Source organism: Halobacillus sp. A1-3 (genome assembly GCF_050971765.1).
Classification (GTDB): domain Bacteria; phylum Bacillota; class Bacilli; order Bacillales; family Halobacillaceae; genus Halobacillus; species Halobacillus mangrovi_B.
In genome coordinates this window covers 56,264-171,606 of the sequence record NZ_JBPCEO010000008.1, presented here as the reverse complement: position 1 = coordinate 171,606, position 115,343 = coordinate 56,264, and the positions used below count along the sequence as shown (strand labels likewise).

At 42.1% G+C, this 115,343-nt stretch carries 104 protein-coding genes, 1 pseudogene, 1 riboswitch and 1 other annotated feature (2 of these 107 running past the window's edge); of the genes and pseudogenes, 48 read left to right on the top strand and 57 right to left on the bottom strand.

Annotated features, from left to right (window positions below; genetic code table 11):
- From ACRYKC_RS15085 to ACRYKC_RS15060, 6 genes are all read right to left on the bottom strand, one after another.
- Window positions 1–13, bottom strand: partial view of an anti-sigma factor gene (locus tag ACRYKC_RS15085; RefSeq protein ID WP_433807780.1) — the 5' end (the start) only. The gene continues 794 nt to the left of window position 1, outside the view; 13 of the gene's 807 nt are visible here — the first part of the coding sequence; the start codon lies at window positions 11–13; its stop codon lies beyond the left edge, outside the window.
- Window positions 6–569, bottom strand: coding sequence for an RNA polymerase sigma factor (locus tag ACRYKC_RS15080; protein WP_433807778.1), 564 nt, complete (start codon window positions 567–569; stop codon window positions 6–8). Before ACRYKC_RS15080 ends, ACRYKC_RS15085 begins: the two co-directional genes overlap by 8 nt.
- A gap of 191 nt (window positions 570–760) precedes the next feature.
- On the bottom strand, window positions 761–1,327 hold the full coding sequence (locus ACRYKC_RS15075; protein WP_433807776.1) for an SCO family protein: 567 nt from the start codon (window positions 1,325–1,327) through the stop codon (window positions 761–763).
- Window positions 1,328–1,468: 141 nt separating this feature from the next.
- Window positions 1,469–2,704, bottom strand: coding sequence for a dicarboxylate/amino acid:cation symporter (locus tag ACRYKC_RS15070; RefSeq protein ID WP_433807774.1), 1,236 nt, complete (start codon window positions 2,702–2,704; stop codon window positions 1,469–1,471).
- A 378-nt stretch (window positions 2,705–3,082) separates the two neighbouring features.
- Window positions 3,083–4,228: a trans-sulfuration enzyme family protein gene (locus ACRYKC_RS15065; protein ID WP_433807772.1), complete on the bottom strand. Its 1,146-nt coding sequence runs from the start codon at window positions 4,226–4,228 to the stop codon at window positions 3,083–3,085.
- Window positions 4,229–4,289: 61 nt separating this feature from the next.
- Complete coding sequence (locus tag ACRYKC_RS15060) at window positions 4,290–4,892, bottom strand: NUDIX hydrolase (protein WP_433807770.1); 603 nt, start codon at window positions 4,890–4,892, stop codon at window positions 4,290–4,292.
- A 139-nt stretch (window positions 4,893–5,031) separates the two neighbouring features.
- Here ACRYKC_RS15060 and ACRYKC_RS15055 point away from each other — a divergent pair, with 139 nt between their 5' ends.
- From ACRYKC_RS15055 to ACRYKC_RS15045, 3 genes are all read left to right on the top strand, one after another.
- Window positions 5,032–5,211: a hypothetical protein gene (locus tag ACRYKC_RS15055; RefSeq protein ID WP_433807768.1), complete on the top strand. Its 180-nt coding sequence runs from the start codon at window positions 5,032–5,034 to the stop codon at window positions 5,209–5,211.
- A 146-nt stretch (window positions 5,212–5,357) separates the two neighbouring features.
- Window positions 5,358–6,767: a hypothetical protein gene (locus ACRYKC_RS15050; RefSeq protein ID WP_433807766.1), complete on the top strand. Its 1,410-nt coding sequence runs from the start codon at window positions 5,358–5,360 to the stop codon at window positions 6,765–6,767.
- A gap of 31 nt (window positions 6,768–6,798) precedes the next feature.
- Window positions 6,799–8,229, top strand: coding sequence for a hypothetical protein (locus ACRYKC_RS15045; RefSeq protein ID WP_433807764.1), 1,431 nt, complete (start codon window positions 6,799–6,801; stop codon window positions 8,227–8,229).
- Window positions 8,230–8,266: 37 nt separating this feature from the next.
- Here ACRYKC_RS15045 and ACRYKC_RS15040 read toward each other — a convergent pair whose 3' ends face one another.
- Window positions 8,267–9,037: an alpha/beta fold hydrolase gene (locus ACRYKC_RS15040; protein WP_433807762.1), complete on the bottom strand. Its 771-nt coding sequence runs from the start codon at window positions 9,035–9,037 to the stop codon at window positions 8,267–8,269.
- A 158-nt stretch (window positions 9,038–9,195) separates the two neighbouring features.
- Here ACRYKC_RS15040 and ACRYKC_RS15035 point away from each other — a divergent pair, with 158 nt between their 5' ends.
- Together ACRYKC_RS15035 and ACRYKC_RS15030 are read left to right on the top strand one after the other, a co-directional pair.
- A complete protein-coding gene (locus tag ACRYKC_RS15035; protein WP_433807760.1) occupies window positions 9,196–9,771 on the top strand; it encodes an SCO family protein in 576 nt (191 codons plus the stop codon).
- Between the two features lie 174 nt (window positions 9,772–9,945).
- Complete coding sequence (locus ACRYKC_RS15030) at window positions 9,946–10,086, top strand: hypothetical protein (protein ID WP_433807758.1); 141 nt, start codon at window positions 9,946–9,948, stop codon at window positions 10,084–10,086.
- 318 nt (window positions 10,087–10,404) lie between these two features.
- Here ACRYKC_RS15030 and ACRYKC_RS15025 read toward each other — a convergent pair whose 3' ends face one another.
- Entirely contained in the window at window positions 10,405–11,307 is a 903-nt protein-coding gene (locus tag ACRYKC_RS15025) for a DUF1002 domain-containing protein (RefSeq protein ID WP_433807756.1), read from the bottom strand.
- Between the two features lie 276 nt (window positions 11,308–11,583).
- Here ACRYKC_RS15025 and ACRYKC_RS15020 point away from each other — a divergent pair, with 276 nt between their 5' ends.
- From ACRYKC_RS15020 to ACRYKC_RS15010, 3 genes are all read left to right on the top strand, one after another.
- On the top strand, window positions 11,584–11,988 hold the full coding sequence (locus ACRYKC_RS15020; protein WP_433807754.1) for a DoxX family protein: 405 nt from the start codon (window positions 11,584–11,586) through the stop codon (window positions 11,986–11,988).
- Window positions 11,989–12,013: 25 nt separating this feature from the next.
- The gene (locus tag ACRYKC_RS15015; protein WP_433807752.1) at window positions 12,014–12,538 is read left to right on the top strand and encodes a type 1 glutamine amidotransferase domain-containing protein; all 525 of its coding nucleotides are present in this window, start codon (window positions 12,014–12,016) and stop codon (window positions 12,536–12,538) included.
- 439 nt (window positions 12,539–12,977) lie between these two features.
- Window positions 12,978–13,730, top strand: coding sequence for a C40 family peptidase (locus ACRYKC_RS15010; protein WP_433807750.1), 753 nt, complete (start codon window positions 12,978–12,980; stop codon window positions 13,728–13,730).
- A gap of 64 nt (window positions 13,731–13,794) precedes the next feature.
- On the opposite strand, the gene ACRYKC_RS15005 is transcribed toward ACRYKC_RS15010, so the two are convergent.
- The 4 genes from ACRYKC_RS15005 to ACRYKC_RS14990 all read right to left on the bottom strand — a co-directional run bounded on the left by ACRYKC_RS15005 (window position 13,795) and on the right by ACRYKC_RS14990 (window position 17,417).
- Window positions 13,795–14,952, bottom strand: a complete 1,158-nt coding sequence (locus tag ACRYKC_RS15005; RefSeq protein WP_433807748.1) for an acyl-CoA dehydrogenase family protein — start codon at window positions 14,950–14,952, stop codon at window positions 13,795–13,797.
- Window positions 14,953–15,109: 157 nt separating this feature from the next.
- Complete coding sequence (ytvA, locus tag ACRYKC_RS15000; RefSeq protein ID WP_433807746.1) at window positions 15,110–15,910, bottom strand: YtvA family blue-light photoreceptor; 801 nt, start codon at window positions 15,908–15,910, stop codon at window positions 15,110–15,112.
- A gap of 83 nt (window positions 15,911–15,993) precedes the next feature.
- Window positions 15,994–16,554, bottom strand: coding sequence for a nucleotidyltransferase family protein (locus tag ACRYKC_RS14995; protein ID WP_433807744.1), 561 nt, complete (start codon window positions 16,552–16,554; stop codon window positions 15,994–15,996).
- Window positions 16,555–16,556: 2 nt separating this feature from the next.
- Window positions 16,557–17,417 (bottom strand): LysR family transcriptional regulator, encoded by an 861-nt coding sequence (locus ACRYKC_RS14990; protein WP_433807742.1) that lies wholly within the window; start codon window positions 17,415–17,417, stop codon window positions 16,557–16,559.
- Window positions 17,418–17,529: 112 nt separating this feature from the next.
- Here ACRYKC_RS14990 and ACRYKC_RS14985 point away from each other — a divergent pair, with 112 nt between their 5' ends.
- Window positions 17,530–18,741, top strand: coding sequence for an MFS transporter (locus ACRYKC_RS14985; protein ID WP_433807740.1), 1,212 nt, complete (start codon window positions 17,530–17,532; stop codon window positions 18,739–18,741).
- Window positions 18,742–19,057: 316 nt separating this feature from the next.
- On the opposite strand, the gene ACRYKC_RS14980 is transcribed toward ACRYKC_RS14985, so the two are convergent.
- Entirely contained in the window at window positions 19,058–19,522 is a 465-nt protein-coding gene (locus tag ACRYKC_RS14980) for a GNAT family N-acetyltransferase (RefSeq protein ID WP_433807738.1), read from the bottom strand.
- Window positions 19,523–19,583: 61 nt separating this feature from the next.
- Complete coding sequence (locus tag ACRYKC_RS14975) at window positions 19,584–20,465, bottom strand: LysR substrate-binding domain-containing protein (RefSeq protein ID WP_433807736.1); 882 nt, start codon at window positions 20,463–20,465, stop codon at window positions 19,584–19,586.
- 135 nt (window positions 20,466–20,600) lie between these two features.
- Between ACRYKC_RS14975 and ACRYKC_RS14970 the strand changes: the two genes are divergently transcribed.
- Window positions 20,601–21,602 carry a YeiH family protein gene (locus ACRYKC_RS14970; RefSeq protein WP_433807734.1) on the top strand — a complete coding sequence of 334 codons (1,002 nt, stop codon included), beginning with the start codon at window positions 20,601–20,603 and terminating at the stop codon, window positions 21,600–21,602.
- A 201-nt stretch (window positions 21,603–21,803) separates the two neighbouring features.
- On the opposite strand, the gene thrC is transcribed toward ACRYKC_RS14970, so the two are convergent.
- Together thrC and ACRYKC_RS14960 are read right to left on the bottom strand one after the other, a co-directional pair.
- On the bottom strand, window positions 21,804–22,907 hold the full coding sequence (gene thrC / locus ACRYKC_RS14965) for a threonine synthase (protein WP_433807963.1): 1,104 nt from the start codon (window positions 22,905–22,907) through the stop codon (window positions 21,804–21,806).
- A 111-nt stretch (window positions 22,908–23,018) separates the two neighbouring features.
- On the bottom strand, window positions 23,019–23,171 hold the full coding sequence (locus tag ACRYKC_RS14960) for a GNAT family protein (RefSeq protein ID WP_433807732.1): 153 nt from the start codon (window positions 23,169–23,171) through the stop codon (window positions 23,019–23,021).
- Window positions 23,172–23,370: 199 nt separating this feature from the next.
- Here ACRYKC_RS14960 and ACRYKC_RS14955 point away from each other — a divergent pair, with 199 nt between their 5' ends.
- Complete coding sequence (locus ACRYKC_RS14955) at window positions 23,371–23,829, top strand: GNAT family N-acetyltransferase (RefSeq protein ID WP_433807730.1); 459 nt, start codon at window positions 23,371–23,373, stop codon at window positions 23,827–23,829.
- A gap of 38 nt (window positions 23,830–23,867) precedes the next feature.
- Here the strand turns inward: ACRYKC_RS14955 and ACRYKC_RS14950 are convergent, their stop codons facing one another.
- The 7 genes from ACRYKC_RS14950 to ACRYKC_RS14920 all read right to left on the bottom strand — a co-directional run bounded on the left by ACRYKC_RS14950 (window position 23,868) and on the right by ACRYKC_RS14920 (window position 28,662).
- Window positions 23,868–25,022, bottom strand: coding sequence for an AI-2E family transporter (locus ACRYKC_RS14950; protein WP_433807728.1), 1,155 nt, complete (start codon window positions 25,020–25,022; stop codon window positions 23,868–23,870).
- Window positions 25,023–25,273: 251 nt separating this feature from the next.
- Window positions 25,274–25,414: a hypothetical protein gene (locus ACRYKC_RS14945; protein ID WP_433807726.1), complete on the bottom strand. Its 141-nt coding sequence runs from the start codon at window positions 25,412–25,414 to the stop codon at window positions 25,274–25,276.
- Window positions 25,415–25,428: 14 nt separating this feature from the next.
- A complete protein-coding gene (locus ACRYKC_RS14940) occupies window positions 25,429–25,779 on the bottom strand; it encodes a GNAT family N-acetyltransferase (RefSeq protein WP_433807724.1) in 351 nt (116 codons plus the stop codon).
- Window position 25,780: 1 nt separating this feature from the next.
- On the bottom strand, window positions 25,781–26,800 hold the full coding sequence (locus ACRYKC_RS14935; protein ID WP_433807722.1) for a thiazole biosynthesis adenylyltransferase ThiF: 1,020 nt from the start codon (window positions 26,798–26,800) through the stop codon (window positions 25,781–25,783).
- Window positions 26,801–26,818: 18 nt separating this feature from the next.
- Entirely contained in the window at window positions 26,819–27,619 is an 801-nt protein-coding gene (locus ACRYKC_RS14930; RefSeq protein ID WP_433807720.1) for an SDR family NAD(P)-dependent oxidoreductase, read from the bottom strand.
- A gap of 310 nt (window positions 27,620–27,929) precedes the next feature.
- Entirely contained in the window at window positions 27,930–28,085 is a 156-nt protein-coding gene (locus tag ACRYKC_RS14925; RefSeq protein ID WP_433807718.1) for a hypothetical protein, read from the bottom strand.
- 91 nt (window positions 28,086–28,176) lie between these two features.
- Window positions 28,177–28,662, bottom strand: coding sequence for a GNAT family N-acetyltransferase (locus ACRYKC_RS14920; RefSeq protein ID WP_433807716.1), 486 nt, complete (start codon window positions 28,660–28,662; stop codon window positions 28,177–28,179).
- Between the two features lie 126 nt (window positions 28,663–28,788).
- Between ACRYKC_RS14920 and ACRYKC_RS14915 the strand changes: the two genes are divergently transcribed.
- Together ACRYKC_RS14915 and ACRYKC_RS14910 are read left to right on the top strand one after the other, a co-directional pair.
- Window positions 28,789–29,361: an NADPH-dependent FMN reductase gene (locus tag ACRYKC_RS14915; protein ID WP_433807714.1), complete on the top strand. Its 573-nt coding sequence runs from the start codon at window positions 28,789–28,791 to the stop codon at window positions 29,359–29,361.
- Window positions 29,362–29,536: 175 nt separating this feature from the next.
- Window positions 29,537–30,355 carry an STAS domain-containing protein gene (locus tag ACRYKC_RS14910; RefSeq protein WP_433807712.1) on the top strand — a complete coding sequence of 273 codons (819 nt, stop codon included), beginning with the start codon at window positions 29,537–29,539 and terminating at the stop codon, window positions 30,353–30,355.
- A gap of 42 nt (window positions 30,356–30,397) precedes the next feature.
- Here ACRYKC_RS14910 and ACRYKC_RS14905 read toward each other — a convergent pair whose 3' ends face one another.
- Entirely contained in the window at window positions 30,398–31,168 is a 771-nt protein-coding gene (locus tag ACRYKC_RS14905; RefSeq protein WP_433807710.1) for a 3D domain-containing protein, read from the bottom strand.
- Window positions 31,169–31,431: 263 nt separating this feature from the next.
- On the opposite strand from ACRYKC_RS14905, the gene ACRYKC_RS14900 reads away from it, so the two are divergent.
- Window positions 31,432–32,487, top strand: a complete 1,056-nt coding sequence (locus ACRYKC_RS14900; protein ID WP_433807708.1) for a class I SAM-dependent methyltransferase — start codon at window positions 31,432–31,434, stop codon at window positions 32,485–32,487.
- Between the two features lie 329 nt (window positions 32,488–32,816).
- Here ACRYKC_RS14900 and ACRYKC_RS14895 read toward each other — a convergent pair whose 3' ends face one another.
- On the bottom strand, window positions 32,817–33,584 hold the full coding sequence (locus ACRYKC_RS14895; RefSeq protein ID WP_433807706.1) for a MerR family transcriptional regulator: 768 nt from the start codon (window positions 33,582–33,584) through the stop codon (window positions 32,817–32,819).
- A gap of 160 nt (window positions 33,585–33,744) precedes the next feature.
- Between ACRYKC_RS14895 and ACRYKC_RS14890 the strand changes: the two genes are divergently transcribed.
- The gene (locus tag ACRYKC_RS14890) at window positions 33,745–34,773 is read left to right on the top strand and encodes an AimR family lysis-lysogeny pheromone receptor (protein ID WP_433807705.1); all 1,029 of its coding nucleotides are present in this window, start codon (window positions 33,745–33,747) and stop codon (window positions 34,771–34,773) included.
- Window positions 34,774–34,896: 123 nt separating this feature from the next.
- A complete protein-coding gene (locus tag ACRYKC_RS14885; protein WP_433807703.1) occupies window positions 34,897–35,367 on the top strand; it encodes a DinB family protein in 471 nt (156 codons plus the stop codon).
- Window positions 35,368–35,431: 64 nt separating this feature from the next.
- On the opposite strand, the gene ACRYKC_RS14880 is transcribed toward ACRYKC_RS14885, so the two are convergent.
- Together ACRYKC_RS14880 and ACRYKC_RS14875 are read right to left on the bottom strand one after the other, a co-directional pair.
- Window positions 35,432–36,115 carry a Type 1 glutamine amidotransferase-like domain-containing protein gene (locus tag ACRYKC_RS14880; RefSeq protein ID WP_433807701.1) on the bottom strand — a complete coding sequence of 228 codons (684 nt, stop codon included), beginning with the start codon at window positions 36,113–36,115 and terminating at the stop codon, window positions 35,432–35,434.
- 85 nt (window positions 36,116–36,200) lie between these two features.
- The gene (locus ACRYKC_RS14875) at window positions 36,201–37,103 is read right to left on the bottom strand and encodes a formate/nitrite transporter family protein (protein ID WP_433807699.1); all 903 of its coding nucleotides are present in this window, start codon (window positions 37,101–37,103) and stop codon (window positions 36,201–36,203) included.
- A gap of 116 nt (window positions 37,104–37,219) precedes the next feature.
- Here ACRYKC_RS14875 and ACRYKC_RS14870 point away from each other — a divergent pair, with 116 nt between their 5' ends.
- Window positions 37,220–37,393: a hypothetical protein gene (locus ACRYKC_RS14870; protein ID WP_433807698.1), complete on the top strand. Its 174-nt coding sequence runs from the start codon at window positions 37,220–37,222 to the stop codon at window positions 37,391–37,393.
- 213 nt (window positions 37,394–37,606) lie between these two features.
- On the opposite strand, the gene ACRYKC_RS14865 is transcribed toward ACRYKC_RS14870, so the two are convergent.
- The 4 genes from ACRYKC_RS14865 to ACRYKC_RS14850 all read right to left on the bottom strand — a co-directional run bounded on the left by ACRYKC_RS14865 (window position 37,607) and on the right by ACRYKC_RS14850 (window position 43,505).
- On the bottom strand, window positions 37,607–38,059 hold the full coding sequence (locus ACRYKC_RS14865; protein WP_433807696.1) for a DUF4064 domain-containing protein: 453 nt from the start codon (window positions 38,057–38,059) through the stop codon (window positions 37,607–37,609).
- An 18-nt stretch (window positions 38,060–38,077) separates the two neighbouring features.
- Window positions 38,078–39,040, bottom strand: coding sequence for an ABC transporter permease (locus ACRYKC_RS14860; protein WP_433807694.1), 963 nt, complete (start codon window positions 39,038–39,040; stop codon window positions 38,078–38,080).
- A complete protein-coding gene (locus ACRYKC_RS14855) occupies window positions 39,033–39,953 on the bottom strand; it encodes an ABC transporter ATP-binding protein (RefSeq protein ID WP_433807692.1) in 921 nt (306 codons plus the stop codon). Before ACRYKC_RS14855 ends, ACRYKC_RS14860 begins: the two co-directional genes overlap by 8 nt.
- A gap of 123 nt (window positions 39,954–40,076) precedes the next feature.
- Entirely contained in the window at window positions 40,077–43,505 is a 3,429-nt protein-coding gene (locus ACRYKC_RS14850; protein ID WP_433807690.1) for a hypothetical protein, read from the bottom strand.
- A gap of 161 nt (window positions 43,506–43,666) precedes the next feature.
- On the opposite strand from ACRYKC_RS14850, the gene ACRYKC_RS14845 reads away from it, so the two are divergent.
- The gene (locus tag ACRYKC_RS14845; RefSeq protein ID WP_433807688.1) at window positions 43,667–44,815 is read left to right on the top strand and encodes a conserved virulence factor C family protein; all 1,149 of its coding nucleotides are present in this window, start codon (window positions 43,667–43,669) and stop codon (window positions 44,813–44,815) included.
- 10 nt (window positions 44,816–44,825) lie between these two features.
- A complete protein-coding gene (locus ACRYKC_RS14840; protein ID WP_433807686.1) occupies window positions 44,826–45,254 on the top strand; it encodes a BrxA/BrxB family bacilliredoxin in 429 nt (142 codons plus the stop codon).
- A 31-nt stretch (window positions 45,255–45,285) separates the two neighbouring features.
- On the opposite strand, the gene ACRYKC_RS14835 is transcribed toward ACRYKC_RS14840, so the two are convergent.
- Window positions 45,286–45,426, bottom strand: a complete 141-nt coding sequence (locus ACRYKC_RS14835; protein ID WP_433807684.1) for a hypothetical protein — start codon at window positions 45,424–45,426, stop codon at window positions 45,286–45,288.
- A 490-nt stretch (window positions 45,427–45,916) separates the two neighbouring features.
- Here ACRYKC_RS14835 and ACRYKC_RS14830 point away from each other — a divergent pair, with 490 nt between their 5' ends.
- Together ACRYKC_RS14830 and ACRYKC_RS14825 are read left to right on the top strand one after the other, a co-directional pair.
- On the top strand, window positions 45,917–47,152 hold the full coding sequence (locus tag ACRYKC_RS14830) for a molybdopterin-dependent oxidoreductase (protein WP_433807682.1): 1,236 nt from the start codon (window positions 45,917–45,919) through the stop codon (window positions 47,150–47,152).
- Window positions 47,153–47,255: 103 nt separating this feature from the next.
- Window positions 47,256–47,429, top strand: coding sequence for a hypothetical protein (locus tag ACRYKC_RS14825; RefSeq protein ID WP_433807680.1), 174 nt, complete (start codon window positions 47,256–47,258; stop codon window positions 47,427–47,429).
- Window positions 47,430–47,491: 62 nt separating this feature from the next.
- Here ACRYKC_RS14825 and mscL read toward each other — a convergent pair whose 3' ends face one another.
- Complete coding sequence (gene mscL / locus ACRYKC_RS14820) at window positions 47,492–47,983, bottom strand: large conductance mechanosensitive channel protein MscL (protein WP_433807678.1); 492 nt, start codon at window positions 47,981–47,983, stop codon at window positions 47,492–47,494.
- Between the two features lie 165 nt (window positions 47,984–48,148).
- On the opposite strand from mscL, the gene ACRYKC_RS14815 reads away from it, so the two are divergent.
- Window positions 48,149–49,468, top strand: a complete 1,320-nt coding sequence (locus ACRYKC_RS14815; RefSeq protein WP_433807676.1) for a TrkH family potassium uptake protein — start codon at window positions 48,149–48,151, stop codon at window positions 49,466–49,468.
- A 228-nt stretch (window positions 49,469–49,696) separates the two neighbouring features.
- Here ACRYKC_RS14815 and ACRYKC_RS14810 read toward each other — a convergent pair whose 3' ends face one another.
- A complete protein-coding gene (locus tag ACRYKC_RS14810) occupies window positions 49,697–50,827 on the bottom strand; it encodes an IscS subfamily cysteine desulfurase (protein ID WP_433807674.1) in 1,131 nt (376 codons plus the stop codon).
- A 101-nt stretch (window positions 50,828–50,928) separates the two neighbouring features.
- Between ACRYKC_RS14810 and nadB the strand changes: the two genes are divergently transcribed.
- The 4 genes from nadB (at window position 50,929) to ACRYKC_RS14790 (ending at window position 55,122) form a co-directional block, all read left to right on the top strand.
- A complete protein-coding gene (gene nadB / locus ACRYKC_RS14805) occupies window positions 50,929–52,494 on the top strand; it encodes an L-aspartate oxidase (protein WP_433807672.1) in 1,566 nt (521 codons plus the stop codon).
- A complete protein-coding gene (gene nadC, locus ACRYKC_RS14800; protein WP_433807670.1) occupies window positions 52,475–53,329 on the top strand; it encodes a carboxylating nicotinate-nucleotide diphosphorylase in 855 nt (284 codons plus the stop codon). The genes nadB and nadC overlap by 20 nt, the downstream gene beginning before the upstream one ends.
- Window positions 53,326–54,432, top strand: a complete 1,107-nt coding sequence (gene nadA / locus ACRYKC_RS14795) for a quinolinate synthase NadA (RefSeq protein WP_433807668.1) — start codon at window positions 53,326–53,328, stop codon at window positions 54,430–54,432. The genes nadC and nadA overlap by 4 nt, the downstream gene beginning before the upstream one ends.
- Window positions 54,433–54,498: 66 nt before the next feature.
- Window positions 54,499–55,122 carry a TetR/AcrR family transcriptional regulator gene (locus ACRYKC_RS14790; protein WP_433807666.1) on the top strand — a complete coding sequence of 208 codons (624 nt, stop codon included), beginning with the start codon at window positions 54,499–54,501 and terminating at the stop codon, window positions 55,120–55,122.
- Window positions 55,123–55,213: 91 nt separating this feature from the next.
- On the opposite strand, the gene ACRYKC_RS14785 is transcribed toward ACRYKC_RS14790, so the two are convergent.
- Window positions 55,214–56,125, bottom strand: a complete 912-nt coding sequence (locus ACRYKC_RS14785; protein WP_433807664.1) for an endonuclease I family protein — start codon at window positions 56,123–56,125, stop codon at window positions 55,214–55,216.
- A 171-nt stretch (window positions 56,126–56,296) separates the two neighbouring features.
- On the opposite strand from ACRYKC_RS14785, the gene ACRYKC_RS14780 reads away from it, so the two are divergent.
- A complete protein-coding gene (locus ACRYKC_RS14780) occupies window positions 56,297–56,482 on the top strand; it encodes an H-type small acid-soluble spore protein (RefSeq protein ID WP_085031550.1) in 186 nt (61 codons plus the stop codon).
- Window positions 56,483–56,633: 151 nt separating this feature from the next.
- Here the strand turns inward: ACRYKC_RS14780 and ACRYKC_RS14775 are convergent, their stop codons facing one another.
- The 7 genes from ACRYKC_RS14775 to ACRYKC_RS14745 all read right to left on the bottom strand — a co-directional run bounded on the left by ACRYKC_RS14775 (window position 56,634) and on the right by ACRYKC_RS14745 (window position 68,985).
- Window positions 56,634–62,306 (bottom strand): GH32 C-terminal domain-containing protein, encoded by a 5,673-nt coding sequence (locus ACRYKC_RS14775; protein ID WP_433807662.1) that lies wholly within the window; start codon window positions 62,304–62,306, stop codon window positions 56,634–56,636.
- A 100-nt stretch (window positions 62,307–62,406) separates the two neighbouring features.
- Window positions 62,407–63,009, bottom strand: coding sequence for a YesL family protein (locus ACRYKC_RS14770; RefSeq protein WP_433807660.1), 603 nt, complete (start codon window positions 63,007–63,009; stop codon window positions 62,407–62,409).
- Window positions 63,010–63,030: 21 nt separating this feature from the next.
- Entirely contained in the window at window positions 63,031–64,506 is a 1,476-nt protein-coding gene (locus ACRYKC_RS14765) for a glycoside hydrolase family 32 protein (protein ID WP_433807658.1), read from the bottom strand.
- A gap of 89 nt (window positions 64,507–64,595) precedes the next feature.
- Entirely contained in the window at window positions 64,596–65,450 is an 855-nt protein-coding gene (locus tag ACRYKC_RS14760; protein ID WP_433807656.1) for a carbohydrate ABC transporter permease, read from the bottom strand.
- A gap of 5 nt (window positions 65,451–65,455) precedes the next feature.
- On the bottom strand, window positions 65,456–66,439 hold the full coding sequence (locus ACRYKC_RS14755) for a carbohydrate ABC transporter permease (protein WP_433807654.1): 984 nt from the start codon (window positions 66,437–66,439) through the stop codon (window positions 65,456–65,458).
- Window positions 66,440–66,531: 92 nt separating this feature from the next.
- Entirely contained in the window at window positions 66,532–67,884 is a 1,353-nt protein-coding gene (locus ACRYKC_RS14750) for an ABC transporter substrate-binding protein (RefSeq protein WP_433807652.1), read from the bottom strand.
- Window positions 67,885–67,989: 105 nt separating this feature from the next.
- Window positions 67,990–68,985, bottom strand: coding sequence for a LacI family DNA-binding transcriptional regulator (locus tag ACRYKC_RS14745; protein WP_433807650.1), 996 nt, complete (start codon window positions 68,983–68,985; stop codon window positions 67,990–67,992).
- 230 nt (window positions 68,986–69,215) lie between these two features.
- Here ACRYKC_RS14745 and ACRYKC_RS14740 point away from each other — a divergent pair, with 230 nt between their 5' ends.
- Window positions 69,216–70,205 (top strand): LLM class flavin-dependent oxidoreductase, encoded by a 990-nt coding sequence (locus ACRYKC_RS14740; RefSeq protein WP_433807648.1) that lies wholly within the window; start codon window positions 69,216–69,218, stop codon window positions 70,203–70,205.
- 46 nt (window positions 70,206–70,251) lie between these two features.
- On the opposite strand, the gene ACRYKC_RS14735 is transcribed toward ACRYKC_RS14740, so the two are convergent.
- The 8 genes from ACRYKC_RS14735 to ACRYKC_RS14700 form a co-directional block, all read right to left on the bottom strand.
- On the bottom strand, window positions 70,252–70,974 hold the full coding sequence (locus ACRYKC_RS14735; protein ID WP_433807646.1) for an exonuclease domain-containing protein: 723 nt from the start codon (window positions 70,972–70,974) through the stop codon (window positions 70,252–70,254).
- Window positions 70,971–71,939, bottom strand: coding sequence for a DUF294 nucleotidyltransferase-like domain-containing protein (locus ACRYKC_RS14730; protein ID WP_433807644.1), 969 nt, complete (start codon window positions 71,937–71,939; stop codon window positions 70,971–70,973). Before ACRYKC_RS14730 ends, ACRYKC_RS14735 begins: the two co-directional genes overlap by 4 nt.
- Before the next feature lie 25 nt (window positions 71,940–71,964).
- The gene (locus ACRYKC_RS14725) at window positions 71,965–73,227 is read right to left on the bottom strand and encodes an ammonium transporter (RefSeq protein WP_433807642.1); all 1,263 of its coding nucleotides are present in this window, start codon (window positions 73,225–73,227) and stop codon (window positions 71,965–71,967) included.
- Window positions 73,228–73,416: 189 nt separating this feature from the next.
- Window positions 73,417–74,742 (bottom strand): aspartate aminotransferase family protein, encoded by a 1,326-nt coding sequence (locus ACRYKC_RS14720; protein ID WP_433807640.1) that lies wholly within the window; start codon window positions 74,740–74,742, stop codon window positions 73,417–73,419.
- A gap of 12 nt (window positions 74,743–74,754) precedes the next feature.
- A complete protein-coding gene (locus ACRYKC_RS14715; RefSeq protein ID WP_433807638.1) occupies window positions 74,755–76,152 on the bottom strand; it encodes a YjiH family protein in 1,398 nt (465 codons plus the stop codon).
- Window positions 76,153–76,429: 277 nt separating this feature from the next.
- The gene (locus ACRYKC_RS14710) at window positions 76,430–77,791 is read right to left on the bottom strand and encodes a sigma-54 interaction domain-containing protein (RefSeq protein WP_433807636.1); all 1,362 of its coding nucleotides are present in this window, start codon (window positions 77,789–77,791) and stop codon (window positions 76,430–76,432) included.
- 299 nt (window positions 77,792–78,090) lie between these two features.
- Window positions 78,091–78,873 (bottom strand): SurA N-terminal domain-containing protein, encoded by a 783-nt coding sequence (locus ACRYKC_RS14705; RefSeq protein WP_433807961.1) that lies wholly within the window; start codon window positions 78,871–78,873, stop codon window positions 78,091–78,093.
- A gap of 194 nt (window positions 78,874–79,067) precedes the next feature.
- Window positions 79,068–80,030 carry a helix-turn-helix transcriptional regulator gene (locus tag ACRYKC_RS14700; RefSeq protein ID WP_433807634.1) on the bottom strand — a complete coding sequence of 321 codons (963 nt, stop codon included), beginning with the start codon at window positions 80,028–80,030 and terminating at the stop codon, window positions 79,068–79,070.
- A gap of 87 nt (window positions 80,031–80,117) precedes the next feature.
- Between ACRYKC_RS14700 and ACRYKC_RS14695 the strand changes: the two are divergent.
- Window positions 80,118–81,003 (top strand): annotated as a pseudogene (locus ACRYKC_RS14695) (SDR family oxidoreductase).
- Between the two features lie 135 nt (window positions 81,004–81,138).
- Here ACRYKC_RS14695 and ileS read toward each other — a convergent pair.
- Complete coding sequence (ileS, locus tag ACRYKC_RS14690) at window positions 81,139–84,228, bottom strand: isoleucine--tRNA ligase (protein ID WP_433807632.1); 3,090 nt, start codon at window positions 84,226–84,228, stop codon at window positions 81,139–81,141.
- Between the two features lie 127 nt (window positions 84,229–84,355).
- Window positions 84,356–84,582: a binding site (T-box leader), on the bottom strand.
- Between the two features lie 201 nt (window positions 84,583–84,783).
- Here ileS and ACRYKC_RS14685 point away from each other — a divergent pair.
- The 11 genes from ACRYKC_RS14685 (at window position 84,784) to metH (ending at window position 98,508) form a co-directional block, all read left to right on the top strand.
- Entirely contained in the window at window positions 84,784–85,557 is a 774-nt protein-coding gene (locus tag ACRYKC_RS14685) for a class I SAM-dependent methyltransferase (protein ID WP_433807630.1), read from the top strand.
- A 73-nt stretch (window positions 85,558–85,630) separates the two neighbouring features.
- Window positions 85,631–86,962, top strand: coding sequence for a cytochrome ubiquinol oxidase subunit I (locus ACRYKC_RS14680; RefSeq protein WP_433807628.1), 1,332 nt, complete (start codon window positions 85,631–85,633; stop codon window positions 86,960–86,962).
- A gap of 15 nt (window positions 86,963–86,977) precedes the next feature.
- The gene (locus ACRYKC_RS14675; RefSeq protein WP_433807626.1) at window positions 86,978–88,003 is read left to right on the top strand and encodes a cytochrome d ubiquinol oxidase subunit II; all 1,026 of its coding nucleotides are present in this window, start codon (window positions 86,978–86,980) and stop codon (window positions 88,001–88,003) included.
- A gap of 145 nt (window positions 88,004–88,148) precedes the next feature.
- Window positions 88,149–89,087, top strand: coding sequence for a glutaminase A (glsA, locus tag ACRYKC_RS14670; protein ID WP_433807624.1), 939 nt, complete (start codon window positions 88,149–88,151; stop codon window positions 89,085–89,087).
- A 19-nt stretch (window positions 89,088–89,106) separates the two neighbouring features.
- Window positions 89,107–89,553, top strand: coding sequence for a DUF4385 domain-containing protein (locus ACRYKC_RS14665; RefSeq protein ID WP_433807622.1), 447 nt, complete (start codon window positions 89,107–89,109; stop codon window positions 89,551–89,553).
- Window positions 89,554–89,636: 83 nt separating this feature from the next.
- Window positions 89,637–89,969, top strand: coding sequence for a hypothetical protein (locus tag ACRYKC_RS14660; protein ID WP_433807620.1), 333 nt, complete (start codon window positions 89,637–89,639; stop codon window positions 89,967–89,969).
- A 114-nt stretch (window positions 89,970–90,083) separates the two neighbouring features.
- Window positions 90,084–90,491 (top strand): hypothetical protein, encoded by a 408-nt coding sequence (locus ACRYKC_RS14655; protein ID WP_433807618.1) that lies wholly within the window; start codon window positions 90,084–90,086, stop codon window positions 90,489–90,491.
- A gap of 224 nt (window positions 90,492–90,715) precedes the next feature.
- A riboswitch (SAM riboswitch) is annotated at window positions 90,716–90,827 on the top strand.
- A gap of 81 nt (window positions 90,828–90,908) precedes the next feature.
- Window positions 90,909–92,030: a methionine biosynthesis PLP-dependent protein gene (locus ACRYKC_RS14650; protein WP_433807616.1), complete on the top strand. Its 1,122-nt coding sequence runs from the start codon at window positions 90,909–90,911 to the stop codon at window positions 92,028–92,030.
- Window positions 92,027–93,223, top strand: a complete 1,197-nt coding sequence (gene metC / locus ACRYKC_RS14645; RefSeq protein ID WP_433807614.1) for a cystathionine beta-lyase — start codon at window positions 92,027–92,029, stop codon at window positions 93,221–93,223. Before ACRYKC_RS14650 ends, metC begins: the two co-directional genes overlap by 4 nt.
- Window positions 93,210–95,072: a bifunctional homocysteine S-methyltransferase/methylenetetrahydrofolate reductase gene (locus ACRYKC_RS14640; RefSeq protein ID WP_433807612.1), complete on the top strand. Its 1,863-nt coding sequence runs from the start codon at window positions 93,210–93,212 to the stop codon at window positions 95,070–95,072. The genes metC and ACRYKC_RS14640 overlap by 14 nt, the downstream gene beginning before the upstream one ends.
- A complete protein-coding gene (gene metH, locus ACRYKC_RS14635) occupies window positions 95,053–98,508 on the top strand; it encodes a methionine synthase (RefSeq protein WP_433807610.1) in 3,456 nt (1,151 codons plus the stop codon). Before ACRYKC_RS14640 ends, metH begins: the two co-directional genes overlap by 20 nt.
- 32 nt (window positions 98,509–98,540) lie before the next feature.
- On the opposite strand, the gene ACRYKC_RS14630 is transcribed toward metH, so the two are convergent.
- Window positions 98,541–99,575 carry an NAD(P)/FAD-dependent oxidoreductase gene (locus ACRYKC_RS14630; RefSeq protein WP_433807608.1) on the bottom strand — a complete coding sequence of 345 codons (1,035 nt, stop codon included), beginning with the start codon at window positions 99,573–99,575 and terminating at the stop codon, window positions 98,541–98,543.
- 174 nt (window positions 99,576–99,749) lie between these two features.
- On the opposite strand from ACRYKC_RS14630, the gene ACRYKC_RS14625 reads away from it, so the two are divergent.
- The 6 genes from ACRYKC_RS14625 (at window position 99,750) to ACRYKC_RS14600 (ending at window position 107,479) form a co-directional block, all read left to right on the top strand.
- A complete protein-coding gene (locus ACRYKC_RS14625; protein WP_433807606.1) occupies window positions 99,750–100,064 on the top strand; it encodes a PadR family transcriptional regulator in 315 nt (104 codons plus the stop codon).
- Window positions 100,065–101,243 carry a chromate efflux transporter gene (chrA, locus tag ACRYKC_RS14620; RefSeq protein ID WP_433807604.1) on the top strand — a complete coding sequence of 393 codons (1,179 nt, stop codon included), beginning with the start codon at window positions 100,065–100,067 and terminating at the stop codon, window positions 101,241–101,243.
- 130 nt (window positions 101,244–101,373) lie between these two features.
- Window positions 101,374–104,196 (top strand): sensor domain-containing phosphodiesterase, encoded by a 2,823-nt coding sequence (locus tag ACRYKC_RS14615; RefSeq protein WP_433807602.1) that lies wholly within the window; start codon window positions 101,374–101,376, stop codon window positions 104,194–104,196.
- Window positions 104,197–105,831, top strand: coding sequence for a thiamine pyrophosphate-binding protein (locus ACRYKC_RS14610; protein ID WP_433807600.1), 1,635 nt, complete (start codon window positions 104,197–104,199; stop codon window positions 105,829–105,831).
- 95 nt (window positions 105,832–105,926) lie between these two features.
- Window positions 105,927–106,418, top strand: coding sequence for a PCYCGC motif-containing (lipo)protein (locus ACRYKC_RS14605; protein ID WP_433807598.1), 492 nt, complete (start codon window positions 105,927–105,929; stop codon window positions 106,416–106,418).
- 113 nt (window positions 106,419–106,531) lie between these two features.
- Window positions 106,532–107,479 carry a nucleoside hydrolase gene (locus ACRYKC_RS14600; protein ID WP_433807596.1) on the top strand — a complete coding sequence of 316 codons (948 nt, stop codon included), beginning with the start codon at window positions 106,532–106,534 and terminating at the stop codon, window positions 107,477–107,479.
- A 39-nt stretch (window positions 107,480–107,518) separates the two neighbouring features.
- On the opposite strand, the gene ACRYKC_RS14595 is transcribed toward ACRYKC_RS14600, so the two are convergent.
- The 5 genes from ACRYKC_RS14595 to ACRYKC_RS14575 form a co-directional block, all read right to left on the bottom strand.
- On the bottom strand, window positions 107,519–108,046 hold the full coding sequence (locus ACRYKC_RS14595; RefSeq protein ID WP_433807594.1) for an RNA polymerase sigma factor: 528 nt from the start codon (window positions 108,044–108,046) through the stop codon (window positions 107,519–107,521).
- 13 nt (window positions 108,047–108,059) lie between these two features.
- Window positions 108,060–110,042, bottom strand: coding sequence for a DUF6449 domain-containing protein (locus tag ACRYKC_RS14590; RefSeq protein ID WP_433807592.1), 1,983 nt, complete (start codon window positions 110,040–110,042; stop codon window positions 108,060–108,062).
- Window positions 110,017–110,916 carry an ABC transporter ATP-binding protein gene (locus ACRYKC_RS14585; RefSeq protein ID WP_433807590.1) on the bottom strand — a complete coding sequence of 300 codons (900 nt, stop codon included), beginning with the start codon at window positions 110,914–110,916 and terminating at the stop codon, window positions 110,017–110,019. The genes ACRYKC_RS14590 and ACRYKC_RS14585 overlap by 26 nt, the downstream gene beginning before the upstream one ends.
- On the bottom strand, window positions 110,909–111,286 hold the full coding sequence (locus ACRYKC_RS14580) for a GntR family transcriptional regulator (protein WP_433807588.1): 378 nt from the start codon (window positions 111,284–111,286) through the stop codon (window positions 110,909–110,911). The genes ACRYKC_RS14585 and ACRYKC_RS14580 overlap by 8 nt, the downstream gene beginning before the upstream one ends.
- A 767-nt stretch (window positions 111,287–112,053) precedes the next feature.
- Window positions 112,054–112,650 (bottom strand): flavin reductase family protein, encoded by a 597-nt coding sequence (locus tag ACRYKC_RS14575; RefSeq protein ID WP_433807586.1) that lies wholly within the window; start codon window positions 112,648–112,650, stop codon window positions 112,054–112,056.
- A 148-nt stretch (window positions 112,651–112,798) separates the two neighbouring features.
- Between ACRYKC_RS14575 and ACRYKC_RS14570 the strand changes: the two genes are divergently transcribed.
- The gene (locus ACRYKC_RS14570; protein ID WP_433807584.1) at window positions 112,799–114,214 is read left to right on the top strand and encodes an alanine/glycine:cation symporter family protein; all 1,416 of its coding nucleotides are present in this window, start codon (window positions 112,799–112,801) and stop codon (window positions 114,212–114,214) included.
- 66 nt (window positions 114,215–114,280) lie between these two features.
- Window positions 114,281–115,343 carry the 5' portion of an NAD(P)/FAD-dependent oxidoreductase gene (locus ACRYKC_RS14565; protein WP_433807582.1) on the top strand. 26 nt of this gene lie beyond the right edge of the window, so the window shows 1,063 of its 1,089 coding nt (coding positions 1–1,063); its start codon is at window positions 114,281–114,283; the stop codon falls past the right edge of the window.

The window sequence follows — 115,343 nt, the reverse complement described above, 5'->3', positions numbered from 1 at the left end:
ATTCGTTACGCATCATGCACCCCTCCTTTCTGTGAGGCTAATTGTTTCTTTAAATGTTTTAAGGCGAGTCTTATTCGGCCTTTAACCGTCCCAAGAGGTATATGGGTTTGTTCAGCTATCTCTCTTTGACTTAACCCTTTAAAATAAAATAAATCCACCATTTGTTTTTGTTCTTCTGATAAGTACTTCACTGCTTTACGAATTTGCTCTCCTTGTTCTTTCCACTCCACGATGTCCTCTGTTGACTCTGCACCTTCTTCTGGAATGTCCGTTTCCTTTTCAAAAGCAACGTTATGCTTTTTATATTTACGGATAAGATCAATGGCTGTATATCTAGTGATGGTGACAATCCACGATGAGAATCTCCCTTTCGACTCATCATACGTCGCTTTTTGTGTCCAAATTTTAATAAAAACTTCTTGTAATACTTCTTCAGCTAACGTCTGATCTCCGGATAATTTAATGACGAATGAATAAAGCAGCTTTTCATATTTATCATATAACGATTCAAGTGCCTGCTTATCCCCATCAAACAACCGTTGATAGAGCTCATGATCACGATTGCTCATAGCACACTCCTTTGTTGGTGGATATAAGTCATCATAGCATACGCACGGCTAACTTTTCCCTTGGAGCTAAGCTATGTAGCTATCGTCAATAATTGTGATTTGGATCATTTCACAATAAAAAATTCCCCTTTAAAACTGATTAAAAAGGGAAATGATCGTGTATTTTATGGATAGTACATTTAAAAGTTTCATTACTTTACTTTCTTCAGATCTTCTACAATCTTCTGCATTTCCTCTTCACTTGTTCCTTTATATTTCTTTATGGCTTCCCCCTCAGGGTTAACGAGGAAGAAACTTGTTCCGTGCATATATTGATCAGAATCGGGGATCTCATCGACTAAACTTTTGAAAGACTTGATAGAAAACTCTTTAATGGTTTGAAAATCATATCCAGTCAAAAACGTCCAATTGCTGTAATCAGCTCCGAATTTACCTCCATATTCTTTTAGTTTGGAAGGTGTGTCGGTTTCAGGATCAATACTGAAAGATACTAACTGGACATCTAGCTCCTCTTTTTCCAACTTGTCCTGAAGAATAGACATATTCCTTGTCATTGGAGGACAAACGGTCTCGCAGCTTGTAAAGATCGTGTTGGCTACCCACCACTCCCCTTTTAAATCTTCCTTACTAAGCTGATTTTGATCTTGCGTCGTAAAATTAAAAGGCTGAACTTCTTCAGACATGTTACCCTCAATCTTCTGCCCACAGGCAGTAATAATAAGTAAAAGTAGAATAAAGCTGTATTTCCATGCTTTCATAAAAAATCCCTTTCCATAAGTAATCACTAGTAGTTCTAGTATAGTATAAATCCCCATATGAATTGTGAATACTTTGTATCAAATGAAAACATAGAACGAAAAAAAAGCTGACCTCCAAAGAGATCAGCTTTTTCAATGCTATTAAGCTTGCATTCTAGCTTCTTCTTGTACATCGTGTTTCTTCTCAGATTCAGAAACGACGACGGCACAAGCTGCATCACCAGTGATGTTAAGAGCGGTACGTGTCATATCCAATAGACGGTCAATACCGATAATTAACGCAATTCCTTCGACTGGAAGGGATACTTGGTTCAAGACCATCGCTAACATGATCAAGCCTACCCCTGGGACACCAGCAGTTCCGATACTAGCGAGAACTGCTGTCAGTACAACCATGACAAGTGCACCAAAGCCCAGCTCTGTTCCATAAACCTGTGCGATGAAGATGGTGGCAACCCCTTGCATAATCGCTGTTCCGTCCATATTAATCGTAGCACCCAAAGGTTGGACGAAGCTGCTGATCGGTTTAGGAACATTCAAGTTCTCCTGTGCCGTTTTCATTGAAATCGGCAGTGTGGAACTACTGCTTGATGTACTAAACCCGACCGTCATGGCTGGGAAGAAACCTTTGAAGAAAGCAATCGGATTCATTTTTCCAAGGAACTTAACAGCTGACCCGTAAGTTACAATGGCATGAATGAACAGGGCACCGATGACAACGAGCATGTACATGCCCATTGCTTTTGCACCTTCTAGCCCCATCGTTCCGATAGCTGACGCAAGCAACCCAAATGCACCATAAGGAGCAAAGCGCATAATCAAGTTAACAAGATACATCATGATTTCGTTTCCTTGATCAATTAATTTGTAGATTCCTTCTGTTTTCTTACCTAAAATAGCGAGAGCGAGACCAATGAATATGGAGAAAGCGATAATTTGGAGCATGTTCCCTTCAGTCATAGACTGAATAGGATTGGTCGGAATAATATTCGTAAAGGTTTCAACCACCCCAGGTGCTTTTTCTGATTCATATTCTGCACCTTGCGTTTCAATATCAATGTTGCCTGGCTGGAAGATATAAGCCAATGAGATCGCGATACTAATTGCAATTGTTGTAGTCGCTAGGAAGAACCCAATCGTTTTTCCACCGATTCGGCCGAGCTTCTTTGGATCTCCCAAGGAAGCAGTTCCTAGAGTAATAGAGAAGAAGACGATTGGTACAACTAGCATTTTAATTAAGTTTAGAAAGATGGTACCAAGAGGACTGAATACATAAGTGTCAAGTGTGGTGAATACATCTGGAGCAGCAAAGTGCAGGGTGAGCCCGACAACTGCACCAAGAATTAGACCAATAAAAATTTTAGTCGTTAATTTCATGGCAAAACCTCCTATAAATGATAAATAAATGAAAGCGCTTCCCCGTATTTTCTTTAAAAAAAGCTAAATTCTCTTATAAAATTTAAAACAAGTCCTTATAAGAAATATTGCTTCCATAGATGTTGAATTTTTTCCGCTCTCTGGTGCTTAGGTTGTTTTTCTTAAAAAGGGTAGAACTTGCTAATTATGAATTATAGCATACTAACAATAGATGAGGAATAGAAATTTTTGTAAAATTAAGACTAACCTTCAACCCTATTACTATTGGTGGAGGGCCCATTCACCTAATCTGCTTTTAACAAACAACAAATAAAAAGAAGCTTCCCAAATAACTTTCAGGAAGCTTCATAAATTATGAGGATTTGTAGGTCTTCCTCATCATTTTATCGATTGATTAATACACTGTTCGAACTGAGTGATAATATCTTCTGCATCTTCAATTCCAATCGATAGACGAATGACAAAATCATTGATTCCGATGTTCTCCCTTTCTTTTTCTGATAAGGCACGATGTGAAGTTCTCACCGGATACGAAACGGTTGTCTCTACACCTGCTAAAGTTGGAGCAATCTTAATCCAACCTAAAGAACGAAAGAACTGCTCAATATCCAGTTGATGATCAAGCTCAATGGTAACAATAGCTCCATGGCCTTGCTCAGATACATACTCAGGATAGTACACACGTTTCACAGATGGATTCTCTCGCAGTGCTTGCGCCAGTTGGTTTGCATTATCAGACTGCTGCTTCATTCGGAGCCCAAGCGTTTTTGCACCTCGCTGAGTAAGCCACGCTTCAAATGGGCTTAAATTGGAGCCGAGAGCAACAACCTTTTCCGTCGCTTTCTGAATGAGCTCCTCCCCCCCGACTAGCACGCCGCATGTGACATCACTGTGGCCGCCAATGTACTTCGTTCCACTATGTACAACGAGATCGACCCCTTTTGTGTAAGGCTGTAGAAGATAAGGCGTCGCAAAGGTGTTATCGACCATTGTCTTGACCCCAGACTGTTTCGCTACCTCAACCAATTCTGTAAGATTGTCTACTCGCAAAAACGGATTGGTAATCGATTCCGTATATAGTAGTTTTGTATTGGATTTGATTTCATTTTTGACTTTTTCCATGTCAGAGAACGATACCATACTGACTTCAATTCCAAAGGTTTGCAGTTCTTTCGTGATCAGTTTATGGGTGCCTCCATATAAATCCTCAGCAGCCACGATGTGATCACCAGCTTTTGCAACAGAGAGAATACCAGCAAGAATGGCTGACATCCCTGATGAAGTAGCTACTCCAGACTCTGCTTCTTCAAGGTTTGCCACTGTCATTCCTAACTCGTCGGTATTCGGGTTCTTTTCCCTCGTATAGAGGTAAGGACTTTTCCCTTCATAATAGCTTTCCATATGATCCAAGTCTTTGAACGTGAAAGCCGAAGTCTGATAAATCGGTGTGCTTTTACTGTTCTGAATTTGTTCCTGGGACACTTTATGATGAACTACTTTCGTATTAAAAGATGTGCGATTCATTGGATTTCCACTTCCCTTCCTCTCATTAATCAATGATTATATAGAGATGAATTACCGTTTGTCAAAGTTTTTCGACATTTTCCGTAATCGCCTTAATGATGAACTGATAGTAAGCACGGTCATGCGGAACAAGCTGATCCATTGATAGGAAACCTTCTTGTTCAGCCAGGACTGAATGAAATGAAACGGACGCCACCTCACCATTAACTACCTCTTTAAATGAATGGAGTGCAACCTTTACTACATCTGCCACTTCTTCTCCTATGGAAAACGTTCGCTCTCCGTCCCAATTGAAGAGAAAAACTCTGCAAATTTCTTTGTCTTTCAAATTTCCATCGCTCAAATCCTGCTTAAATGTACCCGCTTCGATTAAATCAGAAGGAGAGACGTTCACACCGATCTCTTCTTCTATTTCTCTTACCCCACCCATGACCACTCTTTCCCCTGCTTCAATATGGCCGGCTGCCGTTATATCATACAAGCCCGGAAAATCTTTTTTATCCTCGGCCCTTTTCTGAAAGTAGAGAAAAATGTCTTCTTGATTCACTTCATAAAACCAGCACTGAAATGTTTCGTGCCAATCCCCGTCCCGGTGTATGTCTTCTCGTGATTTAACCCCTATCGGTTGTTCCTGTTCATTAAAGATCGTCAGCTTTTCATTCATAATTTCCTCCTACATTTTAAGCACATAAAAATTCCTAACACGGTCAATCTAAAACTATAGCTATTCCATCTTACCACGATGAATAGCAAGGTTTCAGTTTAAGTAACAGCAGGAATAGTTAAATGAAGGAGTGATGAAAATGGAAGACCGAAAGACCCGACGAGGAACAGTCGAGCAAACGAACGAAGCAGCTGAAATCTTCAGCCAGGCGATGAGATTCAATAAAGTCTTCGCCCCGGATCAAAAAGCTGAAAAGCTGGAAGACGATTCTGAAAGCGATGCGATGCTCCACCATTACTCAGATAAAGACAACAAATAAAGCCTTGCTCCATTTTTTGGAGCAAGGGCTTTTTTATTTCTACTACAAAATGATCAGAATAGTCTGTTATGATAAGGATAAAGTCATGAAAAATTTAACAATTAACTGTCCGGAGCTCGTGACAGCAGAGAAAGGAACGGCGCCTTATGCGGAGTAAATCCAAGTGGATCGGTATCGTTGTCGTCCTCCTTGCATTTGCAGTAGGTACATATGTAATGACTGCAGATAGCGACCAGAAAATGACGTACTCAAAAGATTCAAAACCTCAGCGTAAAGCAAAGCCCGTTGATAAAGAACAATTGCCCATTCAATGGAATGAAGTGGATACATATACACAAGTGCAGGCTTTTTTTAATGAATATATTCCTGGCCTACAATTAGCAAGGGAATACGACGTAACCACCACTATCAACCAATCTGCAGCGATTCCTGGCAGAGACGGACGGATGCAAGTAAATGAAGTCTGGCATAGCGGTCACGTGATTCACATTTTTTACAGTATTGACCTTTCGGCGCTCATTGAGGATCATACTCAGGGAGATCCTCCCTACCTACAGGAAATTTCAATAGAAGGTAACGATGGAATAGAGAACCAGACACTTCGCTCCTTTGGGCAGCCGATCCGATTTGAGCAAGGAGTCATTTTTGAAAATCGATTATACACAGTGGTGCAGGTCCCTCCAATTACAGAAAATAATCACCCACCTGGCAAATGGAATCCTGAAAATACGCCTCCCGTTGATCAAACCTTATCCACCCTATTTCAACTGGAGTTTGAAAACCAGTCCTATCAACCTGAGGCCATCCCCATCCATTACCAATACGATCCAGCCAAAAACACAATAGGCACCTATACTTTTCATAAGTCTTACAGCCATGATGGTCTTACAGTCAAGCCTCTTGAATTGAAGCTAGGTATCGAGTTCAGCCATATTAAACTGAAGATTAAAAGTGAAGATGCGCAATTCAACCGTTCTTTAGATGCCACCTTAATCATAGATGAAGATGAACAAATCCCCATATCTTTATATCTTAGCGAGACGGAGCAGGAAGATGTCTACATCGGTTTTGTCCGTCATTTACGCTCTGTACCGAAAAAAGCCACCCTAAAAATAAGCAATGTTCATCTCCGAAACGGTACGTCCTATAGTTTTTCTGTCGATGTGTCTCAAAGCAAGGATAAAAATCAAAGAATCGATAAAAAAGTCGCCGAGGCTTTTCAGACAGACGTTTACTTGAAAGAGATCTCTAGCCGAGGGACAGCGGGAACTGACTTAAGCTTAGCCTTTCGTCCACAGAATGATGACCAGAAGACTAAACTGATCGGTGTTTCCCCAAGTCCCATAGATAGTGAAAACTATGAACGCCCGCAAGTCGTTCACATAGAAAATGACAAGGGTGAAGCAACCCAAACAGAATATGGGGGCTCAGAACGTAACGCATTTATTAGTATTGAGGAAGATTTACTGACAGATGCAAACCAACTTGAAGTGACTGTGAACGGTATTGTGTTTTCAAAGAAAATTGACCAGACGTTCGAAATTGACCTCGAATAGAAGAAAGGATGACAAACTGACAGCTATGCGTATGAAAAACCAAAAGAAGTGGTTGATTGTTGCGGCTGTGTTCCTGGCATTTGCAATAGGCGCCTATGTCACCACAGCTGATCAAGGAGAAAAGCTTCAATATAGTAAGGAATCAAAAATACAGAGAAAAGCAAAAGCGGTTGATAAGGAGAACCTACCACTTACTTGGAGAGAGGTCGAGAGTGAAGCAGAAATAAAAGAATTTTACGAAGGTAAGATTAGAAGCCTAAAACTTGCTCGTGATAAAGGATTAACGACTACGCCGCAAGTTTCTACACCTGTTCAAAGGCGGGACGGAAGAATTCAAATTAACGAGTTATGGCACAATGGCCGAGTCGTCCACATTCTTTATAGTATTGATTTATCTACTCTAGTAAGCGAGGAAAAGAATGAATATACTCGTCCGCCTTCTCTGCAATCTCTTCAATTGGATGGAGAAAATCAATCAGACTTCTCTATTGAAAGTTTTGGAAGACCTATTAAATTCCCTGAAGGAGTTATCTTTAAAAATCGGCTGTATACGTTCGCTCAAGTGCCTTCGTTTACGGGTGAAGGGGGCCCGGAAGACAGAAATACCAGGTTTAAGCCTTTTGATAAGGAATTAGCCACAACTTTTAATTTCCATATTAATGGACAGGCATTTCAAACTGAACCCGTCCCTTTACATTATATATACAACCCAGAGGAACACCAGCTTGGCACGTACACCTTTAGCGAGACATATGAGGAAAAAGGTCTCACGATCCAGCCTCTCGAGTTAAAAATGGGACTAGATAAAAACACACTCAAATTAAAGGTTAGAGATAAAGCTGGGACATTCAATCAAATGATTGAAGGAGCATTTATGATGGGCAATGGGCAAAGAATTTCCCTGGCACCGGCACTAGAAAAGATCTCTGGAAAAGAAGAAGTATATGAAACAGAATTTTATACAAGTTTTGAAGAAAGGAAGCCACCTGAAACAATCACCTTCAACCTTGAGCGTGTACACCTTGCCGGAGATGCCTCTTACTCATTCGACTTAGAGGTCTCAGCGAAAGATTTAACTAACGCCAGTCGCAAGCTCGTTGATAAAAAAGTTGCAGAAGCTAAGGATACTGATATTATTTTAATGCACAAGAATCAACGTGGCTCACGGAATAGCATGAATGTGCAGTTAAACTTCCGTGCCCAGAATCATGAACAAGAAGAGGTGTTAGTATCATCTTCGCCAGCTTTTTACTCTAAAACTCCAGAGGAGCGGCCTAAAAATGTGCACATTAAGAGTGACAATGGAGAGTCCGATAAAGTGATGATGAGAGGATCAGGCGATTTCGGCTATTTTAATGTAAATGAAGATTTGATCAAGGAAGCCTCAAAACTAAGCATAACAGTCAATAATGTGCCTCACGCTCGAAAAATTAACCATTCTTTTGAAGCCATAAAACAATAAATGTGAAAAAAGCAGAGGTGCTAAACCTCTGCTTTTTTTAAACAATTTGTTTTTTCTGCAAGAAATCTCTTAACGTTTCATTGAATATCGGCCAATGGGTAGCTGGAATCTGATGATACGCACATTCAATGATCGAAAGTGTAGCATCATCGCATTGATTGTAATACTTGGCATGATAATTAATCCAAAACTCTTTATTCCCATACATTACTAACAGCGGTACAGTTAGTTGTTTCAAGCGGCGACTGCAATCAAAGTGAAGCGCTCGATTATAAAATTCATACCAGGCATCGGGATCAGATTTTGCCATATGTTCATTCAGCTCGCGTTTTATTTCAGGATCTCTGAAGTGAGAGTGACTAAGCAGCTTCGCTAAAGTTTCAGGGCTTTTTCTTACCCATTCCATTCCTGCTAAAAATTCAAGGCGCAGCCCGCCCGTATCCACCTTCGGAAATCCACCGGCAAGCACTACTCCGTTAACACGATCAGGAAAAGTGAGCGCAAATTCCTGTGCGACCATCCCTCCGCACGAATAACCGACAATGACTGTTTTCTGAAGCTTCAAGTGATCCAACAGCTTCCTGACTTCACGAGCATAAAAACTAATATCAGGAGCTTTGGATATAACTTCAGAGTCTCCATTGCCGCTCAAATCCGGGAATATAATTCGATAATGTTTGGCTAATTCATGTTGCTGCCGAAATACTTTTCTTCCCATACCAGGGGGATGAATAAAAATGATTGCTTCCCCGTTTCCCATATCATCATAAAAAAGTTGTTTTCCACCTTGACCTGTATAGTAAGGCATTTTCATCCCTCGCTCATCATTGATGGTACCTTAGGTTTTCCGCTTATTCCTGAAATATACAATTGAGGACGACTTCAATTATGGTAATTGTTAAATTGACACGTTTATTTTGCGAATCGTAAACTAGAGATTGAGGCTGATTTTGGAAGGAGAAACTTATGAAGAGTAAAATGATGATTATAATGGTTGGAATTTTGTCCCTCATTCTCGCCGCTTGCGGGTCGACAGGGCTTAGCGATACACTTGATTGGGAAGTTAAAGATTTCCAAGCAACTACCCAAGATGAAGAATTATTATCTGTATCTGATATGGAAGGAAAAGTTTGGCTGGCCAACTTTATCTTTACTTCTTGCGATACGATTTGTCCGCCTATGACACGAAATATGGCAAAGGTACAGGATATGTTGATAGAAGAAGGAGTAGAGGCTGAGATTGTCTCGTTCAGTGTTGACCCTACAGTAGATACACCAGAGAATTTAAAGGAGTTTGGTCGAGAGCACGGGGCGGACTTTAGCAATTGGACGTTCGTAACAGAATATAAACAAGAACAGATTCAAAATTTTGCTCAGGAAAGCTTCAAAACTGTTGCTATGAAGACCGAAGGAAACGACCAGGTCACTCACGGATCTTCCATCTACTTAGTTGGTAAAGAAGGAAAAGTACTTAAAAAATATAAAGGGGACGTTGATGTCCCTTATGAACAAATCGTGGAGGACGTAAAAGCGGCAAAATAAATAAGAAAGAACCCTCTGGCCATCCATTTACTGCCAGAGGGTTCTTTAATTAGATTGTATTATCCTCTATTACTTCCTTATCCTGAAGACTTCAATTGGATTTAACTATGAAGGGTGATCCCGTTTACGAGTACCAGGAAAGCTGGGAGGGGAAACCGCTCGCTTTCCGCGGGGATGACGGCAAGCTTCGTCGGTTTTTCAACCTGCGGGATCTTGCCAGCCATACCATTCCCGCAGGAGTCTCACAATTTCCCCTCCCACTTTACGTTTGTATGGCTTAACGGAACCACCAATAAAGAAACAGAAATAACTTAACGTGACTCTTTATACCAATAGAACTGCAATTAATACCCGATTTGAATAGGTTCGTTAGCTAATGTAAGCTGGGATGTCTGGAAAATGACGAGGCTCCCGCGGGAGAAGGAGCTAGGCGAGACCCCACAGAGAGCGTAGCGAATGAGGAGGCTTGCCAGTTCCCCCGCAGGAAAGCGAGTTATTTTTCAGGCATCCCTTAACTCTCTTTTTCGGGAACGAACCTACCACGAAATAAAGCCTTCAACCCCCTGATACTTTACTATAAATTGTATGATTGTAATCAATCTACAAAAACAAAACTACCGTCTTATATAACCTTTAATTAAATAAAGATGAAATGAAGTTGCTTAGTGAACGGAAAAAGTTTTGCACAGCCGATTTCAAGTTGTTCCAGAACCCTTCATCATTGACTAAGTCTTGTATGCTGCCTGTTAAATCATCTAATTGGTTACGCACTTGATCGAAGTCTATATTCAAATTCCGCATTCGTTCAAACAAATCCGTCAATCGCTGACGATCTTCAGGGCTTAGCTCTATATTAAGTGCCTGAAGCTGTTCTTCCACAATTTGCTCGACTTCTTCTCTAGTAGCAGGATCCTGTTCAGCAATAGCTTTCTTAATTTCCGTAAGTAGTTTACTGATTTTATCCTTGTCAACGCCTTCTTCTTCAGCAATGGATGTAGCAACATCCAACTCTTCACTTGCCACCTGCATCCGTTCTTCATCAAGTTTTACGCCTTTGGCATCGTAAGCTTTATATATTCCCGTAAGAGCAGAATGTCCGCTGACTTTGACAGAAGAAGCCACAAGCACCTCTGCATTTTCCACCCCTGCGGTAAGAAGGGCATTGGAATACATTTCTTTTGTTACCTGAGTAATGTTATCAGGTGTTACAATATCTATCGTAAGCCCCGCTCCGTTATCTTTGTGCAGGATCTTTACTGATGAATACATATTAGAATTCGGATTACCTCCGATATAATTCGCTAAATCCTGGCCGTTGACCGTAAATTCATCTACCTGGTCATGCTGGTCGACCTTCAGGAGATCTGCTACTTCTGATTTTTGTGAATCTGAAAGAGCCTCTCCATACACAACAATCGGTAAACCTAATTTCTCGTTTATGCCCTGATCATTGGTTGACGCATGACTTACATTCAATCCAGCAAAACTGGAAACGAAAAGCATGACAAGCGCGAGAATAGTTACTAGTTTTTTCATAGATCTCGACCCCTTATAGTAGAATCAAATTTCGTTTAACCTTATCCTAAGCTTAACGACTATTATACATAACTTTCTCAATTGTACATCGATACTTTGCATCATTTCCTATCGAACACAATCAATATACGATAAACAGCATTCGCAAGTTTCAATTTTTTTATGAGGGCTCTGATCGTGTTAGTAATTTCCTATAAAAACATACTGATCCAAGCACTTTCAAGCGAGAATCTTTTATAAATAGTAGAATACAACTTATTGAATGGAAGTGAATGTATGAAGATTTTCAAAACAATTGGACTTTATATTTTTGCGGCAGCTTTGTTTTATGCCGGTGTTACTCATTTCATTTATGACCATGGGTTTGCGCGTATGCTTCCTGATTGGGTTCCCCTTAAACTTATCATCGTTTATGTTACGGGTATTACCGAATGGCTGCTAGCTCTACTTCTACTCTTTCCACAGACAAGGAGAGCAGCGGGATTTGGGACTGCCGCTTTTCTGATACTCGTGCTACCCGCAAACATTTATGCAGCCATTTATGGAATTCCAGCCCCCTGGAGTGAAGAAACGCCACGGATCGCTCTTTGGATTCGTCCTTTGTTCCAGCCGCTTCTTATCTGGTGGGTCCTCGTTGTGACTAAACATTCGAATCGTCAAAAAGGGTTTGATACACTATAATTAGCACACCAAAAGGAGGAACGATATGCGTTTAGAAAATAAGAAAGTCATTGCACTTGTCAGCCAAGACTTTGAAGATTTAGAGCTATGGTACCCGCTCCTCCGCCTTCAAGAAGAAGGAGCAACTGTTCACCTCGTTGGGGAAGAAGCAGGAAAAGAATATGGAGGAAAGTATGGTGTCCCTGCAAAAGCGGATTACGCTTTTGATGATATCAACCCTGCCGATTACGATGGAATTCTCGTGCCAGGAGGGTGGTCTCCTGACAAGCTGCGCCGCTTTGACAAAGTCATTGAAATGGTGCGTCATATGGACGAACAGCGAAAACCAATCGGCCAAATATGCCACGCAGGATGGGTACTGATTTCCGCTGACATCTTACAAGGGAGAAAAGTTACTAGTACTCCTGGTATCAAAGATGATATGAAAAATGCCGGTGCTGCTTGGTACGACGAAGCTGTTGTTCAGGACGAGCATATTGTCTCTGCCCGCCGTCCACCTGATTTACCACCTTATGCAAAAGCCTACGCTGATTTATTGGCTGAGAAATAGTAAAGCTGTAAGCACCTTTCACTTTCCAGGTGAAGGAAGCTTAACGAGACACACATTTAAAGAAAACACAAAAGCAAATTTGAGGGACGAGATCGCATCTGATTTCGTCCTTTTATTATTGTAGTAACGAAGAAAAAGTAATTTCTATGACAGCTATCCCATCAGAAGTCTCCCTATTTTATCCCTTCACATAATTGAATAACAGAATACGTATCGCCTGAAATTCTCACCTGTAAAAAAGTTTAATGTTGGCTTAATGTCAGTGCAACTTTGTTACAGAATTCTTTTGTTAGACTGGAAATTGGTTTGAAAGGCGTAATCAAGTAACATAGCAGCTGACTATAAAAATCATTTCAAACTACTTATAAACAACCTTTAATTTTCACCTGTCTTTCAAACTGTCAAACTTCAGCAAGAATCTGAGCAAGGAGGAGTTCAATTGTACAAGTCTAAATCAGTCGCACGAAAATATGTGATTTCATCTGCTTTGGTGGCCTCTATGGCATTTTCTCCAGCCTTAAGTGAAGGGGTTTTTGCAAAGGCCGATTCAGATGCTGTAGAAAAATCCGATTCTAGCGGTTCATTAGAGACAGACGCTCTTAATAAAGGGGACCGCGGCCAGGAGGTCACGGCGTTACAAACGGAGCTTGAATCTCTTGGTTATTATACATATAGCCTTGATGGTCTGTTTGGTCCAATCACAGAAGATGCAGTTGAAGACTTTCAAAGAGACCAGGGACTTAAGGTAGACGGTATAGCGGGACCTAAGACCATGGAGGCACTTTCCTCTACAGAATCGGCTTCAGAGGACTCTGAGACGGTGTCCGTTTCGCAATCCGAAGTGGTTTCCATTGCGAAAAGTTTGATCGGCACACCATATGTATGGAGCGGCACGTCACCAGACGGTTTTGACAGCAGCGGTTTCATCCAGTATGTGTTCAATCAAGCTGGAATCGACTTATCACGAACAGAACGTGACATGTGGAAATATGACGGGCAACAGGTAGAATCTGCATCCATCGGTGATGTCGTCTTTTTTGAAGGGACATATGATGTAGAAGGAGCTTCACACAGCGGGATTTATATCGGAGATAACCAAATCATCCACGCTGGAAGCGACGGTGTAGAAATAAGTGACCTTAGCTACGACTATTGGCAAGATCATTATCTAGGTGTCAAATCATTCAAATAAAACAGTAGTAAAGCCAGTGCATTGTGCACTGGCTTTTTTCAACAGCAAAACCTTTCCAGTTAAATTACTCGATCGCACGTTTGGCAAGCATACTTACAACGGCATCGTCCATCGGAGGGTTATGCAAGCCCGCCCTAACGTCACGGTAATACTTTTCAAAAGAGTACTGCTTTGATAAGCCCCTGCCGCCAGCAATACGCATAGCTAAATCTACGACATCCGCTGCTGTGTTTGTCACGGCTAACTTCACAGCCGCAAGATCTGCTCCCATGTTTTTACGCTGGTGGGGTTCTGCATCCCACTTCTTCGCTGTCGCATACATAAATGAATGGGCCTGGAGCAGCTTCCATTCCATTTCACCTATTTTGTCTTGAATATGTGACACTTCAGCAATTGGTTTATCTAAGCTATTCGGCTGAAAATTTTTCGCAAATTCAATCGCATCATTTCTAGCGGCAACAGCAATCCCTAAATAACAAGCAGGGATATGCAAAAGCCAGCCTTTAGGCAAAGGTTTCCCTTCAGACTTCACTTCAACCAAATCATTTACATTCAGTTCTACCTCGTTCATAACCAAATCGTCACTCTCAGTTCCCCTCATTCCGAGCGTATCCCACGTTTTTTCTACGGATACTCCAGGCTGATGGCGATCTACCAAGAACCAGCCTACTTTATCCAGATCATCAACGTACGCTGATACAATATAATAATCCAGGTGGTCGGCCATGGAGGTGAAGGTCTTCCTGCCTGTTAGAACATACTCATCCCCTCTACGAACGGCTTTTGTCTCAGGAATGCCCCCACGAGTTGGACTTCCAGTCGCAGGTTCCGTTGCCGCCCGGTTAACGACCTTTTGATCGTCTGCAACCTCTTTGGCAAGGCGTTCAAATTGGTCAGCTTTCCAGAGTTGATCATCTTTCAGTTCCATCATGATGCCCAGATGCCACCCGATCGATAGAGCGACAGCCCCATCTCCTTCTGCGATCTTTTCCTGAAGCAAGAGGAATTCATACAATGATAAATCTTCCCCGCCATATCTAACAGGTAATGTCAAAGAAGGATAACCTTCCTGCTTAATGACCTTCAGCGTTTTTGCAGAAAACACCGCATCACGATCCGTTTCTTTCAAATGGTCTTTGGCTTCTTCGGATATACGTTCAGCCTTCTCGAAGAGGCGCTTTTGACGGTCATTTTTTATCAAGTCTTTAAACACATCTATCATCTGTTTCACTCCTGCATTCAATCTTTAGTTTAAATCATACTAAATATGTCGGTTTTTAACCAATGCCTAGCTCATCATACAGGATGAACCAATGTAGAATAGATTACCCTTTTTTCATAAAAAGAAATCCCGACACCTGCTCGATGTCGGGAGTGTATTACTTAACTTGAATAGCTTGAAGGGCTTGCTTGACAGACGCGTATGTTTGGAGAGACAGTTCACTAAAATCAGCGTAAGGAGCGCTTTGCATGGCAAAAGAAGGGTTAATGCCCGTAATTACAAGAGTCGTTCCCATCAAATCAAGCAGTTGGTTCATTTGATAAATGCCCATATGTACATCTTCATTATAGGAATGCACAGCAGACATATCCATAATGAGAAAGTCTTCTTTTGATTCCTTGACATGATGACTGACTGCTTCCAGCATTTGATGGAGACGTTCATCATCCACAGTTCCCACTAGCGGTAATACCGAAATTCCGTTCTCAACCGGAACAATTGGGGTAGATAAACGCTTCACCTCTGAAAGATAATGACCAATCAGTTCTTCCTGCTGGCGTCGGTGGGTCACATCTTTTTGGACGCCTACAAAAAAAGTCTGATCCATTTGTTCTAAGTAAACAGGAAAGATTTGCAGTTCATTCCAGAACATCGTCCCGTCTTTACGATAATTCTTTAATTCTACCTGCACCTTCCGGCCTTCCTTGAGACCTGTACGAATTTTCTCAACTTGGTTAGGGCTCGTGTCTTCCCCCTGCAAGAAGCGGCAGTTCCTGCCGAGTATTTCCTCGGCTTTATAGCCTGTCAGTTCTTCAAACCCTTTATTGCAGTAAATCATAGGGTTGTCCTCTTGTTCCGGATCAGTAATGACAACGCCAGCTCCCACTCGATCAATAGCTACTTTAATAAATTCATTCTGTTGAATTTCTTCTAATTTATCAAATGATAGTTGATTCATGGCAAACAATCCCCTTTTGATATGAATGAATACTATTATAATAAAATGAATCTCTGAAAAATTCCAATGGTATCAAAAGCCATCTACCACGGCATGACCATAACTTGAGGCCACTTCCCCTTCCATTTCCTTGCTTTCTCATGGTAGATCTCTTCTGTAATTAATTCTTTATTCGGCCGGATAATCATCCGAAATAAATCCTCCAACCCAAAAGGAGCGTATACCTTATATCCGCTACTCATCCGCTGTACGCCAACAGCTGAAGCTGTCGTAGGCCATGTACGGATAGCCTGTTCACAAGATCGATAAGAGGCGATTTGTTTATTGAACTTTTGTTCGTACCAATGATGGACAAGCGCCTCATTAGTTAAATCGATGTCATAAGGGAAGTCGGGAAGCTTTTCTTTTATACGCTTCTCCAACAGCTTTTCTTCTTTTCGATCAGCGGACTCAGTGGAATCAAAATAAATGACATCCGCGTCGTCGATTCCATAGGTTCGTTCGTATCCATGCAAGTGATTCCAAACAGTCTGGGTAATAACTCCAGCACCAATATAGTAGTCTGTAAGAAATGGATCACATGCATCAAATAGTTTTGGCAAGTAGGGATGGGATTGAACGATCTCGATCAGTTTAGCCTCCATCATCACCCTCCTAACGTCCAGTCTCTTCCCATAATTTCTTTCAAAAAAGCATTGACTTGTGGCAATTGGCTAATCACTTCTTTCCTGCATATCCAAGTTTCTCGAGTATAGAGCCGATTCCCTTCCATGAGGGGAATGTGAGCACATGTCTCCATTTTAGTTAGACTGATGCTCTCAGGAAGAACCGTCATCCCTAATTCCCGCTTCATCATTTGCTTGGCCGTTTCAAAATGATCGACTTTCATTGCTCGTCTGAACCGAATCTGCGTCTGACTGCTTATCCAGCTTTCTATTAGCCGTTGAAAACCTGGATCACTTTTAAATTCTATGAACGGACGCTCCTCCCCTTTTTCTAAAGGATACGTATCAAACAAGTGCAAGGGATCACTGAATAAACGGTCACACTTAAACTCTTTCAGCGGCTCCCCTCTTATGACACACACATGAAAATCTTCAGCAGATTGCCGGATTTCTTCACTTACACCTGTCACAAGATCAACAGTTACATCAGGATACTTTTCAGTAAAAACTCTCAATACTTCAGGTAAAAAATACTGACTGAAAAGAGAGGATGCTCCGATTGATAAGGTGCCGGATATGGTTGAATTAGTAAGAGCAAGACGGTTACGAAGGGCTTCTTCATTCTTTATTACTCTCACAGCGTGTTCAAGCACTACCTCCCCGAATGAAGTCGGGACTAGCTGTTTAGAAGTCCGAAGAAAAATTCTCCCTCCAAGATCCTCTTCAATATACTTTAGCCGCTGAGTAATCGCCGGCTGAGAGATGAGGATTTTCTTCGCTGTAGATCGGATCGTTCGATAGTCTTTAAGATTGATTAATAAACGATAATCATCGATCTTCATACAGCCACCTCCTATAACTATTGGTTATCACTTTTTATAATAACTCAATATTATCCTTATTCCTAAATATGGTATAGGATGAAATTAGCTTACAATGAAAGAAGGGAAGGACATGAACAGGACTCAAACCCCCAGTTTGCTCAGCAGTTATTTTCTTTATGAGTGTGGCAGGGCTATGTATTTTGTACTGGTTACATGGTTTCTGTTTCAATGGACAAAAGATGCGCTCTATACAGGGCTTTTTGTAAGTTTTGGGTTTTTACCCGGTTTAGTATCAAACCTGATTTTCGGAGTCATTGTCGACCGCTACAATCGGAAGTTTCTAGCCCTTCTGGCTGGCGGGGGAAGTGTACTATTCCTGTTGCTGTTGTGGGGAGCTTTTTTCATGAACCTGATCAATCCATGGGTTATGATTGGCACGCATATGATGCTCCAAACAGCAGGATCCTTATTCAGACCCTCTCTTCAGGCCCTTGTCGCTGAAGTATTTAAGAAAGAAGCTTTGCCGAGGATTTTTTCTTTGTCAGGCTCATCTACCATTGCAGGCAGCTTAGTTGGTGCTGGGCTTGGAGGTCTTTTTTCTGGCTGGTTTGCTGTTGAGACATCTATGTTAATCGTCATCGGTTTGTATGCGGGAGCCTTTATAGCTACAGCGCTCATTTCTTATGAGCGAAAGGATAGAAAATCAACAGGGCAGTCTCCGTCCTTTTGGAGAGAATTAAAACAAGGGTTTACTTATTTAAACACTCACCAAATGTTATATGGACTTTTCGTGATGATGATGCTCGGCCAGCTTACCTTTCATACGACGCTCGGATTCTTATCTGTCTACACTAGTGCCTATTTGCATCAATCTTCTACTATCTACGGTTTGCTGGATGCTACCTTCTCGGTGGGAGGGATTACGGCAGGGCTGCTTGGTACATGGTGGTGGATGAAATGCAAGAACCATTTAGCCATCTGGTCGTTATTGACCGTTGCGGGAGGATTACTCTTACTATCACTTGCTCAGCATACGCTTATCGCGTTTATGGGAGTTTTATGTGTTGGAGTTGGAACTTCATTAGTTCGCGCGCTTTTGCAATCTGTTCAGCAAATAGCAACAGATAAAGAGTTTCATGGCCGAATGTCGAGCTTCCGCATGCTTTGCAATCAAACGTCTGTGGTCATCACCGGTCCATTATTCGGGTACATTGCTGCTTCCTATGGAGCCAACTATGTTTTTTTATTTTTACTCATTCCGATTGCGCTCGGTACCATTTGGGCATTTTTACAGGCGAGAAACCCCATATTTATTGCAATCACAAACCAAAAAACAGCATAAGGAGAAGGTATGTTTCTGAAGCCGAAACATACCTTCTTTATTAAAATAACGAGTCGTAATCATTTGTCATTGAAGGGCTCTCTGCTCTGCTTATCTCGTCTCTTCCTTCGGTGCTTTATAAACCTTCTCCACTTCTACTCCCAGCGTCTTTAAGTATTCGACAATCTGGTCTAGGCTCTTCATGATTTCACCTCAGTATTTGAAAAAAGATTTTGGCTCGAAACCACACCATTTCGTTCCGATATCAATCATACGTCCGAATCAAGGAAAACGTTTCGTTTTTTTTTGGTATAGTGCCCAATACCCTGTATTCGTTTCAAGTATTCAGCTTTTTACACATTCGAAAATTTTTTATCGATATTCCTCGAATAATCCTCGTTTGCTCGTTTGATTCTCGGAATCCCTGTGCTGTAAAGAACGGTTTCGCTGTCAAACTGCTCTCCGTCTCTATAGCATCCAATCCTGACTGAACCGCTCGCTCTTCCAGAAACTGTACCAGTTTTTTGCCCACACATTGATGCTGAAAATCCTTATGCATATACAAAAGATCCAACACCTCAGCATAGAGACTGGCAACGCCAATGATTTGGACGTCCTGAACAGCGACCCACGTGTCGGAGTCAGAAAGACGCTTTTGCCATCTTGCTGAATCTTGAAAACCAAAAGACCAAGCCCAAATTTGCTGAGCATCATAATCGAAGCGGTTTACCTCACGGATCGTATCTTGAATGAGATGCAGAATTTCTTCTGTATCTTCGTTGCAATATGGGCGTAGTTCCATACAATCCCTTCTCTCATCACTCTCATAATACCAGAAAAAGCATGGTTAAAATTTTATTATTTTATGACAATTTCAATGCATATAAGTCTGCCATCTGATCAATAAAGACCTGTACATTTTTTGATTGTTCTTCCTTATTTTCAGTAGTAACGATAGAGAAGTAGCGTGTCATCGATTTTACATAAGGCAAGTCGAAAATAAGTTCTTCCGCTCCTGTATTTTCCACAACGGTTCTTGAAATGAAAGAAAGGCCCAACCCTTCTTTAACGGCTTGAACCACTCCGTGATTGCTTCCAATCGTAATGAGTTTTTTAGGTGAGATATTGTAAGAATCCATCATCAAATCAAGCATTGCCCTTGTGCCAGAACCGATTTCCCTTGAGATCCAAGTTTGATTTTGAATATGTTGAAACGATCGGGAAGTCTCATCCCTTAGGGGGTGGTCAGAAGGCACAATGACGATCATTTCATCCTCTGAAAAAGGAGTCGACGCCAGTCCCTGTTGTTTCACTTGCCCTTCAACCAATCCAACATCCAGTTCGTGAAGCTGAATTGCACGATTGATTCGTTCCGAATTAGCGATTCTTACATGAAGATCCACATCAGGATACAAGTCGTCAAACCGTTTTAAGATAGAGGGAAGAATATATTCTCCTACCGTATAGCTTGCACCAATATGGATATTTCCTCGCATCTGATTTTGAAATTCATACACCTCACTTTGAGCTTTATCAATCACTCCTATAATCTGCTTGGCTCTTTGGTATACAAGCTCACCGGTTTGAGTAATTTTGAATCGCTTCGGTGAGCGGTCGATCAATGTGGAATTGAAATAATTCTCAAGGCTTTTAATGTGAAAGCTGACTGTAGGCTGGGACAAGTTCAGCTTTTGAGAAGCTTTCGTAAAACTTTGCAAATCCACGGCTGTCACAAATGTTTTCATTGCTTCGAAATCCATATTCTCACCCTTATCATTAATAATATTAATCTTTACTATTATAAAGTTTTATTTTACTGATGTTAAATAAGGACGTATAGTGTAAGAGGTGTAAATAGGAAATAAGAAGGTGAATCAAAAGTGCTGACATCACGACTAACCACATATCGACCGCTTGTCTTAGGAATAGCATTTACAGCGCTCCTGGCTACCGCAGGATTCTTAATTGCCAGATTCCCTTATATAAATAAAATTGGACCATTGGCTGTAGCCATTCTTCTAGCTGTCTTATACCGCCACTTCTTTGGCTATCCCGAGGCTCTGCGCAATGGCATCCACTTTTCAGCGAAAAAGCTGCTTCGGTTAGCTATCATACTTTTTGGGTTAAAACTTAACATCGATGTTATCTTACAAGAGGGCATCCCCCTTTTGTTCAGAGACTTTCTAGTGATCTGCTTTTCTATTGGCTTAATGATTCTATTAGCTCGTATTTTTAAAGCTGATGACTCTTTATCCGTATTATTAGGAATCGGAACGGGGGTATGTGGAGCGTCAGCTATCGCTGCTGTCTCCCCTATACTTAAAGCCAAAGAGGAAGATACAGCTCTAAGTGCAGGGATAATATCGATCGTAGGAACCTTGTTTGCAGTAGGATACACGGTCATTCGTCCGCTCCTCCCCTTTGACGCCGAAGCCTATGGGATGTGGGTCGGACTCAGTCTTCATGAAGTCGCTCACGTGGCACTGGCCGGAGCACCTGCAGGAGAAGATGGATTAGGAATGGCATTACTCGGAAAATTAGGACGGGTTTTTCTATTAGTTCCATTAAGTTTACTTTTGATCTGGATCATGCAAAAAAAAGGAAAGCAGGAAGAAGGAAATCAAATCACGTTTCCATGGTTTTTAGTCGGTTTCATTCTCATGAGCGTGTTCGGAAGCTATGTAGAAGGACGCTTCTTCACAATATCTGAGGAAGTGATGAATGGAATCTCCACGTTGACCTCTTTCTTACTGACTATGGCTATGGTGGGGCTAGGACTTAGTGTGAGTCTTAAAGATGTAAGACAAAAAGCGCTGAAACCAATGCTGTTGCTGATCGTTACTTCTGTGCTTTTATCTGTGGTTACCTACTGGCTGGTTTAAAGTTGTTGGGGTTAGGGAGCTTTATTTGTTGATTAGGGCACTTTCCCTACACGTTAGGACACTTTATTTCGCATTTAGGGGACATTCGTTTCAAGTTAGGAAGCTTTGTTCTACCGTTAAGGCGCATACCTTTTTCGATTGGGCAACAGCAAAAAGAAGACCGACTCAGTTGAGCGGTCTTCTTTTTTATAAAAATAACTACTATTTCTTTAATCCAGAACCACATAACGACATTACCACTACTTCATCCGGGTTTAAAATACTATTCTTATATTCTTTAAAAGCAGCATAAGTAGCGGCGGTGGTCGGCTCGACAAAAAACCCCTTTAAAGCTAATTCTTTCTTCGCCGACTTAATATCTTTTTCAGGAGCCGTAATGATTGCTCCATTGGTTTCTTTTATAGCCTGGAGGACCTGGTCTCCTCTAACGGGATCGGCAATCGCAATTCCTTCTGCTTCTGTTCCTGTATTCTCAACGATTGAAGTATTTTTATTCTCCCTGAAAGCTTTTGCTATAGGCTGACACCCCTCTGATTGCACACCTACTATCTTAGGGAAGTGACGTATAACTCCAGCATTTTTCAAGTTTTTAAAACCAATATATGCGCCTAACAAAAGGGTTCCATTTCCTACTGGAACAATGACTTTATCCGGTACTTTGTAATTTAGCTGCTCCCATATTTCAAATGCAAATGTCTTGGTTCCTTCATAGAAAAAAGGGTTATAGACATGACTCGCATAGAATATTCCTTTCTCTTCCACATCCCGTTGGGCAGCTTCTGCGGTTTCTTCTCGCGTACCTGGGATTCTGTGGAGTTCCGCACCGTAAGCCTCAATCTGCGCTAATTTCTTAGGGACAGTGGAATCTGGAACATAAATGTGACACCTTATATTAGCTCTTGCACAATAAGCTGCTATTGATGTGCCCGCGTTACCACTACTATCAGCAATAACAGTAGTAACCCCAAGTTCTTTGGCTTTTGCGACTAAGACAGAGGCTCCACGATCCTTAAATGAACCTGTAGGCATTAAATAATCCATTTTTACTAGAATATTTTGTTCGTTTTTATCCAATGGAAGTAACGGAGTCATCCCTTCCCCAAGAGAAAAAGAGAGTAGGTCCTGACTTTTATCAAATGGTAAAGCCTCTTTATACCTCCACATCGTTGGTTGTCGCTGTTTAATTTCATCTACTGGGAACTTTACTTCATAGGGCTTTAAATCATAAATGCCTTTCTCCGGCTTCCATTGATAGTGATTTGGTATATATTCTTCTTTTTTAGAATCTAAGAAAATATGTGAAATGGTCTCCACCCCTTTTTAGGAAAGAATTTCTTTCACTCGCTTATTGAATTCAGTTTGGAATAACCGCATCAATACTAGATTGACGCCAATCGACTCATTTTTCTGAGGATGTTAGATGATGTAGGTTTTAGAGGTTGATGAGGTGATCATGGATTGCGCAAATTCTTCGTTCTCCTCCAGCGTATAAGAATCAAGGTGAGGGCTTGTGTACCTCATGACTTCAGGGTCATTTCTCCAACAATGGTAAACCTTTATGTCTGCCAACGTCATTCCCTCAAGCGAATCTTCTCAGACATTAACATACCTACTTCCCACCCTTTCTATCTTCCTAAAAAGTTTTCCATATATCTTACACGTGAAAGAATTGTATTAGCAACCGTCCACCCTCGTGTCGATTTTTGTTAGAATAAGTAGTAGATAAATAGTAGATACTAGAATCCTAATACAGAAAGGATATGATTTGGTGGACATTTGCTTCATCCAACATACCCACTCAGAGACGGCTAGTAGAATTTTCGACTTACAACTACGTTCGTACAAAATAGAAGCAGATTTAATTGATTTTGAAGGACTGCCTCCGTTGCAAGATTCCAAAGAAGCGATCATGAAGTCGAACGAAGTATTCATAGGATGCGTGTACGACCAACAGCTTCTTGGTGTACTTTCTTATGAAGAAACGAATTACAAAATTTATATTAATCGCCTTATGGTGGATCCAGACCATTTCCGAAAAGGAATTGGCCAGCGGATGTTGTCTTATTTGATCGACGCATACCCAGAAGATACTATCATCGTTCAAACCGGCGCTAAGAATAAGCCAGCTGTTGAACTTTATAAAAAGCACGGCTTTCAGCCAACTGATGAAGTTGAGGTAGCCCCAGGGGTGACTATAACGCAGATGGAATGCCTGCCAACAAGTTAATTCAAAGCAAAAGGAAGAGGTCCACACTCCTCTTCCTTTTATTTTTCAGGTAATTGATATTGGTTTTCTTCCTCAGCGAAACGATTGTATCTTCGCTGGAACCAACAAAACAGATGGGAGACGAATACTTTAATAATCGCATAACCTGGAATCGCAAGTATGATTCCAATGACGCCAAACAAATGCCCAGCTGTCAGCAAAACGAATATGATCGTAACGGGGTGAATGTGTAAGCTTTTCCCCATGATTTGAGGAGAGATGAATTTTCCTTCGAGTAGTTGAACAACGGTCCATACGAACGCTAGCTTTAGTACCATAAAAGGCGAAGTGACAATGGCGATGATCAAGGCTGGAGTAATCGCAATCATCGGCCCCAAGTATGGAACAACACTCGTGACACTTGCGATTGCCGCTAACAAGAGAGCGTAATCAAGTCCTATAATTAAAAATCCGATATACATCATTACCCCAATGCAAAAGCTGACGATAATCTGCCCCTGTATATACGCACTCAACTGATGATCGATGCCTTTAAATATACTGGTCACTTCCGTCCTTACTTTAGGCGGGAAGAAACTGATGATTTTTGCAGGCAGTTTGTGCCCGTCTTTAAGCAGGTAAAAAAGTATGAATGGAAGCGTGACAAGCGCGACAATCACATTGGTCACTGTTGTTATGAAAGTTGTTATACCTTCCACTGTTTGCGTTGCGTAGGTCCCCAGATCAGGTACCTGATTCAACAGTCCATCTACGTCTTGAAACAGGTTGCTGTAATAACTCCCTAAAAAGGAATCGCGTAACCATCGGTCCAAAGAATTAACCAAATCACGTAAATAACTCGGTAATTCTTCTGCAAGACTGACAAACTGCTTTTCTAAAAACGGGATAATCAGAACGATTAACAAAGTGATTAAACCTACTACCATGAGCAAGGTGATCAGGATCGCCCATATTCGCTTGACCTTCCAAGATTCCATTAAATTAATGATCGGTCTCAGCAAATAGTAGACAACTACGGATAAGATAATCGGAAGCGCAACAGTTTCAACGAAAATAACGAGTGGATGAAAGATAAAATCCACTTGAGTGTAAACAAGAATATTCAATCCTATAATCAACAGGATTCCTAATATGTATAGTAACTTTCTTCCTCCAAAAAAGCGGATAAGCGGTGCAGAGTCCCAGCGATTCATATGCATATCTCCTTCGTGCTAAACCAGTGCTGCTTTTTGTATAAGTTTACCATAATCTAAAAAAATAGCGCCTATTTTAATAGGCACTATGCTTAATATCTTCCTCTGCGTTTACGCATAAATTTCTTAACTAGTGGATATATGATCGGCCCGTATTTCATGACTCGTTTGATTAGTCGTGCCATTGTTGATCCTCCTCTATAGGGGTAGTTGTTAACTATACTTCCCGATTCGAGAGACTTACAAACGCTTTATAGGATGGACCTGACAAAACGAATCGAAAGATATGGATCATCAGCACCATTGCCATACCCAGAACGAAGACCTTGTTCTTTAAACCCCCGTGATTGATAAAAAGGGATCCTCTTATCATTTCCTTGTTGAACAGCCACCCATTGCTCTTTTGCTACAAATGAAGCTGCTGTTCGGTTAGAGTTTCCAGAAAAGAACTGCCGATTCCTTCATTTCGACGTGCGGGATCGATATATAAGACAAATACTTCTCCTTTTGTTACGTCGATCATTCCACCGCCACAGGCTCCACGCATCTCATCCCCATCAAGCGCAAAATAGTCTTCCCACTCTTTTGAAGTCTCTTTGACTTCTGTCAGTACACGGTGCTCGTTATAAAAGTTTTCAATTACCCGTATTATGTAGTCTGCAGAATGAGTTTCTTTATACGTAGTCCAATAGCCCTTAGTGCAAACGCTGATAATGCCTTGCCCGTGTTCCGGCCCTGCTTTTACACCTGTTACCATCCTATCCTCCAACGATTTTATGATAAAGGCTCTTAGCTTCCGAAACGTCTTTCGTTCCGTGGATGAGGACACGTCCATCGTTAAAAAACACCATCCGTTTAGATTCATCTTCGTATGACAGGAGGAAAGGGTTTTGTTTAACTTTGTGATGTGGGAGACGTGTTCTCAGTTCATCTAAATCACGCGTCCTTTTTCCTGAAGGGCGAATTTGAACCGTTTCCCGTCCACACAGGACAGCTGTTTTCGTTTGGTTTTCATGGGATAAAAAAGGATATGTCGGCTTTGTCCCACAGGATGAACATTCTGGATTTTTCGCGTTGGAAACTGTTATGCCTGAATATTGATGATTCCATAGATCAAACGTAATCAACTTGCCATGAAGAGATTCGAAATCACCAACTAATATTTTTAAAGCTTCTGCCACTTGATGAGCGGTCACCATCTGAACTGCAGGACTGATAACGCCGACCGTATCACAGGTGGCCCCTCCCAGCGGAATAGTTTCCATTAAACAATTCAAGCAAGGCGTATCAGTGGGTACAACCGTGTAACTCATGCCATGACTACCAACGCAAGCCCCATAGATCCACGGGATCCTATACTTTTGCGACATATCGTTGATGAGCATTCGCGTCTCGAAATTATCGGTAGCGTCCAATATCAAGTCGACGTCCTTAATTATGATTTCCAGCTCTTCTGCTTGAACGTCCTCCACTTTCGCAACAATAGAAACATCAGAATTTATTTCTGCTAAGCGTTTTTTGGCTGCTACCGCTTTTGGTAATTTTTCCAGGGCATCACTCTCAGAGAAAAGCTGCTGTCGTTGCAGGTTGCTCCCTTCAACGTAGTCACGGTCAACAATGGTCAGGCGCCCTACCCCAGCGCGGACAAGCTGCTCGGAGCTGCTTGTACCGAGCGCCCCTGCCCCAATGATCAAGACATGCTTTTCTGATAGCCGCTGCTGTCCTCTTTCACCGATTGGTTGAAACAGTTGTTGTCTTGAGTATCGATCTGAAAGCATGCTTTTTCACCCCTTTCTTTACCTCAACACGCTTCCACCAGATATTTTCAAAGATTCACCGACAATGTTTTCTGAAGCATCAGACAAAAGATACACAATCGAGCGTGCTACTTCCTCCGGTGTACTCAACTTTCCTGATGGAATCCCTTTTTCTGCGATTTTCCGCTGTTCTTCATAGGTGCGCCCTTCCCTTTCGCCTTTGTTCTTAATGGCTTGCTGCCCCATGGATGTATCTACATATCCGGGACAGACGGCATTGACGCGGATATTATGCTCAATAGCTTCTAACGCAAACGACTGAGTGAATCCTGTTACTGCAAATTTGGAAGCACTATAAGCGATATTACTATGGGTTCCGCGCAACCCCGACAGGGAAGAGAGATTCACGATGGATCCTTTTTTCTGCTTTTTCATATGTTGATAAACTTCTTGTGTCAACATTACTGTGGAAAAGTAGTTGAGTTCCATAACGGTACGAAGATCATCTTCTGACATTTGATCAAGTGGCCGACCACCGATAATACCTGCTGAATTCACAAGTCCTGTGATCTTGCCCATTTTATCAACAGCATCAGCTACCAAACGACCGCGGTCTTCAGGATCATTTAAATCAGCTGGGCATACTTCAATATGCGCTTCTTTATTAATCGTAGCACATTCATTTTTCAAATCTGATAATTTTTCTTCATTACGTCCAGTGATTACTACATTACCGCCAGCTCTTACGACTTCTTTAGCTGCTTCGTAGCCAATTCCTCCTGTAGCTCCAGTAATCAGAACGTACTGATCCTTTAATGCTTCTTTCGAAAAAACAGTCATTATGATTCGCCTCCTTAGCGTTTCATGTATCCTTTTCTTCGTAGAATCAAACCTCTTGTATGGTTATTTGAGAATCGTCGGGCGTTATTTAAGAATGAGGGATTTTTTTACAATATATGAGGATTATTAAATATAAGGAATCGTTATTTTAGGATCATGGGATTCACTAAAATTAACCATTAAAAAATCAGCGCTTAAGTGACAGTGTCTGCCCTTAAAACGCTGATCCACGGAACTCCTTTTTTAAGATATTCCGCCATGTTGATTCTTTTTTTGTTTCTTCTCATAGCTACCTTCACCACTTATTAAGTTATTTCCGCTTGTTGTTCTGCTTACGGAAAGAAAAAAGAACCTTTCCTGACCGCGTGCGCTTCATATCTTTTGTTTTTGCCTGCGCTTTACCTTCAGGGCTGTTCTTGAAGTCTTCGTCAAACAGCTCACGGGCTTTTGAAAATAGCAGAGTCATCGTGGTGGACCTCCTTTTCTTTATAGGGTTATAATACGATTCCCCTTGATATTATTAGTAAAACGTAGAAATTGCAAGAGAAATTTATCTTTTATATGTTTTTTTCTAAAGATTGCTCTAAAATCACCTGCCATCCCTTTTCACCTAGCTTGCGTTCCCCTTTATCGACAAATCCACACTTCTTATATACACTTTGTGCGGAGTGATTTTTGATATTGACACTCAGCACTACATGGGTCATTTCGGGGAAATATTTTCGGACGTATTCCGGGAGCTTTTTCAAGGAATTCGTTGCATATCCTTTCCCTTGTTCAGCTTCATCAATCATATAAGCAATTAATAATAATGCATTTTTATGGTGAGTATATTCCTGAACCCTTGGACCATCCTGCAGCACAAACATTCCAACAGGCTTCCCATCAGCAAGAATCGTAACAGGATTTCTTGTCGGATCTCCTTCTGCTAACTGGACAGACTCAGCAGGCATGGCAGTAAAATATAGCTGGTCATCTGGTAAATAAAAATGTTTAATGGTTTCTTTATGACTTTGTTCATAAGGTTTCAACTGTACTGACATTCCCCGACTCCACCTCTTCGCCTTTTTTCCACATTATAGCAAACATGAGCAAATCATTCGTAACCGTTTCCACACCTTTTTATAATGAATGATAAAGCTTACCCTAACTAAGGAGGACGCAAACGAATGTTGAAAGTAGCTGCTTTAGTCGGAAGTATTCGTCAAGATTCCTACAATATGAAAATAACGACATTCATCCGAGATCGTTATAAAGATCACTTGGATATCAAGATTGTTCCAATTCGTGATTTAGCCCATTACGATCAAGACATTGAAAATGAACCCCCAGCTTCCGTTCAAAATTTCAAAGCCCAGTTATCAGATATTGACGCTTTTCTTGTGGTCACACCAGAATTTAATCACTCGATTCCAGGTGTCCTGAAAAACGCGCTTGATTGGCTGTCGAGAGGAAATAAGGAAATGGAAGGAAAACCAACGTTTCTAGCAGGTGCTACAATGGGAGTCCTCGGTACAGTAAGAGCCCAAATGCACCTTCGCCAAATTTTAAACGCTCCAGGAATGGGAGCAAGTGTATTGCCAGGAAATGAAATTCTCATCGGGAACGTTCATCATAAAGTTGACGAATCTGGTCAACTGACCGACCAAGGCACCATCCAGTTTATTGACGGTGTTGTTGATCACTTTATCCAGTTTGCCCACTCCCAACGTAAAACAAGAGAAGTCACCTCTAACCCCTAGGAAAATCTTAGGGGTTTTTTTCTGTTTTAACAAGATTACACGGTGGAATAATATATATAGATAATTTTCAATTGTAAAACGGTCGTTTTTAAATTATATTCTATTTTGATACAAGTATATTTCCAATCCAATCAGGGTAAAGAAACGAGACAGCTCTTACATAGGAGGAAACTCAATGGAAAATCTGAACCACAAAATGGCGAACTACTTTCAAGACAACCAGACACTTCTGGTCGATGAACTATTACCTGGCACACTAAACGAATTAGAGTTGGACTACACAGAAAAAGACTTGAACCAGCATTATGAGATGTTGCGTTCTCTATTGGATCGCGTGGCTAAAAGTCTGCTTCGTACAGATGAAGAAACGGATGCTGCTGAACCGGGGTATGATTCTGAGAACTATTTTTACGCGCAGGGATTATTATTAAAGCAAACGGTCGATGTCTTATGTGTTTTCCGACTGTCTCTCCTCAAACACCTGAGCAACTCTAATTTAATTCACCAAGCTCGCGTCGAAGAAGGGTTAGAAGTAGCAGAGCAGATAATTTTCGCTTTTGACGCAGCCATTAGAGCCACAACGGAAAACTATAACTTACTAAAAGAAAAAGAACATGAAGAATTTGAACGAAGCTTGAACCACATTTCTACACCAGTTGTTCTTATCGATGATTCACAGGCAGTCGTGCCCCTAGTTGGTGAGTTTTCTTCAGAACGCTTTGAAGTAGTTATGGAAAATACATTGCAAAAAATAAAAGAATACGGCTTGAGGGTCTTGTACCTCGACTTTTCTGGTATTGCAACGTTTAACCATGTGTTCATCAATGATATTTATAACCTCACACAAACTATTGAGCTGCTCGGAACAAGAACGATCCTAACAGGGATTAAAACAGAGATGGCTGCTGCTGCGGTCAAGGCTAATATGAGCTTTGAAAACCTGGAAACATTCGGAGAATTACGTCATGCTTTAGACTCAATCAATAAAAAATAAAAAAAGGCGATACCCTTAGGATATCGCCTTTCTCATTAATTCTTATTCATATACAGTTACTTCTACCTGTTTACGACCGAAGTCAAGAGCATCGGATTGGTTAGGAATAAATACATCAATGCGATTACCGTCAATTGCACCGCCGATGTCCCCTGCGATTGCTTTTCCGTACCCTTCAACGTATACTTCAGAGCCTAGTGGAACTACGTCAGGATCAACCGCAATCACTTTGCGATCAGGGTTTGCTTTTAGGTCGATACCTGTATACGTAGTGCCTGAGCATCCTTCGCAATTTGCTGTATAAGCTGTTGCTTCAGCTGTAAATGTTTTTGCAACATTATCATCAGAAGATTGATCTTCGGAAGATGTTTGCTCTGGAGCTTCTTGCTCTTCATTTTCGCTGGAAGAATTCGACGTTCTCTCTCCTGCTACTGCTTGTCCTTCAACAGATAGTTTATCTCCAGGATGGATCAAGGCAGAGTCTAATCCGTTCCAAGCTTGCAGCTCGTCTACGCTTACTTCATAGTCTTGACCAATGCTCCAAAGAGTGTCACCGGATTTTACCGTGTGCGTGTCGCCACTTGCTTGACCTTCTGATTTCTCTTCATTGATATTCAATGTTTGATCAGGGAAAATCAAGTTAGATGAAAGATTATTTTCTTGTTTTATTTGTTCAACGGATACTCCCTTGTCCTGAGCAATGCTCCATAGAGTATCACCTTTATTTACTACTACTTCTTCTGCACTAGCTGTTACTGTTGTTGCTGCCATAATCGTTGAGACTGCCGCCAATGAAAAAACTGTTTTTTTCATGATTTAATGCCTCCTTGATATACAGTGGTGCTCACAAGATGTTTTTTGTTGATGAGCTCTGTCTTAAAACTACATTTTCCACCTTAACATTTATAGCGAGTAAGCCAATAACAAGACAACAACAATAACATTTCATTCATTACATCCTTTTTACACTATTGTAATATCATGGTCTTGTTGGTAAAAAGATCCCCACCAAAATTTGTAAGATATTTGAAGATGGATTATAATTGTAATATTCAGATAATTAAGGTGGGATCGTTATGTTAGAAGAGCAAACGATTAGGCAGCCTGAAATAAAACCCTATACGGACGAAGACATTGGCCAAAGCTTCATGAAAAACCAATATCGGGTGGATTTACGCACAGTTTCCGAGAAGGATTATAATCGGTTCATCACGACCGATACTGTTCGTGACTGGTCGCAGCTTTCATGGAAAGATGTGGGTAAACCTTATGAAGTGAAAGCCAACTCTAAGGAACGTCTTGAGTGGGAAAAGCAAAACAGTAGAGATATGGACCCTCACACATCCTGGACTTATTTCAACAGAGCTTTTCATGAATGGTTTGTAAAGGATGTACCTAAAGAAATGAAAGAATCCAAGTCCCAATTTATAAAAAGTTTAGGGACATTCAATCCCTCGGAAATAAGACAAGCCCTGGGAACTGTAGTCCAGCTGCAGTTGTGGAATTACGCTCATCGAATACAAGACGGTATTTGGGATCCCCGAGGCAAGAGAGCATTGTTCGAAGGCCTTCATTTAAGGAAACCTCGAGTTCTATTTCTTGGGGCGGCTGAAGGATATGAAGCGATGCAGCTAGGGGCGATGTACCCTGGAGCTGAGATCATTATGGTTGATTATGATGAATATTGCAAAACGACAAGGTTTGCTGACTTTCCTGACAGTTACCCGTTTTTAGGAGAGAACCCGAGAACGGGGACGCGTACCGTTGTTTATAAAGATGATTTAAATGTTGAGTATGTGGTAGATGATATTCGCAACCTGGATTATGGTAAAGAATTTGATGTTGTGTTGTCGGTTGGTTTACTCGAACATTTTCCTGATGAATATAAACATGAAGTAGCTGATTGGCACCGTCGTTTCTTGAAGCCTGGTGGATATGCAGTTTTGACGACTCCTAGGAACCAAGTACGCTCCCGAATTTACTATAAAGTCATGGCGGACGTAATGAACCATACGTATCGGGAGCTGATGACGGTTGAACAGATGGGGTTGTATATGTACGAGAACGGCTTTGACATTCTCAGTCATGGCTACATCAAGGTTCACAATGGTCTCATTTGTCAGCCGAGATAATTAGTCATAGTAATACCTCTCTCATTCTTCAATTAAATGGCGGGAATTTGGAGACTAGATTTCGAGACTTTTGTGTGGAAGAAGGGGGTGATGGGAGGTTCTTGAAATCCCTCTATTTAGAAATTGCCTACTATATTGTAACGAATCAACAATGTTTCATTCCAGAAGAGACCGATTCGAGCTACTTAATAACGTATGGGAGATGGGAAAACGACTCGCTTTCCCATCTCCCATATCTTCATACAAAAGCCTCGATACTGAGCCTTCAGGATAATAAGAGTTTATTGCAATACTGTTATCACGAAAAAAGGACACTTTAAGCGCCTTTTTTACTGCTGTTCCAAACGATCGCAGTATGCCTGCATAGCTTTGTGCAGAAATGCCGCATATCCTTCCTTCAACTTATCGAGATTCTTCGTAAACCGAGGATCATTCACATACATATCCGCCAGACCACGGAAAATCTCCGGTGTACAATGGTAGAAATTATTCGTGATATGCTGACGTTTCTCCCCAATTAATCGCTGTACCTCTTGATCTTGCGGCCCTTGAACCATTCGTGCAATAATTTGTCTGTCAATCTCATAACCTTCTTCCTGAATCCTCTTCCAATCTTCTTCGGTATAAGAAGCTGTTTTCTTTTTAGATTCTTTATAGGCGTCTGAATCTCCCCAGCGCTCTTCCACTTCTTTTTCATATTTTTTCTGATGAGCTTCAATTTCACTTTTATCAAAAGGTTCAAATCGATCCTTATTAGACATTTTTCTCCCTCCTTCCAGCGATTGAAGTGTTTGTTCAACAGAGTCAATTATCCGCTCCAATCGGTTTCTTTTTTCCATTAATATTTTCCTCTGAATACTGAGCGCTTGCTCTTGGTCAAATTCAGGATCATCTAGAATCTGTCTAATTTTATCCAGGGAAAAATCCATCTCTCGAAAAAAAAGAATTTGCTGTAAACGTGCTAGCTCTTTTTCCCCGTATAAACGATATCCGTTTTCTCCTGTCCGAACAGGATTCAGTAGACCAATATGATCGTAATGGTGCAGTGTGCGCACACTGACACCAGTAAGACCTGCAACCTCCCTTACTTTATACATGGTGATCACCTCACTTATTAAACTAAGGTATAACGTAACGTTAGAGTCAATTAATTTTTGGTAAAATACTTCCTTCGAAATCTAGTATGATCCAAAAAACTTTGTTTCTCTCCAAAAAAATACTATAATAGAACTAGTTAAAGGGTTGGGGGTATCATTTATGGGAAGCCATCATATCATCGAGCCAAACGATATTCATCGTCTACACTTGAATCTTGTTTCTCCTATTTATGATTTTTATCACCATCGCTTAAAGTCCGATAACTCAGTTAAGTCCAGGGAAGAAACAAAACGTTATATACTATCAGCTCATTTTACTGCTTTCGAAGACCAAATAGCAGCTGCTGAATTTCTCTACATGAACGATTACTTCGAAAGTTTAGTCGACCTTCTTGATTCTAATTCTTATCACCAAGAAATAACTGACCTTTACCACATCATTCTTAAACGTAAAAAGACTCCTTTAAAGGAGCACGATTTAGGAGAATTAAAAACCCTTAGTTTTGACCATCCATCGCTCCACTGCCTTCACCTCTTTTTGCTTGCATACGCTCATTACGATATTAAGAACTATGCTGGTATGGACAATTATACTGAGGACATCCAAGAAGCCATGCTCTCATTGAGAGAGCCTTTGTTCCATTACTATATGAAATTACGTTTTGACGAGATGACGTTTCATCATTACTGGAAAAACAACCAAGTCATTCTTGCAAAAAAATTTGCTTACAAATATATCAACGCAGGACTAGCCCCACGAAAACAGCTAACCATGCATCACAATCTAGCACTTTGCCATGTGTTCGACGATTATGATTCGTCCATGTATTATGCAAAAGCCACTTTAGATATTGCGAAAAAGCATAATTTTGAAGAATCCATCCGTATGATAAACAATCAGACAATCCCTTTTATTGCATCTTTCCACCGCAGAACTGAAAACATAACAACTGACGATCCAGTTGAAAAAGCTCATTTAGCTATTGCAAATGGAAACACGGAGGAAGCCATTCGTAGTCTGAATTCGTTAAAGGTTCTCACACCTTTTCAGGAAAGTTACTTAGGCTTAGCTAAAAGAGATTTGGGTCCTTTAAAACATGCGAAAGACAGATTTATCAACGATCATAGAGACCTATTTTTTGCTCAGCTACCTGAGTTCTACATGAAAAGGTTAATGAATGCTCTATAAGCAGCTGCTACCATTTGGATCCAGCTGTTTTTTTCTCGTTCACTTTTTTGCTTTACACAAGGATTTTAAGGATCTTCCGGAGAAATAGTGTAGCCATACACTTTTTAAAATGAGGGATACCCAATGAATATGTATTGCCAAAGTGCTTTCCATCAATTAGAAGTCGTCATTGCATCTATATCTGAAATCGTCGGCCAGCTTGAGGAAGAAGATCTTCATTTTCGTCCAACGAAAGGAAAATATTCAGTCGGCGAGCTGCTTGAGCATATCGCTATCATTCCTGCTGCAGATGGCCGTGTACTAGAAGAAGCATCCGAAGTACAAATGAAAAACTTTTACCAATCATTTCACCCAAGAACGAAAGACGAAATATTAAATAGAATGTTTGATCATTTTTCTCTGTTAAGAACCCAATATGAAAATTATTCAGAAGACCACCTTTTTACTGAAACAACATCCTGGTGGGGAGTCACCTATACAAGGTTTGAATGGCTGCTTCAAATCGTTGCTCACATGTACCACCACCGAGGACAATTGCACGCCATGCTTGTCCATACGTATAACAAAGATCCAGAAATACTATTGTTTGAATAATCTCCCATTTACTAACCCCTCAGGTCATCCATATATTGGATGACCTGAGGGGTTAAAATTCCTATTACCTCTTTAACTCTTTCTCTTCCACTTTTCCGTTTGTGACTTGGACATAATAAGCCTTTGCATTTGGGCGAGAACGGACAACTTTCTTCAGTTCTCCATCAACAAAATGGACAGCTGCACCGTCATCTAACGCATAGCCTGGTATCATTGTTCCTGCTTCAATATTCTTTAGATAGGTCGGCCGTCTTTTTTCCTCCCCATCGTAATGAGGACAGCAGCTGCCTTTTAGGATTCCTAAACAAGGAAGAGGCTCGAGCTCATCTCCGTAAGAATCCGTCAGGCCTTCCTCGAACCAGCAGATGGCTCCAGCACTGATTCCTGCTAGCACGACACCTTTTTCCAAAGCTTCCTGTAGGATTTCTACGAGCCCCCACTCCTTCCAGAGCACCAGCATGTTCTTCGTTGATCCACCACCCACATAAAGAATATCTTGATCAAGAACGAAATTTCTCAGCTCTCTTGTCGATGGTTTAAACAAGCTGAGATGACTCGGCTTGCAAGGCTTTTGCTTAAAAAAGTCATAAAAGCGCTCGATATAACTGTCTGTATCACCACTTGCCGTAGGAACAAAACAGATCTTTGGATTTTCTTTATCCACTTGATTCAGTATGTAATCATCTAATGCTGGGTTGTCAGGTTCCATAGAAAATCCACCGCCACCCATAGCTATAATTTGTTTCATATTCTCTCTCCTTTTTAACACACCTCAGGTCTTCCATAATATGGATGACCTGAGGTGTGAAGGTGTGTAATAATGAATGGTGCTTTTATTTTTTTGAGCCCTTCCCTAAGGACGTTTGAATATCTTCTTTATAGGCATAAGAGAACAATAGGGAGACTAATATACCTCCGCCGATTAAGTTCCCGATACTAGCCGGAAGAAGATTGAAGAAGATATATTCATACCACGTATATTTATCAGAAGCGAGGTAGCCCATACTAAAATACCCCATGTTGGCGGCACTGTGCTGGAAATTTCCTGCCACAAACAAGATAACAGGCAGCATGGTACCTAAAAATTTCCCCGTAATATCACGGGCTGCTGTGGTTAGAAAAGCCGCCATTCCAATCAGCCAGTTCGCTAATATCCCTGATACTAATATTTCGAACCATCCTTTGACTCCATAGTCCAGAAATTTCATTTTATGGTCTAAGAACATGGAAAGTTCGTTGTAAAAAGTCCCTGGTAACGATCCTGACAGCTGAATCAGCACACCAACCATAAACGCCCCCAGGATGTTTCCAACATAAGAAGAAGCCCAGAATTTATAGATATTCGCCTTCATTAATCCTGCCTTATTAAATAAATACGAAGGCAGCAACACATTGATTTCTGTGAATAGAACCGATCCAGAGATGAACACCATCGCATAACCTGCAGCGAAACCCAGCCCGGAAAGCAAATGATAGATCCCTTTCGTTTCTACGCCTGATGCTAGTAATATCGAAAAGATGGCTCCAAATGTCATAAATGATCCTGCGGTAAGCGCTAATAAGAACTGAGCTCGAAATGGTTTAGCTAAGTGATCGCGTCCTTTTTCACCGAATTCATCTACGATTTGGGAAGGGATATAAAATTGTCGACCAGGACGATCAATTTTATTATTCTTCATATTCGTTTGTTTATTTTCATTCTCTTCAGTTTGTTTATATTCTTCATTTTCCTTCATTGTCATCCCTCCAATGCAACTCTTATTCCCACATTTGTCAGGAAATAATCTATAGGGCGAATAACTCAAGCCGATTAGAGCAGAGTATAAATAAAATGTTCCAAAGGAGAATCAGTATGCCTAGAGACCAAATATGTTTGGCCTGTGGTGGTGAAGGATTGCTTATGGATGACGAAGAATGGAAATATACTTGTAAAATCTGCGGCGGAAGTGGGTATAGAAATCAAGATAGTCCTGTATATAACAGGGAAGTTGCGGATGTTGATGAAATGAACCGGATATTGGACTAATGACGATGAAGTTAATGAACCTTTACCAAGCGCTGATTGCTTAACAGCGCTTATTTTTTTACATTCAAGGTACCTTATTTTTTATGGTCCAACTGCTTTATTTCAGGATTACATCGAGTCCCCCCTCTTTAATAATGATAGGAGCGCATCAGGCAGGATTCCATAAACGAAAAAAACATAAGCCTCTGCAGGCTTATGTCTTCATCCGTTTACTCAATAACTTTCCACTGTATTCGTTTCTTCTACGGGCTTTTTCTTTTTACGTACAAGAGCGATAATTCCAGCAATCAAGTACGCTACTCCTGCAAATAACCCGAGGCCAACTGTTCCAAAAGTCATCACAATAGCTGTGATGATTAAAATGATACCTGCTGCTTTAGGTTTCTTATTTCCTTTAAGAAAAATAATTGAAAGAACACCAAGCGCAATAGCAAGGACGGCGGCCACAAGAATCACGGTTGTGAATGTCCCTAGAAAATCAATCATCTGGTCCATATTAATGTTACCCAATTCATCTGCATTCGGAGCGGTGTTAATGCCTCTTTCAATTTCAGCTCTGAATTCCGGATTGTCTTTCACACTGAGTAAAATGCCAGCGAGAACGACGGGAATAGCGTACAAAAGTATGCCAATGACTGTAAAAATAATTTCTGCTGTACGTTTCATTTGGATTCCTCCTTTAAATTAAGCACTAGCCACGTCCCTTTTTGAAAAGAAAGTCCAGGATAAGGCTAGGAATATTATATAATACACGGTCAAGACAGTAATCGAAAACCCTAACGTAAGGTCTGAAATCAACGGGGTCCCTTCGATAAACTGATTCAAGTCCGTGTTGGCAAACAGTATATACTTCGCCCACTCCTTACCCTGAAGGAATAAGACGATGGAATTCCCCGCCATCATTAGGAAAATCGCTACACCGATAGCTAGGGAGCTGTTCCGGAATACGGCTGAAATCATGAAAGCAAAGGTGGCCATCATCAGCAGGTTCACGGAACTCAGTAAATATTGGACAACGGTGTGTCCGAAGATTTGCGCTTCCTCGATATTGCCATCTTTCCTAAACAAGTAAGTTTGATTAAAACTGTCAATTCCAAATAGAACGGCCCCCACGATAAAGGATAATACATATAAGAAGATCAGCATAGTCAATGCAAAGACTAGCACAGATACATATTTCGAGAACAAGATTTTGGTACGGGAGATCGGGCGTATCAACAAGAGCTTAATCGTTCCCCATTTAAATTCATTCGCAATAGCACCTGCTGCTACAATGATCGTAAACAAACTGATAATGGAGACATTCGTACGGTTATCCCTTAAAAAACCCCATACATCGTATTCTGTTGGTTTAATGTTATTCTCTATACGGTATTCATTCATTTCAATATCCATCATGGAAGGGTACTGAATTTGCTCACCTGATTGTCCAAACTTAGGATCTTGTAGTTGTTCATTCTGTTCTTGGAGCTCCTGTTTCCAGTCCTCTCCTGTAGGCACATCTCCTCCAAGAAACGAAGCATCGACTTTCATAAATATTCCAAACCCAATAATCAGTACCCCTAGAATGATGACCATAATCCATGTGGCTATTTGTGAGTAAAGTTTCATTTGTTCATTTTTGACTAATTGAAAGAAGTTACTCAATCGATCCCTCTCCAATCACATCTAAAAATTTATCCTCCAGCGTTGAGCGTTTGACGTTGACGCTGTATACATCAACCTCATTCTTTACAAGCCTTTGTATGAGCTGAGGGATTTGATCGCGTTTAATTGTAAAATTAAGTAAATCTTGATCAACATCTACAGATCCCTCAAGGAAGTCAGTAAGCACACCCATAGCTTTATCAAGTGGAGCGGCTTCAAGGGTGACTTCTTTCTTCTCTGACTGCTTTAGTGCTTCTTTTACTGGCTGGATAGAAATTAGCTCTCCATTTTTTATGATTCCGATGCGATCACACATCATTTCCATCTCGGATAAAATATGGCTGGAAACAATGACAGCGACCCTCTCTTCTGCAGCTAATCGCCTTATATACGAACGGATTTCTCTGATTCCTGAAGGATCCAAACCATTAGTAGGCTCATCCAAGATCAAGATTGATGGATTGTGCAATAATGCCTGAGCAATACCAAGGCGCTGCCTCATCCCTAATGAATATTTACCGACCTTATCTTTCATCCGTTTTTCTAACCCAACCAGCTGAACAACTTCTTTAATGCGTTCATCCGTGATCCCAGGAATCATTCTCGCGTAATGGCGCAAGTTTTTCCACCCGCTCATGAAAGGATACATTTCCGGATTTTCTACAATTCCCCCGACATGTCTGATCGCTTGCTTGTATTCCTTTTTGACACTATGTCCCTTTATGATGACGTCACCTTCTGTCATATCCATCAAACCGACCATCATTCGGATCGTTGTCGTCTTCCCAGCTCCGTTCGGCCCCAGAAACCCGAAGACTTCCCCACTGTATATTTCAAAGTTCAAACCTTTGATAATCGGTTTACTACCAATTGTTTTTTTCAAATTTTTTAACTGCATTACGGATTCATTCAAAAAGTCTCCTCCTTCCAATCCACTTATTCTACGTCTGAATGCCAATCTAGTTTCACTATTTTGATAAAATCTGTATAAAAATGAAGGAGTCTGTCGTCATGACAGACTCCTTCACGAGTTTATTTAATTCCACTTTTTGAAAGATAACCATAGTCGTTTTAATTTTCGTTCCACAGGCTTCTCAGAATCAGAACGCTGCTTTTGCCATTCATTATAACTGGCGATTCCAATAAGAAGCAGTCCGGCTAACAGCAAGTATACCCACCATGGGACATTTCCCCAATAAGGTCGTGTCTGATAGATGACATTGAAGATTAGAACACCCATTCCTACGAAAAAATAGGATTTGATACGGAACTGCATTCCTAAAATCATTGAGATTAAAGATAAACCGCCAATTATCCACGCATCCCAAATTGTATGGCTTTGAATTGCGTCAATTACAAGGTAAGCGGCGGTCAGCAGAACCATTCCAAACTGAATGTGATTCATCATGTAAGGATACTCTTTCCACTTTTGTCCTCTCACAAAAGAAAGAACGACTAGAACTGGCAAGACTTGAAGCTCAGCTTCGATTAAATCAGGAATCCATTCACGGTACTCAAGCAAAACCAGAATATACGAAGCGTAAAGACTGATCACTCCCGCTGTGTAGAATATCTTGTCCCCTAAAGGCTGCTGCCACTTAGATGCGTTAAAAAAGAACCATACCCCAGCAAATAGGACTGGAATAATTCTGATCCAGACATTTTCGTCGATAGCCGTTACCGTATTCAAATAGACCAAATACACAAGCGCTGTCCATGAGTAAGCATCCGCTTTAACACCAGGTCCAATTAATAATCTATGGAAGAAACGACTGGCAGCAAGAAGAGCCGCTACACACCCAACGAGGACCATGACTAGAATTTCTCTCTCCCAGCCGACATTCATCTCCTCCCAGAGATCAATCGTCATCATTAATGGAATAAATTGAACGATTGACCATTCTCGGCGGTGCAAAAAGAAGAGGACGAGACAAACATAACTGAGGATCGGGAACAACTCAAATGCCGGAATATCTTCAAATCTAGTGATAAGCAAAAACAGCCCGAGTATAGAGAACGGAATCACATACCATTCGATTCTTCGCTTCCACACGTAAGATGCTCCTCCCCATATTCCAGTAATCGCTATACTGGTTAGGAAAAAGGCATATTCATTTGGTACCGTATTCCACCAACGATAATAACTTGGAAGCGTTGAGATAAGGAAAAACAAGACCGTCAAAAATCCGTACAGCATTAGCTTGATTTCCCATTCTCTCTTCGCTGAAAACGCACTGAACCCATAAAGGCTGAGCGGTACACATAAAATCAAGGGATGGATCGTCGGCACGTTAATTTGATCCAACATAATAGCAGCTATAACCAGTGGGAGAAGAATGTGCGCTGTTCCATAAAAGTATGGACGGAGCTCAAGCCTATTCTTTTGCCCAAGTTCCCCAATTAACATCAAAAGGACAGGTGCAAAAGTCATATAAGTGACGAAAGAAGAAAACGTCTCAAAAGCAAATGTGTCTAGTAAGGAAGTGTAGAAGGAAAGTGTGACAAGTGATACGAGCACCCACAGTACTCGCTCTTTTGAATACTGGACAAGCCCTATCATCATGCCAATTCCAACAAATAGAAGCAACGGCCTGATAAAAGTTGGGTTGATTTGTGCGTGATTTAATAGCAAGATCATAGCCAGTATATAGGAACCCTGACCTACGTAGAATGTTGATTTCGCCAGTTCTTTTTCTTTGAATCTCTCCCAACCGTAATGAATTGCCAAAAGGAAAATCCCCGTAACAGCTAAGTGAAATGGAAGGGCTAAACCTCCCTCATATGCAGGATACAGATGAACCAGCGGGTTATAGAATAGGACGGCAGCCAACCACAGCGTTACTGGTTGAATCCAATAGGTTGTCTCTTTAATATCCTTACTATCTGTTTTTCTTTTAACGAGATAAGCAAGTATAGCAATGATTAAAAACATAAATGAGCTATAACCGTAAAACAACTCATTCAAGCTATAAGCGATACATGCGATCAAAACAAAAACGGATGTATAAAAGGAGCTATCCTGAACAGATTTCAGAGAGCGCTGGTTTGTCCATAAACCTACATAAACCAACAAAAGAGAAGCACCTAAGAATACGAACATGAAAAGCGGCCCTGCTTGGATTAACTCCCACAACTGCCACAGCGTCACGAAGAAAAAGACCGGCGTCATATAAGCGAAAACCAGATGCTTTGTAAGGTTGGAAAGAATCAGGTAATTTGCCGTGATGATCCCATAAGCAGCCAAAAGAATCCACGATCCTTCTTCCCCTCTTAAGGCAATGCTTTCGTAACTGATATAGACGAAAGCAAAGAATGAAACAACACCACTCGTATAACGAAACACTTTTTCTATAAATCTATGATTCTTAAATACATTGGCAAAACCTAAGTAAATCAAACCGACGACAGCATAGACCGTCACATCGATCGACTGTAAAGGAGAGTGCTCCACAAGCTGATACACAGCATAAACAACCATGACTGAGAAGACAAACTGGTACTCTTTTGTTTTGTAGACAAATACCATAGCCATATAAATAATTGCCGTTAACAGGAGATTGAAGCTGTAGAAGACTTCACTTTCAAAGAAAAACAGCAAAAGAACTGTTGAAAGGATGAGATTCAGCTGAGCATATAAAGGCACTTCCTTCAAAAACAACTGCCACCTCTTCGAATCTTTGTAACGTGCGTAAAAGAGAAGCAGACTTGCATTGTAGACCATCAGCATTAAATAAAAAGCATCAACATTCAGCGGAAGCGCACCAAGAGCAAAGCCTACCGCCAGGGATAAAAACACCAGGGATATCCATACATACAACCGGGAGGTATGAGCGTATGCATTCCGAATGTATAACGGGAGCGGGATCAATGTCCCAACTAAACCAAGAAGATATCTCCCTTCCCCAAACAATGATAAGTAACTGCCAAAAAGCTCAAAGTAACCGATTGCAAGAATTACAATGGGAATGAGCAAACTCCCTAAAGTTAGAAAAGCAAAGGCGGTTTGGGTGATTTTGAGAAATCGTCCTGTAATATAACTCAATCCAAGGAAAAACAGGGAAACAAACGATATAGAGAAAACTTTAAGTCCTGGCCCCATTTGATCCCACTGGCTTGTTGCAACAATAAGCCCTGTAATAAGCAATAGAGAAACACCTAAAATGAGAGACCATGTAATATTTCGCTCGCGGATCTGTTCTGCTGTTTTTACTTTTTTCTTCTTAGGGATTTTGACTGGTTCTTTGGATTCTACAGATTTTTGGATGGGCTCTGCTGTCTCCTTGATAAATTCTTCCTTATGCTCTCTTTCCGCATCCTGTTTTTTATGTTCACGATCTTCTATAAAAGAACGATTAGCTTCTACCACTTTCATGTACTCTTCTTCTGACAGGTAGCCGTTACTCCACAACTGAATCAGTTTTTCTTTGAAAACTTCCCGTTTCTTTTCCTCTGATAAATGAGACACCTTTCCCCCTCCCCACACTATTTTAGTGTAATATTACACAATTAAAGAAATAGTTTCAACCTTTTATTTCCAATATAATCCTCTCTATTATCCTATTCATGGATGAGGGATGGATTCTTTGATAAAATAAATCCTATACACGTGATTAGGGGGAATGACGAATGAAGATTGTATCGATAGAACCAACGCCTAGCCCTAACTCAATGAAAATCAATTTAAATGAGCAGCTGCCTGATGGTGAAACTCATAACTATAAACAGGGGGATGACCTGAATGGTGCCCCTGAGTTTGTACAGCAACTCTTTGAAATTGAGGGTGTAAAAGGTCTATATCATGTGCTGGACTTCATTGCGCTTGAACGTAACGCGAGAGTCTCATGGGAAACGATTCTTCCTGAAGTCCGATCCGTATTCGGCTCCACTTTAAACGAAGAAGAAACCCCAACTGAAACAAACCAGCCTGAAGCCGATGATTCATTCGGCGAAGTAAAAGTTTTCGTTCAAATGTTCCGTGGCATTCCCATGCAGGTGAAGCTTGAAGACGGTGATGAAGAAAAACGTGTCGGTCTACCCGAGCGCTTCATGAATGCATCCATGAAAGCCGCCCCAGCTTCTCCGAATATGATTATGGAACGCCAATGGGTTGAGCAAAGTCCTCGCTATGGTGATTCGGATGAAATCGGCGAACAAGTGAAAGAAGAAATCTCTGCAAGTTACGACGAAGAACGACTGGAATCCCTTGTTAAACAAGCGTTTGATGAGGAATCGGATGGTCCCGAGCCTGCTCGCAGCGAGTCGAAGATTACGTTAGAAACGTTGGATCATGACGACTGGAAAGTTCGGTACGCTGCTTTAGACCAAATGAATCCGACTGCCAATGATTATCGCATTTTGGACAAGGCGTTAGATGATGAGAAAGCGTCAATCCGCAGACTCGCCACTGCTTATTTAGGGATGATCGAGGAACTGGAGACACTCCCTTATCTATACAAAGCTTTAAATGATAAGACTGTTACGGTTCGCCGTACAGCTGGTGACTGCATCTCTGACTTAGGCTTTAAAGAGGCCATGCCAAAAATGATTGAATCCTTATCCGATCCCAATAAGCTAGTTCGCTGGCGTGCTGCGATGTTCCTATATGAACTAGGTGATGAAACCGCTCTTCCTGCTCTAAAAAAAGCGGCAGATGATCCGGAATTCGAAGTGCGTTTACAAATCAACATGGCCATTGAACGTATTGAAGGCGGCGAAGAAGCCAAAGGCTCTGTGTGGCACCAAATGACTCAAGCCACTAAAAACAAACAACAATAGGAGGATTACAATGAATCCATATGAAGCATATATGAAAGAAATTTCTCAACCGATGCGTGATGAATTGACCAATGCTGGTTTTTCTGAATTAACAACACCCGAAGAAGTCGATGAGTTTATCAGCTCTGCAAAAGGCACTTCTCTTGTCGTCATTAATTCTGTTTGCGGCTGTGCAGCAGGACTTGCTCGTCCGTCTGCTAGAGAGTCTTTGAACAATGAAAAGAAACCTGAACATCTTGTTACTGTTTTTGCAGGTCAGGATCGTGAAGCCACTTCTCGAATGAGAGACTATTTGGAAGGCTACGAACCATCCTCCCCTTCTATGGCTCTATTAAAGGATGGCCAGGTGCTGCACTTCATTCCACGTGAAGAAATTGAAGATCATGAGGTTGAAGAGATTATTGAGAACTTAACTACTGCCTACAACAAATACTGTTAAATTCTAAAGCGTCCTTTAACAGGGCGCTTTTTTATGCACATTGCAAATCATTCGATCTAACTACTGAATCGAAATTTGGTTCATACATCAACGTAAGAACGAGTCCAGGCAGCCCTTCAACCGCTCCCCATAAGACGATAAAGATGAGCAAGAACACGATAAACTTTTTCATGAAAACACCTCTCCCTTCTTTACGTTTTCGGTCTGGAAATTGTTTCAATCATTTTATAGAAGAATAGAACACTTTCAATAGTTTAGTAAGGTTTACTTAAGTGGTCTGTGAGTCCTGTTGATTACTAGAATGTAACGATTGAAACCATGCACTGTCACTATAAGTACAATCACGAGAGAAGTGATCGCAACAGCTATAAACTTAACCGTGAAAGAATCCGCTTTGCTGTTCGTCAGCCGCCCATCCGAAACTAGTGTGTTTTAGAGCCCACTGTGCCTATCAGATTTAGATACTGTCTATGAAGGCGACACGCCTACTGTGACGGTTCATTTGCGCCGATTGCGGGAAAAGATAGAAAAAAAGTCTTCACACCCTACTCTTCTTCGTGATGTGGGGATTTTGGATATAAGTTTAATCGGAGGGAATTATGATGAGGAGTGAAAAGTATGCCTTTTTTCAAATTCTATTGCCACTTGAAGGAGTGTAAATTGTGGATAAAAGTGTTTTCTATCAACTGCAGAAGAAATATAGCCAAAAGTTAAAACAGATTCACCATTGGAACGCCATCCTCTTCACTTTTCTCTCTTTTACCGGCCTCATCCTCGTCTCCTCTGATTTCAGACAATGGGTTCCACAGGTAAGAATTTGGGTGAAAGACGTTCATATTTGGGCAGGTTTTGTCAGTATTCTACCGTTAGTTTTCTATGGGCCAAAAATGATTCGCCACTTACAAACTCTTAAGAAAAGGAAGGCTAACAGACAGAACCTCTACATCGTTTTATTTATCCTTCTATCTTTAATTCTATCAGGGCTTATCTTAACTTATCACCGCAGCTTCGCCCCCTGGTTTAGTTCTTTTGCTTTAATTGTCCACGACCTCATGACATGGATTGGCGTGCCTTACCTTCTTTATCACAGCATTACAAGAAGCTTGTGGTTTAAAAAACTGGAAAAGCGACGAATAGAAAAACTTAGGGAGAAAAGGATGATCATTGAGGACGGGAACCCAATATTGAGCCGGCGTTCACTTTTACGACGCGGGACAGGTGCCGCTATAGCACTGATTTTTACACCGTTCATCTATCAATGGGTAAAACCTTATCTCGGATCACCGTCGTCACCCCCGCCCTCGTCTCCACTCCCGTTAACAGAAGTGTTTTCTCCTTTGCCTTCACCTGCACCGAAGTCAAAGCCTCCAATTGGCGGGGGGCGAAGAGGAAGTTTCCGTTATTACACCGTAACAACTATGCCAGAGATCACCGATAAAAACTTCTCCTTCAAAATCGACGGACTTGTAGACCAACCTCAATCCTGGAATTGGAAGCAATTTGTCGAGCTGAATCGTGATGTGCAAGTATCGAATTTCCATTGTGTCACAGGCTGGAGCGTCTATGATGTAAGGTGGGAAGGAATTAAACTGAAGGATTTGCTGGAACGTGTTGGCATCAATAAGGAAGCCAAATATGTGAAATTTTACTCCCAGGACGGGGTCTACACCGATACCTTAACAATTGACCAGTCAATGGGTGATGACATTATAGTTGCGATGCTGATTGATGGCGAGCTTATCGAAAATCGTAATGGTGGTCCAGTCCGGCTGATCGTTCCTAAAATGTACGCCTACAAGTCAGTAAAGTGGCTAAACCGCATTGAATTGATCGATCATGAGCATATCGGGTATTGGGAAAAACGAGGCTATGATAAAGATGCCTGGATCAAAACGTGAATATTTTGAACATTTACCAATATTTTATATCTTGTTTATTCTCCTTTTACAAAAATAAGGTAAAAATAAGATGTACTCTATTTTTGAAAGGGGATTTTCACGCATGTTGAAAAAATGGATGCTTGCCATCGGACTCGTTTCAGTACTTACATTAGCTGCTTGTGGTGGAGGAGAAGAAGGCGATACGGAAGAACAAGAACAGCAAGAACAAGAGTCCGGTGAAATGGAAGGCGATTCCGGTTCTGAAGAAGGTACAGAGACTGAAACTGAAGAATAAAAGAACAAGAAGGTGGACCTGATAGACAGGTTCACCTTCTTTTTAATTGTATAAAAACGTATTTATTTTACTTTCCACTTCGGTTTAGAAGGCTTCCACCGATCCTCTTTTTTCGTAAGAGAAGATGCACAGTTTGGACAAATAACTGCTTGAGTTGGAATTGGCATACAACAATAGGGACATTCTTTTTTTGTCATTGAATGTAAAGGGTGCTGGTGGGGCTTTTTCCAACGGTTGATCTGTCTCACCACTAAAAAAACAGCAAATAGAATGATCAGAAATCTCACAGTAGCTGTAATAAACAACCCATAATTAATGGTTGCAGCCCCTGCCTCCTTTGCTGCAGATAAGGAAGGATAAAAATCGCCGGTCAGACTTATAAACAAACTCTCGAAATTCATTTTCGAATACAATAGCCCGATTGGCGGAAGAAGGATGTCTGTGACGAGCGAATCAATGAATCCGCTAAAAGCCGCGCCTAACACCATCCCGACTCCCATATCGACCGCGCTCCCTCTGACAGTGAACTCGCGGAATTCTCGAAACAACCCCATCCTATCTCTCCTCTCTCCCCTTATGTCTATGAGGAAGCTGGACAAACTATGAGAATAGAGCAAATGTAAAGTTTATCGCTCTAACAAAATCCGGGACTTTTATCCCGTTTATCTTCCATACTTCTGAATTATAATTAAGAGCAATCTTTAGAAGAAGGTGTCGTCATGAAAGCTAAAGCTGTAGATTTTAATCCTGCTCAAACATTGATTCTTGTTTTTATATCTTTGATTGCATTAGGCACAATTTTACTTATGCTTCCAATCTCAACAACAGAAAGTATAACCTTTCTAGATGCCTTATTTACCGCAACCTCAGCCATGACCGTAACAGGGCTGATTGTCGTGGATACAGGTACTGCTTTTACCATGTTCGGTGAAATCATTATCATGGCTTTAATTCAATTAGGTGGTCTTGGTATCATGACCTTTGCCGTTCTTATCTTTATCATTCTCGGCAAAAAGATTGGCATAAAAGAGCGTTTATTAGTTCGCCAGGCGTTAAACCAAACTTCCCTCGGGGGGATCATCCGGCTTGTTCGTAAGTTATTTATTTTTTCCATCACGATGGAGGCGATAGCTGTCGTGCTGCTTTCACTGAGATGGGTACCCGAAATGGGCTGGTCGGATGGTATTTACGCGAGTATCTTTCATTCGATATCGGCCTTTAATAATGCTGGATTCTCCATCTGGTCGGACAGTTTATCCGGCTATGTTACCGATCCGGTCATCAATATTGTTATCACGTTTCTGTTTATCATCGGAGGCGTCGGTTTTACAGTCGTCTTTGATGTATGGAAAAGTAAAGAATTCCGGCATCTTGCGCTGCATACGAAGGTGATGCTGATAGGTACGATTGTCGTAAATGTTTTCAGTATATTTATGATTTTCGTATTGGAATTTAACAATTCGAACACCATTGGAGATTTTTCAACGTCAGGCAAGTGGATTGCTTCCTATTTTCAAGCGGTAACACCTCGAACAGCCGGATTCAATACAATTGATATCGGTCAAATGGAAGAATCCTCTCTATTTTATATACTTTTGCTTATGTTTGTGGGAGGCGGAAGTGGATCGACAGCCGGAGGAATCAAGCTTTCAACAGCCTTGATTATTATCCTTGCAGCCATCGCTTTCTTTCGTGAAAAAGAACATCCGAACCTTTACCGACGCAGCTTATCGAATCATCTGATTCTAAGGGCTCTCGCGTTAACAGTCGGTAGTGTCATGGTTGTTTTCGTTTCTTCTTTCATTTTGAACATGTCAGAAGACGCCCCCTTTCTAGTCATTCTGTTCGAAACGATATCTGCTTTTGGTACAGTGGGACTGTCTATGGGGCTGACAGGCAGTTTAACCACGATAGGGAAAGTAATGATTATTGTAACCATGCTGGTCGGGAAATTAGGACCTTTAACATTTGCTTTTGCCTTTGCTACTCAAAAACCTGACCCTATTAAATATCCGAGTGAAGACGTTTTAACTGGATGACATATAAAAGGGGTCTGGGACAAAACTTAAGCATTTCTAAAGAAGAACAATGAAGGGAAGTAGAGGTAGCAGCTACCTTTCTGCCTTCCAATGCAAATGAACAAAGTAATGGAAGGGATTGGACATGTTGCATAAAAAATTCGAATGACGGTGAATCTTTGTCCTAAGAATTTCACCATCATTCGGATTATAAAAATGGCTAAAACACTTTTGTCCCAACTACTGTCCTTATACTTTCGATTTTCGATCAGCCATGACTTTCTTTAAACAGTTCGCCAGACCTTCAATATCCTCTTTCGAGTGAAGATGACTGAAAGACAAGCGGATAAATGTTTTCGCCTCTTGTTCAGAGACGCCCATGGACAGAAGAGTTTTAGGCGGGCCATCACTTCTTGCCTGACAGGCACTGCCAGTAGAAAATGCATATCCTTTACGGTTTGCCTCAAGCATTGTCCACTGGCCGTCTATTCCATTAATCCCTAGTCCAAGTATAGGAACCTCGTTCAACTCTCCGAAAACCGTTATTTCTGAAGATACCTCACCAATTACTTCTAGAAAATACTTCTTATGCTTTTGGATAATCACTTGATGCTCTTCAATTAATTTAACACAGTGATCAGCCGCAACAGTAAAACCGGCAACACCAGGGGTATTGACCGTGCCTGCTCTCACTCCAGATTCATGAGTGGTGTTTGGCAACAGAGCTCTGAAGGACAAACTCGGTCGGATATAGACGGCCCCGACCCCTTTTGGGCCATACACTTTATGACTTGAAATAGACAGGCTATCTAAGTATGGTGTGATGGATGTAAGGTCGATTTTCCCAAAAGATTGAACACAATCACTATGAAATAGACTTCCCGATTTCTTACAAAGAGTGTGGATTCGTTCAATCGGCTGAATGGTTCCGATATCTGCATTAACATGCTGAATTGTAACAAGCGCTGTATCTTCCCTCATCAACTCCTCTAGTTGATTCACATCAACATATCCACTTGAAGTTAAAGGGACTCTACTTACTTCATAACCTTCTCGCTCAAATTTTGTCAGTAGGTTCTGGATGGATGAATGTTCAGCCTCTGAAGCAATAATGTGGGTTCCAGGGTGAGCGTCTAACAACGCGTGAAGTCCGAGCACGTTGCTCTCCGTTCCTCCACTTGTAAAATAAATCCCTTCCGCTTCAGCATTGATCAACCTTGAAAATGTTTTTCGGCAATGCTCTAAAAGCGTACTCGCTTTCGTCCCCACATCATGTAAACTGCTTGTATTTCCGTAAAATTCTCTAGAACTTCGCATATATGCTTCAAGCGCTTCTTCCTGAATTGGGCAAGTAGCGGCATAGTCGAAATAAGTCGTCATTTCATCTTTCCTCTCCCTTTTTTATATAAAACACTTGTCATAAGTTTAATTGTGTGTAAATATAGGTGTCAATACACATGTAAATTTACAGGAGGACTGTAATGAATAAAGCGGACGTCATTATTGTAGGAAGCGGCATAGCCTCCTTACAATTAGCGAGACATTTACGTAAGGATTTAAATGTGATTGTTCTCACAAAGTCAGAGCTGAATCAAAGTAATTCAACCTATGCTCAAGGCGGTATTGCTGCTGCTCTGCATGAGGATGACCATCCTCGCGCCCACTATCTGGATACGATGGAAGCTGGAAGATACATGAACGACTCCTCCAAAACACTGCAAATGACCAGTGAAGCTCCTGAGATAATCCATGACCTTATCCAGGATGGATGTGTTTTTGATTATGAGGAAAACGGGGCGCTTTCACTTGGAAAAGAAGGAGCTCACAACTATAACCGAATCGTTCATGGAGGAGGCGATCAGACAGGTAGACGAATAGTGGAAGGATTAGTTTCGAAACTTTCCTCCAATATCTCAATCTATGAAAATCAATTTGTTTTTGAACTGGCGAAGGATGCCGCTGGAGTATGCTGCGGAGTTAGAAGTAAAAGTGCGGATGGACGTCATCACTTATATACAGCCCCCCATGTTGTGTTGGCAACGGGAGGATGCGGTCAATTGTACACGTACACCTCGAACGCAGAAACGGTCACAGGCGATGGGATATCATTGGCGTATTTAGCTGGAGCAGAGCTTTCTGATATGGAGTTCATTCAATTTCACCCAACCTTGCTTTACAAAAACGGAAAAACAAAAGGCCTCGTTTCAGAAGCAGTCAGAGGTGAAGGTGCCGAGCTCATTGATGAAAACGGAAACCGGCTGATGCAGAATATCCACCCTCTGAAAGATTTAGCACCAAGGCATGTAGTTGCTCAAACGATATACGCTCACTTACATAAAGGCGGGCATGTTTACTTAGATATTCGTTCTATTCCGAATTTCATAGAACGATTTCCAACGATAACGTCGATGTGCGAGCATAATGACATTTCTATTAAAGACGGGTTAATTCCAGTTGCCCCTGGGTGTCACTTTTCCATGGGAGGGATCAGCATTGATAACTTAGGGAGGACAACGGTAAGCGGACTTTACGCAATCGGTGAAGCTGCCTGCTCTGGTGTCCACGGTGCCAACCGCTTAGCGAGTAACTCTCTGCTTGAAGGCCTGGTTTACGGAAAAAGACTTGCCTATTATATTAACCACAATCATTTCACTCAGATTAAAAAACCTGTAGAACGAATCTATGATTATAGTCCTTCTTCACTTCCACTGCCTGCAAGAGAAGAGATTCAAAGACGAATGATGGAGAATGTCGGAATTGTCAGATCAGAAATCGACCTGTTGCAGCATAAAGAGTGGCTGGAATCTTTCCCTATTTATGAAATTCCTGAATTTGACTTGAGCTTGCTCACTACCGAACAAGTAAACATCTTGTTGATGCTTCAAACCGCTCATTTGATTACGTGTTCTGCACTAGAGCGAGAAGAAAGCCGCGGTGGTCATTTCAGAAGTGATTATCCTGAGGAAATAGAGTTATGGAAAAGCAAGCAAATTGTCCAACAAAGAAATTTGGAAAGAAGGGACACTCATGAACAAATTGAAACTTAAGAGAAAGCTAGAGGAATTCTTCATTGAGGATATTGGAGACCATGACGTAACAAGCGATTATCTTTTTCCAGACGATACCGCAGGCGAAATGGTTCTGATCAGTAAACAAGCAGGGATATTTTGTGGATCCGAAGTCATTAATGAGGGGTTTCGTATGTTAGACAGCTCAATTGAGACACAGGTCCACATTCCGGACGGGGCCGCTGCCTCTTCCGGCGTACCCATCGCTACTATAAGTGGTCCAATGGCCAGCCTTTTAAAAGGGGAACGAGTTGTCCTTAACTTGATACAACGAATGAGTGGCATTGCTACAAAAACCAGGAAAGCAGTTCAACTGTTGAATAGCGAACATACACGGATTTGTGATACACGGAAAACGACACCTGGGCTTCGAATGTTTGAAAAGTATGCAGTTAGAGTCGGAGGTGGAGCTAACCATCGTTATGGGCTGTATGATGCTGTCATGATAAAAGATAATCATATCGCTTTTGCCGGGTCAATCTTGGAGGCGGTAAAAAAAGTCCGTTCTGAGCTCGGACATATGGTCAAGATTGAAGTGGAAACAGAGAATGAAAATCAGGTTCTAGAGGCGGTAGAGGCAGGCGCAGATTGCATTATGTTTGATAACTGTACTCATGAATACATTAAATACCTCCTTACTCTTGTCCCAGAGACGATCACGACGGAAGTTTCCGGAGGAATCACACTAGAGAATTTAGCTTCTTACGGTAATCTCTCTGTTGATTATATTTCATTAGGCGCACTGACTCATACCGTTCAAGCTTTGGATATTAGCGCAAAAGTATCAATGAAAATAAAGGAGGAACAACGATGAATCTATTTGAAACAATGGAACAATCGACTCCCACCCTTCCTGAACGCTACAAAGAAATGGGTATAGAGGAACTGGAGCGACGAGTGCAGCATGTGAAGCAGCATATGGGCTCCTGCCTTTTTTTGCCTGGCCATCATTATCAGAAAGAAGAAGTCATTCAGTTTGCTGACGTCCGTGGGGACTCCCTAAAGCTTGCCCAGCTCTCTGCAAGTCAGCAAGAAGCAGAAGCGATTGTGTTTCTTGGTGTACACTTCATGGCAGAGACGGCCGACATTTTAACTAGAGAAGATCAGCACGTTTACCTTCCAGATATGCGGGCTGGGTGCTCTATGGCGGATATGGCAAATATTAATCAAACAGAAAAAGCTTGGACTAAGCTGATGGAAAAGTTCGATGATACTATCCTTCCACTGACCTATGTGAATTCAACTGCAGCGATCAAAGCTTTCGTCGGGAAGCATGGCGGAGCGACAGTCACCTCTTCAAATGCTGCTGGGATGATTGAATGGGCATTTACTCAAAAGGAAAGGATTCTATTTTTACCTGACCAACACCTTGGACGTAACACCGCTTACGACTTGGGCATTCCTCTGGAACAAATGGCTGTGTGGGATCCGATCCTAGAAGAATTAATTCATGAAGTTCCATTAGAAGATGTGAAGGTGATCTTGTGGAAAGGTCACTGTTCTGTCCATGAAAACTTTACTGTCGCTAACGTCCACCAAGTTCGAGAAGATTATCCCGATATGAAAATCATTGTCCACCCTGAATGCAGCCGCGAAGTCGTTTCTTTATCAGATGAAGCCGGTTCTACAAATTACATCATTAACGCAATTGAAAATGCTCCACCCGGAAGTGCCTGGGCAATCGGGACTGAAATGAACCTTGTGAACCGGATTATTCAAGAGCACCCTGAACAACACATCATCTCGTTGAATCCTAGAATGTGTCCATGCCTGACGATGAATCGAATCGACCTTCCTCACCTCGCCTGGTCACTGGAATCTATCGCAGATGGTCAACCACAAAATTTGATTAAAGTAGAGTCTGAAATGGCTTTAGATGCCAAAAAAGCTTTAGATCGTATGTTAGAGAGAGCTTGACTTAAATAAACAAAAATGAGTACACTCATAATTGAGTGTACTCATTTTTTGAGGAGGTAATCTACAATGGGACGAGAAGAAAAGAAACAATTAACCAAAGAGCGAATCTTACATGAGGCCCGTGACCTTTTCTTTACAAAAGGATACGAAGCGACTACCACTGAGGAAGTCGCCAAAAAAGCGGATATTGGAATAGGAACTCTTTTCAATTATTTTGAGTCAAAAGCAGAATTGCTTGTAGAAGTTTTTGCAGAAGAATTCGTGGATGACATGGATGTGATGGATTACAAGATTACGGAAAGTGATCATGAACGAGAAGTTTCTGACTTGGTGTATCACTATATCTATCGCCGTGTGGAACGATACACGCATTTCAGTAAAACGCTGTTCCGCGACATGATGGGCATCGCCGTTCACGCCTTTCAATCCAAGCCAGAAATCTTAAAGAAATTTGTAGGCCTTGATTTTATGCTGGTCGATGAACTGATTGTATTTATGAACCATCTGAAGGATGAAGAAATGCTCTGCCAGAGCTTTGATTCTAATCAAGCAGCAGAAATCATCTATAGTTCCCTCGGTTTTGAATTTTTGATGTACCTTTATCAGGAAGAGCTTACTATGGAGGACTTCCTGAGTGGGATCAGACGGAAAATCGAATTTATCTTAGGAGAAAAGGCTACGATTCGCTGATATACAATCCTATTTTGCTGATATATATCGTCATTCGCTGATATATAGCGGCAAATGCTGATAAAGATAGCTTTATTGACGATATAATGCTTTAGCCAAGTCGAGCTAAATCCGCCATCTCCATCGGAAAATCAATATATGGATTGCGATTTCCCTGAAGTTCGAAAATCGCCTGATTACGGTGAAATTCATAAACTTCAGGTGGCTCTTGTTTATGCCATTGCAGCAAAAGACCTTCATCTATTTTTTGTCGATGAGAAGCTTCTATACAATTTGGATATCTTAATAAAAAATAAAGCATCGCACGGGCTACAGTTCCTTTTGCATATTCCGGTTCAAACAATTCATTCTCCGCTTTCCCGCACTGATCCTCGATGCGATTGAGCTCTGCTTGATCGTCTTTTGGATACCCTTCAAAATCATGGTAAGGGTAATTACTTCTGATCGAATTACACAGAGGTTCGCAAGTAAATAGATGATGAAGGTCACCACGCATGGGCTGCTGCTCATTAAACCAGGATTGAGGCACGGCATGTTCACAGTTGTATTTAAAGGCAGCTGCCACCTCCTCCATCATTTTCACAGGATCCTTAGCTGTCCCTTCGTTTTTCTTCATTTTTTCTTTCCTTTTCTTCGATATTTCATAATCCTCTTGTATAACATCTTCCGGTTCTCTTTTCCCACCAGAATAAATGCTTTGCAACTTTCCATCAGACCTGAGATCCACCCAGGGATAAACGAATTCACTAGGGTCATACCTTAACTCTTTTTGATGTGTTGAATGAATGAGCTTCCGAATCCTTTCGATTGTTTCGTTACTTTTTTCCGACAAATCGATGGACTTATAATACTCAGCTTTTGCTTCCGCATTTTTAGCCTGGTTGAAGTAAACACGATCATCCTCTTTTATTTTCTCTTTATTTACCTTAACTTGAGTCAGAATATTTTTCAGATGCTTCTGGTCCGTGGAAACGGAAATGAATTTGTGCAATTGATTATCCATTGGTACCTCCTATATTACTTTTTCTATACTACCTTTACTGGCCAATTCCCTCCTTTAATAATATTAATGCTTCACGCTCAAGTACTTAACTAAATATTTACATCGATAAGAATATCCTGGACCTTTCATGCGAATATTAAGGTTAGTACTTCATAAAGGAGGACCCTACCTGTGAATAAAGAACGTGCAAAAGAAATTTTCAACTCCCCTGAGATGATTAACGTGACTCATCAGGATAGAGAGGTATACATTGAAGAGGTTATCGAGAGAAATGAAATGGCCCGCATCCATCCGGTGGATCAGCCGAATGTAAATCAAGAAGTTCCTCTCTACGAATTGAAAGAACCTCAGCAATAGAATAGGAGGAGGTGACTAACCTCCTTTCCTTTCACACCACCGTACTTACGAAGTGGTTGTATGTGCGGCGGTTCAAAGAAGCGCTTGAAGAAGATAGGGCTGTTTGCTCAAAAAGAGGTTCTGTTCCAGATTTGGAACAGAACCTCTTCGTCTATTTCAAGTATTTTTCGGTGACGCCGCGAACTTCTTTTCCTGTGGCATGTTTGTTTACTCTCTTCATCACATACCCCTGGACTTTTCCGGCATCGGAAAGTTGATCGGCTCCTGTTTCATCAATCACATGCTTTACAAAGAAATGGAGCTGGATCGAACTGAGCGTATATTCTTTATTCTTCAAGTTTAGTTTCTTCTCAAGAAATTCTATCATTTCCTTCTTGATTGAAGTTAATGCCTCTTCTTTCTCCTCTATTTTCTCTTCTGCATCCTTATAAAGTTCAATTTTCTCATCAAGATCTTTTCCAGTCTGCAAATTCATGGCCTTCAGCTGCCCGAGAAGTTTCTCTTCTTCACTCAAAGCCACAGGGACGTTGATGTCATCCACATTAATATGGCCCCAGCCTCCTTCTGCCTTGTCAGTAATTCGAATCAAGAGGTTCTCTTCTACATACTCAGAAGCATCCCATTCGACTCGACGGTACGTTTCCTGGTTTCTTCCTGTCGCTTGCTTTAGTACTTTTCCATCCGACACACGAATAAGGGAGACAGATAGCTGATCGATGTTGTTGCCACCACCAATCAGAAAGTCAATCTTTCCATTACCGCCAAGCTCAAAGGCGTGTGATTCTAAAATACCTGTGGCTGCGTCTCCACCGCTTGACTCAAGGAATCCCCAGAGGTGATAACGCTCAGGATCTATCTGGTCTTCTGCCTGGTCAAACGGACCACCCCAACCCCAATCCTGCTTTGCTGTAACATGCGCATTAGAGAAGGCGTTCCCTTCTACGATGTTCCAGCCAGTTAAGTCACCGGATTGAAAATCATGATTTTTAAGCTCACCATGAGGCTGGACCGTTTCTGTTTCTTTTTCATAAACAGGAGCGGTCTCCCCAAAGGCACCGTTCATTTTCCAGACATCCATTGAAACAATCTCTGGATCGCCTCCCTCACTCCAAAGCTCTATTCCAAGAGCTTCATAACTTGTAGGATACACGCGCGAAGTGATGCTCTTCTGCCCATTTGCATACGCTTCAACCATGGAACGATCCAAATAGAGATGAAGTTGCCAACGGTCGCCGTTCAATTTCAATTCTCCACCTTGCACCCCTTTACTCACATCCGGGTCCAAGCTGGACTGATTTCGGTCGATCGCAAACGTTTCTTCCGTGGCATCGTAATACACCAGCGTTTCTTCTTCTCCATTTTCACTCTGACGTACTTTAATGCCCACTTTATCCGCTTGTTTCGGGTCAATGTCTAAGATAATTTCAAGCATGTCGCCTTCCACATCCTGAATTATCTCATTCGCTTCTTTCAACGCTTTATTTTCAAAGGATACCAATGAATCGCCTCTTAAAGATTCCAGTTCCTCAATGGGTTGCAATCCGAGATCATTATTGTTTCTCAAGGAAAGTTTCACAGGCAGTCCGGCATTATGCGCCCAGCCTGCGTCATAGTGTTCTTGCTCACTTCGTTTGTCTTGAGCAATGCTGAATAAAATCGGCGTGCCGTCATCATCCACCATGCCGCTAGGACCTGTGAAATGCTCGCCATAGTCAAACATTTTCGGTTCTTCATGATCAGGTACAAACTCCATGTTTTCCATATCCCACGTACCTACCCAGTAGAAGGTGTATTTGACGTTATGCGGACTATATCCATCGAACCAAGGATTAATAAAGAACGCATATTTTTCGGTTCCCGATTCATCTTTACCAAGTGGTAGAAATACTGGGAGTTCCCATACATCACCCGTCTTCGGATAAGCTTCTGAATCTCCAGTAAAGAATGGTTTCTCGTAAGTCCAGTTTGTCAGATCCTTCGAGGAATATAACAGCGCCGTTCCGCCAACTTGATCAATCCCTGATCCCATCAACTGATACCAGGTATCTCCGTCTTTCCAAACAAATGGATCGCGGAACTGTCCGTACATCACTTCACCCGCTTCCGCCGGAAGGTTTTCTTCCTGTACAGTTACAGGCTCATCAAGCATGCGCCATTCCTTCAATTCAGGGTCACCCGGGTCTTCACTGACAGCAAGTCCCGTCATTTGATTCGGAAATTTACTGTCGTCCCCTGCCGTGAAGAAAAGTACCGGTTCTCCATTTTCATCAAGCGTTGCACTGCCGGACCATACCCCGTCTGGGGCCACCGAGCCCGCTTCCGGTGCCAGAGCTGTAGGAAGCTCTTCCCAATGAACAAGATCCTCACTCACCGCATGTCCCCAGTGGATATGATGCCAATACGGTCCCTGCGGATTTTTTTGATAGAAAATATGATATTTTCCATTATAATAAATCGGTGCGTGTGGTTCGTTCATCCAATGCTCCGGAGGCATGAAATGATATTGCGGTCTATGCTGATCACCATCGTAACGCGTACGGTCCCAGTCCAGTGCTGGTTCAGGGAGAGCATTATCGGCAAAATTATTTACCATAGACTGATAATCTTGCTGAATTTGTTCTGCTGACCTCGCTTCATTTGATATTTTCACTTCATCCATCAACCCATTGAACATGTTAGCATCAAACACCCCATTAATAAGAGCCGCCTGGTTGTGTTTGCCAATCAATAGATCTTCGCTGGACGGTGTTATACTTCCATTGGTTGTTTCTGTCTGGTCTACCAGTTCTCCATTTAAGTAAAGTCTCATCGATTGGTCATTCCGATTGTAAGTAGCCGCTACATGAGACCACTTATCCTTTTTCAACTCTTGGTCAGGCATTGTGGAAACCTCTAGCCAATCTCCATTAATACCTGCCTGGAAAGAAAGTTTACCGTGGCGCCCCATTCCTAAAATAAACCCTTCGCCTTTTGATTTGTTATGCTGATTGACGATCGCTGATATTTGATTAAGGTCTCCCCACTCATACGCTCGTGGGGCTACCCATCCTTCTATGGTAAGGGCATCTTTTGGTTGCACAAATTGGTCATTCCCATGAGTCACCCATGTGGAATACCCATCAAATAATAAGGCGTTCCCTACCAATCCTGGCCGCCATAAAGGATCGGACGATTGTTTATACACCGCGTCATTAAACACGTATTGCACAGGATCAGATTGTCTACTAACTTTCTCTATCGTAACTTTTCCTTCTTGTTCATCAAACGACCAATGAGCAAGCGGACCGGTGTGCTTCACTTGGAAGTCATCGACATTGATATGTCCCCAGCCTTCCGTAGAGCTGTCAACGACTTTCAGATACACTTCTTCACCTAAATACTTTGAAGCATCCCAAACGACTTTCGAATATTCTTCTGAGTCATTCCATTTGGTATTGGTTGCTTTCATCAATTCTTGCCCATCAGAAGCCCTCACCAGGGCTACATACAAGTTATCAGGGTCATTCCCTCCACCAATCAAATAAGAAATCGTTCCTGTTCCAGATAAGATAAAGGAAGATGAACGCAGAACGCCGGTTTGCTCGTCACCACCGTCTTTAACGCCCCACAGATGGTAGTCCCCCTGATGATTGAACGGTCCTCCCCAGCCCCAATCCGTATCATTGGTTACGTCAGCAGGGCTGAAAGCATCTCCCTCAACGACAGTCCATCCTGTTAAATCACCCGTTTCAAAGTCACCGTTCTCGAGCTCATCTCTTATGGGCTCTCCTTCTGTAAACACTTGAAAATCATCGACGTTAATATGGCCAAATCCATCATTATGGTAATCAACTACTTTCAAGTAAAGCGTTTCCCCTAGATAAGCACTGGCATCCCAGGAAACACGGCGGTACTTCTCGTCGTTCGCTCCTGTAGCCTTGAAAAGTTCCTTCCCGTCTGACGCTCGGACAAGGCTTACATATAAGCGTTCCTTATCCTGCCCACCTCCAATAAGAAATTCCACTTGCCCTTTCCCGCTTAATTGAAAAGGATCAGATTGAAGCGTCCCTGTTCGAAAATCCGAATCACTAACATCTTCTGAAAAACCCCAAAGGTGGTAGTTTCCTACCTGTTCAAAAGGTTTTCCGTCCCAATACGTTTCCGTTTGAGAAACCCCGTGTGTAAAGGCACTTCCGCTCGCCGTCCATCCTGTTAAATCTCCCGTTTCAAAATCTCCATTTTCCAAGGTGTTCGGAACGTCGTCAGGAACACTCATTTTCCAAGGTTCAACGTTCGCCGTGTTCAAATCCGTGACGTTCAATTGGCTGAGATACGCCTCTCCTCCAGTACTGAACATTTCCAGCGTAGAAGTGGACACATCTCTGAATATCTGATCGGTCAGAACCGTCGTCCCTTCATTCCCAAACACTTCCACAGAAGACCGATCCAAAAGTATTCTCATTTGAACTTTCCCGTCCTCTACCTTTAATGGAGCTTCATGAACGGCTGCAAAATCGGCTGAGAAGTCACTTTCTCCCGATGCAGTACGGTCAACCACCAACTTCTTCTCTTTTATGTCATAAACAATCGTCGTCGCTTGATCGTTTTCATTCGTCAACGTAAATCCAAATGAATCAGCCGTCGTCTGATCGATATCAAAAGAAGCGGTTATTTCAAGCAAGTCATTGACACGATCGCCGAGCTTCTGACTTCCTTCTTTCACTATTTCATTTTTTCGCTCTACAGTTTCCCCCCTTAGCTGTGCGAATTCAGCTACGGGCTGCTGTTGCAGCTGATATGTTCCATCTTCTGCTGTACGAAGAGTCAATTCCCGCGGAATGGACATAGCTCCACGGAAGTTTTCTGTAGGAATGTCCTGCCCATACTGCCAATTATTCATCCAGCCAAGCAGAACTGTTCGTCCATCTTCTTTCGGCAGGTTGTTCCATGTTACTCCGGCATACATGTCTGCTCCATAATCTAAAGGATGTGGTTTCATTTCTGTAGTGAACGATTCCCCGTTAAAATCCCCCACCACGTACTCCATGCCAGAACCTCCGGCGGAAGAACCTTCACTCACGCTCGTCATAAGTGCCCATTTCTTTTCATTTCCATCTTCGTCTACCGGTAGTTCTACTAGATCCGGACACTCCCAAACCCCTTTAGCATTTGCCGGACGCTCAAAGGTGTCAAAATGCTGCCAATCTTTTAGATTATTAGATTGGTAAAATTCGATACTCTGTCCCGCTGACACAACCATTTTCCATTGAGCTGTTCCTTCATGCCAGAATACTTTTGGATCCCTAAAAATATCCGTATCCTCCGGCATTTCAATGACCGGATTTCCTTCATACTTCGTCCAAGTTCGTCCTTTATCATTACTGTAAGCAAGACTTTGAGTTTGGTGGCCTCCTTTTTCATGAGTGAAGACAGCGACCATAGGCGCTTGATCACCCGTTTGAAACCCAGTGGTATTCTGTTTATCTACAACTACGCTGCCTGACCAGATAAACCCCTTTTCATCCGGATACAATGCGATAGGGAGTTCATCCCAATTAATTAAGTCTTTGCTGACCGCATGCCCCCAATACATCGGTCCCCATTGATTCCCTGTTGGATTATGCTGATAGAATAAATGATATTCCCCATCATAATAGACCATTCCATTCGGGTCATTCATCCAATTTTCAGCTGGTGAATAATGAAATTGGGAACGATATTGATCAGGCGAAGCTCCTTGACTCTCTTGTGCCCCCTCCTCAGCCATCGTATAGGTTGGAAACAAAGCCATTATTAACATGGCAATCGTCAAAACGGTAGTGGATCGCCGGATAACACTTCTCAAGTGATTTTCCTCCTTTTAATTTGTAAGCGCTATCAAATTAGTGCGCTGTTCTTTTTAAAAATCAACGTAAAAAGAAAACCCGTCTGTGCTTTCTTTACAGTCAGACGGGCTCTTGAGCCTCTTGTTTAAAAGGAAACAAAAGGACAGTTAACATAAGAATGATGTTTACGGAATACAACGGCAGGATGCCAGGTATGAACCGAATACACAATAGAAGCAGGGCAAACCCGGCGATAAAAGAAAGGAGACGACCAGGGTGAAGCAATAGAAGATGAATGGCGTTTTTCAAAGCTTCTTTTGCCTTTCTTCCATGACTTAGAGGGATAAACGATAAGGTTGCTGTCATCAATACCCCTGCGCCCAAAAACACGGTACCGCTGAAAAAAAGGTAGAACCATACCCCTGTGAATTGAAGACTGGTATAGATGTTGAACCCTAAAAGAATCAGTAAAACAAACGTACTTAGGAACACGACATTCGCAGAAATAAAGGTTCGTTTATAGACCTGCCAATAAAACGCTATCGGAGCAGGACGCCGATCAGCTATCCACTCTTTCAATAAAGCTACACAGGCTGCAGAAGCAGGAAAGATACCAAAAAACCCGCCACCCATAAGTGTAAAAGCGATCCACAATACATTTAAAATCGCAAGCCGCATCAACCAGTCACATACAAGGTAAATGACGTTCCCTGTACCTTTCATCTTCACCCTCCTGTTCTTTCTTTAAGAGTTTTGTCTCCAGACAGATGTCATTTCAAAAACCGACGATTGTTTCACTTCTACCGTGCCTCGGACCGCTTCCACCTTTAACTTAGTTTCGTGATCTGCTGCCGGTAAGTATAAATTCGTCATACTTATTTCTCCATCACCAACAAATAATTCGACCGAGGAGTGGTCACATACTAGTTTGAGATGAAAGGACGAGCGATCGCCGCTCAAAGGTGCCTCACAAGTACAAACATATTCCTTCGAGAAATCAATCTCTGTCCGGTCTCTTTGAACGTATATAGCATTTCTTTCGCGATCAATGCCAACCCTCAGACCTGCTTCCTGCTTTCCAAATAACCGTCCTTCGAACGCGCCTCCCTTCTCAATTTCCATATCTAATTCCCATAAAAAAGGAGAAGCAGGCTGGATGAGCTCGATTGATTGCTTTTCTTTAAGGGAGAAAGGCTCATTTTCAATTCGATTTTCTATCAACTTCGTAAGCTCTGTAATAGGCTTTTGCATAAGTCGTTCCTGACCATCAACCATAGATAAACTCAATTCCCTCGGTATCGTCATGGCACTTCTCCACGGATCTGTTGGCACGTCATTGGCATATTGCCAATTGCTCATCCAGGCAAGGACCACCCTTCTCCCTGGGACATCGGAAAATGACTGCGATGCATAAAAGTCTTTGCCGTAGTCAAGCCAGCGCACAGATTCTTTCGGCTGATGAGGAACAAAGTGCTTTCCATCAAAGGACCCGATAAAATACTGGGTTCCTGATCCGCCTGAAGGAGCGCCGGCATCAATCCCGATCGGCAGCACCCATTTCTTTTCCCCGGTCACTTCATTGGTTATAGGGAAAAGATCTGGACATTCCCATACCCCTTCTTGTTCCCCCCAACCTTCTCCAAATTCACTAACATAGGTCCACTGTTTCACGTCAGGAGAGGTATAGAATTGAACTTTTCTCCCTGCAGCAAGCACCATCACCCACTTTTGTGTCATCTCGTGCCAGAAAACCTTGGGATCACGAAAGTCCTTGAAGCCAGGGTTTTGAATGACCGGATTTTCGTCATATTTCACCCAGGTTCTCCCCCGGTCTTTACTATAGGCGATGCTCTGCCTCTGCAAGTCTCCATCTGCGTGGGTAAATACAGCAACAAGTCCCGGTTTTCCATCGAAAAAACCACTTGTGTCCTTGTGGTCCACCACAGCACTCCCCGAAAAAATCATACCAAGATCATCCGGATAGAGCGCTACGGGTAGATGTTCCCACGCTATTAGATCCTTACTAACAGCGTGTCCCCAGTGCATGGGGCCCCACTGTTTACTATCTGGATGATATTGATAGAAGAGATGATACTCTCCTTCAAAGTAAACAAGTCCATTAGGATCATTCATCCACATTTGTTCTGGGGTAAAATGAATGTGGGGTCGATACCTTTCCTGATAATACCCATTCGTCATCAACGGTTGGTTTTGAATCATATGTCATGGCACTCCTTCCAACAATAATTAATCCTTCATGTCAGGCGAAGTTTATCCACTTTCCGCCTGGCATTTTTCGCAAAACTCATTTAGTTTTTTGAACCTGTGTGTGTTAATCCTTGTACGTAGTACCTTTGAAGGAAAGCAAAAATCAATAGCATGGGCACAGTGGCAATCGTTAATGCAGCCATCACTTGCCCCCACTTAATTGGTGGTTCGTTCATGAAGTATTGAAGGCCAATTTGGATTGTACGCATACTCTCATCCGAAGCTACAACAAGCGGCCATAGGAAGTCATTCCAGTGGTTGATAAATAAGACAATCGCCACAGTAGCAAACACCGGTTTAGAGAGTGGAACAATAATGCGGAAGAAGATACCGATTTGAGAACAACCATCGATTTTAGCCGCTTCCTCCAATTCTTTAGGAAAGTCGAGGAAAAACTGACGGAATAAAAAGATAGCAAAAGCATTCGCGATAAACGGTACAATCAAACCTGTGTACGTATTTACCCACCCAAGGTCATACACCAAAACGTAGAGGGGCAGGAAGATACTTTCTGGTGGAATGATCAGAGTCGCGATAATGACCCCAAGCCAGAAACCAGCCAGTGGAAAACGGAACCGTGCCAATGCATAACCAGCCATTGAATTGACAATAAGCCCAAAGATAATAATGCCGGTTGTATAAATCAAGCTATTCAAAATGTACTTCATAAGGTCTACACGTTGAAAAGCTGCGATATAATTGTGCAGGTATCCACCTTCTACTTCATTAGGAGCTGGAGGCAAAAAGGCTTTTAGTGATTTCATATCTCTGAAAATTTGAAACTCATCTTTCAGCGATGAAACAAACATCCATACTAAAGGAAAGAGAAAGATGAATGTGAGTAAAATCAAAGAAACATATAAGACGACTCTCTGAATCCCTTTCTTTCTTTTCATAGCTTTTACCCCCTCTCCTCACGAATGAGGACACGCTGAATAATTGTGATAGTAAGTACAATCATTGTAAATACGACTGCCATTGCTGATGCATAACCCACATCTCTATAGTTAAATCCAGTTTCATAGATGTGATAGACCAGAGACTTGGTAGATCCAAGCGGTCCACCCTGTGTCATGATCATCGGCTGAACAAGTAATTTAAAGGCAGCAATACTAATCGTAATAAAAATGAACAAGGCAATGTTTTTCAAACCTGGCAAAGTCACATGTAAAAATTTCTGCCAACTAGTTGCTCCATCAATATCTGCAGCTTCATATAAATGGTTCGGAATGTTTTGAAGCCCCGCCAGGAAGATCATCATCTGAAAACCGGCCCCTTGCCAGACAGACATTACAATGATTGAATTCATCGCCTGATCAGGGCTTGTTAGAAATGGTTGTGGTGAAATTCCTATGACTCCGAGAAGCTGATTGATCAACCCTTCATTGGGATTGTACATAAACGTCCAGAGAATTGAGACCACGACCAGAGACATCACTACAGGTGAGAAAAATGCAGTTCGGAAAAATACGCGGAACTTTAATTTCTTATTAATAAGCAACGCAAGTCCTAACGCGACCGCCAGCTGAACAGGAACGACGATGACAGAAAAGTAAACGGTATTCCAAAAAGCTTGTCGGAATTGAGCATCCTGCCATATATAAGAGAAATTCTCGAACCCTATAAAAGAAATATCATCAGGTTTTAAAATATAGAAATCTGTAAAACTATAATAGAAAGCAGCTCCCATCGGATACAAAAGAAATACTCCCAGAAGAATTAATGCAGGCGCTAGAAAGAAGTATCCTGTAATAGCCTCTTGGAAGGCCTGTGAATTCCTTCTTTTCTTCCTCTTTGGCGGCACCTTTTTGATAGACGGTTCAGATGGAGCTTTATAATGATCATGATCGGTCAGTTGTTTCGCAGAAGAACTATTCCCTTTCATATTTGTTCACCCTCTCTTTCAACCCCTTAGACGGACGGTCTTATAAATGACCTGGAGCCTGTAACACTCACAGGCCCCGATCATTCGTTGGACTACTCTTCAAAACGTTTCAATTCACGCTCGACACGTTGAACCTGCTGTTCCACCACACTCTCTACATCTTCCCCTAGTGCAGCGGCATGGAAAGATTGAGCAAACGCATCTGTCAATACCGGATAAGCAGGTGTAGCTGGGCGGGCATGGGCCGTTTGAATGACTTGTTCCTTCATAATGCTCCATGGAAGCTCATTGAATTTATCCATGTTTTCGAATGCAGATTTCTGTGCCGGCGGCATGCCTGTGGCTTTCGAGATTTTGATTGTTGCTTCTTCATTTGTCATCCACTTCATAAGCTCGACAGCTGCTTCAGGATTTTCTGTATTATTAGTTACAGCATAAGCCATGCTTCCAGATGGAGACACTTTTTCGTCTTTGTAAGGGTAAGGCATCATCCCCCAGTTTAAGCCTGCGTCTTCAGCAGAAACCGCAATCCATGGCCCTCCTAAAGCAAGGGCTGCATTTCCTTCCTCAAACTGCATTTCACCAGGGCTATCTGTAACAACACCTTCCGCAAATAGATCTTTCACATAGTTTAAAGCTTCAATGGTTTCAGGACTATTTAAATAGCCATCCACTTTTGTACCATCTTCTGAAATCAGCGCGCCTCCGTTAGACCAGACAAGAGGTGCACCCATAAACGTCAACCATTCACCAACGCCGTAGTTCATAAATAAGTTCAGTCCATAACGGTCTTCAGTCGTCAGCTTCTTAGAATTCTCCATCAATTCATCCCACGTCCATGCTTCTTCTATAGAATTAGCCGGCTCAATCCCTGCTTCATCCAACAAGTCTTTGTTGTAATACAGCATGACGGAAGCTTCCATTGCTCCTAAGGAATACAATTTATCGTTGTATGTGCCTTGTTGAATGATCGAATCTACATATTGGCTTTTTGTTTCTTCGTCAATATATTTATCGATCGGCTGAATCACTCCAGCTTCAGCAAAGCTTGAGACGTAAGGGCCGTCAACTGCCATCACATCCGGCAGGTTTCCAGCTACAAGAGCAGCATTAATACTGTCACTGTAAGCACTTGCTCCGTCATCAATGATGACTTCTGCGTTTACATGAATGTCGTCATGCTCTTTGTTGAATGCATCAATCAATTCAATGTACGCGTTTGTCTCGTCTTCCCCTGTTTGGTGAATCCAGAAATCAAGCGTTACATCTTCATCACCTGTAGCTTCAACACTTGTATCCACTGAACCAGTTTCCACTGTGTCACTTGTTTGATTCTCCCCTGAACTACCACTATCTGCTTCTGAATTAGCTGAACTGTCACTCGAACAAGCCGCAAGCATCAGCACCACTAGAACCCCTGCCAACAAATACAATAATTTCTTCATTCTCCGTACCTCCCATTTCATAATTGAACGCTCACGCATAACCTATCACTCCATAAAAACGTTTACGTAATCGTTTACTTTATGGTTAAAAAGAGAAGGTTCTCTTTAAAAGGAACCTCTCTGTACCAACTCTGAATCGAGAATGACTTCTGTATATTTCTCTTTTGATCCATTTATTCTCTTAAGCAGTTGCTCAACGGCTACTTTTCCAATCTCAAACGCTGGCTGTCTGACGACCGATAAGGGGGGAGAAGTAATCTTCATCCAATCATAATCGTCATATCCTATGATGCCAATTTCCTCAGGAATCTTAACCTGATGTTCCTGAAGGTAAGAAACAGCGCCCATTGTCATGACATTATTTGCAACAAACAAAGCAGACACTTCTGCTTCATGAAGTTCTTTCGCTAATTGATACCCTTGTTCAAATGTTGCTGGTCCTTCTTTAATAAACTCTTTTCTTACGGGAATCGCTTTTTCTTCCAGGGCTTGTTTATACCCTTTTAAGCGTTCATCACTAGTGGTAATCCCAAGGGTGCCTGTGATAAAGCCAATCCGTTCGTATCCTTTGTTAAGTAGAGCACTGACAGCTTCATATGCTCCTCGAAGGTTATCAACAAGAACCATATCCCCTTCAATACCGCTCGGATGACGGTCAATATAAACGACTGGATAGTCGCCTGTTAATTCCTTCTTATACGCTGAATCCTCCCCGTTTACAGGGGCTATGACCAATCCGTCAATCAATTGCGTATTAAAAACGCGAATTTGATTTTTTTCCGTTACTTCATCTTCATTGGAATTGCTAAGTATTAAGTTATAGCCATTCTCTTTCAACACCTTTTCAATTCCATTAGCAATGCTCATGAAGAAAAAATTGGATGTATCTTCTGCAACTAATGGAACCAAAAGTCCGATCGTATTCGATTTACGGCTTCTAAGGCTTCTGGCAATTCGGTTTGGCTGGTAATTCAAGTCCTTCATCGCCAGGTATACTTTTTGCTTGGTCTCTTCTGCTACAAATCTTGTCTCATTGATCACATGAGATACGGTAGCTGTAGAGACTTGGGCTTTTTTTGCAACATCTTTAATGGAAACCATGGTTAATCCTCATTTCTAAAACTCAGTTAATCGTTTACGTAATCGATTACCTTAAGTAGACTATACTCCTTGTAAACGCTTTCGTCAATGTGTTTTTTTAATATCTTGTATTTTTTCGTCTTATCAAACAGAAATATGATATTGGAATCTGTAAACAGATTATTTTGAGACACGAAATAACCCTGATACGATGAATGATATGATTTTAAAAGAAATGAGGATGAAAAAAAATGACACTCCAAGATACAAAGTTTTCCGTATTAGACCTTGCCCCCGTCATCGAAGGAGGAAGTCCGGCTGATTCTTTCCGCAACACCGTGGACTTAGCTAAGCACGTAGAAAAATGGGGTTTTACAAGGTATTGGATGGCCGAGCACCACAATATGCCGTTTATCGCAAGCTCAGCAACATCTATTGCTATCAGTCATGTAGCCCATAATACTTCATCTATTCGTGTCGGATCAGGCGGAGTGATGCTGCCTAACCATGCACCACTTATAATCGCGGAGCAATTCGGTACGCTTGAAACGCTCTTTCCTGGGCGAATCGACCTCGGCTTAGGACGTGCACCAGGGACAGATCAGCTTACTGCCCAGGCCCTTCGTCGTGATTTGAACAGTAGAGCTGAAAACTTCCCAGCACAAGTGGATGAATTACGAGGGTATTTTGAGGGAGAAAATCGAATTAGAGCTATTCCAGGTGAAGGCTTGAATATTCCTATTTGGCTACTAGGATCAAGCGGGTTCAGCGCCCAGCTTGCCGGTCAGCTTGGTCTTCCATTTTCGTTTGCAAGCCACTTCTCACCGAATAATACACTAGGCGCACTAGATTTATATCGTCGCACTTTCACCCCTTCTTCCATATTGGACGAACCGTACGATATGGTCGGTGTAAACGTGATTGCAGCTGATACAGATGAAGAAGCAGAACGCTTGGCTACATCTTTACAGCAACAGTTTCTAAACCTTGTACGTAATACAAATCACCTTCTCCAGCCTCCAGTCGATAACATGGATGAGATCTGGACTGCTGGTGAAAAGGCAGCCTTACAGCAACAGTTAGGGGCTTCGATTATCGGAGGTCCTGAAACTGTTAAAGAAAAACTCGAAAATTTCCAGGCTGAAACAGAAGCAGATGAAATGATGATCATTTCCCAAATTTATGATCATTCAGCCCGGCTCCGATCTTATGAGATCGTTGCAGAAATCATGAATCAATAACTGAAAAAGCCCTCTCCTGAAATGAAGGAGAGGGTTCTTATTTGTCTTACTTTAGGGTAGCCAAATAAGTATAAACGTCATTTAGATTTTGAAATCCTAACTGTTGAATATCCTTTATGCTTTCAACCCAAAGCCTTGCAGTGGCCATCGCATCATGGAAGGCGTGGTGTCGATGCTTAATACCGATTTCGTAGTGCGCACAGCAGTCATCAAGGCTAATCAGATCTTTCTCCTTATGAACGATTTTCGTTAAAAAGGATGTATCTACAATCCGGTGTTGGAAGTTCTTCCTCAAAGCAAGCCATGTGGCATGATTCATGAATTGCTTTTCATGGTTCGCATGGTGAGCGACTAGCGTATTCGTTTTTACATAGGAGTAAAAATCCTTCAGCACATCACGCAGAGCCGGAGATTCTAATAACATCTCCCCAGTAATGCCTGTGAGCTTTGTAATTTCTTCTGAAGGTGCTGACTCACTATACACAAGAGAGTAGAAGGTTTGATCGTGAAGTATCTTCGTCCCCTCTACTTTCACAGCACCAATCGAAAGAATTTCGTCTCCCTTGTAAGGGTAAAACCCTGTCGTTTCTAAATCGAATACTACTACTGCGAGTTCTTCAAATGGAACATCAAGCGTATCTTTATTTCTCAATTGTCGTTCCAGATTTCTTACATAGGCCACTTTTGAAGGGTCATTCTGATTTAAAGAAGAGAAGCCGCTGCCAAGCCTGTCAGACAAACCTTTTACGAATTGGACAAAAGGATTCATAAGGCATCCTCTTCGTGAAGCATTGATTTACATTTAGAGAAGAGCTTTTGTCCTCTTCTAATTAGAAACTTTAACTTCTGTTTGTCCTGTTTTGACAATAATTTAAGTGGAAGTAAGTGTACCTTATCATAACTTGTTGCAGACTTTCTAAACTTCAGACGAAAATCGAGCAGTTCTCTGAAATTCTTTTCGTAAGCTTCAAGAAAAGGATAATTATAAGTAAGGATTTCGAATCTATCCAAGGTTGGTGCTGCACAAACCCCTTTTTTCAAGGCCAAAACTCTAAGGCCGTTGACGTATGGAAAATAAGCGGTTTGCTTTAAATGAATTTCTCCATCCGACCCTTGCCCATGTTCAGGAAGGAGCTGCCCGAAAACCCCCACTCCTTTTTTAATGAATTCAAAGTTGTCAATCAAACGGGAATATAAATGGGGATAAGCTTCCAACATAGAGAAAGAAGCATTTTTAAGCTGCATCAGCAAATTTTCATCCCCTATTAACACCCTTGAATCAGTAAAGATCGAGAAGTTTCTTAGCGACTGCCAACTTTCCTCAAGCAACCATTCTTCTATCAGCTTCTCAAAAGAACCGAGCGAACGACACCACAACGCATTGGATGCCATGACGTTTCCTTCACACTTTTCATAGCCAACGACATCCATCCCATAACTGATTTCGGCTCCGAGTTTTAAGAAGTATTCCTGGAAATCTTCTGATCCATTGAAAATAATCCCCTGATCCTGATCGCTCCACACAGACTGTTCAAACCGACCGGCACTCCCCATGAGAAAAAATGCGAAAGGAGCAGGTGGTTTCCCCTGCTCACTTTCGATATGATCCATTGCAATTCTTACGGTTTGGTACATGACTTGGTCGTGGAACGCATTCAATTGATGGTGGTCATCAGCGACTGAATCAAGCGTTTCTTCTCTCCATTGCTTGATTTCTTCATACGTATTGAACACAACTATCCATTCCTTTTAGTTAAGTTTAAGCTCCAGACTTTGAATTAGGCGGTGTTAAGTTCTCAGGATATCCATAGCCACCGTGTTCACTCAAGTCCAGCCCCATAATCTCCTCTTCTTCTGTAACACGAAGGCCTCCCATGGCTTTATCCATGACCTTCAAAATAATGTACGATACCAAAAAGGCATAAAGGCCGCAGCTTACAACGCCAAGAATTTGAACCCCAAGTTGCTCAAATCCTCCTCCGTAAAATAAGCCCGGACGTCCAACAGTAGCAAGCTCCGGAGTAGCAAACAATCCATTGGAGAGAGTTCCCCATACTCCGACAGTTCCGTGTACAGATAACGCAAAGATCGGATCGTCAATTCTTCTTTTATCAAAGAATCTCATACTGAAAAATACGAAAGCTCCTCCAACAAGTCCAATGATGACAGCAGCCCATGGTTCCACAAAGGCACAGGAAGCGGTAATCGCAACAAGACCGGCTAAGGCTCCATTTAACGTAGTCGGAACATCCGCTTTTCCTGTAACCGCCCATACCATTAACATAGCTCCAACAGCTCCAGCCCCGGCGGCTAATTGAGTATTTAACGCTACATAACCAAAGAAAGCATCTGCGACACCAAAAGTACTTCCTGCGTTAAAACCGAACCAGCCCACCCAAAGAATCAATACACCTAATGCTGTAAACACTTGGTTGTGCCCCGCGATTTCATTGGAAGAACCATCTTTATTGTACTTACCAATACGCGGCTTCAAAATGATCGTCGCCGCAAGAGCTGCCATGGCTCCTGTTAAGTGTACAACGGTTGAACCTGCAAAATCCTGCTTGCCGTGTTCAGCTAACCAGCCGCCTCCCCAAATCCAGTGAGCGATGACCGGATAGATGACGATAGAAAATAAAATAGCAAATATAACATAGGCAATTAATTTCGCCCGTTCAGCAAACCCACCGAAAGCAATTGTCATCGCTATAGCTGCAAATGCCAGCTGGAACAGGAAGTCAACAGATCCGGCAAGTCCTTCTCCCATTGTTGTTGCATCGCCGTAAAAGAAATTAGATAAACCGATAATCGCATTTCCTTCTCCATAAATGAGTCCATAGCCGAGCGCCCAGAACACAAGGGATACAATTCCTACAGTGAAAACAGTCTTACCAGCAATATGGCCGGCATTTTTCATTCTCGTCGACCCTGCTTCAAGTAAAATAAATCCCCCCTGCATAAGCAAGACAAGAATCGTACACACGATAATCCACAAGTTATTCATTAAGAACGATGCATCCATTTCCAAATTATCTCCTTTATGTTAGATTTCTTAACAATGTATGTTAAATAATACTCTAACAAAATCTGAATATTAACACAATACTCATGTCAGGATTTTTTACATGAATATTAAATAAACAATTTCGCTCACTAAAAAAGCCCCTGAAGGCACTGTACCTTCAGGGGCGATGCTTCATTATTAATATATTTAAATCACTGACACGAAATGACTTTCTTTTTCATATTCCATCACAGCTTCTTCGAAAACTGCCAACCCTTGATCAATCTGCTCTTTCGTTACAATTAAAGGCGGGATCATACGGATGACTTCTTGATGTTTGCCACACAAATAGAACAATACACCTTTTTCTAAAGACAGATCTAAGATCTTCATCATCCCTTCTCCATCAGGAGCTCCCGTTTCAGGATCAATGATTTCAATCCCGATCATAAGACCGACGCCTCTGACATCGCCGATCACTTTATGCTTATCTCTAATTTCCTTTATGCGCTCTACCGCATAAGCACCAAGCTGCTTCGAGTTCTCAACTAATTTTTCCTCTTCAAGCACATCCAATGTAGCAAGGGCTGCCGAGCAAGCGATCGGATTGCCCCCGAAAGTGGTTCCATGTGTGCCCATCGGCCATTTGCTCATAAGCTCTTTAGAAGCAACCGTTGCGCTGAGAGGCATGCCTGATGCTATACCTTTTGCAATGGCCATAATATCCGGAGTAACTCCAAAGGTTTGAGCAGCAAACCATTCCCCCGTTCGTCCAAACCCTGTTTGGACTTCATCAAAAATCAGCAGGATGCCATGCTGGTCGCAAATCTCACGTATCTTTTGCAGCCATTCTTTCGGGGGAATAATATATCCACCTTCCCCAAGGACCGGCTCAACAATCACACAAGCTACTTCCTCAGGCGTCACCTGATGGTCGAAAAGCATTTCAAAATCTTTTTCCAGCTTATTCACACAATACTCAGCGACATCCTCACCTTCTGGACAACTTGAAGCATCCGCATAAGGAAGCTGATAGGTCAGACCATTCGGCTGCAGAAATTTCCGGTATTTACTTTTAGAAGTACTAACACCAAGAGCACCAAGCGACCTACCATGGAAGCAACCAGTAAAAGATATGGTATAAGGGCGTTTTGTCGCGTATTTAGCTAGCTTCAGCGCCCCTTCTATAGCTTCTGTTCCACTGTTGGCAAAAAAGAAGCAATCAAGATTCCCCGGCAAAAGGTTTTGAAGACGATCAGCGACTCTCAATATGGAATCATACATGATCACTCCTGACGGGCCATGCATGAGTTGGTCTGCCCCTTCCTTAATCGCTTGTACAACTTTAGGGTGGCGGTGACCTGTATTAGCTACAGCTATGCCTGAAGTGAAATCTAAATATTTCTTTCCATCGGTACCATAGTAGTAGCAACCTTCTTCTTTTTCTACAGGAAGGTTCGGATGGTCCTTGGCCATACTCGGCGCTAGCAAATCTGGCAATCGTTTATATAAATCTTCAAATGTTGGGTTCATAATCGTTACCTCCTAGAATATGAAATGAGCGATGATTACAATGATCGGAAGAGTAATTACGGTACGCTGCAAGAAAATAATTGCTAATTCTGCTACGGAAATAGGAATCTTCGATTTTACGAGCAGGATCCCAATCTCAGACATGTAGATCAACTGAGTCAATGAAACCGCAGCAATGACAAAGCGAGTCAATTCACTCTCAATTCCAGAACCGATAACAGCCGGCAGGAACATGTCCGCAAAGCCGACAAGCATAGCCGGTGCGGCCTGTGCCGCTTCAGGAATCTGCATCCATTGCAGGATCGGAACAATCGGCATCGATAAATAAGTGAAAAATGGTGTAAATTCAGCAATGATTAAGGCTACCGTTCCTAACGCCATGACCAATGGAATTAACGCAAAGTAGATATCGAGCACCGTTTGGACCCCCTGGGTAGCTACCCCTTTTACTCCCCTTACCTCAGAAGCTTTACTCAGAGCTTTTTCCAGACCCCACTTGAAATTGGAAGTTCCTTCAGGCGTATCCTCAGATATTTTTTGTCCGGTCCCTTCGTAATACGTGTCTGCTTTTTTAGACAACGGCGGGATACGCGGACAAACAAAGGCAGCCACTAAACCTGCGATGACTACTGTTAAATAGAACGGAACAAAGTACTGCTCTAGTCCGATAAAACTTATAACTACTAAACTGAAAGCAATTGAGTTGATCGAGAAGTTCGTTGCGATGATAGACGCTTCACGTTTCGTATAATATCCTTCTTCGTACTGCTTTGTTGTAATTAATACACCAACGGTTCCCGCTCCCATCCACGAAGCCAAAGCATCGATGGATGAACGCCCAGGAAGTTTGAATACAGGTCTCATTACCTTACGAAGCATCGTACCGATAAAATCCATAAGCCCGAATTCCATTAGTAACGGCATCAAAAACCCTGCAAAGAGGAACCACGCAGCAAGCACCGGGACCAATGAATATAACATCGTACCGCCAGTTACATCTGAGATAATAAATTCAGGACCTACAGCAAATAAAGTCATAAGTGCAAATACCGCACCAATTACACGCGTAATCGTCCAAAACGTATTTACATAGAATAGTTGTTTCATAAAAGTATTATTCATAATGAACTTTGGCTTTACCCCTTTTGCGATTACTGGCAAAATCGCAGATACTACCAAAATACCTGTCATAAGACCAGGCAGGACAGGTTCCAAATATGCTTGGATGGACTCCGCCATCACACCGACCCCTATTGTAATTTTACCTCCATAGGATATAGGAAAAAGAAACAATAAGACCCCTAGCAAGGACGGGATAAGAAACCAGGAAAAATTCCTTAGCGTTCTGTTATTACCTGAATCTTGATTCCACTGTTCTTCTTCAAACGTTTTCTTCTGCTTTACCTCCATCTTTCACACTCCTTAAAGTTTTTTGGAACAAAAGCGCATGCGCCTGACTTAGGTTCAACTAAGTCCGTCACGTCCTGTGCAACGTTGAACTGACCCTCGTCCTGAGGACCCCGACAAACATAAGACAAGCGATGGAGTGAATGTTTTTTATTCACGAAATCGATTGATCTATGACATCGAGGGACCAGGCGCTGAAGCTGGCCGTAATCTCACTAGCGCAAAAAGGCAAAAGCTTTCATCTCTTACCCTCATAACACGCAAGAACCGTGCCAAATTTTTATTTTATTCCGTATTTTTTAAGTTTTCTGACTATACTAGGTTGACTAACCCCTAATACTTCAGCCATCCTCGTTGTCGTTTTATATAAAAGCCTGGCCTTTTGAATTTGGTCTCTTTCCACCCGTTCAAGGGTTTTCGGTAATGATTCCTCAAAATTATTCATTTTTGAATAATCCTCGCTCTTTACTTTATAATTATCCGGCAATTCTTCACGAAGGATCATCGATCTATTGGAAGTCACGACAAGCCTCTCAATCAAATTGGTGAGTTCCCTTACATTCCCCCGCCATTCAAGCTCTGTCAATTCATGCAAGACCTCCCGGCTCAGCGTCCGCTTTCGTTTATATCTTTTAGTAAAAAGATCGAGCGCATATTGAATAAGCGGAACGATATCCTCTTTTCTTTCCCTTAACGGAGGAATCGTGATTGGTACAACATTTAGCCGAAAGTAAAGATCTTCACGAAATAAATTATTTTCAACCGATTCTTTCAATCGCTTATTCGTTGCGCTCACTAAGCGAAAATCAGCGCGGATTTCTTTTCGTCCGCCCACTCTATAAAAAGACTTCTCCTGAATGAGTTTCAGCACCTTAACTTGGTTAGAAAGAGAAAGTTCGCCTACCTCATCCAGAAACAGTGTCCCTTGGTCAGCCAGTTCAGCAAACCCTTTTTTACCTCCCTTAGCCGCTCCCGTAAAAGAACCGGATTCATAACCAAATAACTCTGCTTCAAACAAGGATTCAGGAATGGCACCGCAATTGACTTCTATGAACGGCCCACTCGCCCTCTCGCTTTTTTCATGAATCATTTTCGCTACTTCCGTTTTACCCACACCTGATTCCCCTAGAAGAAGTACACTTACATCCACACCTGCAACCTGGTTTGCAGTCGCCATGACCTTACGCATCGGTTCACTCTTTGCAATAAAGCTGCTTTCATTTTGCTGCTTTAAATGCTCAAGCTCTTTTCGTACCCTCTCCATCTCCTCTGTCATTTCTTCCATGCCCGCTTTAATTTCCATCAATTCGGTTACATCATGGGAATAACTCACTACACGAACCAATTCTTTATTCTTATCAAAGACCGGCAAAGCTGTAACGAGTAATTTCTTTTCGCCTCCAACCGTTTGAACAAACGTGACTCTCTCTCTCTTTTCTACAACCATCGGAGTCGCCAGAGGCGTAAAAAGGCCCTGTTTTTCAAGGTCGTACACAGACTTTCCAATTAAATCATCGGCATTTACGTCATAAACGTCACCTGTTCCCTTACTCACCTTCACAATTGTTCCGTCCGTCTTCGTTACAAGGATATCCTCCTGGAGAGAATGAAAGATTGTTTTATACTCATCCCACTCTGTCATCCAATCGCCCCTTATTATTCAAATTTGAATAACACACTCACGAACCTCAATAGCCATATGTAGTTTGAAAATTCCTAATTTATTCACTAATGAATATGCATTGCATATATACTAACATAAAAATGCATAGTTGTGTTTAATTATTTAGTGATTTGTATATTTATTAATATAATCAGGTTCTCGTTCGGCTTGTGCTGGTACCTGACACCGAATGTAGAAAAGTAACATGAATCTTCCATATCGTCCCCCACACAAAAAAAAGACCAGCCCTTCAAAAGGACTGGTCTTTAGCATCTTTATTATACGTTTACTTTTACATCTGCATCTTTTTTAAGATCTTCTACAAGTTTTTGATATGCTTGCGCTTCTTTTTGACCGGATAATTGTTGTTTAATCATCGGTTTCGCTTCTTCATAAGAAGGAACTTTGCTTTTACTTTCTCCACCTGCTTTTTCTTGCTGTTTCTTCATCTGTTCGTAAGCTTCTTTCATTTCTTTCTCCGTCGGCTCCAGGTCTCCAGCTTCTTCTGCAAGAAGTTTCTCAAGCTTCATTTGTTTTTCAACCTGAGACATGACTTCTTCTTCTTTCATCCCTTGTTCTTCCAATTTAGACAAGAACTTTTCTTTAGACTCAAGCTTTTGCTGTTTTGCGATTTCTTCTAACTTTTTGTTCTTCTCTTCTTCAGATATTGTGAAATCACGATTGTTCGCTTCCTGAATTAGAAGTGTTTGACCGACTAAGCTTTCAGCCACTTGTTTTTTCAATTTGTCTTGATCCACTTTTTTACCAGTCATTTGCGATTGCATCGCCATTTGCTGGAATTGAGACTTGTACGTTTCTGTGAATTCTTTTTTCTTGATCTCTTCATCGTTTACTTTTGCAACAACTTCAGGTACACCTTCTAAGTCAGGCTCTGGCATTTTTGCTTTTTCTCCACTTTCCTTTTCACCGCTTGCTTCTTCTTGTTTTGCTTTCTCTTCTTTATTTTTATCTTCAGCGGTTGCGCCGTCATCACCACACGCAGCTAATAGAGCGATTAGGGCAGCCAACATGAAACTCAGTAATTTTTTATTCAATGTCATGTCTCCTTTTTGATTCATGATGGTTGCCATTGTAACATGTACAAAAGCGCTGTAAACATCCTTAATTCGTCTCTGAACGAATATTACAATTATATGATAGGAATCGTGCCCGTCCTCATAGTTTTTCTGCTCTCTTATTACGATTAAATACAAAAATACGGAAAAAGTGTGTAAAAAACTCAGAGGGCTTAACCCTACTCTTCGTAGAGGCTCAGCACTTCTTTAGCTCTCTTTGTAACCTTAGAGATTAAACTTTCTGGTGAAACCACTAGGATCTGATCACCAAAACCAATGATGAAATTCACAGCTTCTTCTTCTGTTTGAAAAGTTAATTCCACATACGCCCAGCCATCTTCTGTCACTTTTTCTGACACCTTAGTTACGAACCTGCCCGTAAACATCATTCTTTTACAAGCGGAGGAAGACACTTTTACTTCCACTGAAAACTTCGGAAGATTCTCAGTAAAAGATTTTTTTGAGTTCTTCCAGTAAGAAGCTAAATCAAAATCAGCTGGTCTCTCAAAATAGTCGTCCATTATAGAGATTTGACTTATCCTCACAACTTTATAGCTGCGATAATCCCCGTTTTCATTTATCGCAACGACATACCATGTGCTTGCTTTTGCCACCAGACCAAGAGGTTGAATCATGGATTCTTTCTCAACCCCGTTCGCCTTCTTATAAAAAATTTTAGCTTTTTGTTCATTCATCACAGCGTCGTGGAGTGTATCCATAGCTGCTGTTATATCAGTTTGTGTATTTTTCCATGTGCCCATATCCACATAAACACGCTCCCATAGACTTTTAGCCTGTTGTCTTGAAGGTTCGGGCAGGGATAGAAGCAGTTTATTTTTTACTTCCTTGGAGGAAATGTCTATGTCTAAATCAGTGAGAATTTTGTCCGCAGGGGGCAGAAACAAGAGTTGCAATTCTTTCTCTTTCAACCAACTGAGCTTTTGCTTCCAATCATCAATCAGTCTCCATCCCCCTGCTTTTCCTCTTTGGGAATAAACGGGAATGCCTGCTCTACTCAGAGCTTCCATATCACGATGGATCGTTCGTTCGGAAACTTCAAGCTCTTTGGCTAGTTCAGGGGTCGATACAGTCTCGCCATACTGCAAAAGGATCAGGATTTTAATCATTCTCTCTGCTTTCATAAAAAATGAACTCCTTTTTTAATCATGACATGATATGACATGTATTCACTTTATACTATAGACACAATAGATGAAAGGACTGATAACATGAATCTAGTTAATAAAGTAGCGATTGTAGCCGGCGCTACAAGGGGAGCAGGGCGCGCCATGGCTGTAAAATTAGGCGAAGCTGGAGCGACCGTTTATGTAACTGGAAGAACCACAAGAACTGAACCCTCTCCGATGGATAGAAGAGAAACGATTGAAGAGACCGCTGAATTAGTGAATGAAGCGGGGGGGGCATGGAATCCCTGTCCAAGTGGACCATACGGACAAGGAACAAGTGAAGGCATTTATAGAGCGAGTCCAGTCTGAACAAAATGGACAGCTTGACATACTAGTCAATGATATTTGGGGAGGAGATCCTCTTACTGAATGGGGAAAAGATGTCGGAGATCATAGTTTAACAAAAGGGCTGCAAATGCAAAAACAGGCTGTAGAAGCTCATATCATTACCTCTCACTACGCAGTTCCCTTAATGAAAAAGAACAGAAGCGGATTGATCGTAGAAATTACAGATGGGACCACAGACGAATATAGAGGCAACTTTTATTATAGTTTAGCGAAAATATCCAACATTCATATAGCTAAAGCGATGGCAGAAGATTTGAAAGACTATAAGATTACATCGATTGCGTTGACCCCGGGTTTCCTCCGCTCAGAAGCAATGCTTGATCTATTTGGTGTAACAGAAGAAAATTGGCAAGAGGGCACTAAAGTTGAAAAGCACTTTATTGCATCAGAAACACCCTATTATTTAGGGGAAGCACTTAAGCATTTGGCTACGGACCCCGATGTTCATCGATTTAATGGACAGACGTTAAGCACATGGGGTTTATCAGAAGTCTATGGATTTAAAGATAGTGATGGATCTCAGCCTCACTGGGGAAATTATTATGATCAATATGTAAAAGGGACAAAAGAAGAGCGGTGATTTTTCACCGTTCTTTTATGCTTGCAGAAAGTTTCGCTTCTCACACGTAAGAAGCGAAAGAAAGGATGGAGTATAAGATAAGTTCCATAAAAAAAGACCTGAGCATCCCGCTCAGGTCTTTCTAGAGTATCCATCTTATTTTTGTAATGCTACCTTCACTTGGTTGTCACCAACAGTGAATTCTTTCATATTGTCCGCATCTCCTACAGTCAGGTTGTTCACCAGAACATTTTCACGGATCAACTGTTCATTTTGCTGGATCGCTTTCTTCACGTCATCATCGCCGTTAAGCGCGATATCAACGCGAAGGTCGATTGGAAGATCCTGTTTTTTACGGTCGTCCTGGATAACGCGGATCACTTCACGAGCAAGGCCCTCAAGGCGAAGTTCTTCAGTGATTGTTGTATCAAGAATGACGTGGAAATCCTGGTTGGACCCCATGGAAAGTCCGGAATCAGCAACACGCTCCACGTTCAACAGATCCATTGGAACTTCAACTTCTCCGTCTCCTGTTGGTACAACAACTTTTTCATCTTGAACGACTTGGGCGGCTCCTGCATCAGAAAGCTTCTCAAGATATCCTTTGACAACGCCGACGTTTTTACCTAGAACAGGGCCAGCTGCACGGAAGTTCAGTTTGACTTCGTACCGGACAAGATCGTCAGAAGACTGTTTGACAACTACTTCTTTTACGTTGATTTCATCACGGATGATGTTGCTGTACTTCTCAAGCGCTTTTCCTTGTTCAGGATTCACCGGAATTACGGTAAGCTCAGATAATGGTTGCTTCGTCTTGATTGCTTCTGTGTTTCGCACACCACGCGCAAGCTCGACAACTTGCAGAACAGCGTCCATATCCTGTTCCAGCTGCTTATCGACGACTTGGTCGTTTACTTTCGGGAAGTACGCGAGGTGCACGCTCTCGCCGGTCAGGTTTTGATAAATATCTTCAGACAAGAACGGAGTGAACGGTGCCATCAGCTGGCTCAATCCAGACAGAACTTCGTGAAGCGTGTGGTACGCTGCTTTCTTGGATTCTGTCATCCCTTCTTCCCAGAAGCGATCACGAGAACGACGGATATACCAGTTACTCACTTCATCCACATATTTTTCAAGAGCTTTGGCAGCTTTAGTGAAGTCATAGTCATCTAAAGCTTCGCCTACAACGCCTGTGACACTGTTCAGACGGGAAAGTACCCAACGGTCAAGAAGCGTCTTTTCGCCTGTTTCATTTTGATCAAATTCGTAGCCGTCGATGTTTGCATATAGCGTATAGAACCCGTGGGTGTTCACAAGGGTATCAATAACCTTCGATTTCGCTTCAACTACGACACGCTCAGAGAAACGTTTATTGTTCCATGGTGCACTGTCAGCAAGAAGAGCCCAACGGAAAGCATCGGCACCGAACTTCGTAACTAAATCTGTAGGGTTCAATGCATTCCCTTTACTCTTGGACATCTTACGTCCTTCTCCATCAAGAATGTGGCCTGTGGAAAGCACCCGTTTGTATGGAGCTTTTCCTGTAAACAGCGTAGATACGGCAAGCAGACTGTAGAACCATCCACGTGTCTGGTCGATTCCTTCACAGATGACGTCAGCAGGGAATTGCTTTTCAAACTGCTCTTTATTTTCAAACGGATAGTGCTGCTGAGCAAAAGGCATAGATCCGCTGTCGAACCATACATCGATGACCTCAGGAACACGGTCCATCGTACCTTCACACTTCTCACACTTCAGCTGTACACGGTCAACGTAAGGCTTATGAAGCTCTACATCACCGATGTCACCGATCGCTTTTTCTTGAAGATCGGCCTGACTGTGTGGCGCGTATTGGTGATCACAAGAATCACAGATCCAGATTGGAAGCGGTGTTCCCCAGAAACGGTTCCGACCGATGTTCCAGTCGACCATGTTTTCAAGGAAGTTTCCGAAACGGCCGTGCTTGATGTGATCTGGATGCCACGTTACTTCTTCATTATTTTTAAGAAATTGGTCTTTCAATTGTGTTGTTTTGATAAACCAGCTCTCGATTGCGTAGTAAAGCAATGGAGAGTCACATCGCCAGCAGTGCGGGTAACTGTGCTCATATTTTTCTTTATGGAAAAGGAGTCCTTCATTGGCCAAATACTTCACAATATCAACGTCACAGTCTTTAACGAAGCGGCCTTGGAATGGAGGAATATCCTCTGTATAACGTCCTTGCCCATCTACAACGTTGAAGAAGGAAAGGTTATATTCATTTACTAACTTGTAGTCATCTTCACCGTAAGCTGGCGCGATGTGCACGACACCTGTACCGCTCTCAGCATTTACGAAGTCTGCTTCGACAACAAAGTGACCGCGCTCAGGTTTCACAAACGGGAACGGAGCAACATATTCCACATCTTTGAACTCGCTTCCTTTATGTTTGGAAACGACTTCGTACTCTTCACCCAGGTTTTTCTCAGCAAGAGCTTCTGCCACAATGTACACTTCACCGTCTTTCTTAGCCTTGATGTAATCAAGATCAGAGTGAACAGCTAATGTTACGTTTGCCGGAAGCGTCCATGGAGTTGTCGTCCAACCTAGGAAAAATTCATTGTCAGAGCCTTTCACTTTGAATTTCGCTGTTGCGGAAAGGTCTTTGACGTCTTCATAGCCTTGAGCCACTTCGTGAGAGCTCAATGTGGTTTGACAGCTCGGGCAGTAAGGCGTAACGCGGTGACCTTTGGATAGTAAATCACGTTTGTGCAGGTCACTCAGGATGTACCAGACACTTTCAATGTAGCGATTTTCTAACGTGACATACGGATCATCCATGTCCAGCCAATAACCGATAGACTCTGTAAATTCACGCCATTCTCTTTCATAATTGAAAACACTCTTCTTACATTCTTCGATGAACTTCTCGACACCGTATTTCTCAATCTCTTGTTTTCCAGAGATCCCTAGTTGCTTCTCAACTTCAAGCTCAACCGGAAGACCGTGGGTATCCCAGCCACCTTTACGAAGAACCTGATAGCCTTGCATCGTTTTGTAACGTCCAACAAAGTCTTTGATCACACGGCCAAGAACGTGACCAGCGTGAGGAAGACCGTTCGCTGTCGGCGGTCCTTCATAAAATACAAATGTTTCTGCGCCTTCGCGCTCATCCATAGAGCGTCTAAAGACGTTTTCAGCGTTCCAATAATCTTTGACGCGATTTTCGCGGTCTAAAGCTGCTTCTTTCGTGTTTACACTGCGCATTTCTTCCACCTCTTATCCTTTTATTTTTTATATAAATGAACGAACTATTTGTGCTGCAGGTGCGGATGTACATGGGTAGTCGCCTGCAAACGAAAATAAAAAATCCGCCCCTGCTTTTTTAATTAAAAACAGGGACGGATTGGATCCGCGGTACCACCCATATTCCGTACAATGATGCACGGCACTTGGTTCACATAACGGATAACGGCCGCCCACCGGTCCTCCCTACTCTTCAACATTTCAGCAGAACTTCTCGGAGATGATCTTCAGCTCTAAACTGTCATCGCTTTTCACCAGCCAGCGACTCTCTACAGACTCTAGGATAAAGCCTACTCTTCTCGTCAACGAAAAATATACGTAGTTTCTTCATATCATATTACGAAATGGTTCGGATGTCAAAATTTCTTTTGCCTCCATCTTTTCCTTTTTTTGAAAAATATATACGTAGCATTTACGTTCGCATCAATTTGTTTTTTTGATCAACTTTGATTTGAAACTCGTATTATCACTTATCACATTTTCGCACTACAATAGTAATTAAAGGAGGCGGAAACCATGTCAGATGAAGTGAAACGCCAAGTACAAGCGAATTTTTCAAAGAATAAAGAAGCTTATGTAACGAGCTCCACTCATAAAAATCAGGGGGATTTAGATTTAATAAACGAATGGCTCCAACCGGATCAGAGCTGGACTGTTTTAGATATCGCTACAGGAGGCGGCCATGTCGCCAAAGCACTTAGCCCGTTCGTAGGAAGTGTTTTTGCTACGGACTTAACAAAAGACATGCTTCAAAATACAGCCACCCACCTACGTACGCTTCCGAACATTCACTTTGTTGTCGCTGATGCCGAAGCCCTGCCATTCATTGATGAAAGCTTTGATGTGGTCACGTGCCGGATCGCCCCTCACCACTTCCCTTCACCAGAGACCTTCATTACTGAAGTGGAACGTGTTTTAAAGCCTGGTGGAATCTTTTTGATGGTTGATAATGTTGCCCCTGAAGATGAGGATCTAGACAATTTTTACAACACGTTCGAAAAGATGCGCGATAGAAGCCACGTCCGTGCGTTAAAAGTATCTGAATGGAAGCACCTTTTATGTAGTGCCAGTCTTTCTATAGAACAAGAACTTACAAGAAAGAAGACACTTCCTTTTCCCGATTGGGTTAAAAGGACTTTAGATAACGATCAAGAACGCTTGAATGTCGAATGCTTTTTTCAGGATGCTGACGAAAAATCTTTCTCTTATTTTTCTATTCAAAAGGAAAATGACCACATCCAATCGTTCTCTATTGATGAGTGGATGGTTAAATGTATAAAAGAATCGTAATAAGAGTATAAAAAAAGCCTCGCATTGGAAAAATAAGTTAGGTATAGATGAATTTAATGCGAGGTGTACATATATGGATGTTGTTGTCATGGCCAGGGCTTTGTTCGGTACGTCCTTAGGATTTCATATTATATACGCTACTTTAGGCGTCGGACTACCCGTTATGATCATTATTGCTGAGGTTCTTTACTTGATAAAAAAAGATTCCGACTATGCTTTGATGGCAAGACGATGGACGAAAGGGTTTGCGATCCTACTTGCTGTCTCGATTGCCTCAGGAACGATTGTAGGTGTGCTCATATCACTTCTGTTTCCAAACTTCATGGAGATAGTTGGACAAGTCATCGCTCTTCCTTTCCAAATGGAGATATTCGCTTTCTTAATTGAAGCGGTTTTCATGTCGATTTATTTATATGCGGCTGATCGTCTTCCTCCTACACTAAGGATCGTCAGCATCATTTCTGTGGCAATTGGGGCAACGGCTTCAGCGATATTAATTACGGATGTACACGCCTGGATGAACACGCCAGCTGGATTCAATATTACGCCAAACGGAGACATTACGGATATCGATGTTTGGGCAGCATTTTTCAATCCAAGCTTCGGCGTAACGGCAATCCATGTAACCTTGTCGGCCTATATGACTGTTGCTTTTCTGATTGCCTCCATCGCTGCTTTACGGTTGATGAAAAAGAAGCTTTCAACTGCTGAACGTAACTATCATAAAAAAGCATTGATGATCGCCCTTTACTTTGGGGCGCTTACGTCACTTGCGACAGCCATTAACGGTCATGAAACAGCACAGATGCTTTATGAATATAACCCTCGAAAACTAGCAGCCGCAGAAGGACTTTTTGAAACGACGAGGTACGCACCTCTGTCTGTAGGGGGTTACACGTCACTAGAAGATCAGCGCGTAAAATACGCGATTGAAATTCCGAATGGACTTAGCTTTCTTGCTGGAGATCGATTTGATACCGAGGTTCTTGGGTTAAACGAATGGCCGCAAGAGCTTTGGCCGCCTCTCTATGTCCATGTCCTCTTCAACGTGATGGTGGGGATTGGTACTGTATTGATCCTGATCGCTTTTCTCGCTCTGTTCTGGAAGCATGTCTTGAAAAAAGAGTTCCCAGGCTGGATACTCGCTGTCCTTGTCGTCAGTGGGCCATTAGCTTTAATTGCTATTGAAGCCGGCTGGTGCTTCAGCTGTATCGGAAGACAGCCATGGACAATCACTGATGTTCTGAGAACAGGGGAAGCGGCGACAAAATCAAACAGTGTGAACATACTGTTTTACTTATTCTTAATCCTGTACGTCACGCTGCTTTTTGTAACAGGTTTTATTATGAGACATTATTTTAAACGGAACCCTGTGAGCAATGATTTAGCTAAAGTGTCTTCATAGAAAGGAGATGAGTATATGGAAGCTGCTGCACTAGCGATTACTATATTATGGAGCTTGCTTTTCGTTTACGCCATCCTGGGATCGCTCGACTTTGGAGCAGGATTCTGGGGAATGATTTACGGAAAAAACAATCAGACAAGCGCTTCACAGATTGCCAACCGTTTCTTGTCTCCGACCTGGGAAATTACGAACGTGTTTTTAGTTATTTTCGTTGTATCTGTCGTATCTTTTTTCCCATTTGCCACAACACTATTGAGCAGCATTTTACTCGTGCCTGTAGCTCTTGGGCTTTTGTTATTAACGATTCGTACGACGTTCATGGTTTTCGAACACCACGCTCAAAGGTTTCGTGAACTCTTACGTGTCACATCAGGGTTCACAGGCCTTTTGATTCCTGCCTTGTTAGTTAGTATTCTGCCGATTACCTTAGGGGGATTCGTGGAGTTTGAAAATGAATATCCTCGTCTTCATTATGGCGAGCTTCTAACACACCCGACTCTTTACATGCATATTGCGTTTGGTTTAACTACGGAGTTATTCATCTCAGCTGTATTTCTGATGGATTACGCCAAAGAAGCAGATGACCGAAGCGCCTATCATACATTTCGGAAGCATGCGATTTGGCTCGGACCTGTCTCAATTGCTGTTGCTGTTCTCACGATCGGTACCTTTCCAACAGAGGCAGCTTGGATAGTTGAAAACATTGAAGCGAATTGGCTGTGGTTCGGTCTTTCCATTGTGTTCTTTCTGATCGGTTATGGATTTCTCTTTGTGAAAAGAGCAGACGGTACCCACGGATGGGCACGTCTAGCTGTCATATCGATCATTCTGCAATATGGAATAGCGATCTATGCTTATGGGTCCGCTCACTTACCTTACCTTGTCTATCCAGTCTTGACTGTAGAAGACGGATTCGCAGACCCATCGATGTTCTACAATATGCTCATCATTTACAGCATTGGGTTTGGCATCCTAATCCCAGCTTTCATCCTATTCTGGCGCCTCTTCCTAAAAGACCGCCGCTACTTAAAACAAGAATAATTGTTAAAAACTGTAAGACCTGAGGATCCATGATTTGGATCCTCAGGTCTTACAGTTTTTAACATAACAACCTACCCAATGTTGTTTATTTCAGTTCAGTAACCGGGTACATGGTAGTATCTGAAAGGATTGAAGGAGTGAGAAGATGCAGGAACTTACCACCCAATACTTAGAAGAGGCCATAGAAGACAGTAAACCATATGCTTCCTCAGGTAATGTAAATATGAACATTCCAGACTTTGACGAAACTATGAAAGACAAGCTTGGGGTATCCATCATTACAACAGATCAAGATTGTTATACAGCAGGAGAATATAATCAATACGTACCGATGCAAAGCACATCAAAAATCATCGGACTTATGCTCGCTCTTCAAGACTTCGGCAAAGACCGAGTTTTTCAAACGGTAGGAATGGAGCCAATGGGCGACTTTTTTAACTCCATCAGCCAGCTTGAATCCTATGATACGAGCAAACCATTCAATCCAATGATTAACGCAGGAGCTATTGCCACTGCTGCTTTGATTAAAGGGCAAAGCGTGGAAAATCGCTTTGACCGCTATATGAATTTCCTGAAAGAAATAACAGAGCATGAAGATCTCCAAATGAGCGAGGACATTTATGAAGCAGAAAAAGCAAACGGTGCAAGAAACCGTTCTTTAGCCTATTTTATGCAAAGTACAGGCACACTTGTAACGGATGTCGAGGAAGCCCTAGATCTATACTTCCGTATGAATTCAGTCATGATGTGTTGCGGAGACTTCGCCCGAATCGGCCTGTTCTTAGCACGCGGAGGACGATCGCCAAATAGCGAGGAAAAGCTTATCCCTTCCCACCACCTTCGCACCGTTAAAGCGATTATGATGACCTCAGGAATGTACAATTCTTCAGGACATTACGCAGTAGAAGCCGGGATACCCTGTAAAAGCGGCGTATCTGGAAGCATCATCGGTTCCATCCCTGGACGCATGGGAATTGGGGTTATCGGTCCTGCTATTGATGAGAAAGGAAACTCGACCGCTGGTGGCGCTTTAATCAAGAAACTTTCACAAGATTTGAATTTAAACATGTTCGGGATTGACTAACACTAAAAGGAGCTTGGATATGGCATTTGATTACTCCACCGACTTTAAGAATACAGACTTCCGGAAGAACCCTGAAAAATATCGAGTGGGACGCGGCGAGCAGGGCGTGTTATTAGTAGAACCGTACAAGAGCGAGATTCTAGAACACTGGCGTTTCAAAACACCAGAGATTGCTAAAGAATCCTCTGAAAAAATTTATCAGATGTTCCTCGACTATAAAGAAAAAGATGACTTTGTCGGCATGGATATGGCGAGGAAATTCCTGCAAATGGGATATACACGCTCCCGTCGCTATACCAATTACAAAGGCGGGAAAAAGTATGATGAAGAGGGCAATATAAAGGAACGGGAGATTGATGAGGAAAAGGCCGAGTCAGCAGAAATATTTGAAGAGAAGTGGATTAAAGCAAGAGAAGACGAAGAATACTTATCTAAGAAAAAAGCTCACCAAAAAGAATACGGTTGATATTGACAAATCAGTCCTTCAAACGTAAGCTACTATTAATCCGATAAACTAAATCGGATTTAACGCGATAAGGAGCGAATTTCTTGAAAATCCCTTTCCTCGTCTTAAGCTTAGGACTGATGCTCACCTCATGGGGTCTCGGAATCTACTTTATTTCTATCCTCTATACACCTGCTCTCATCATCCCTCTCTTTGATCAATTTTTGTGGATGAGTGAAGCGAAGGGCTTGTTAGGTCTAACCATGTTATTCACAGTCATTACGTTACCGTTCCTCGGATTTTTATTCAAAACGAGAACACATGTATCTAACAAGAAAAGTCGATATATCTTGCTTATCAGTAATTACGCCATCTGGCTCACCATCGTCGCATCCCAGTTAAAAATTACCGCTTATAACTTAGGAATCTGTCACTGAAGAGCGAGTGCGGTATTCCCTTTTACAACCACCCTGCCTACCTTCATGACAATGGATTTTAAAAAAGGAAATTCCATCCTTTTATCGAACTTCCCTAGTTGGAGGTGGTAAGGAATGGAATTTCACTCTTACTATGGAACATTTAAAGAACGCGCCCGTAAACAGGACTTAGATTTTCTAAAAGAGACAATATCTGATCAATTAGTGGTAAGAGAAATTCGTCAGGACGAAGTGATCGACTACTCTTATGAGGACTCGATTGAAGGTTGGAAGCAAGCTTTTGGTCACTTTCAGGATAAGGATATGACGTGGATTTATACCGACCATTGTCTGACTGAATTAAAAGAGAATGAATGGCTCGCTTCCTTCTGGGTATCGATTGAACTGGAAGGAGAACTTCTGGGTTCGTCCAACCTCTTTTTTAATACATATAAAAAAGAGAAGGACACATGGCAACTTGTACGCACGTACATTGAAGCTGGCGTTGAGACACCTGAGAGTGCAAAAGTAAATATACGATAATTCACGAACCGCTCATTTTGGGATGAGCGGTTTTTTAGGTTTCATTGGTCTTCCATCCAACGTCCCCGTTTCCCAGCTGCTCACCTTTTGAGTAGCCCTTCATAAATTAACCCCATCCCTAAAGACGGATTTTTCTAAAAATTCTTGCTGTTCTATTGTCAAATGGAAGTGAGTAGTGTACATTAGGGAGAAAGAATTTCCCAAATGAATAGTGATGAATCCATTTCTTATCAAGAGAGGCAGAGGGACTGGCCCTGTGAAGCCTCAGCAACCACTGGTATATATCCAGTAAGGTGCTACGTCCAGCAAGTTGTGACCCAACTTGGAAGATAAGAAGAAGATCCGAACGTTAAAGTCTTCTTCTTAAGAAGGCTTTTTTTATTTTTCAACTACATGTTTTAAAAAAGGAGAATGACGATGAACACCCCTCATACGGATACAAAATTTGTGCAAACTGGAAATCGAAACGAGGATCCTACAGGAGCGATCAACCCTCCCGTCTACTTTTCTACTCCTTATCGACATAAGGGGATCGGGCAATCTACAGGTTTTGATTACTCAAGAACAGGCAATCCAACACGAAAAATTTTAGAACAGTCGATCGCAGACATCGAGGAAGGAAAAGCGGGATTCGCCTTTAGTTCTGGGATGGCGGCAATTCAAACGGCACTATCCCTTTTCAGACAAGGAGATGAAATACTTGTTTCAGAGGATTTGTACGGAGGGACTTATCGTTTGTTCGAACATATAACGGAACAATCTGGAGTAGTTTTTCAATACTGTGCCAGTCAGAACTTATCAGGGCTTAAGGATTTACTTACACCAAAGACGAAGGCTGTTTATATTGAGACACCTACCAATCCTCTGATGCATGTAGCGGATATTTCGGAGATTGCACGTTTTACCAAAGAACATAACCTGCTGTTGATTGTCGATAATACCCTATACACTCCCCTTCTTCAGCAGCCATTAAAAGAAGGCGCAGATATCGTCATTCACAGTGCAACGAAGTACCTCGGTGGTCATAACGATGTACTGGCTGGTCTACTGGTAGCGGAAGATGAAGGAATTTGCGAAAAGCTCGCCTTTCATCAAAACACCTCAGGAGCCGTGTTATCCCCTTTTGATTGTTGGCTGTTAATGAGAGGGATGAAAACTTTACCGCTTCGCATGAGGCAGCACGAATCTAACGCCAAAGCGATTGTAGAATACTTGGAAAATCACGATGCCATTACAGACGTTTTATATCCCGGGAAAGGCGGTATGATCTCTTTCCGCTTACAAGAAGAAGACTGGGTCGACCCATTCCTCAGCCATCTGAATGTCATCAGCTTTGCTGAAAGCCTCGGCGGAGTGGAAAGTTTCATTACGTATCCAGCCACCCAGACCCATGCAGACATTCCGGAGGAAACGAGAACCTCTTACGGTGTATGCAACCGTTTATTGCGGTTTTCAGTAGGAGTTGAACATATTGACGACTTGATTTATGACCTTGATCAAACACTTGCCAATTTGAAAAAGGAGGAGACGATCAAATGACTGATTATTCTTTGCAGACACGCCTGCTTCATAACGACCATAAATTCGATAAGTATACTGGGGCGGTCAGCGTCCCTATCCAACAGGCATCCACATTTCACCAGATTGACTTTGATGAACCCGGAAAATATGATTACAGCCGCTCAGGGAACCCGACAAGAGAAGCATTGGAAGAGGCTATTGCGGGTCTTGAAAATGGTACAAAAGGGTTTGCGTTCGCCTCAGGCATGGCGGCCATTTCCACATCCTTCATGCTTTTGTCTCAAGGCGATCATGTCGTGATCTCAGAGGATGTGTACGGAGGTACTTTCCGTATCATCAATGATGTTCTACACAGGTTTGGAATCGATCACACCTTCGTAGATATGACAGATCTGCATTCGGTCGCTACAGCGATTCGTCCGAATACAAAACTTTTATATATCGAAACGCCTTCCAATCCACTACTTAAAATTACAGACATTCAAGCGGTTGCTAAGCTTGCAAAAGCGAATGACTGTTTAACCTTCGTTGATAACACGTTCATGACACCAGCGCTTCAACAGCCTTTAGATCTAGGCGCAGACCTTGTGCTTCACAGTGCAACGAAGTTCATTGCCGGACACAGCGATGTTGTAGCTGGTCTTGCAGCAACCAACAGCGAGCAAGTAGCTGAGAAACTATCATTCTTACAAAACTCGTTCGGATCCATTCTTGGGGCACACGATTCCTGGCTCGTGTTACGAGGGCTTAAAACTCTCCATTGCCGATTGAATCAATCCGCAGCGTCTGCCCTTACAATTGCAGAATTTTTAGCGAAGCATCCGCTTGTGGAGGAAGTTTATTATCCTGGCTTTACTGCTCATCCTGGTTATTTCACTCATACGTACCAGAGCAAGGGTGCGGGAGCCGTTCTGTCGTTCCGCTTGAAGGACGAAGAAGCCGTAAGACAATTGACGAAACACATGAAGATTCCAGTCTATGCCGTCAGCTTGGGAGCTGTGGAGTCGATCCTCTCTTATCCTGCCCGCATGTCCCATGCATCCATGCCCCCAGAGGAGCGAAGAAAACGTGGCATTACAGATGGACTGCTTCGCTTGTCTGTTGGACTTGAGAATCCAGAAGATCTTATTGAGGACTTCAAGCAGGCTTTTCAATATTTGGAACAGCGGCCAAAAGTGGCAGATTGGGGGATTTCGCGTGAAGCTAAATGAAGCGTTACAGCACCAAACACTCATTGGAGACGGGGCAATGGGGACCCTTCTTTACTCATATGGGATCGATCATTGTTTTGAAGAATTGAATCTATCTCATCCAGAAGAAGTGTTAAATGTTCATAAGGCCTATGTGCAGGCCGGAGCTGATGTGATTCAAACAAACACGTACGGAGCGAACTACGTCAAGTTGCAGCGTTATGGTTTGGAGGATCAAGTGAAGGAGATCAACTCTGCTGCTGTGAAATTAGCGAAACAGGCGGCAGGCCCAGACACCTATGTTGTCGGAACATTAGGAGGCATTCGAGGCATCCAAAAACAAGCTGTTTCTCTTGATGAGATAAAGCGCAGCTTCCGTGAACAGCTCTACTGCTTACTCTTTGAAAAAGTCGACGGCTTACTGCTCGAAACCTATTATGATCTGGAAGAACTTTTTACAGTGATTGAGATTGCTAGAAAAGAAACCGATCTACCTATTATCGCTCAAGTTTCGATGCATGAACCGGGCGTACTCCAGGATGGCACTTCCCTAACAGGAGCGCTCAAGCAGCTTGAAGATAAGGGGGCATCCGTTGTTGGAGTGAATTGCAGGCTTGGACCTTATCACATGATTCAAGCTCTCGAAGAAGTACCACTGCCCGAAAAGGCCGTCCTGTCTGCTTATCCAAATGCCAGCCTTCCTGGTTTTCAAGATGGACGTCTCGTTTATTCTACAGAACCAGGTTACTTTCAAAAGAGCGCTCAAGCTTTATATGAACAAGGTGCCCGCTTAATTGGCGGGTGTTGTGGTACGACACCAGAACATGTGGAAGCCATTGCACAAAAAGTCAAAGGCAAGAAACCGATTGAAAAGAAAGATGTTTCTGTGAAACAGCCAGAAGCCATTGAAGTAGCTGAAAGGGAAAACCGCCCTCCCCATTTACACGAGCTTGCTTCAAAAGGGCGTTCCATTATAGTCGAACTCGACCCACCAAAACGATTGAATACAGACAAATTTTTTGAAGGCGCAAAAGCTTTGCAGGAGGCAGGCGTCGACTCTGTTACACTAGCAGATAACTCGCTTGCTTCCCCACGGATCAGCAACTCAGCTATGGCATCGATCATTCAATCGAAATATGGAATCAATCCTTTAGTTCATATCGCCTGTCGTGACCGCAATCTCGTAGGCTTGCAATCTCACTTGATGGGACTCCATACACTAGGGATTACAGAAGTGCTTGCCGTCACAGGGGACCCAACTAAAATTGGGGATTTCCCTGGAGCCACTTCTGTCTATGATCTCTCATCCTTTGATTTGATTCACTATATTAAGCAGTTGAATAAGGGCATTTCGTTCTCTGGAAAGTCCTTAGGTCAATCGACTTCTTTCTCCGTAGCCGCTGCTTTCAACCCGAATGTGAGAAACTTGAACAGAGCAGTCAAGCGACTTGAGAGGAAGTTGTCTTATGGAGCGGATTACTTTATCAGCCAGCCTGTCTTCAACCAGCAGCAGATCATTGAAACCTATGAAGCTACGAAACATATATCGGCACCGATTTATATCGGGATTATGCCGTTAACGAGCTTGAGAAACGCTGAATTCCTTCATAATGAAGTACCAGGAATGTCTCTCTCCCCTGATATTCTCGAACGGATGGAGAATGTGAATAATGATCGTGAAAAAGCACAAGAAGAAGGAATTGCGATTGCAAAATCACTGATTGATACAGCACTGGACTTATTTAACGGGATCTATTTGATCACCCCGTTTCTCCGCTATGAAATGACAGTAGAGCTGACTCATTACATTCAGGAGAAAACGAAAGAGCGCGAAGAAAGGAAGGTTACTGATGGGATCCACATTATTTGAAGAACAACTGGCTAAGAAAATACTCGTCTTAGATGGAGCAATGGGGACGATGCTTCAGCAAGCCGACCTTTCTGCCGAAGACTTTGGCGGAGAAGCTTATGATGGCTGTAACGAATACCTGAACCTCACGTACCCATCTCTTTTAGACTCCATTCATGCGGCTTATCTGGAAGCGGGAGCAGATATCATAGAAACAAACACATTCGGGGCGACAGACCTCGTTTTAGATGAATACGACCTCGGATACTTAGCTGAGGAAATCAATATAAAGGCCGCACAAATCGCAAAAGAAGTGGCCAGCCGCTATTCTACTCCTGAGCAGCCCAGGTTCGTTGCGGGAGCGATGGGTCCTACAACGAAAACATTATCCGTAACAGGCGGCACTACCTTTGAGGCTTTGAAAAATTCTTACGAAGAGCAGGCAAGAGGTCTGATTACAGGCGGGGTTGATCTTCTTTTGTTAGAAACTTCCCAGGATATGCTCAATGTGAAGGCCGCATTCCTCGGAATCACAGCAGCGAAGGAAGCTTTGAACGCGAATCCTCCTCTCATTATTTCTGGAACAATCGAGCCGATGGGGACGACTCTCGCTGGACAAAATATTGAAGCTTTTTATTTATCACTAGAACATATGAACCCAGTGGTGGTAGGTCTGAATTGTGCGACTGGTCCAGAGTTTATGCGGGATCACTTAAGGTCGTTGTCTGACTTGGCGACAACGAACGTAAGCTGCTACCCTAATGCGGGTTTGCCAGATGAAGAAGGGAATTATCATGAAACGCCAGAATCACTAGCCACTAAAGTGGCCGGTTTTGCTGAAAAAGGCTGGCTAAACGTGGTTGGGGGTTGCTGCGGGACGACACCCGATCATATTCGTGCTATTGCAGAGGCTGTTCAACCACTGACTCCAAGAACGGCTCCAGCTTCTCACCCTCATGCCGTCGCAGGGATCGAGCCGTTTATCTACGACGACAAAGACAGTCGCCCTATTCTAGTCGGAGAACGCACAAACGTTATCGGTTCACGCAAATTCAAGCGTCTGATAGCAGAAGAAAAATTTGAAGAAGCTTCTGAAGTGGCAAGAGCTCAAGTAAAAAAAGGTGCTCAAGTCATCGATATTTGCCTTGCTGATCCGGATCGCGATGAGGAAGCCGATATGGAAGCTTTTATGAAGCATGTCGTCAATAAGGTAAAGGTTCCGCTTGTGATCGATTCCACCGATGAAAAAGTCATTGAGAAAGCTCTTTCTTATTCACAAGGTAAAGTGATTATCAATTCGATCAACTTAGAGGATGGCGAGGACCGCTTTAAAGAAGTCCTCCCTTTAGTCAAAAAATATGGAGCCGCCGTAGTCGTAGGGACAATTGATGAAACAGGAATGGCGGTAACAGCAGAAAGAAAACTTGAAATTGCAAAGCGTTCCCGAGATATTCTCGTAGGTGAATACGGCCTCAACCCTTCGGATATTATTTTTGACCCACTCGTATTCCCAGTCGGCACAGGGGATGAGCAGTACATCGGATCTGCGAAAGAAACGATTGAAGGCATCCGGCTGATTAAACAACACCTCCCTGAATGCCAGACCGTTTTAGGTATTAGTAACGTGTCTTTCGGCCTTCCTCCAGTAGGGAGAGAAGTATTGAATGCCGTTTATCTCTATCACTGTACAAAAGCAGGATTGGACTACGCCATCGTCAATACGGAAAAGCTTGAGCGATATGCTTCAATTGCTCAAGAAGAAATCGACCAGGCGGACGAACTGCTTTTCAAAACAACAGATGAAACGCTCGCAAACTTCACAGCCTTTTATCGCGGGAAGAAAAAAGAAGTCAAGGTGCCGACGGAAACGATGACACTTGAAGAACGCCTTGCCCACTACGTCGTTGAAGGTACAAAGGAGGGACTTCTTCCTGACCTAGAAGAAGCACTCCAAAAATACGATGCTCCATTAGGCATCATTAACGGACCACTTATGGACGGTATGGCTGAAGTTGGACGGTTATTTAACGATAACCAATTAATCGTCGCAGAAGTCCTTCAAAGTGCTGAAGTAATGAAAACGTCTGTCGCTTTTCTCGAACCGCACATGGAGAAGCAGGATTCTTCGAATAAAAAAGGAAAAGTGCTGCTTGCGACGGTTAAGGGAGATGTCCATGATATCGGAAAGAATCTCGTGGAAATCATCCTTAGCAACAACGGATTTGAAGTTGTCGATCTCGGCATCAAAGTAACACCTTCCGATTTAATTAAACAAGTCCAAAGTGAAAAGCCGGACATAATCGGCTTATCAGGGTTACTCGTAAAATCAGCTCAGCAAATGGTTTTAACAGCACAAGATTTAAAGCAGCAGAAAATCTCATTACCGATCTTAGTCGGCGGTGCTGCTTTGTCCCGAAAATTTACGAATACGAAAATTTCGGCGGAATATGAAGGTCCGGTTTTATATGCCAAAGATGCCATGGATGGACTCTCTTTATCAAATCAGCTGAGTAACAAAGAAAGCAGAGAAAAGTTGCTGGATGACCATAAAAAGAAACAGGAAAAAGCTCTATCACGTACTGCTGTGCAAACACCATCTGCAGAAGGAGGTACAGCCGTAGCTGTAAAACCAAAGTCAACGGTTTCAACAACAGTCCCTGTTTTTCACCCTCATGATTTCGAGAAGCACATCATTAGAGATTACCCTGTTGCTCAAATCGAGCCTTTTATCAATATGCAAATGTTAATTGGTCATCACCTTGGACTAAAAGGCAGGTTTTCGAAACTATTAGCGGAGAAAAATGAAAAAGCTGTACGTTTAAAAGAAGTTGTTGATGGTTTATTGATGAAGGCAAAAGTGGAGAAATGGATCAGACCTTCAGCTATTTATCAATTCTTTCCTGCGCAATCAGACGGAGATGATGTCCTCATTTACGATCCAAATGATAAAACGACCGTCATTGAGCGCTTCACCTTCCCCAGGCAGCCGAAGGAGCCTTTCCTCTGTCTGGCAGACTATTTGCGCTCTGTTTCAAGCGGGGAAATGGATTACGTCGGTTTCTTCTCCGTCACTGCTGGAAAAGGCATTCGTCAGCGAGCCGTTGAGTTGAAAGACAACGGTCAGTACTTGGAAAGTCATGCTTTGCAGGCGCTTGCTCTTGAGACTGCTGAAGGATTAGCCGAGCATATCCATCAGCTGATGCGGGATAAGTGGGGCTTTCCTGATCCAACTGATTTCACGATGCAAGAACGCTTCTCAGCCAAGTACCAGGGCCAGAGATATTCCTTCGGTTATCCAGCTTGTCCGGATTTGGAGGACCAAAGGAAACTCTTCCAGCTGATTCGACCTGAAGAGATCGGTGTAGAATTAACAGATGGTTTCATGATGGAACCTGAAGCGTCTGTAACTGCCATGGTATTCGCCCACCCAGAAGCTCGCTACTTTAATGTACATTAAACAAAAAGCCTCCCAAACACGGGAGGCTTTTTTCATTGATCTGCATATTTGTAGATCACCGTACTATACACTTGTGATTTTGCCTTGGGGTCCAGGTACATGGCCGCACTATTGACCGCTGCCATGGCTTCTGTAAAACCAGTAGCAATCAGCATCGTTTTACTTGGATAGATAGCGGCATCACCAGCAACAAAAATACCTTCAATATTCGAGCACATATCCGTACCGACAGGAATTCGGCCTTTCTCTGTTTCGAGTCCCCATTCAGCATACATGCTTTTTTCGATATTCAAGCCTTCATAAACGAGGATGTGATCGACTTCTAACTCAGCTCCGTCCTTCATAGTCACACTCTTCATTATTTGACCGTCTCCATTGAGCTTCTCCACTTCCTGATTCAAATGAATGCTCACAGAAGAGGCTTTCAACTGATCCATGTCATGCTCGTACACGGCTTTGAACTCTTCGACGCGATTGATTAAATGAACTTCATCTGCGATGTTTTCTAAGGCAAGAGACCAGTCAATTCCGACACGGCTCTGAGAAATGACCATTATCTTTTTCCCTTCATACTGCTTTCTGTTTTGGATCGTATAATGGATCTGCTTTTTTTCGTAGGTTTCGCTGCCCTCTACTTGAAGAGGCTGCATATCAAAAGTACCCATTCCTGAAGCGATGATCACAGCTTTAGAGAGGTGTTCCCCTCCACTATCGTTTTCCAATCGAAAGGTTCCGTTTTCCGTTTTCTCAATAGACTTGATCTTCTCCCCTTTCGCCATTACCGGGTCAACAAGGTTCGCTTGATCTTCTACCTCTTTTACAAGTGCTTCCCCAGTCACTCCGGGAAAGCCCCCGACATCATAAATTTTCTTTTCAGGATAGAAAAACGATACTTTCCCTCCAAAATCCGGCTGATATTCGATGACTTTCGTTTTCAAATCGCGCATTCCACTGTAAAAAGCCGCATACATCCCCGTCGTCCCACCGCCTATGATGGTTACATCAAACACTTCACTCATGCGAATCTCCTCTTCCATTTTAGCAATATATGTATAGGTATCAATCATTTAATGAGTCAATAATGAGAATCATTATCACCTATAAAGTATATCGAGTTTCACCCAAAGATTCAAGACTGCTTACTGAAACGTAAAGATTAAGTAAAGGTTTTAATTAAACTATTGTATTTGCACTTGTAATATCGTACTATGATATCGGATTTCGATATTGGAGGTGTTTGTATGCTTCGCGATTTTTTTCTAGGTTCGATCAAGATTCATATTCTTTATCACGCAGATGTCGAACCCATTTATGGAGCTTATCTAATGGAAGAACTCGCCTCACATGGCTACGAGATCAGTCCAGGTACGCTCTACCCAACATTGAAAAACCTCCATGCCAATGGGCTGCTTCATAAATATGAAGAAACCGTTCATGGGAAGATCCGCAAGTATTACACAATTACAGATAAAGGGCGCAAAGTCCTTGAAGAAGGCAAGCAGCAAGTCAGAGAGCTTGCTCAGGAAGTCTTAGAAGAAGATTGGAGGAAAAGTTAAATGGACAAGCCAAAGGGATCTTTACTGGAAATATTCAAAGCCTCTACAAAACTTGGGTTCACCTCTTTTGGCGGACCAGTGGCTCACCTGGCCTATTTTAAAGATGAATATATCGATAGAAGAAAATGGCTGGATGATAAGACTTATGCAGATATTATTGCATTGTGCCAATTCCTTCCTGGTCCTGCCAGCAGTCAGGTCGGAATCTCGATCGGGATGCTGCGCGGTGGATTGCTAGGTGGAATTATCTCATGGATTGGATTCACCGTCCCTTCTATTTTAGTACTTATTCTTTTCGCACTAATGTATCAAACCTATGATATCGGTGATGCACCATTCATTCACAGTCTGAAAGTGGTGGCCGCTGCGGTTGTCCTGCACGCGTTAATTGGTCTTGGTAAAAAACTGACCCCAGATCGGCCAAGGATTGCCATAGCACTCGCCTCGGCGTTCATCCTGCTGTTATATCCTTCTGCCTGGATGCAAATTATAGTGATTCTTGCAGCAGGACTGTTGGGATTAAAACTGTTCTCTGGTTTAGCGGAATCTAAAATTCAGCCATTCCCTGTCACCTTTTCAAAAAAAGCAGGGATGATATCACTCAGTGTTTTAGTGACTCTATTAATTACACTACCGATTATAGCAAGAAATACCGACAACTTACTTATACAGTTGTTTGATACATTCTTCCGTGTCGGTTCTCTTGTATTCGGCGGGGGCCATGTTGTCCTTCCAATGCTTGAACGAGAAGTTGTCCCAACAGGTTGGCTGACAGCAAACGAATTTCTAGCTGGATATGGAATGGCGCAGGCAGTGCCTGGCCCCTTATTCACTTTCTCCAGTTATCTTGGAACGATGATCGAAGGTGTGGTTGGAGCTGTTGTGGCAACGGCAGGAATCTTCCTTCCCTCTTTCCTTTTCTTAATTGCAGCGCTGCCTTTCTTAAATGAACTTAGGAGAAGGCCAGCATTCCAAGGAATTTTGACCGGAGTAAATGCAAGTGTAGTAGGAATCCTGCTTGCTGCTTTTTATGATCCTGTCATCGTAAGTTCTATCCTTGATGGGTCTGATTTTGCATTAGCCGCCATCTTATTTGCTTTGTTACACTTTTTCAAAGTTCCTGCGTGGGCGATTGTACTCATTGGTGTCGCAGGCGGCACAATGCTATCCTATTTATAGAAATTAGGCACAAAAGCACAACTTTTGTGCCTTTTCTTTTTTATAAAGGAAAAAACAAGTAAAAAAAGCAGGAATATCGATACAGAAGTCGAACTTTATCAAAATATGGAGTCTTTTAGGGGGGTTAAGAATGGCTGAAGAGCAAAGCAGATATTCTCGTCTTGCAGAAATCACTAAGCTGATCAATATGAAGCTTGATTTACGCGAAGTCCTACAGCACGTGGTTACAGCCATATCCGAAGAAATCATGCGATGTGATTCAGTCGGAATTTACTTACCCCAGGAAGACGGAACGTTTAGGGGGTATGTTGGGAAACCGGAAGTGATTAACGGAATGACACTGGATATGCACGTCGTCGATCCTGAATATGACCTTCTGATGAAAGAAGTCATTGAAACACGTACTTCTATTTACATTCCCGATACATCCAAAGACAGCCGTCCGGACAAACGCGCGGTTGAAGCTTTTAAAATCAAATCTTTACTCGTCTCCCCCATCTATTACGAACAAGAGCTCTATGGTCTTGTCTACTTGTTTGATTACGGCATTCCGATGAATCTCACCCAATCAGAGATTGAGTCTGTAGAAGCTTACGTCAATATGGCTGCTGTCGCCATCAGGAATGCGAACAACTTAACTAGGAAACAAGCACTAATAGAAGAAAAACAGTTGTTATTAAATGTTACTCGCGACCTCTCTCTATGTTCATCTTTACAAGAAGCGCTGGATCGCTGTTTCTTTTACTTAGGAAAAGTGTTGAACAATCAAAACATAGGTGCACATTTTGTCGACCCTTTTGCTGAACGACAGATCAGACCTGCAAGCTTGAGTAAAGATAGTGACTGGACGGAAGAGGAATGGATGGAGACACATTATCAGTTGAAAGTAGACCATTCGAAAGACAGGCTTTTCAAAGAAGTCATCGATACGAAACAATCGCTTATGGTTCCAGACGTCTCCAAAGATGAGCGCGTCAACGAGGACGCTTGCAGAGTGTTCGGAATCCAAGCGATGTATATGATTCCTCTCGTTGCTGTCGGAGAGGTTCTTGGGACCATCACCGTTGTGAACTTGAAAGAAAAAGGCTATTCGTTCTCACGCTCAGCTATGCAATTAGCCGAATCCATTGTGGATGCCACAGCCCCTGTACTATCCAACTTAATTTATATGGAAAAACAAGAATTAATCATCCAGCAGCGTACGTCTGAATTACGGCAGAAGAATAAGGAGCTTGAAGGGGCTTTTACGGAACTTAAACAAATAAGTCAGGAAAAAGAATTGATTTTGAATTCAGCAGGAGAGGGCATCTTCGGTATGGATCTCAAAGGAAGGATCACTTTTTCCAACCCTTCAGCTACCGAACTTCTTGGGTATGACTATGAAAATGAAGTGATCGGATTATGTTTTTATTCCATCCTAAAATCAGAGTTGTTGGCGATGGATCAATTTTATGATTTTGCTTCCTACGAAAAAAGCAAAAAAAATCGTTCTCACACCGATGAATACTTTATTCGAAAAAACGGGGAGCTTTTCCCTGTCGAATATGTGATTACTCCCCAAAGACAGGAAGATAAAACGGTCGGCTATGTCACTACGTTTAAAGATGTGACGTCCCGAAAGCAAATGGAGGAAAAGATTCGATACCATGCGTACTACGACAGTATTACTAACATCCCTAATCGTGTTCTATTCCAGGACCGTCTGATCCAAGCCTTAACATTTTCGCAAATGCATAACAGATCTATGGCGATTTTGTTTCTTGATTTGGACCGCTTTAAAAAAATCAATGATACGTTTGGTCATGGGTTCGGAGACTCTGTTCTCAAAGAAGTGGCCCACCGTCTGGAAAAGGTTATCCCGAAGGAAGCGACAGTTTCAAGGCAGGGTGGAGACGAATTCATCATCCTGCTTCCAAGTGTAGATGGACAGAACGAAGCGATCCATTGTGCAAAAGGAATTCTTAACGCTTTTTCCAATCCTTTTATGATCAACAATCAAGAGATCGCCATTAAAACAAGCATTGGAATTAGCCTTTATCCAGACAACGGGATCACTGCGGAAACACTTGTGAAACACGCAGACGTTGCCATGTACAAAGCAAAAGAAATGACAGGAAATCAGTATCAAGTCTACACCCCAGATATTGAAAACCGTTCCCTGGAAACCATTCGACTGGAAAACGACTTGTACAAAGCGCTGGACCAGGGAAATGAATTCACGCTTTACTATCAGCCTAAATTCGATGTGCGTTCTCACACAATTATTGGAGTTGAAGCTCTCATACGATGGAAGCACCCTTCTCTTGGACTGCTGCCTCCTAAAGATTTCATTCCTCTTGCAGAGGAAACAGGCTTGATCACTAAACTGGGAGAATGGGTGTTGGAGGAGTCCTGCAGGCAAATGAAAGAATGGTACGACAACGGGTTAACTAATCTTTCCGTATCAGCTAACTTATCTCCTCAGCAATTCAAACAAAATGATCTAATAAGTATTGTTAAGAGGATTTTAGAGGAGACAGATCTCCCCCCTCAAAACCTTGAACTAGAGCTTACGGAAAATTTGATCATCCATAATACTGAAAAAACGTTATCAATGATTCAAGCTTTGAAAAGACTTGGAGTCAAAATTTCCATCGATGATTTTGGTACAGGATTTTCTTCGCTTGGATACCTAAAAGATTTTCCTGTCGACACCTTAAAAATAGATAAAACCTTCATCGATGACATTACCATCAATGACAATAACGCAGCTATAACGAATACGATTATCACGTTAGCTAGAAGCCTTCAGCTCGATGTCATAGCGGAAGGTGTGGAAACAAAAGAACAAATAGATTTCCTTAAGCATAACGGCTGCTATCTCATTCAAGGTTTTTACTTCAGCCGTCCTGTTCTGCCAGACCAGTTTGTGGAGAAATACACTAAAATCTCTAATAAAAAGGGGGAAAAATAAATGAAATCAGTTCGTGCTGTATTGGATTATCTCGTCTCAGGTGACATATCCTACATCTTCGGTATTCCTGCTGGATCCGTTAATGCTTTCTTTGATGAACTTTACGATACTCCATCGATTACACCGATCATTACGAAACATGAAGGAGCGGCATCCTATATGGCTGCTTCTTACGCCAAGTATTCACAATCGTTAGGAGTTTGTATCGGAAGCAGCGGTCCAGGAGGGACAAACCTTATTACTGGAGCGGCAAACGCCATGCGCGAACACCTTCCTGTCCTATTTTTAACTGGAGCTGTACCTGTAAATACAGTTGGTCTTAACGCATCTCAAGAACTACACGCTGACCCTCTTTACCAGCCCGTGACCAAATACAGTAAACGTGTCGATCATGCGGAAGATCTTCTGCCAGAAATTCATAAAGCTGTTGAAATTGCATTAACGGGAGTCCCAGGTCCTGTTCATATCGCTATGCCGATTGATGTTCAACTAACAGACTTAGCTCCACCAACAACCCCAGTATTCCCTGCTCGACAACCACTTCTTCCAGAAGATGAGCTCATTCATGAAGCAGTCAAACAGTTAGCTTCTGTTAAGGATGGCTACATCTTTTTGGGACAAGGGATCCGTGGTGCTGTCGGTGATGTGCTGGAGCTTGCCGAAACCTTAAATTGGCCAATCGTTACATCCCCACAAGCTAAAGGGTTAATTCCAGACGATCACCCCTTGCTAAGAGGCATCTTCGGTTTCGCTGGCCACGAGACAGCGTCAGAATTGATTAATGACATCCGAACAGAAGCTGTGCTCATATTAGGCTCAAGCCTGGGTGAAACAGCAACAAACAACTATAATACAAATATCACAAAAGAACGTTACACTATTCAAGTCGACTTTGACTCTTCTGTGTTTAATCGGAAGTATGCAGTGGACCTAGCCATCCATGGGGATATTTCTGTGACCGTCTCCTCCTTGATTACAGGGTTGAATGGATTAGGATGGTCACAACGCAGAGATTTAATAAATGAACGTGAACCTCAGACCCTTACGGATGAATACAATACTTATAATGTTTTAATGTCGTTACAGGATAAGCTGCCTTCCTCTACTAGATATACTATCGATATCGGAGAGTTCATGGCTTATGTCATCCACCATATGAATGTAGGAAGTGAGGATTCCTTCGATATCAATGTCCATTTTGGAGCAATGGGAAGCGGTATTGGCAGTGCAATCGGAGCCAAACTTGCCGATCCTAGCCGCCCTGTAGTGAGCATTACCGGTGATGGTTGTTTCTTCATGCACGGGATGGAGATCCTAACAGCGAAAGAATATCAAATCCCTGTCCTGTTTATTGTAATGAATAACGCGAGGCTCGGTATGGTCCATCATGGACACGCTCTCCAATATAAACGCGCCCATGAACGCTTTGGCCAGGAACCTGTAGATATATCTCAAATGGCTGCCTCTCTTGGAGTTCCGAGCGCTCGAGTAGAAAGCTTGGAAGATTTGACAGTAGCAACATTAGATCACCTGCAATCAACGAAAGGACCTGCTGTTTTAGAAGTGGCCCTGGTCGATAATAATCCCCCCCCTATGGGAGATCGCGTCAAATTCTTATCCTCGTTCGGTAAATAAAATGTGTCTAAAAGAGTAATTTCTTTAATAAGGATTGATTCTTCAAATGGCTCTCTTTATGATAGATTTAGATATTTTTAAAGAGGGTGCTTACTATGAAATGGAAAGGAATTCTTATTATTGGCTTAATCCTCGGTAGTTTTCTGACTGGCTGCAGCTCGGACGAGGACTCTACCTCGCAAAGCGGTGAGGAAACCAACACCGAACATGTGAACGGAGATCTACGTGAAGAAACAGCCGATAAGGATAAACTGCCCGCATTCCTTAATGATAAAAGCGAAGACATGCAAACACTATATACCGCCGTTTCGCAAAATAAGGATCTCTTAGAGAACATGCCTTGCTATTGCGGATGCGGAGAAAGTGTTGGTCACAAAAACAATTATGACTGCTTCATTCATGAGAATAAAGAGGATGGATCCGTTGTTTGGGATGACCACGCAACTAAATGTGGTGTCTGTTTAGAAATCGCTGCACAGTCCATCATTGATCATCAAGAAGGAAAATCCATCAAACAAATCAGACAAGATATCGATCAAACTTATGGTGAAGATTATGCAGAACCAACCCCCACTCCTGAAGTTTAAATCAAACCAACTGTCTCTTTAAGAGACAGTTTTTTATTTGGACGTATTAGATACATAAACTTCCTTTTAGAAAAGTAGAATGTTATAAAAGTAAAATATTAGGAAGTGCTCCTATGAAAAAAATCCTAATCTTCGCTGACCCTGGTGTAGATGATGCCTTTGCTATCATGTACGCCCTTCTTCATCCCGAGCTAGAAGTCGTCGGCATTGTTTGTGATTATGGAAATGTCAGCCATAGTGCAGCCTGCAGAAATACAAACTTTCTGCTTAAACTTGCCGACAGAGAGGACATTCCTATTATTAATGGCTCCTCTACGCCTCTCTCAGGAACAGATCCACAATTATTCCCTGAGATCCATGGGTATAAAGGTATTGGAGGACTTGATTTAACTCACGTGCAGCCTCCTCTTCCCTATCCATTTTATAAAATCTATGAGTTAATTGAACAGTACGCGCCAGAGCTGACGATAGTCAATTTATCGAGACTGACCTCACTTGCGAGGGTGTTTATTGAAACAGGAAGCTGGATTCAGCAAAAAGTTAAAGACATCTTAATTATGGGCGGTGCTTTTTTGGTACCAGGAAACTGGACCCCGCTTGCTGAAGCCAACGTTTGTGGAGATTCACAAGCAGCCTGGGTGGTTGCCTCAAAGGGTAAGAACATGACGTTTGTCCCTCTCAATGTCAGCAATCGGGCGATAATCTCAAATAAAATGATTGATCACCTTTCTACATACACTCAAACTCCTTTCACCCCAATTCTGAAACCGATTATGGATTTTTACAGCAACAAGTATAAAGAGATTATCCCGGGCATCCAAGGTGCCCCCTTACATGATGTGACCTTACTCTCTTATCTGACAGACAAGGCATCTTTCCTACTCGTCCAAAAACAAGTATTTGTTGTGACAGATGGGCTTGCAAATGGAATGACCTTCGCTGATTTCCGTCCAGATCCAGAAATGGTCCCAACCTACCCTGTAAATCAAATCATGCTTGATTTTAGCATGGAACAATTTCAAAACGATTTTATGAAAGTCTTTTCCAGAGATCGACCTTAAAACAACCAAAAAGGCTCCACTATGTGGAACCTTTTTTATTTAGGCCGGATAATTATGGCCTGTGATTTCAGCCATTAAAGCTTTCATCGTCTGTCTCGCCCGGTGAAGTCTTGATTTTACAGCTGAAGAAGTCACATTTAGTTTACTGGCAATCTCTTTTTCATTTAACTGCTGATAATAGCTAAGTTGAAAAACAACTCTCAATTTTGGAGCAAGCGTACTGACTTTTTTCTTCATACGCTCTTCGAGATCAATGCGGTTAAACTCAGCTTCAACATCAGAGCTATCAAAATTCGAAGAGGAATGGAGACTATGCAGCTCATCGATCGGCAACATAACCAGCTTCTTATCTTTTCTAAGCGTGTCGATCGCCTTCCTGGAAGCAATGGTTGAAAGCCAAGCTCCAAGCTTCCTCTCTTCCTGCACCTCTCCTAATTTTTCATAAGCTTTTATAAACGTTTCTTGGAGCACGTCTTCGGCCTTGGCAGGATCCTTCGTTACTTTAACAGCTGCATAGTAAACACGATGATAATGCTGGTTATATAAATCAGTAAAGTCAATCTTCATGATTTGTTCTCCTTCATTGCTTGAAATGATTTTTTATAAATTCAGGAGCGTCCTCTTCAGTAAAGCTCAAAACGTCATAAAAGTTGGGATCATGTTCGTAATAAACACCAACTAAGTACTCGCCATTGCCTCTGTCGTGCGAACCTTTCATCACCTGAGAGAGTTTTTCTTCTTCCGTTACGGTCCAGGCCTCATTCCCTTGCGATTTCATTTGTTCGTAGGCCACACGGTCAGGCACATTCCCAGGACTACCCCAGGGCAGAATTTCAACACGAGCGATATCTTTTGGCTGAATGATCACTTGCTCATAAATTCCTTCATTCTTTAACCACTTGATCGTGTTGTTATAAGAAGGATAGATAGAGATGTACTCACTGTCCTCTCCCTCTATGACCAAATTCCCATCAGTTCTTAAACCTCGCGGATAAGCCATTTCTTCATAGGATAAGTTATAAAGGTCTTTTCGATAGCTTTCTAAAAAGCTTTCAATCTTTTCAGAATCTAGCAGATTTACAGGCTTTGGAGCCTCCGAATAGAGCGGTTCAAGCGTTACTTTTTGAACTTCACTTGCTTTTGTTTTCAGAACAGGATAGTTCAATTCCTTATATTCTTTCACTTTTGAAACTTGTGCAAGTTCTTCATTAAAGAGCGATTTATCAACTTCATAGTAACGATAAACTTCTTCCCCATCTTCCAACTGATAAGCAATAAAATAGAACCTATCTCCTCGATCTAATGACTGATCCTTGTTTATAAACTCTCTGTGTAATTGACGTACAGCAGCTATCCCTTCTTCACTTCGAATTAAGGAAGGATCATTTTGGGACAAGGTGTCTTCGTAATGGTGATATCCATTGCCAAAAAACACCGCTTCAATTTCAGATTTCTCCGGAACATACGATTCATAATTCAACCAGAAAAGCGGAAGAACAGTGATTAATAGAGCTGTCAAGACCCCGTAGGCAGCCAAACCTTTCGCTTGCTTCATGGAAAAAACTCTCCACGTTTTCTCGATCAACATGACTGAAAGGAGATAACCCAATGCTCCCCCAAAGACATATCCAGCGATAATCCAAGAATAAGTATTTTGCAAGTCACTGAAGTACAACCCGCCAACAAGCGCAAAACAGAACGTCATTCCATATTTGAGTACGGGTTTTAAAGAAGTCAATGTAACGGCAGAAGAAGCTGATTCTAGCTGACGCTTTTGGTATATGAGTCGGGCTAGAACGTAAAAAACAAGACTGAGAACAACGTATATTCCCAGATCCAGATAGCCGACAGGGAGATACTCTGACTCATTTCGCAAAGGATAGTACTCTAATACATTTACAATCGGAGAAAACCTTTGGAATGAGCTATCCATGACTAACCCCGCTGAAATCCCATTCACATAAAAATGAATGTGATAGGAAACGAGCAGCACAAACCCAGCTGGAAACAGCAACAGGATATAAGTCAGGATACCTTGAACAGCAGATAACCCTGTCCAGGTGCCGACGAACACGCCAGCCATAAAAGTAAGTACGGAAACGGTGACCATTAGTAACGTCCAATATCCTAATTCACTAAACGAATAAAAGTCAGACACATCAACAAGCCAGAGAAACAGTAGGAGCATAAAACTAATCATTAATATTGGAAGGATTAACAAAAACAACCCTGAGCCCAAATGATAGTTAAATAGCTTTTCTCTTCGTACAGGCAGACTATGAATAAAATCAGAAGCCTCTTTCACATGCAGGTAGCGAAAAAGAAAGATCGCCATCAACACCGGCATGATAAACAAAAAGAAGGCTTGGATCTCAAACGTGAATGTTGTAGAAAATAACCCGGCATCACTAGGTTCAACCCCATACTCTGAATTGAGAGCCATCATCAACTGCAAGGGGATAGTGAAGAAAAGGCCAAGCAAATAAACAATACTAATCCAGCCTACATTTCGAAAGTCCTGCTTGAACAATTCTTTTCTAAACGAGGACGTTTTCAATGGCATAACCGGCACCTCCCATTTCGTAAATAAAGATTTCCTCTAACGTAAGCGGAAGACGGTCATATACAACCGGATTGAATCGGTTGATGATCTTACTGACTTCTCTTTCGCTTCCTTTTACAATCAAAAGCAGCACACTGCCGCGACGTTCTTGATATACAATGTTCAGATCACTCCTTAAGATCTGTTCATTTCCTTCTTTGAATGCCACCTGCACTTTATGGATGTCTTCTTTTAAATCATCAAGGTCTCGTTCAAGAAGCAATTCGCCATTATGTAGGATACCGACGTGATCGCAAATATCCTCCACCTCTCTCAAATTATGAGAAGAGATAAGAACCGTCATCTCACGGTCTGCCACATCTTGAAAGATCAAGTTTTTAATTTTCTTTCTCATCACAGCATCTAGACCATCAAACGGCTCATCTAAAATCAGAACATCTGGCATGACTGACATAGCCAGCCAAAAAGCCACTTGTCTTTGCATACCTTTTGAAAATTGACTGATCTTTTTATTTTCATTCAAATTAAAGAGTGGCTTTAATCTCTCATAACGTTCTTCATTCCAATTCTCGTATATACCGCGATAATAGTTAGCCATTTGTTTCACTGTGTATTGTGGTAAAAAATATAGAGCATCCGGCAAGAAAACCATTCGCTGCTTGATTTTGTCATTTTCGAAAATCAGTTCATCCAAAACACGTACGGTTCCCGTATTCTGTTTTAAAATCCCAGCAACCGTTCGCATCAATGTGGTCTTTCCTGCACCGTTTGAGCCTAACAGACCGTAAATGGATCCTTTTTTCACATGGAAACTTACATGTTTAAGGATTTTTTCCTTCTCATAAGATTTATCTACACTTTTAACCTCAATCATCTTGTTCCCCTCCTTGGACTTCATGGAGAAGCGCTTCGATTTCTTCTGAAGTCATCCCAAGATAAATGGCCTCAGCAAACAATTTCTTCAACTCTTCTCTCACTTTTTTCAACTCCTCCGCATTTTTGGACGGCTGGACAGGATTAACGAAACTTCCCTTGCCTTTCACCGAGTAAATATAACCTTGTGATTCAAGCTCTCTGTATGCTTTCTGGATAGTATTGGGATTGATTGTGAGCTGCTGTGCAAGGTCTCGAACAGAAGGAAGTTTTTCGTCTTCTTTCAATACGTCGTTAATAATGAGCTGTTTTAATTTCTCTACCAGTTGTTCGTAAATGGGTTTTCGACTTCTAACGTCGAGTTCGAACATGTACACACCCCCGTCCTGCTAATCTATGTTTACTGTATTAACTGTATTAATATTCATAGTACAGTTAGTAGTATAGCTAATTTACTTAAATTTGGAAAGGACTTTTTCAGTTTTTTTGAAACTCTTTCCTTCCTCCCACTACAGCCCCCTTATCCTGAAGACTCAATTCATAGACTTTCTGGAGCCGTTACCATATTAGGAGTAGGGATTGGCTGGAAAATGACTCGCTTTCCTGCGGGGGAACTGGCAAGCCTCCTCGTTCGCTTATGCTCTCTGTGGGGTCTCGCCTAGTCCCTTCTCCCTCGGGAGTCTCGACATTTTCCATCCAAACCATATGTTAATTAGAAACGGCCCATGTATCACCAGCATGATTTTTAGTATCAAAAGTCTACAAATGATAAAGTTATCGATTTAATTTTTGTCGCTTACTTTTCAATATAGGTAGACGTGATAATATCAAGTATTTCTCACTTCAAGGACGTTTCCTTAACTCAAGATAACAGCTAGGAGATCCGGGAAATGGTGAGACTCCTGTGGGATGAGCATGACAGGTGAGACCCCGGAGAGCGCTAACTCGAGGAGGCTCAGCGCATGCCCACGGAAAGCGAACCATTTTTCGGTTCTCCAAGCACTGGTCATAATAAAGGAAACCCTCAAACCAAAATTATCTCTGAATCGAGTCTCCCACGGTCCTGCTATTATCCTGAATAAATCGATACGTATTACTATGAAAAAAATAAAAAAGCACCCCGATAAGGGTGCTTTTGTTATTTGGACAAATCTTCATTTGGCAGCGTGTAAAATTCACGTATATAACTGTAATCGCCAGCCATTCGACCGACAGGCCTTAAGTGATAAGGATCGACCTTATCTTTTTCCATATAAACCTCATCTTGAATATGATAGCCAACGACTTTTCCTAGAATAAGACTGTTCGATCCTAATTCTATAATCCGGTCCAGTTCACATTCCATACTCACAGGTGCATCAGCAACCTTAGGCACATCAACGAACGCACCCTTATCTACCTTTATTCCTGCGATCGAAAACTCATCCTCTTCTGGGGTATAAGCTTTGCTGCTTTCATGCATTTGATTTGCCTGCGATTCAGATACGATATTGACGACAAATTGTTTCTTTTCCTTTACATTCGTCAATGTATCTTTTTCACGGTCCACACTCCCAACAGAAAAACAAAGAGTAACCGGATCCATAGATGCAACTGTAAAAAAACTGAATGGTGCAAGGTTTCGAACACCGGAAGCACTGACTGAGGATACCCAGGCGATTGGCCTTGGTACGACAGCACCTTTGATCAGTTTGCTCATGTTATGATTACTAAACTGTTCTTTACTTATGATCAAGCAGCATCTCCTCCTATGACTTCATATACCTTTATCATACTTGATTCATCATAATTCTCATAAAATTAGATTCCAGTTTTTGTTTAAAACGGTCGGTTTAGGGAATATATGGGATAAAATTGTTATAAAATCGAAGGAGGTCCTTTTATTGGGACAATTATGGAGTTCAATTGTGGAACTTATTTCAACGGTATCCGATTTTCTTTGGATTTACCTGCTATCCGCTATTTTAATTTTTGGAGGTATCTTCCTTACCATTAGAATTAAATTCTTTCAATTTCGTTTCTTCGGGCACGTCCTCCATCAAACCATCGGACAAATCTTCAAAAAGACAAAAGCAAAAGGAACGATCACTCCCTTTCAAGCATTTACATCAGCATTAGCCTCTACAGCAGGTGCTACAAACATTGTCGGGGTGCCTATCGCCATCTCGCTAGGTGGGCCTGGTGCTTTATTTTGGATGTGGCTAGTGGCGTTGATCGGCATGGCCACAAAGTATTCCGAGATTCTGCTTGGAATGAAATACAGGGAAAAGAATGAGAAAAATATCTGGGTCGGGGGCCCACAATACTACATAAAAAAAGCCCTTGGCTGGAAATGGGTATCTAGCGCCTTTGCTTTTTTCCTGATGCTCGAATTGATCCCAAGTACAATGGTGCAGTCTAACTCGATCGCCACCCAAACAGAGGGAGCATTCGGCTGGCCTGTATATATCACAGGAGCTGTTATGTGTGCAGCTATAGCCATTGTCGTATTTGGAGGAATACAACGAATTGCCAAAGTAACCGATAAAATGGTTCCAGGTATGGTATTGATTTATATTAGCGTCTGTCTCTACGTAATAGTAGTCAACGCTGATCAACTTCCTAATGTCTTCGGCCTTATCTTTACCCACGCATTCACACCTATTTCAGCGGCCGGCGGATTTGCAGGTGCAGGAATTGCTCAAGCTTTACGTTGGGGTACAGCGAGAGGCTTGTATTCAAATGAAGCTGGAATAGGAACAGCCCCTATTGCTCACGCAGCAGCGAAAACCGACCATCCATCAAGACAGGCCCTATGGGGAATCTTCAGCGTATTTGTCGATACAATTGTCATCTGTACAATTTCCGGTTTGACTGTTTTAGTGACAGGCGCCTGGAGAGAAGTTGGTGGTAGCGATGCTTCCAATATGATTAACATAGCGATCGGCACCGAATTTGGTGACGCTTTTGGCGGTGCTTTCATCACTGTATTTCTTCTGTTCTTTGTTGTAACGACAATCGGAGTCCTAACCTTTTATGGAGAGAAACAAGCCGAATATCTATTCAACTTGAAATTTGCCAAAGGTATGAGAATCGTTTACATCTTATCCGTATTTGTAGGAGCCATAGGTGGATTGAAATTCGTTTGGCAGTTCTTAGATCTTTTGTTGGCCTTTGTACTGTTGGCAAACATCATCCCTCTTCTTTTCTTACACAAGGAGATTGCACAATTGACGGATGACTACGTGAATAGGGTCTATAAAAAACGGACGAAGAAAAAAGACATTCAGCTGTTTCATGAAGAGGAAGATGCCAGTTAGCGAAAAGCTTTGCATATAATTTTTTGTTAAAGAAGAAACTAATCGGAACAAGATAGGAGGGTTCCGATGAAAATCGCTATCATGGGAGCGGGTTTCTCTGGATTAACCTGCGCCCTTACGTTAGAAAAACATGGTTACTCGGCAGATATCTTTGAAAAAAGAGGGATGGTCGGAGACAGGATGGTTTATGCTGAAGGAGTTTCGTCGATCTTTCACACCCCTATTAAAGACTACATCCAGTTCCTAAGCGAAAATTATGATCTTCACTTAAAACCCACAAGTAACATTAGCAGAACTCAGATTTATTCTAAGAATGAAACAGCTAGTTTACATGGTAATCTAGGCTTCATAAACATGCGTGGAAAGCACCCGGATTCCTATGAAAAGCAGCTTGCAGAAAAAATAAAGTCTCCGATTCACTTTAACGCTGAGGTGAACTATGAAGAGATCTCAAAAGAATACACTCATGTAATTCTCGCAACGGGTGATCCTATGGACGTTCAAAAAATTCAGCCATTTGAGGTTTCCTATAAAGCTTCCTTCAGGGGCGCGACGGTATCTGGTGAATTTAAACGAAACGACATCCACACTTGGTTCAACAATGACTTTGCGCCAAAAGGAATGTCTTATCTTTTGCCTCATTCAGAAACGGAAGCAAGCCTTATCCTTGTGTACCCTCAGTATTCTGAAAACCAAGAGCGAGATAAAGAGAAGTTATGGGAACAGTGCCTTGAATTTGTACAGAAGTCCCTGCAGCAGAAATTAACGATCTCGAGTAACTACTCTTTAAAAGATTTCATGGTTGGAAAGGCAGCCTACCCTCGTATCGGTAACACGTTTTTCACAGGGAATTGCTTAGGTTGCATTTCTCCGTTCATCGGCTTCGGAGAATTTACAGCTTTACTAACGGGGATTTACGCAGCGGAAGATATTTGCGGTTTAGAAAGCTATGAAAAACAGACAAAGAGTATATATCAGAAATATCATGACTCGCTGACGTTAAGACGTCTTATTGAACATTCCTCCAATGAGCAATTGGACAGAGCGGTCAAATCTCTCCATAACGAACTTTTAGGAAAAGCATTGACTTCGCCTAGGCTGCAGATATTAAAGGTTCTCGCAAAGATTG

Excerpts from the sequence above, each read along its gene's own strand:
- ACRYKC_RS14910 (WP_433807712.1), top strand. The coding sequence starts at position 29,537 with ATGGAAAATCTGAACCACAAAATGGCGAACTACTTTCAAGACAACCAG.
- ACRYKC_RS14625 (WP_433807606.1), top strand. The coding sequence starts at position 99,750 with ATGCTTCGCGATTTTTTTCTAGGTTCGATCAAGATTCATATTCTTTAT.
- ACRYKC_RS14895 (WP_433807706.1), bottom strand. The coding sequence starts at position 33,584 with ATGTATAAAGTAAGGGAGGTTGCAGGTCTTACTGGTGTCAGTGTGCGC.
- ACRYKC_RS15035 (WP_433807760.1), top strand. The coding sequence starts at position 9,196 with ATGAAGAGTAAAATGATGATTATAATGGTTGGAATTTTGTCCCTCATT.
- ACRYKC_RS14735 (WP_433807646.1), bottom strand. The coding sequence starts at position 70,974 with ATGAATCCTTTTGTCCAATTCGTAAAAGGTTTGTCTGACAGGCTTGGC.
- ACRYKC_RS15050 (WP_433807766.1), top strand. The coding sequence starts at position 5,358 with ATGCGGAGTAAATCCAAGTGGATCGGTATCGTTGTCGTCCTCCTTGCA.
- glsA (WP_433807624.1), top strand. The coding sequence starts at position 88,149 with ATGCAGGAACTTACCACCCAATACTTAGAAGAGGCCATAGAAGACAGT.
- ACRYKC_RS14705 (WP_433807961.1), bottom strand. The coding sequence starts at position 78,873 with ATGACATTGAATAAAAAATTACTGAGTTTCATGTTGGCTGCCCTAATC.
- ACRYKC_RS14595 (WP_433807594.1), bottom strand. The coding sequence starts at position 108,046 with ATGAAGATTGACTTTACTGATTTATATAACCAGCATTATCATCGTGTT.
- ACRYKC_RS14810 (WP_433807674.1), bottom strand. The coding sequence starts at position 50,827 with ATGACGACTTATTTCGACTATGCCGCTACTTGCCCAATTCAGGAAGAA.
- nadC (WP_433807670.1), top strand. The coding sequence starts at position 52,475 with ATGAACAAATTGAAACTTAAGAGAAAGCTAGAGGAATTCTTCATTGAG.
- ACRYKC_RS14825 (WP_433807680.1), top strand. The coding sequence starts at position 47,256 with ATGTTGAAAAAATGGATGCTTGCCATCGGACTCGTTTCAGTACTTACA.
- ACRYKC_RS15070 (WP_433807774.1), bottom strand. The coding sequence starts at position 2,704 with ATGAAATTAACGACTAAAATTTTTATTGGTCTAATTCTTGGTGCAGTT.
- ACRYKC_RS14920 (WP_433807716.1), bottom strand. The coding sequence starts at position 28,662 with ATGTCAGTACAGTTGAAACCTTATGAACAAAGTCATAAAGAAACCATT.
- ACRYKC_RS14815 (WP_433807676.1), top strand. The coding sequence starts at position 48,149 with ATGAAAGCTAAAGCTGTAGATTTTAATCCTGCTCAAACATTGATTCTT.
- ACRYKC_RS14770 (WP_433807660.1), bottom strand. The coding sequence starts at position 63,009 with ATGAAAGGTACAGGGAACGTCATTTACCTTGTATGTGACTGGTTGATG.
- ACRYKC_RS14985 (WP_433807740.1), top strand. The coding sequence starts at position 17,530 with ATGAACAGGACTCAAACCCCCAGTTTGCTCAGCAGTTATTTTCTTTAT.
- ACRYKC_RS15055 (WP_433807768.1), top strand. The coding sequence starts at position 5,032 with ATGGAAGACCGAAAGACCCGACGAGGAACAGTCGAGCAAACGAACGAA.
- ACRYKC_RS14760 (WP_433807656.1), bottom strand. The coding sequence starts at position 65,450 with ATGAAAAGAAAGAAAGGGATTCAGAGAGTCGTCTTATATGTTTCTTTG.
- ACRYKC_RS14875 (WP_433807699.1), bottom strand. The coding sequence starts at position 37,103 with ATGAAGGAAAATGAAGAATATAAACAAACTGAAGAGAATGAAAATAAA.
- ACRYKC_RS14725 (WP_433807642.1), bottom strand. The coding sequence starts at position 73,227 with ATGGATGCATCGTTCTTAATGAATAACTTGTGGATTATCGTGTGTACG.
- ACRYKC_RS15025 (WP_433807756.1), bottom strand. The coding sequence starts at position 11,307 with ATGAAAAAACTAGTAACTATTCTCGCGCTTGTCATGCTTTTCGTTTCC.
- ACRYKC_RS14930 (WP_433807720.1), bottom strand. The coding sequence starts at position 27,619 with ATGACTGTTTTTTCGAAAGAAGCATTAAAGGATCAGTACGTTCTGATT.
- ACRYKC_RS14935 (WP_433807722.1), bottom strand. The coding sequence starts at position 26,800 with ATGCTTTCAGATCGATACTCAAGACAACAACTGTTTCAACCAATCGGT.
- ACRYKC_RS14900 (WP_433807708.1), top strand. The coding sequence starts at position 31,432 with ATGTTAGAAGAGCAAACGATTAGGCAGCCTGAAATAAAACCCTATACG.
- ileS (WP_433807632.1), bottom strand. The coding sequence starts at position 84,228 with ATGCGCAGTGTAAACACGAAAGAAGCAGCTTTAGACCGCGAAAATCGC.
- metC (WP_433807614.1), top strand. The coding sequence starts at position 92,027 with ATGACTGATTATTCTTTGCAGACACGCCTGCTTCATAACGACCATAAA.
- ACRYKC_RS14980 (WP_433807738.1), bottom strand. The coding sequence starts at position 19,522 with ATGGAACTACGCCCATATTGCAACGAAGATACAGAAGAAATTCTGCAT.
- ACRYKC_RS14950 (WP_433807728.1), bottom strand. The coding sequence starts at position 25,022 with ATGAATCGCTGGGACTCTGCACCGCTTATCCGCTTTTTTGGAGGAAGA.
- ACRYKC_RS14600 (WP_433807596.1), top strand. The coding sequence starts at position 106,532 with ATGAAAAAAATCCTAATCTTCGCTGACCCTGGTGTAGATGATGCCTTT.
- ACRYKC_RS14605 (WP_433807598.1), top strand. The coding sequence starts at position 105,927 with ATGAAATGGAAAGGAATTCTTATTATTGGCTTAATCCTCGGTAGTTTT.
- nadA (WP_433807668.1), top strand. The coding sequence starts at position 53,326 with ATGAATCTATTTGAAACAATGGAACAATCGACTCCCACCCTTCCTGAA.
- ACRYKC_RS14790 (WP_433807666.1), top strand. The coding sequence starts at position 54,499 with ATGGGACGAGAAGAAAAGAAACAATTAACCAAAGAGCGAATCTTACAT.
- ACRYKC_RS15080 (WP_433807778.1), bottom strand. The coding sequence starts at position 569 with ATGAGCAATCGTGATCATGAGCTCTATCAACGGTTGTTTGATGGGGAT.
- ACRYKC_RS14975 (WP_433807736.1), bottom strand. The coding sequence starts at position 20,465 with ATGAAAACATTTGTGACAGCCGTGGATTTGCAAAGTTTTACGAAAGCT.
- ACRYKC_RS14585 (WP_433807590.1), bottom strand. The coding sequence starts at position 110,916 with ATGATTGAGGTTAAAAGTGTAGATAAATCTTATGAGAAGGAAAAAATC.
- ACRYKC_RS14630 (WP_433807608.1), bottom strand. The coding sequence starts at position 99,575 with ATGATTGATACCTATACATATATTGCTAAAATGGAAGAGGAGATTCGC.
- ACRYKC_RS15040 (WP_433807762.1), bottom strand. The coding sequence starts at position 9,037 with ATGCCTTACTATACAGGTCAAGGTGGAAAACAACTTTTTTATGATGAT.
- ACRYKC_RS14880 (WP_433807701.1), bottom strand. The coding sequence starts at position 36,115 with ATGAAACAAATTATAGCTATGGGTGGCGGTGGATTTTCTATGGAACCT.
- ACRYKC_RS14750 (WP_433807652.1), bottom strand. The coding sequence starts at position 67,884 with ATGAAGAAATTATTGTATTTGTTGGCAGGGGTTCTAGTGGTGCTGATG.
- ACRYKC_RS14990 (WP_433807742.1), bottom strand. The coding sequence starts at position 17,417 with ATGAAGATCGATGATTATCGTTTATTAATCAATCTTAAAGACTATCGA.
- ACRYKC_RS14590 (WP_433807592.1), bottom strand. The coding sequence starts at position 110,042 with ATGCCATTGAAAACGTCCTCGTTTAGAAAAGAATTGTTCAAGCAGGAC.
- metH (WP_433807610.1), top strand. The coding sequence starts at position 95,053 with ATGGGATCCACATTATTTGAAGAACAACTGGCTAAGAAAATACTCGTC.
- ACRYKC_RS14845 (WP_433807688.1), top strand. The coding sequence starts at position 43,667 with ATGAAGATTGTATCGATAGAACCAACGCCTAGCCCTAACTCAATGAAA.
- ACRYKC_RS14715 (WP_433807638.1), bottom strand. The coding sequence starts at position 76,152 with ATGGAGGTAAAGCAGAAGAAAACGTTTGAAGAAGAACAGTGGAATCAA.
- ACRYKC_RS14785 (WP_433807664.1), bottom strand. The coding sequence starts at position 56,125 with ATGGATAATCAATTGCACAAATTCATTTCCGTTTCCACGGACCAGAAG.
- chrA (WP_433807604.1), top strand. The coding sequence starts at position 100,065 with ATGGACAAGCCAAAGGGATCTTTACTGGAAATATTCAAAGCCTCTACA.
- ACRYKC_RS14700 (WP_433807634.1), bottom strand. The coding sequence starts at position 80,030 with ATGAAAGCAGAGAGAATGATTAAAATCCTGATCCTTTTGCAGTATGGC.
- nadB (WP_433807672.1), top strand. The coding sequence starts at position 50,929 with ATGAATAAAGCGGACGTCATTATTGTAGGAAGCGGCATAGCCTCCTTA.
- ACRYKC_RS14890 (WP_433807705.1), top strand. The coding sequence starts at position 33,745 with ATGGGAAGCCATCATATCATCGAGCCAAACGATATTCATCGTCTACAC.
- ACRYKC_RS15065 (WP_433807772.1), bottom strand. The coding sequence starts at position 4,228 with ATGAATCGCACATCTTTTAATACGAAAGTAGTTCATCATAAAGTGTCC.
- ACRYKC_RS15075 (WP_433807776.1), bottom strand. The coding sequence starts at position 1,327 with ATGAAAGCATGGAAATACAGCTTTATTCTACTTTTACTTATTATTACT.
- ACRYKC_RS15045 (WP_433807764.1), top strand. The coding sequence starts at position 6,799 with ATGAAAAACCAAAAGAAGTGGTTGATTGTTGCGGCTGTGTTCCTGGCA.
- ACRYKC_RS15005 (WP_433807748.1), bottom strand. The coding sequence starts at position 14,952 with ATGATAGATGTGTTTAAAGACTTGATAAAAAATGACCGTCAAAAGCGC.
- ACRYKC_RS14755 (WP_433807654.1), bottom strand. The coding sequence starts at position 66,439 with ATGAAAGGGAATAGTTCTTCTGCGAAACAACTGACCGATCATGATCAT.
- ACRYKC_RS14610 (WP_433807600.1), top strand. The coding sequence starts at position 104,197 with ATGAAATCAGTTCGTGCTGTATTGGATTATCTCGTCTCAGGTGACATA.
- ACRYKC_RS14665 (WP_433807622.1), top strand. The coding sequence starts at position 89,107 with ATGGCATTTGATTACTCCACCGACTTTAAGAATACAGACTTCCGGAAG.
- ACRYKC_RS14905 (WP_433807710.1), bottom strand. The coding sequence starts at position 31,168 with ATGAAAAAAACAGTTTTTTCATTGGCGGCAGTCTCAACGATTATGGCA.
- ACRYKC_RS14720 (WP_433807640.1), bottom strand. The coding sequence starts at position 74,742 with ATGAACCCAACATTTGAAGATTTATATAAACGATTGCCAGATTTGCTA.
- ACRYKC_RS15030 (WP_433807758.1), top strand. The coding sequence starts at position 9,946 with ATGACGGCAAGCTTCGTCGGTTTTTCAACCTGCGGGATCTTGCCAGCC.
- ACRYKC_RS14915 (WP_433807714.1), top strand. The coding sequence starts at position 28,789 with ATGTTGAAAGTAGCTGCTTTAGTCGGAAGTATTCGTCAAGATTCCTAC.
- ACRYKC_RS14885 (WP_433807703.1), top strand. The coding sequence starts at position 34,897 with ATGAATATGTATTGCCAAAGTGCTTTCCATCAATTAGAAGTCGTCATT.
- ACRYKC_RS14765 (WP_433807658.1), bottom strand. The coding sequence starts at position 64,506 with ATGATTCAAAACCAACCGTTGATGACGAATGGGTATTATCAGGAAAGG.
- ytvA (WP_433807746.1), bottom strand. The coding sequence starts at position 15,910 with ATGAATCAACTATCATTTGATAAATTAGAAGAAATTCAACAGAATGAA.
- mscL (WP_433807678.1), bottom strand. The coding sequence starts at position 47,983 with ATGGGGTTGTTTCGAGAATTCCGCGAGTTCACTGTCAGAGGGAGCGCG.
- ACRYKC_RS14580 (WP_433807588.1), bottom strand. The coding sequence starts at position 111,286 with ATGTTCGAACTCGACGTTAGAAGTCGAAAACCCATTTACGAACAACTG.
- ACRYKC_RS14710 (WP_433807636.1), bottom strand. The coding sequence starts at position 77,791 with ATGACAGAGTGGGATGAGTATAAAACAATCTTTCATTCTCTCCAGGAG.
- ACRYKC_RS15020 (WP_433807754.1), top strand. The coding sequence starts at position 11,584 with ATGAAGATTTTCAAAACAATTGGACTTTATATTTTTGCGGCAGCTTTG.
- ACRYKC_RS14740 (WP_433807648.1), top strand. The coding sequence starts at position 69,216 with ATGACACTCCAAGATACAAAGTTTTCCGTATTAGACCTTGCCCCCGTC.
- ACRYKC_RS14865 (WP_433807696.1), bottom strand. The coding sequence starts at position 38,059 with ATGAAACGTACAGCAGAAATTATTTTTACAGTCATTGGCATACTTTTG.
- ACRYKC_RS14835 (WP_433807684.1), bottom strand. The coding sequence starts at position 45,426 with ATGAAAAAGTTTATCGTGTTCTTGCTCATCTTTATCGTCTTATGGGGA.
- ACRYKC_RS14995 (WP_433807744.1), bottom strand. The coding sequence starts at position 16,554 with ATGGAGGCTAAACTGATCGAGATCGTTCAATCCCATCCCTACTTGCCA.
- ACRYKC_RS15015 (WP_433807752.1), top strand. The coding sequence starts at position 12,014 with ATGCGTTTAGAAAATAAGAAAGTCATTGCACTTGTCAGCCAAGACTTT.
- ACRYKC_RS14925 (WP_433807718.1), bottom strand. The coding sequence starts at position 28,085 with ATGACTCTGCTATTTTCAAAAGCCCGTGAGCTGTTTGACGAAGACTTC.
- ACRYKC_RS14680 (WP_433807628.1), top strand. The coding sequence starts at position 85,631 with ATGGATGTTGTTGTCATGGCCAGGGCTTTGTTCGGTACGTCCTTAGGA.
- ACRYKC_RS14615 (WP_433807602.1), top strand. The coding sequence starts at position 101,374 with ATGGCTGAAGAGCAAAGCAGATATTCTCGTCTTGCAGAAATCACTAAG.
- ACRYKC_RS14650 (WP_433807616.1), top strand. The coding sequence starts at position 90,909 with ATGAACACCCCTCATACGGATACAAAATTTGTGCAAACTGGAAATCGA.
- ACRYKC_RS14655 (WP_433807618.1), top strand. The coding sequence starts at position 90,084 with ATGGAATTTCACTCTTACTATGGAACATTTAAAGAACGCGCCCGTAAA.
- ACRYKC_RS14840 (WP_433807686.1), top strand. The coding sequence starts at position 44,826 with ATGAATCCATATGAAGCATATATGAAAGAAATTTCTCAACCGATGCGT.
- ACRYKC_RS14675 (WP_433807626.1), top strand. The coding sequence starts at position 86,978 with ATGGAAGCTGCTGCACTAGCGATTACTATATTATGGAGCTTGCTTTTC.
- ACRYKC_RS14685 (WP_433807630.1), top strand. The coding sequence starts at position 84,784 with ATGTCAGATGAAGTGAAACGCCAAGTACAAGCGAATTTTTCAAAGAAT.
- ACRYKC_RS14870 (WP_433807698.1), top strand. The coding sequence starts at position 37,220 with ATGCCTAGAGACCAAATATGTTTGGCCTGTGGTGGTGAAGGATTGCTT.
- ACRYKC_RS14940 (WP_433807724.1), bottom strand. The coding sequence starts at position 25,779 with ATGGTAACAGGTGTAAAAGCAGGGCCGGAACACGGGCAAGGCATTATC.
- ACRYKC_RS15060 (WP_433807770.1), bottom strand. The coding sequence starts at position 4,892 with ATGAATGAAAAGCTGACGATCTTTAATGAACAGGAACAACCGATAGGG.
- ACRYKC_RS14745 (WP_433807650.1), bottom strand. The coding sequence starts at position 68,985 with ATGGTTTCCATTAAAGATGTTGCAAAAAAAGCCCAAGTCTCTACAGCT.